This window comes from Acidimicrobiales bacterium, from assembly GCA_041394245.1.
GTDB lineage: Bacteria > Actinomycetota > Acidimicrobiia > Acidimicrobiales > Aldehydirespiratoraceae > JAJRXC01.
The window spans coordinates 1,884,361-1,999,703 of record JAWKIR010000002.1; the positions used below are offsets into that span (position 1 = coordinate 1,884,361).

Genomic DNA, 115,343 nt, shown 5'->3' on the forward strand with positions numbered 1-115,343 from the left:
TCTTTCTTCATGTGACAGAACCACACCGGAAGTCGCATCCATCGCTGCGTGCGGCGCGGCTCGAACGGGCGATGCTGCGTCTCGTCCGCGGCGACGGGATCGTTCCCCTTCACGACCCGGGGCCAGACCAACCCGGTCGCGGCGTCGTCACGGTCGGCGGCCGGAGTTCACTCGCCGACCTCCTCACGGAGGTGGGCGCGCTCCCCGAGGCCGCCGCTCGCGGCACGGGCACCCGCATCGCCCGCACACTGGCCCGCCTGCACGACGACGGCATCGTCCACGGCGACATCAAGCCCGCCAACGTGGTCTTCGCCCCCGACGGCGACCTCTGGCTGATCGACTTCGACGCGGCCGGCTTGCCCGGCAGCACGCGCCGTCGGGGGACACCCGCCCGCCTCCCCCACCCTCCCGGCCGGGCGCTGCACCCCCGCGACGACGTGCTCGGGCTCGCGATCATGGTCGTCGAATGCGCGACCGGAGTGGTGCTCGACCCCAGCACGAGGTGGAGCGATCACGACCTCGCGCGCATCGGTTGCTCGACGGATCTCGCGGCCGACGTCGGGGCCGTTCTGCGGGACCCGTCGAGCGCAGCGCGGCTCGCCGAGATCCTGGCCCGCCACGACGACCGACTGCCCCCACCGCCGCGATCTCGAACCGGAACCGATCCGACGCCGACCGTCGACATCCCCTCGGTCGCGCTTGGCGGCCTCGACGCCCTCGGTGGCGCTACGACGGACGAGCCCGCTTCCGTGCGCTCCGGTTGGCGGCGCTCGGCACCATCAGCGCACGGCTGAACGCGAACCGATCGCCCCAGCCGAGCACGGCCCATGTCGCCCGGGCCTGCCGGCGGTACCGGCCCTCGCGATGGCGATAGACGGCGAGTCGACGACGATCGGTCTCGTTCACGACGAAGGCGTCGGCCCACTGCTCGATCGCCGATCGCCGGTGTCCGAGCGCGACCGTCGTCTGCAGCCCGCATGCCACCGGCGCGGCGCATCCCCACCGGGTGGCGGCGTCGACGACCGCGTCGACGTCGATGGAGGGCCACGCCGCGAGCAGGGCGAGGTCGCGCACGTTGCCGAGGCGGGGATCGACATCACCGAGGGCGACGTGGATCGCGCCGTGGAGAAGATGGAGATCGGCGGGAAGGGTCCGCACCGCACGCCCGGCGAGGAGGATCTCGACAGGGTCGCGCATGAGGTCGTCGAGCTCGATCAGCTTGCCGTAGGGGCCTGCGGCGAGCGTGCGATGGAGGTCGAGTTCGGTCGCGCCCGACCACCGAAGTGTGACCGACTTCGCGAAGCGACGATCGAACGACGGCGACAGCGCGGGGATCGGCCGTGTCGCTCCTGCGTCGATCAGCGCGGCGACCGAGGCATCGATGTCGGCGCTCGCGACCAGGACGTCGTTGTCGCCGAAGCACCGCTCCGACGGGTCGGGGTGGATCATGTGCGCGAGGGCGGCACCCTTCACCACCCGGCTGTCGACGCCGGCGGCGTCGAGCACGTCGATCGCCCGGAGCAGCTCCTCCTCCAGGAGGAGGACCTCGCGCATGGCCCCTTCGTGGGCATCGGCGATGAGTGCCAGGTCGACCGGGTCGGGGTCGACCACCCCCGCACTCACGGCCGCGGCGAGCACCCCCACGAGCTTGTGCCGCGCGGCTCCCGCCAGCAGCTCCCCGATGGGCGGTGGCGGGCCCGGCGGCGGCGATCCCGCCAGGCCGAGACCCGCCAGGGCGCGCAGCCAGGTGTCGACGGCGGACGGTGCGTCAGCCATCGATCCGCTCGAGCACGCCCTTGGCGATGAGATCCTCGACGACCGGCACGAGGTCGGTCGTCACGACGGCGACGTCGACGTCGTGGGCGGTGGCCAGACGGGCACAGAGGTCGTCGAACGACGACGGCTCGTCGAGCAGCGCCCAGAGCGCGCCACCGGTGCCCGCCAGCTTTGTCAGGGTGGTCGCACCGAGCGGACGGACGAGCACGCCGTCGATGGTCGCCCGCCACAAGACGTCGGCCCGGCGGAGGCTGCCCATCACCTCAGACGTCGAGGCGGGTCAGGTCGTCGTAGGTCTCGCGCCGCACGACGAGTCGGGCATCGCCATCCGACACGAACACCACCGGCGGCCGCGTGACCTTGTTGTAGTTCGACCCCATGGAGTGACCGTAGGCGCCGGTGACCGCCGTCCCCAGGATGTCGCCCACCGCGAGGTCGGCGGGCAGGGCCGCGTCGCGCACGAGCACATCGCCCGACTCGCAGTGTTTGCCGACGATCGTGACCGTCTCGTCGCGGTCGGCGTCGACCGCGCGCGGGAGGAAGGCCTCGTAGCCGGACCCATAGAGCACAGGACGCGGGTTGTCGCTCATTCCGCCGTCGATCGACACGTAGGTGCGGATGTCGGGCAGCCGCTTGATGGTGCCGACCTCGTAGAGGGTGACCGCAGCAGCCGCGGCGATGGAGCGACCGGGTTCGGCCGAGACCTTCGCGGTGACGCCGGCCGCGGCACAGGCGTCGAGCACCGCGGTGCCCCACTCGGTGATGGTCGGCGCCCGTTCGTCGGCCACGTAGGGCACGCCGAGTCCCCCGCCCACCGACATCTCGGCCAGATCGTACGGCGCCGCCGCTTCGGCGATGACCGCGGCGGCCTTGGCGAACGACGACACGACGAACACCTGACTTCCGATGTGGGCGTGGACACCCATCAGTTCGACGGCATCGGACGCGCGCGCCCGCTGGATCGCAGCGGCAGCGGCCCCGGTCGACACCGTGAACCCGAACTTCGAATCGTCGTGGCCGGTGGCGATGTAGTCGTGGGTCTCGGCCTTGACGCCGGGGGTGAGTCGCAACAGCACCTTCGGCGCCATGCCGGTCTCCGCCGACAGCGCATCGAGTCGGTCGAGCTCGTCGAACGAGTCGACGACGATGCGCCCGACGCCGGCCTCGACCGCCATGCGGAGCTCGGCCATCGACTTGTTGTTGCCGTGGAGCACCAGCCGATCGGCGGGGACCCCGGCATGCAGCGCGACATGGAGCTCGCCGCCGGTCGCGACGTCGAGGCACATGCCCTCTTCGTGGGCCAGCCGGGCCATCGCCCCGCAGAGGAACGCCTTCGTGGCGTAGGCCACACCATCGCCGAACACCGCAACGGCTTCGCGACACCGATCGCGGAGGTGCTGTTCGTCGTAGACGAACACTGGCGTGCCGAACTCCGCGGCCAAGTCGATCAGGTCGCATCCACCGATCTCCAGCCGCCCGTCGACGACCTCGGCCGAGTCGGGCAACAGACGAAACGGAAAGGGACGCATCGGACTACATCGACTCCGGCGCGGTCACCCCGAGCAGGTCGAGCGCGATCCGCAGACCGACCTGCGACGCCTCGACGAGGGCGATCCGGGCCTGGGTGAGCGCCGGGCTGACGCCGTCGCCCATCACGTAGCAGTCGTGGTAGAAGCCGTGCAGCGCTGCGGCCTGCTCGCGCGACCAGGCGACGATCCGGTGGGGGGCATCGTCGGTGCAGGCGATCTCGACGATGTCGGGCAACTGCTGCAGCGACCGCAGGATGTCGAGCTCACGGTCATGGGTGAGCAGCGACAGGTCGAGTTCGGCGAGCGGGACGCGCACCACGCCCTCGTCGGCCACCTTGCGCAGGATCGAACAGATCCGGGCGTGGGCGTACTGCACGTAGAAGACCGGGTTCTCCATGCCCTGCTTGGCGACCTCGTCGAGATCGAAGGTCTGGCGGGAATCGACCGACTGCATGAGATACGTGAAGCGGGCGGCATCCGGCCCCACCTCGTTGATCACATCGTCGAGCGCGATGAAGTCGCCGGTGCGGCCGGACATCGCAACCGGCTCGCCGCTGCGCATCAGGTCGACCATCTGGGTGATGGCGATGTGGAGTTCCTCGGGATCGTGACCGAGGAGCTCCATCGCCGCCTTCATGCGCGGAACGTAGCCGTGGTGGTCGGCGCCCCAGACGTTGAACAGCCGGTCGGCCCGACTGAACTTGTCACGGTGATACGCGATGTCGGGCGTGAGATAGGTGAAGTCGCCGTCGCTCTTGATGAGCACGCGGTCCTTGTCGTCGCCCTGATCGGTGCTGCGCAGCCATGTGGCGCCCTCCGATTCGTAGACGGCATCGTGGCTACGGAGATCGGCCAGGCTCTCCTCGATCGCCCCCGACTCGACCATCGACTTCTCGCTGAACCACACGTCGTGGTGGATCTGGAGCGCGGCGAGCGTGGCGCGATGGCTGGCGAGCGCCCGTTCGTAGCCCCACGCCAATGGCTCGGCATCGTCGGGCATCTCGGCCGCCCAGTCGATCAGATAGTCGCCCTGGTAGCCGTCTTCGGGCGGCTCCTCCCCGCGCTTGCGCGCCGCGAGGGACTCGGCGTACTTCGCCATCTGCACGCCCCGGTCGTTGATGTAGTACTCCCGGGTGACCCGATAGCCGCAGCGTTCCCGGAGCCGGGCGATCGAGTCGCCGTAGCACGCCCCGCGTCCGTGGCCGGCGTGGAGCGGCTTGTTGGGATTGGCCGAGACGAACTCGACGTTGACGTGGAGGCCGTGGCCGAGATCGGGTCGGGCGTACCCCTCGACACCGGACCGGACCACATCGACCAGCACATCGTGCAGCCAGGTGTCGCCGAGGTGGAAGTTGACGAAGCCCGGACCCGCGAGATCGATCGCCGTGACGTGGGGTGGCGGCGCGGTCCGGAGATGATCGACCAACTGCTGCCCCAGCTCCCGCGGATTTCGGCCGGCCGACTTCGCCGTGGCGAGGGCAACGTTGGACGACCAGTCGCCGTGCTCGGGGTTGCCCGGTCGCTCGAGGGTGATCTCCGTGGGGACCGGGTCGACACCGGCCGCCGCCAGTGCCGATGCCAACGCGGCGCGGAGTTGATCACGAACGTCCATCGTGCAGCCTCGGGGAGGGTCGGGAACCGCCGATCCTACCGGGTGCCGGAGTCCTCAGAGTCGCCATTCTTCGGCCGATGAGTCCAACATGCGTTCTCGCGGACTGTTGCTCCCCATCGTGTTGCTGACCCTCGTTGCGCTCCTCGCCGGCGCCTGTTCTGATGCCGAGCCGGGCCAGGTCGCCGCGGATCGGGCGGTCGGCGACGAGGACCCCGGCTGGGACGCCGAGCAAGCGATCCTCCGCACGGTGCTGATCGAGGGCGCGCTCGAGGACGGCTTCGGTCGCACTGCGGCCGGATGCATGATCGACACGACCCTCGCCGCCGGCGACTTCCAACTGTCCGATCTCGACGGCGTCGACCTGTCGGCGAAGACCGCCTCCGGGGTCGACCGCGACCTGGCGATCGCCCTGGCCGACGCGCTGATCGAGTGCGGGCCGAGCCTGCGCGACCGCCTCGGCGCCGACATTCCCGGTGCCTTGGCCATCCCCGGGACGCATGCCGTCGAAGCCGAGTGTGTCGCCAACGCCTACGTGGACGCGTGGCACGACGCCTACACGGATCGGTTCTCCGATCGGGTCGTCGCCGACGAGGAGCCGGTCGAACTCGACGTCAGCGACCGCGTCGTCGGCATCGTCGCCGGTTGCGACGCCGGCGGAGCCGTCGTCCTCGGCGCATCCAACGACGGCAACCTCGACACGTTCGCCCTCAGCACCCTCGAATGGGAGTGCCTCGAAGCCCGGATCACCCCGGCCGAGTTCATGCCCGCGTTCCCGTTCCCCGACGAGCCCGGTGATGCGTTGGGACGCATGGGCGGCGGTGTCGTCCCCGACGTCGTCTTCTGCGAGGCGTGGGTCAGCGGCGGCGACGTGCCCGACGGCCTCCAGAGCGACGAGTAGCGAACGCAACGCCACAATCTTCCGCGATCTCGCCGACAAGCACGGCGGATCATCGGTAGTGTGTCGTCTTGCCCCTCGCGGGGCTGGCCCTCGTAGCTCAGCGGATAGAGCATCGCCCTCCGGAGGCGTGAGCGCAGGTTCGAGTCCTGCCGAGGGCGCTACCGGCCGGTGGCGGTGTGGAACGCCTCCACGAACGGCCCCGGCTTCGCCGTCTTGACCACGTCGAAGTCGATCGAGGTGCCGTCGGCGAAGGTCACGAGCAGCTTGCCCGTGAGCTTTCCGCTCTCGTGGGTGATCGCCGAGACCTGGTCCAGCGGGATCGATGCGTTGAGCCCCTTCGGCTTCCCGCTCATCGTGCTGTGGCCGAAGACCAGGAAGCGACGGTCGGTGATCCCGAGCACCGCCTTGCCGGGTGGGATGTCGACGACGATCCCCTCGTCGGCGGTCGGGTTCTCGGAGGCCCGCTTCTGCGCCATCGTGTCGCCGACGACCGCACCGACGACACCACCGATCGCGCCGAACGCCACCTGCCGGCGAATCGCTCCCGGCGGCTGCACGAAGGTGCCCGCCAGGACCGTCTCACCCGCCTCGAGGTCGTCGCCACAGCTCTTCATGATCTTCTTCGCGAAATCCACCATGTACGGATCGTATGGGCCGAACGACCTACAGAACGCGGATCACCCGCCGATGGAGAGGAATGCCGCCGCTCCCCCATCGCCGCATCCGCCTCGAGTGGCCCGCCGACACCCGTGCCGCATGGCAGCCGTTGAAGCCGGAGTTCTCGGCTGCGGTCAACGCGCTCAGCCTCGGCATGCCCAGCGGCGAGCCCTACGTGATGCAGGCCGTACGGGACGCAGCCCGCTCGATCGACGACCCCGAGCTGACGGAGCGGGTGCGCGAGTACCTGGCCCAGGAGGGCGAGCACGCCCGCCAACATCGGCGGTTCAACGAGATCCTCACAACACAACATCCCGCCCTCGAGCGGGTGGAGCGATGGCTCGCGGCGTCGTACCGCTTCCTGCAGCGGCGCGCCGGGCGCAGGTTCGCGATCGCCTACGCGGCCGGGTTCGAGGCCACGGCGTTCGCCGCGGCCCGTTGGATGGATGCACACCGCCACGAGCTCTTCCGCGGCGCCGACGAGACCCCGGCCACCATGATCCTCTGGCACCTCGCCGAGGAGGTCGAACACAAGACGGTCGCCCACGACGTCTGGGCCGCCACCGGTGGCAGTCGTGTGCGCTACGCGGCCGCGATGGCGACGTGTTTCGCGATGCTCGTGTGGTTCATCTTCCTCGGCACCGTCGTGCAGCTCACGGCCTGGCGTCGCATCCTGAGCCCCGTCGCCTGGTTCCGCCTGTGGAAGTGGGGCATCGGGTTCGCCTTCGAGGTGATGCCCACGATGGCCATCACGGTGCTCCCCAACCATCACCCGGCCCAGCAGGCCGATCCGTCGTGGATGACCCAATGGCTCGCCCGCTACGACCCGGCGACCGACACCATGCCGGCGTGGGACGCACCGCTACCTGACGTGTTCGAGCTTGTCGGGATTGAGAACGGAGTGGATCGCCCGGATCCCCTCCGATCCGATGTCGAACGCCATCGCCATGAAGACCTCGCCGTCGGCGCGAGCCACGAGACCGGGGCTGGCGTTGACGCGGGCGTGGTCCACCCGCAGCTCTGAGTGCATCCGGTCGCGCTTCGTCGCGATCCCCCGAGCGAAGATCGCAACCCGAGCCCGGCCGAGGATCGGGCGGCGCGCCGCGTGCTGGTTCGGGCCGCCGTCGCTCCACGCGACGACGTCCTCGGCGAGCACCGAGTGCAGCGCCTCGAGGTCACCCGTGAACGCCGCGACCATGAACGTGTCGAGCAGCCGTCGCTCTTCGTCGGGTCCCGGGTCGAACCGAGCGGGCCGGTCCGGCCCCAGTCGCTCCTTCGCCCGATGGACGATCTGGCGACAGGCCGCCGGCGACCGATCGATCGTCGCGGCGACCTCGTCATAGTCGTGGCCGAACACCTCACGGAGGAGAAAGGCCGCCCGTTCGACCGGGTTCAGACGCTCGAGCATCGTGAGGAACGCGACCGACAGCGACGCCGCCAGTTCGGCATGCTCGGCCGGATCGTCGATCGAGGTGAGCAAGGGCTCGGGCAGCCAGGGCCCGACGTAGGCCTCGCGACGAGTCTGCGCTGATCGGAGCCGATCGATCGCGATCCGACTCGCCACGGTGGTCAGCCAGGCGCGCGGGCGATGGATCGCGGCCCGATCGGCGGCGTCCCAGCGCAACCACGCTTCCTGCACGACGTCCTCGGCCTCGGTCACCCGGCCGAGCATCCGATAGGCGACACCGAACAGATGGTGGCGGTGCTCCTCGAACTCCGCCGCAGGATCGGTCATCGGCCCGCCGCCTCACCCGCGGCCCGGCCGCTCGACACGGACGCGTCCGCCAGCACACCCTCCGGCCCGACCCAGTCCCCCGCCACGAACAGCCCGGTGGTGCCGGGTACGGCGACAGGTGGCCGACCGGCGAGTCCGCCGCGTGCCGCCGCCGGCTGATCGGTGGCCGCGACGAGGCGGGGACGAAACGTCACGTGGTCCGCCGCACGCTTCCAGCCGGGGCGGACGCGTTCGAGGAGGGCCTCGCACTCGGCGCGGTCGCGCCCGCTGTCGGGGGTCTCGTCGCTCGGCAGATATCGCATGACGTGCACCAGTGTGTGGCCGCTCGGCGCCAAGTCTGCCACCGGGGCGTGGACCGACAGGTACGTCGGGGTGTCGATGCCCAGCGCGAACGGGCGACGATCCTCCCAACCGTCGGGAAACCCGACGTCGAGTGCCGCCACCGAGGCCGGGCGGGCCGTGGCGCCCCATTCCCGCGTGATCGGCGCCACTGCGCCGAGGAGGCGGGCGGACAGGCTCGGCGGGCCGGCGACGATCACCCGACGCGCCGACAACTCCTCGTCGCCCGCCGCGAGCGCGTACCGCGACCCGTCGCCACGGACGGCGTCGACCTTCACACCACCGCGGATCTCCACGCCACGTTCGACACACACCCGCTCGAGATCGTCGACCATCCGCTGCCAACCCCCGTCGACGTAGCGGACACCGTTGCGCAACGACATCTGCAGTTGCGCAACCCCGGCGTCGGCGCTCGTCGTCGCCGGATCGTTCGAATACGTCGAGAGTCGGAACAGGGCCAGCGCGAGCCGGGCCGCCGGTCCGGTGCCGAGCAGGTCACGAATCAGCGAGTCGACCGAATGATCGGCGACGTCGACCGGACGCATCCGGGGGAGCCGCACGAACAGCTTCGCCATCGCGAGCCGATCGCCCTTCAACAACGTCGTCCGCAACAGCGACCCGGCAGTGGCGGGAAACACGCCCTCGCGAACTCCGTCGACACCGATCCCCGATCCGGCATCGGGTACCCCGCCCGGCGGCTCGCAGCCGAGTTCGCGCAGGAACCGCATGGCTGCGCCGTCGACATAGAGCGCATGGGCGCCCTCGTTCAACGCGTAGCCGTTGCGACACTGCGTCCGGGCGCGACCACCGATCTCGCGGCGGGCGTCGAGCAGGAGCACTCGGGCTCCTCCGCCGGCGGCCTCGATCGCTGCGCTCAGTCCCGCCATTCCGGCACCGATCACCGCCACGTCGTGACACTGCTCGTCCCTCACGAACTCCTCCTGTCGTCGTCTGTCGTGGTCGTCTCCCTGTTGACGAGACCGGGGCCGGGTTTGTGACAGCCAGCCGCCGCCGACCCGCTAGGTTCACCGGATGGCCGTCACCGACACACCGGCAACCGCACCCAAGAAGGAACGCTGGTCGTACCAGTGGAAAGAGCTGTTCGACGAGGTGATCACCAGCGGGTTGTGCACCGGGTGTGCGGGCTGTGTCATCTCGTGCCCCCACGACGTGATCGGCTACGAGCACGAACCCGGCGCCTACAAGCCCTTCCACCTCGAAGAAGAACTCGGCCTCGACGACTGCACCCACGGACAGAAGGGCTGCACGTCGTGCACACGCGCCTGTCCCCGGTTCCGGGCCTGGGAGCCCGAGGCCGACCTCCATCTGTTCGGTCGAGAACGCGAGCCCGAGGAGATGGCGGGCATCTACTCCGACATCGTGCTGACACGCGCGACTGACGACTTCGTCTACGAGCTCGGGCAGGACGGCGGCCTCGTGTCGGCCATCCTCATCTGGTGCCTCGAGAACGACATCGTCGACGGCGCGCTCACCTCCGGTGTCGAGAACCTGCCCAACGGCGATCCGGGTTGGAAGGCCTTCCCGATGGTCGCGACCAACCGCGAGGAAGTGCTGCGGGGAGCCGGCAGTCGCTACACCTACTCGGCCAACACCATGGGCTTCGACGAAGCCAAGGACAAGGGTCTCGATCGCCTCGCCCTGGTGGGCATGAGCTGCCAGACCTCCGTCGCACCGGTCATGTGGCATCGCAAGATCGGCAAGGTCTCGAAGCCGATCAAGCTCAACATCGGTCTCCTCTGTTCGAAGTCGTTCGACGACTCGCTCTTCGACGAACTCTTCGAGGTCAAGTACGGCCTGAAGAAGGAAGACATCGCCAAGATGAACATCAAGGGCGTCTTCCAGATCTGGACCAAGGACGGCGGCTACCACGAGATCAACCTGAAGGAATGCCACGCCTGGACCCGCGAGGGGTGCCATCACTGCCCCGACTTCGCGGCCGAACACGCCGACATCTCGACGGGCGGCATCGGCGACGCGACCGACTGGACACTCACGATCGTGCGCACGGAACTGGGCCGGGCGATCATCGATGCGATGGTGAAGGACGGCGTCATCGAGACCCGGCCGGGCGATGACGACCCCGGCGCCATCGCCCTGCTGCACAAGCTCGCCCAGAAGAGCCGCGAACGCTGGCCCGACTGGGCCGCTCCGGCCGCCCGGGTGGGGATTACGCCGAAGGGCGGATGATCGGGAGTTCCACGGGTCCGCGCAGCACTGCGTGTTCCTTCCAGACCACTGCGTCGCTGTCGACGTCGTAGTCGCCGAACCGATCCAGGAACACCCGGAGTCCGATCCGCATCTGCATCCGGGCCAGTGCCGCACCGATGCAGTGATGGATGCCGTGACCGAACGAGATCGGCCGGGGGTCCTCGCGGTCGAGTCGGAGCTCGTCGGCGTCGGGCCAACGCCGCCGGTCGCGGTTGGCGGCACCGAGCATCACCGCGATGCGCTTTCCGGCCTTGATGGTCTGACCGCCCACCTCGAGATCCTCCCGGGCAGCGCGGGGGTCGACCTGCAACGGCGCGTCCCAGCGCAGGAGCTCCTCGACCGCGTTGGGCCAGAGCTCCGGGTTGTCGCGGATCAGTGCCCGCTGCTCGGGGAACCGGGCCAGCGCCACCATGCTGTTGCCGAGTGAGCCGCTCGTCGTCTCGTGGCCGGCGAACATCAGGAACATCGCCATCGCGATCGTCTCGAACCTCGTCAGCCGGTCGTCGTCGTTCTCCGCGGCGACGAGCGCCGAGATCAGATCGTCCTGTGGCGCCGAGCGACGGTCCTCGATGAGGTCGTCGAAGAACTGCACGCCCCGGTTGAGCATCGCGTCGACTTCCGCCGGATCGAAATCGGGGAACGGATCGAGATAGGTGATCAGCGCCTTCGACAACTCGACGGTGAACGGCCACCGCTGTTCGGGAATCCCGAGTAGCGCCGAGATGACATGGATCGGCAGGGGTGCGTTGTAGGCCGCGAAGAGGTCGGGTCGAGGGTCGTCCGCGACGCGGTCGAGGAGACCCTCGGCGATGCGCTCGACCTCGGGCTCGATGCGTGCCATCTGCCTCGGGGTGAACGCTCGGCTGACGAGGGCGCGGAGTCGGGTGTGGTCGGGCGGGTCGACGAAGAGGAGGAAGTGCCGGAAGAGTTCCTTCGAGTTCTCGCTCATCGCCGAATGGGGTTTGACCGCCAGCACCACTTCGCGCTGTGTCGAGACCTCGACCGCGGGCGACGACAGCACGTCGCGCGCCTCGTCGTAGCCGGTGACGAACCACTGCTGGAACCAGGAGCTCCAGACGACCGGACCGTCGGCGACGATGGGCTCGTAGGCCAGGTAGGGGTTCGCGGCCATCCCGTCGGCGAAGATGTTGCCCCACCGGGTGCGCCCGAACACCGCTTCGGTCAGACGCGGTCGCTTGATGATCGAGCGCACCACGGGAAGCGAGTACCGGTCGCTGGCCCGGACCCGCACCGCCGCGGCACCGGATCCGTCGGGAACTTCGAGTGACGCCATGGCGTCGAGCGTTCCACAACGCCCGACCGACGCCCCAGTCGAGGCAGCACGCCGGAGCGCCCGGGATAGGGTCGAGGTCATGGATCTCGAGTTCTGGGTCGACCCCATTTGACCGTGGTGCTGGGTGACGGCCCGTTGGGTCGTCGACGAAGTTGCCCCGGCCCGTGACCTCCGCATCACGTGGCAGCCGATCAGTCTCAAGCTGAAGAACCAGCCCGAGGAGGATTCGCCGTTCTTCGAACCCGTCGACCGCACCTACCGGCTGCTGCGGGTCATGGAGTCGGTCCGGGCGACGGAAGGCGACGACGCCGCGTTCCGGCTCTACTGGGAATACGGCCGCCGCATCCACCACGACCAGGCGCTCGACTTCGAGGTCGCCGACGCGCTCGAGGCGGCCGGTCTGCCCACGACGCACGCCGCCGCATACGACTCCGATGCGTTCGACGCGGAGATCCGGACCCGCCATGACGCCGGCATCGCACTGGCCGGCGACGACATCGGCACACCGATCATCGCGTTCGCCGATCGCAACGGCGTGAAGCAGGCCTACTTCGGCCCCGTCATCACCCGGGTCCCCGACACCGAGGACTCCCTCGCGATGTGGGATGCCCTCGTTGCGATGATGAACATCGACGGGTTCTGGGAGCTCAAGCGCACCCGCACCGAGCGTCCGGAGTTCGGCGACCGACCCTGACCGCCGGGCCGCCCGTCAGAGGATCGAGTCGAGCACGGTCAACGCACGGGCGACGTCGTTCGCGGTGTTGTAGTGCACCATCGACAGACGCACGACGCCGTCGTCGGGGTCGAGTCCGAGCGCGGTCACGAGCCGGTGGGCGTAGAAGTGGCCGTGCCCGCACGAGACCTCGGCCGCGATGAGCGCCCGATAGATCTCGGCCGAAGACCGCCGCTCGCTGGTGAACGCGATGGTCGGCGCACGAACCTTGCTGTCGGCGACCATCGACCCCACCACCCGCACCCCGTCGCGCGAGCCGAGCAACGCCAGCAACGGCTCCATCAGATCGGTCTCGTGCTCGGCGAAGAGCGCACTCACGGCGCGGATGCGCTCGACCGGCCCGGCGGCGTCGGAACCGGCGAAATGGTGGGCGTGGAGCGTGTCGTAGTAGTCGACGATGCCGGCCGTCGCACCGATGACGGCGTGGTCGGGGCCGGCGGGCGTCACCCGGGTGTCGAGATGCGTCTCGTTGAAGTAGTGCCCCTGATGCGCGAGTCGGGGTAGCAGCGATCGGCGCACGAACATCATGCCGACATGCGGACCGAAGGTCTTGTAGGCGCTGTAGACGTAGACATCGCAGTCGAGTGCCTCGACATCGACGCCTCCGTGGGGAGCGAACGACACCCCGTCGACGACGATCACTCCGCCCACTGCGTGGACCCGCGCGGCCACCTCCGCCACCGGGTTGACGGTCGCCGCGACGTTCGACGCGTGGGTCATGGCGACCAGCCGCGTCCGTTCGGTGATGAGTCCGTCGAGATCCGCCGGGTCGAGCAGGCCGGTCACGGGATCGACCTTCCACTCGCGGACAGTGATGCCGGTGGCTCCGAGTCGGCGCCATACTCCCGAGTTCGCCTCGTGGTCCTGTTCGGTCACCACGATCTCGTCGCCATCGACCCACATCGGACGCATGGCCTGGGCCAGCACATAGGTGTTCTGGCTCGTCGACGGTCCGAAGTGGATCTCGTCGGGGGCCGCGTTGAAGGTGGCCGCCATCAGCGAGCGTGCGCGCTCCATCGCAGCCGTGGCCGCCTTCGAGGGGCCGAAGTCCCACGACGGCTGCACCTTCGCCGTCGTGAACAAGGTCGTCAGCTGCTCGACGACCGGTCCCGCCGCGTAGCTTCCCCCGGCGTTCTCGAGATGCGCCCAACGAGCGGTGTCGGAATCGGCGAACGCCGGGAACTGGGCACGGGCAAAGTCCACATCGAGCGGCATCGCCCTGACGGTATCGGCTGGGTCAGCCCGGATGCAGGTCGGAAGAGCCGCCGCACGCGGCCGGCATCGTGATCAGGAGCCGAGGTGATCGGCGGCGCATCCGTCGAAGATCGCCCGGACGTTCGCGGGGATGGCGGTCGGCTCGTTGCCGAGGTCGCGGTTGACGGCGAGGAAGCCCTCGAAGTCGTCGTCGTACTCCTCGCGCAGCCCGGCGTAGGAGCACTCGCAGTAGGCGGCGAGACCGATCGAGTCGGTGTTGCCCTCGCCGGCCTCGGTGCACGCCCGCAGGAAGTTCTCCTCGATCTTGCCCGTCTCGTCGGCCGAGGCCCATGTGTCGGGGTCGCTGCTGGAGCTACAGCCGGTGACGACGAGCGCCAGGGCGATCAGACCCGCGACGGCGGCGGAACGGAGATTCTTTCGAGGTGCCATGCGAGGCCGAGGATATCGGCCCGCGATCAGGCAGCGGTGCCGAACAGCGTCGCGAGACGCCGATCGCCGGTCGCCCGGTAGACCGCCAGGTCGAAGACGTCGCCTCGGGGGGCATCGACCATCGGGCCGCTGACGGGCTTCAGCTGCAGGGCGGACAACAACGCCCGCGCGCCCGTCGGGTCGTAGCCGATCCGAATCTCGTCACCCGCGCCGGCCAACAGTGCTGCCTCGTCGGTGAGGTCGAGGATGTCGTGCGATGCCGTGGGAGTGCCGTGCATGGAGATCACTGTGGCCGCGCCGACCACGCCGGCCAAGGGCCGATCGGCCCATCGGGCTCGATTGGGTTCGCAGGGCCCAGACGATCGGCCGCAAAACCGGGCCGCGATACCCGCTCCTCCCGGCCGCGCCTGGGTCAACCGGCCCCCAACTCCCGGGCCCGGACGAAGATCGAGTCGAGCATCTCCTCGGTGAGGCGGCCCGTGAAGGTGTTCTGTTGGCTGACGTGATAGCTGCAGAGCAGGGTTCGTCCGTCGTCGAGTTCGACCTCGACCCCGTGGCCGAATGCCGGCCTCGGGCGCACGCCCAATTCCTGACAGGCAACCTGGTAGCCGAACCCGCCGAGCACGACGATCACCTTCACACGGGTGAGCGCATCGAGCTCACGGGCGAAGAACGGCCGGCAGGTGTCGCGCTCCGCGGTGGTCGGCTTGTTGGCCGGAGGAGCGCACTTGACCGGCGACGTGATCCACGCGCCGTCCAGCGAGAGGCCGTCGTCGAGGGCGACCGACTCGGGCTGCGAGGCATAGCCGGCGCGGAAGAGGGCGCGATAGAGCCAGTCGCCCGACCGGTCGCCCGTGAACATCCGGCCGGTCCGATTCGCGCCATGGGCTGCCGGCGCCAGACCGACGACGAGCAGGTGGGCATCTGGGTCACCGAAGCCCGGCACGGCTTTCGCCCAATAGGTCTGGTCTCGATAGGACGCCCGCTTCTCGTGCCCGATCTGCTCGCGCCATTCGACCAACCGGGGGCACGCCCGACACGCCACGACGTCGTTCTCGAGTCGAGCCAGCAGATGGCGGGGCTGATCAGGGTTTCCCACGGCGTGCAGGGTACGTTGGCGAGACGATGGCCCGACGAACCGAACCGCCGAAACCGACCCTCGTCCTGCTGGTCCGCCACGGCCAGACGCCGACCACCGGCGCCTCGCTGCCGGGTCGAGCGCCGAACCTCCACCTGGCCGACACGGGCATCGCTCAGGCCGAGGCGGCGGCGGCCCGCATCGGCGCGCTCGGTTCGGTCGCCGCGGTCTACGCCTCACCGATGGAACGCACCCGTGAAACCGCGGCACCGATCGCCCGGGCCCGCAAGCTCCGCGTCCGCCAGGCCAAAGGCCTGATCGAGTGTGACTTCGGCGAGTGGACGGGCAAGAAGCTGGCCGCGTTGCGAAAGCTCCCCGAATGGCGCACGGTCCAGCGCTACCCCAGTGGCTTCCGCTTTCCGGGCGGCGAATCCTTCGCCGAGATGCAGAGCCGCGCCGTCGATGCCGTCCACGACCTCGTGGCCGCCCACCCCGGCGAGACCATCGTGGCCGTGTCGCACGCCGATGTCATCAAGGCCGTCGTCGCGGCAGCCACCGGCACCCATCTCGACCTCTTCCAGCGGATCGTGGTGTCGCCCTGTTCGATCACCGCGATCCTCTACACGACCGAAGGCCCCGTCGTGCTGACCGTCAACTCGACGGGCGACGACCTGACCGGGCTGGCGCCGTCATGAGCGAGTCGTTCGACTTCCGAGAGCTCGACTTCCTCACCGTCGGCACCCTGGGCCCGAAGGGGCAGCGCGAGTTCTATCTGCAGGCCCGGGCCGACGGGCAGCTGGTGTCGTTCAAGGTCGAGAAGCAACAGGTCGCGGCGTTGGCCGACTATCTCGACCAGGTCCTCGACGATCTGCCCGACGCGGAGTTCGGCCCGGCCCCCGACGACCTCGGCCTTCGCGAGCCGGTCGTGTCGGCGTTCACGGTCGGTTCGCTCGGGATCGCCTACGCCCACGACATCGATCGCCTGATCGTGATGGCCGAGGCGGCACCCGAGACCGACGACGACGACGAGGACCTCGCCCAGGCCCGGTTCTCGCTGTCCCGGGCCCAGGTGTTCGGGCTGATCGAACGGGCCCGCGATCTGGTCGCTGCCGGCCGGCCGCCGTGCCCCTACTGCGGCCGGCCGCTCGAACCCCGCAATCGCGCCTGGTGTCCGTGTCTGAACTGAGCGCCGAGAGCCCCTTTCGAGATCGCGATCCGATTCCGACCGCGGTGGCGCTCGAACTCCTCCGGCGGGGAACACTCGAGACGGTGGGGCGGATGCCCTACTCGTCCAACGCGACGTTCCTGATGGACATCGAGCTCGACGGGTTGCAGGCCCAGGCGATCTACAAACCCCACCGCGGGGAACGGCCGCTGTGGGATTTCCCGTCGGGCCTGTACCAGCGAGAGGTCGCGGCGTTCCTGGTCGCCGACGACCTCGGCTGGGACCTGGTACCGCCGACCGTGGTGCGCCACGACGCCCCTCACGGGGTGGGCTCGGTCCAGCTCTTCATGCCCTGCGCCTTCGAGGAGCACTACTTCACGATCCACGAGCGCAGCGACGAGCACGACGACGCCTTCCGGCGCATCTGTGCGCTCGACATCGTGATCAACAACACCGACCGCAAGTCGGGCCATTGTCTGCTCGGCACCGACGGTCGGATCTGGGCGATCGATCACGGGATCGCATTCCATCAGCAGTTCAAGTTGCGCACCGTGCTGTGGGACTTCGCCGACGAACCGCTCCCCGACGACATCTCGGAGTCGTTGTGGCGCTTCCTCGATCGAGGACTTTGCGACGACATCGCCGAACTCCTGGACCCGTTCGAACGTGATGCGACACTCGCTCGCACCGCCGCGTTGGCGACGGCGGGCCGATTTCCCATCGATGAGTCGGGCGGCCACCGCTGGCCGTGGCCACTGGTCTGAGCCGCACGGCTCGTTCACTGTTCGTTCACCTCCCCGAAACCGCGAAGGGTGAGAATCGACATGTTTCGACCGCCCAAAGTGTTCAACAGGTGGGGATGAACCTGTGGACAACTCCCACCCGCGCCAACAATCCGGCCCGATCGCGAAGAAATTCGAGAAAATGTGCGAAATCGGCCCCGTTTCCCGGCACGGAAAAAATATCTGTGCTATGGTGGTCTTTAACACATCGCCTCACCGGACAACCCGGTCGAGGCGATTTCTCGTTTTGCCCCACGCGTCCTGCCCCCTGCGACGAAAATGCGAACGGCCCCGGGGCGAACCCCGGGGCCGTGCACCAACGATGTCGTGGTCGAGTCAGCTCTTGAGCGCCTCGATCAGCTTCGGCAGCACCTTGTGGACGTCGCCGACGATCCCGAGATCGGCGACGGCGAAGATCGGCGCCTCCGGATCCTTGTTGATCGCGATGATGTTCTTGGAGCCCTTCATGCCGACCAGGTGCTGCGTCGCTCCGGAGATACCGGCGGCGATGTAGACAGTGGGCTTGACGACCTTGCCGGTCTGCCCAACCTGGTACGAATACGGCACCCAGCCGGCGTCGACGATGGCACGGCTCGCACCGGCGGCTCCGCCGACGGCCTTGGCCAACTGCTCGATCATGGCGTAGGCGTCCTTCTCACCGAGACCGCGACCGCCGGAGACCACGATGGCCGCCTCGTCGAGCTTCGGGCCGTCGGACTCCTCGACGAAGCGATCGGTCACCGTGGCGCCACCCGTGGCACCGAGGTCGGGCACGTCGAGATCCTCGACATCGGCCTCGGCCCCACCGACGGACTCTGCCGCGAACGACTTCGGTCGTACGAGGAAGATGCCGGGCTTGCCCGAGGTGTTCTTGGTCTTCACGTCGACCGTGCCGCCGAAGATCGGCTCGTTGCCCAGCAGATCGTCGCCGTCGAGTTCGAGGCCGACGATGTTGGTGATCACCGGTGCATCGAGCTTCACCGACAGGCGAGCCGCCACGTCGCGGCCATCCTGGGAGGTGCCGAGCATGAAGGCATCGGGCGCGGTCACGTCGCCGCTCGCGATCGCAGCCGCAACGGCGGAGGCCACGGCCACGCCCTGCATTGCCCCGTCGAGATCGCCGGTCGCGTAGACCGTCTCGGCGCCGTGGTCGCCGAGCTCTTCGGCGTGGTCGTCGCCGTCACCCGCCATGAACACCTCGACGGTGTCGGCGAGCTCTCGGGCCTTGGCCAGCATTTCGAGGGTGATGGTGGCGACGGCATCGCCGTTGGCTTCACCGAACACCCAGATCTTGTCGAGTCCCATGTCAGCCTTCCTCAGAGAACCTTGAGCTCTTCGAGGAACGCCACGATGCGCTCGTGGGCATCGCCTTCGTCCTCGATCACTTCGCCGGCCTCACGGGCAGGAGCGTCGGCGACCGACACGATCTCCTGGCCGCCCCCGGCCCAACCAACAGAGCCGGCGTCGATGCCGAGATCACCACAGGTGAGCTCGTCGACGGGCTTGGACTTCGCCGCCATGATCCCCTTGAACGAGGGATAGCGGGGCTCGACCACCCCGGCCGTCACAGAGACGAGCGCGGGCAGCGGACACACGACATCGTCGTAACCCGCTTCGGTCTGACGCTGCACCTTGGCGCTGCCGGCATCGATCGCGACCGACTTGGCGAACGTCACCGACGGGAGACCGAGAAGCTCGGCCACCATCTCCGGGACCGTGCCCGTGTAGCCGTCGGACGACTCGGTCGCGGCGAGCACGAGATCGGGTTCCGAGCGGGCGATCGCCGCGGCCAGCACCTTTGCGGTGCCGAGCGCATCGGTGCCCTTGAGGGCCTCGTCGCTCACCAGGGTCGCGCTCTCGGCGCCCATCGCGAGCGCCGTGCGGAGACCGCCGACCTCGTTGTTCGGAGCCATCGAGACGAGGTGAACGGATCCTTCACCTGCGGCATCGACGAGCTGGAGGGCCATTTCGACCCCGTAACTGTCCGACTCGTCGAGGATCAGCTTGACATCCCGCTTGAGCGTCTTGCTCTCGGGGTCAAGTGCGCCAGGATCGGCCGGGTCCGGGATCTGCTTTACACAGACGACAACCTTCATAGCTGACGAGTCTGCCATCGACGCCACGGAATGCCTATGCCGGGGAACGAGATAGTTTGTGAGCCTTGCGGATCCTCTTCATCGTGAACTCGGTCGCCTCGTCGGTCACCGCCCGCCGTCGCGTCGTGATTCACAAGGCCCTGTCGGCGGATCACGATGTGACCCTCGCCGAGACCAGCCGGCGCGGCCACGCCACCCGACTCGCCCAGAGCGCGGCGAGGGAGAGCTACGACCTCGTCGTCGTGCTGGGCGGTGACGGCACGCTCAACGAGGCGGCCAACGGCCTCGCCGGTTCCGACACGGCGCTCGCCACCCTGCCCGGCGGATCGACCAATGTCTTCGCCCGCATCCTCGGCCTTCCCGACGACTCGGTCGACGCCGCCGGTGTCCTGCTCGACGCGATCGATGCCGGTTCGATCACCCGCATCGGACTCGGCGCGGTGGAGGGGCGGTACTTCCTGTTCCACTGCGGGATCGGGTTCGACGCCGCCGTGGTCGAGCAGGTGGAACGACGGGGTCCGTGGAAGCGCTGGGCCGGTCACCCGCTCTTCGTGTATTCCGCGGTCGACACCTGGCTGCGCCGAACCGATCGGAAGCATCCTCCCCTCCGGGTTCTCGATGCCCGCGGCAATCTCGTGACGACGGGGTTCTTCACGATCGTGATGAACGCCAACCCCTACACGTTCCTGGGCAATCGACCCTTCGATCTCGTCCCCGACCTGACCCTCGACGACCCGCTGGCCGTCGTCACCCTCGAGCAGATCCGGTTGCGCAGTCTCGGCCCCGTCGCCGCCGCCGCGATCGGTTTCGGCGACATCGCCAAGAAGCGGGACCTGTCCATCCGGACCGGTGTCCGCTCACTGGTGGTCGAGAGCGACCCACCGGCGCCGTACCAGGTCGACGGAGACCACCTCGGCGCCAGCAAGCGCCTGCGCTTCACCTGGACGCCCCAGCACCTCGCGTTGGTCGTTCCGACGGGCTGACGATCGCCCGGTCAGCCGATCGTGTCGACGACCCGGCGGCAGACGCCGGGCAGGTTGGTGCAGATGCCGTCGACGCCCATCTCGACCAGCGCAGCCATCCGGTCGGGATCGTCGACGGTCCAGACGTTGACGGCCAGCCCGGCGGCGTGGGCGCGGCGCACCATCGCGGCGTCGACCAGATTGTCGAACGGGTGGATGGCGGCCATCTCGTGGGCGACGGCCCGATCGACGACGCTCGCCGGGTCGGTCATCTGGAAGAAGAGCCACGCACACGGCAAGGAGGGGTCGACCCGGTGCATGCGGCCGACGCTGTCGATGTTGAACGACGAGATGATCGTCCGCTCCGGGCCGAGGTAGGCCTGGGCGAGACCGGCGACGGCGTCGACCACGGCGTGGTTCTCGTCGTAGTCGGGGTCGTCGGGGAGATTCTTGATCTCGATGTTGACGCCCATGCCGTCACACGCCTCGAGCGCCTCGGCCAGCGACGGGATGCCGTCGGGCATCTGGTCGAGGGTGAGGTCCGCGACCACGCGGCCGTCGGCGAGGTGCGCGTCGTGGTGCACCACCACCACACCGTCGGACGACAGGCGGGCGTCGAGTTCGACCCAGTCGGCCCCGAGCTCGCGTGCGAGCACGAAGGCCTCGATCGTGTTCTCGGGCGCAGCGTCGCTCGCCCCGCGATGGGCAATCACCTTGGTCACGGTGCCGAGTCTCGCAGACGCGCCCGGCGAACCGACGGTGGCGGACACATCTCGTCCAGCTCCCCGCAACACCGCCGTCACGAGAAAATAAGAACCCGTTTCAAAAAACCCTTGCGGGGAAGGAGAACCGGTTCCTATTATCAGGGCGGCCTCAAGGGACTGAGGCCATCACCGGCCGGGATCACGCCCGGACCACACACGACTTGGGGGACACGTGGCGCTGACCGCTGACGCATTCGAGACCGCAGCCGAATGGCAGAACAAGGCGGCGTGCCGAGACACCGATCCGGCACTCTTCTTCCCGGTCGGGACCACCGGAAGCGCCGTCGAGCAGATCGCATCGGCCAAGGAAGTCTGCCTCAGCTGCATGAGCCGGGACGCCTGCCTCGAGTTCGCCCTCGCCACCAACCAGGACACCGGCGTCTGGGGCGGAACCTCCGAAGAGGAGCGTCGGGTGATGCGCCGGCGCATGCGCGCCGCCGCCGGCCGCCGCTGAGCGGCATCACACCTAGCCGAGCGGCAAGCCCGACACGCCCCTCGGAACCCGGATGTCGACCACCGCCCCGTAGGGCGGCATCGAGCTGGCACGACCGAGGCTGATCGAGCCGCCGAGGTCATGGACGACGAACGTCCGCACGATCGTGAGGCCCAGCCGAGCATCGCGATCGAGGGCGAACCCCTCGGGAACGCCGGCGCCGTTGTCCTCGACCCTCATCACCAGCTCCTTGGCCGTCGACGAGAGACCGATGCCGATCTCGGGATGGCCGTGCCCTGCGTGGTCGATCGCGTTCTGCACGAGCTCCGTCAGCACCACGGCGAGGGGCATGGCGACATCGCCGCCGAGCTCGCCGAGACTCCCTTCGATGGTCACTCGTACCGGCCGCTCGACCGAGCCGAGCCCTTCCTCGACCATGCCGATGACGCGACGCACCACCGCGTCGAAATCGACGACGTCGGCGGTTTCGACCGACAGGGTCTCGTGGACGATGGCGATCGATCCGATCCGCCGCGCCGACTGCTCGACCGCGGCGCGCGCCTCGGCCGACTCGAGCCGCCGCGACTGCAGACGCAGCAACGACTGGATCGTCTGCAGGTTGTTCTTGACCCGATGGTGGATCTCGCGGATCGTCGCGTCCTTCGACACGAGCAGCTTGTCGCGGCTGCGCAACTCCGAGATGTCGCGCAACAACAGCACGGCGCCGCTCACCCGCCCGCCGTCGAGCAGGGGATGACAGCGTGCGATCACCGAGACCGCGTCGCCCCGCTCGAGTTCCTCGACGGTGCTGAGCCGGGACGAGAACGCCCGTCGAACGGCGCGATCGTCGGCACCGACACCGCCGAGGGTCTGACCGACGAGGATCGACACCACGCCGAGGCGGTGGAGGGCGGACGTCGCGTTCGGGGAGGCGTATTCGATGCGCTGTTCGCGATCGAGGATGACGACGCCGTCGCCCACACGCGGCTCGCGGAACTCCCCCACCCGCTCCGACCGCACGAGCGGGAACTCGCCGGCGGCGACCATCGACGCGAACCGCTCCCACACGTCGCGATAGCGGCGCTCGAGCGGGCTGGGCTGACGCAACAGTCGAGGATCGGACTCGCGGGCGAGGACCGCCACCGCACGATCACCGTGCAGCACCGGGATGTAGTCGACGGTGAGCCGATTGCCGATCCCACCGACGTTCTCCTCGACCAGCGGGTCATCACCGGCAGGAGCGACCGCCCGGTCCGGCCGCGGCACCAGACCCTCGGCCCGACGCTCGTCGGCCATCACCTTCTGGAGCAACGGTCGTTCGGTGCCCGAGACCTCGGTGCCCACCGGATCGGTCTGGTACACGGTGGCCCCCGTGACCGAACGAGTGTGGCCGAGCACCACGAACCGGGACCCGCCCGGGTCGATCGGGGCGTAGAGCAGCAGGTCCGAATAGGAGAGGTCGCTCAGCAGCGACCACGCGCTCACCAGTCGCTGAAGGTGGTCGATCGCCTCGTCGGAGAGCGATGTGCGCGCCCGGGCGAGATCGGCGAGCCCGGCCATGGCGTGCGCCGCCCTGCGGATCCGGCCGGATCAGCCGAAGCCGATGGGACCGGCGCTCTCCGGCCCGAGCTCGACGAAGGCGATCTTCGCCGAGGGCACACCGACCTCACCGCCCTTTTCGTCGGTGAGCCAGAGCGTGGCGGATTCCCCGTTGAGCGCGGCCTCGACCTCGGCCTTGATGGCCGCGCGATCGGCATCGCCAGGCAGCTTCACGCCGATCTCGCGGGGATGGTCGGTGACACCGATACGGACGTCCACAGCAGGGCTCTTTCTCTCGGATTCGGATCAGTTGATCTTGAGTTCGGGGTGGGTGCGCTTCGAAGGCTTCTGGGATTCGACCCACTCTGCCATCTGTGCGAACACGACAGACGCTTCGTTCTCCGGGTCGACCGCCATGATCGGTTGCCCCTGATCGGAGCCTTCGCGCATCGGGATGGTCATCGGCACCTGACCGATCATCTCGACCCCGAGCTTCTCGGCGAGATCGGCGCCGCCACCGGCACCGAAGAGGTAGTAGCGCGTGTCGTCGTCGCCGGTGAACCACGACATGTTCTCGATCACGCCCTTCACCTTGATGTTGACCTGATCGAACATGAACGCCGAGCGCTGGGCGACCCGCTGGGCCGCCGGGTTCGGGGTGGTGACGACATAGGCCTCGGCCGTCGGCAGGAACTGGGCGAGTGACAGCGAGATGTCGCCGGTGCCGGGCGGGAGGTCGACGATGAGGAAGTCGGGGTCGTCCCAGTAGACGTCGGTGAGGAACTGCTCGAGTGCCTTGTGGAGCATCGGACCGCGCCAGATGACCGGCTGGTCCTCCCGGGCGAAAAAGCCCATCGAGATGCATCGCACGCCGTGGGTCTCCGGCGGGATGATCATGTCGTCGATCACCGTCGGCGCATGGGTCACGCCGAGCATCCGCGGGATCGAGAATCCCCACACGTCGGCGTCGACGACCGCGACCTTGTGACCGCGTTGGGCCAGGGCGATGCCGAGATTGGCGGTGACGCTGGACTTGCCCACGCCACCCTTGCCGGACGCGATCAGCAGCGTGCGGGTCCGGTTGCCCGCCTGGGCGAACGGGATGGCTCGCCCCTCCGCGTGCCCATGGGCCTGTTGCGATCCCGCCGTGGCCGCGGGGTCGCCGTGGAGCATCTCGCGGATCCTGGCCCGCTGCTCGTCGGTCATGACCCCGAAGTCGATGGTGACCACGTTGACCCCGTCGAGCGCGGTGACGGCGTCGGTGACGCTGGTCTGGATCTCGTTGCGGAGCGGGCATCCCGCGATGGTCAGGTCGATGCCGATGTCGATGTGGCCGCCGTCGATCACGGTCGATCGGACCATTCCCAGATCGACGATGCTGCGGTGGAGTTCGGGGTCCTGCACGGGGCGCAGCGCCTCGATCACCTCGGCCTCTGTGACAGTCATGCCGGTACAATACCGGCGTGGACGGACCTTCCCCGCAGCCGGGCGTCGGCGAGCTGAGTCCCGCCGAGTTCGCGTCGGCGGTCACGGCGATCACGTCCGCATTCGGTGATCCGACCCGACGCGAGATCTACCTCTTCGCCCACGAGCACGACGCCGGCATCACCGCCGGCGACGCTGCGAAGCGCTTCGACCTCCATGCCAACGTCGCCCGGCACCATCTCGACAAGCTGGTTGCGGGTGGGCACCTCGAGATCGATCTCGCCCGGACCGCCGGCGGCGTCGGGCGCCCGTCGAAGCGCTATCGCGCCACCAGCCCCCACGTCCGCCTCGAAGTCTCGGTGCGCCACGACGACATCCTCGTGTCGTTGCTCGGACGGGCTCTGGCGATGCTCCCGCCGGAGTCGGCCGAGCAGATGGCCGAGCAGGTCGGGATCGAGTACGGCAAGGCGATGGCGGCCGCCATCGATCCGTCGGAGACACACCGCTCCTATCAGGGTGCGCTCCACGCCGTCGCCGACGCCCTCTCGGCCCACGGCTTCGCGGCCCGGGCCGAGTCCGACGGTGACGAGTACCAGATCGTCGCCCAGAACTGCCCGTTCGGGGATGCCGTCGTCGAGCACCCCGTCATCTGTGCCGTCGACCGCGGCATCGTGCAGGGAATGCTCGGCTTCCTCCACGGCCCCGCCGGCACCGACACGGCGTCGTCGAAACCCCAGGGTGACGACATCTGCGTCACCCACGTCACGCTCTAGGCGACCACTTCCGCCGGACGTCGGCGCGTTCGGCTTCGGAGTAGAAGTGGGTCGCGTACTGCGTCGAGAGCTTCCGCTCGAGGAAGTCATCCGGCAGCACCGCCTCCCTGCGGAACCGCTGGTAGCTGTCGCCGTACTCCTTCGCGTCACCGACGTTGGCCGAGGCCAGCGAGAAGTCGGCCTCACCGAGGAATGCTGCGATGGCTCGCTCCTTCGCGTCGTCGGGGGTCTCCAGGCGGAGTACGAGGATCTCGCCGCCGGCGGACGGAATCACCTGCACGCCCTCGGCGTGGGGGAACGGATGCTCGTAGACATCGACACCGAGGACGGGTTCGAACTCGCGTTGGAACCAGCGCCCCTCGTCGAGTTGGCGCTCATGGGCGACGAGAATCTCCGTCAGCTCCTCCGTCGAGTGGCTCGACCTCGCCAGCGGCACACCGACGAACCGTTCGAAGTTGTGGAAGAAGTTCGAAACCGAACGGCCCACCGGTTCCCTCACCAGCGTGATCAGCTTGAAGGGGCGACCCTTCTCCACGACGCGTCGGGCCACCGCGTCGGCATGGAAGAAGTGGGCCCGGATGGGCAAGCCGCGTTCACGGGACCATTGCTTCGCCGCCTCGATCCGAGGTCGGTGGAGATGATGGGTCTGGACGGCGAGCGGGTGCCCCGCCGTCGGAAACGACGACGAGACCGAGGTCGATCCGACCTTGCCCATCTGGAACACGATCACGGGTTCCCCGCCCCGGGCGGCCACGACGTCGAGTCGACGCGCGAACCGCCAGCCCTCGATCGACATCGCCCATTCGTGGAGGCGTGGCGACCGTTCGAGGCGGCGGGTGAACGAGCGAAGCTGCACTCCGTCGATTATGCGGCACGACGCTGATCGACGCGCCGCTCCCAGCCCACCTTGGTCCAGTCCTGATGGAACCGCCGATCGCGGCCGGTGCGACGGTCACCCTCCATCGTCGCAACGGCCTGATCGGCGATCCATCGGTCGACGCCGTCGAGCTCGGTCACCAGCTCGCCGAGCCGGCTCCTTGTCACGACGGCGAAGGCACCACATGACCCCAAGTCACGGGGAGTCCAATCCTCGTTGACCACCAGGAGAACCTGGGTTGTGGGGCTCGCGGCACGCAAGTCGGGAATGGCGTCCCAACCTGTCGGACCCACGAGGTCGTTTTCCACGACGACCACGTCGGGTGCCCGATCCTTGCGAACAAGGTGCTGGAGAAGCATCTCGCCGTTGATCGCCGACGCGGCCGCGCCGGCCACGGCGTAGCCCGCCGATGCGACCAGCGATTCGATCACGTCGATGTTCGTCGCGATGACCACCGCACTGCGCCCTGAAGCTTCTGGGCCCTCACCCATCGCACTCCTTCCAACACCCACCATTGCTAGTGGCGGGTAGGGCGCGAAACATGGGCCATACGGCCCATTTGCGGCCCGCCTAGTCGCCCCAGAACCGCTGCTCGGCAAAGGGATCGCCGAGGTTGTGATAGCCGTTCTGCTCCCAGAATCCGGGGCGATCCCGGTCGACGAGCTCGATCGCACGCAGCCACTTCACGGACTTCCAGAAATAGAGGTGGGGCACGAGGGTGCGCACCGGGAATCCGTGGTCGACGGTGAGGGGCGCACCATCGTGGGCCCACGTCACGAGGGCGTGGTCGCCGGTGGTGTGCTCGATGGGCAGGTTTGCGGTGTAGCCGTGTTCACCGTGCATGACGACATGGGTCGCGCTCGGGAAGGCGCCGGCCAGCCGGTACAGATCACGCATGCGAATGCCGGTCCACGTCGTGTCGAACTTCGACCATTTCGTGACGCAGTGGATGTCGGTGACCACCTCGACCGAGGGCAGTGCGGTGAGGTCGGCGAACGACAACACGAGGTCTCGCTCCACGAGGCCGAAGATGCGCAGATCCCAGTCCGACAGGTCGTCGGCATAGATCATCGGTGCGCCGACGTGCAGCACCGGGAAACGGTCGGTGTGGTACTGCCCGGGCGGAAGACGGTCCGGATCGATACCGGCCTCCGCCAGCGCCTTGCGGTTGCGATCGAAAAACCCCATGGGAACGAGTCTGCCCGACCACGACCCGCCCCCCACTGCCGCCCTAGACTCCCGACCCGGTGTCCCTCTATCTCGTTCGCCATGCATCGGCCGTCGACCGCAGCCGCTGGAGTCTCGACGACCTCGAGCGACCCCTCGACCGCCGCGGTGGGATCCAGGCCGAGGCGATCACCGCCCACTTCTCGGCCCACGGCCTCCGCGGCGTCTGGTCCTCGCAGGCGGTCCGGTGTGTCGACACGGTGCTCGGTACTGCTGCCGCCCACGGTCTCACCGTCGAGATCCGAGCCGAACTCACCGAGGGCGCCTCGCCCAACGCCCTGCTCGAACTGCTCAGGGAGGAGGCCGGGGTCAAGGGTGATCTGGTCATGTGCAGCCATGGCGACCTCATCCCCGAGGTGCTCAACCGGCTTCTCCGCGACGGCATGTCGGTCCTCGGCGCACGCGGGTGCGAGAAGGGCAGCATCTGGGAGCTCGAGACACGCGGCCGCGACATCACGCAGGGCCGCTACACGCCGACTCCCTGACGCTCACCGGTTGTCGAGCATGCCCGCGGGACCGGGTCCGGTCGCGGGGTCGGACGGTGCCGTCTCCCCCCGACTTTCCATGACACGCACGGACGAGGAGACTCCGTGGATGACGATCGCCGCGCACCACCCGACCGCCGAGGCCGAGGAGCGACTCGGCGCCGGTTTCTCGGCCCGGACACTCGAGCCCGGCCGCCCGGCGAGTACCGATCCGGAGTTCTTCGCCGACGACCCGGCCGTCGTCGGTGAACGATCCGGCGCGGTCGTCGTGACGCCGACCAGCGGGGGTGATCGGAGCTGGGACGACATCGTCCGCGAGCGCCCCGAGTTGGCCGCGTGGGCGGCGGAGCGCTGGCTGGCGAACCGCCCGCCGCTCCCCGACGTGCCCCGCGGCTATCCCACGGCCCGAGACGGCTACCACCGCCTCGCCTACGGGGTGGTCGCCGAAGCGCGCCGACTTACCAACACGAAGTTCGGCCTCCGTTTCACCCGGGGCGGGTTCGGGACGCCCTTCTTCGGCGACGACGAACAGGTGCGGATCGAGCACGGTCGGCTGGTTCACCAGCGACGCGACTCTGCGGACAGCATCGCGATCACCACACTGCGCGCCGCCGCCGACTTCCTCGGCATCGAACCGGGGACCGATGCCGCCGAGCACGACTCCCCTTCGCTCGGCGATCTCGACGCCGATCTCGGAGCGACGCCCGCGACCGGTGCATTCCTGGCCGCGTGGTTCGGCTTCGCCTGGTCCGCGCTCGAGGAACTGCGCCTCACCGACGGTGCCGTCGACGTCGACCGCACTCAACTGTGGCCCGGGCACTTCGACCCGGCGATTGCGATGGGCCGGGCCGAGACAGGCGGGCGAGCCACCTACGGCGCATCGCCCGGCGACGCCGACCACGACGAGCCGTATCTCTACGTGGGTGCGTGGGGCGACGTCGACCGCACCGACCCCTATTGGAACGAGACCGCCTTCAACGGGGCGTCGATGTCGTACGCGGAACTGCGCGCCGCGGACGACCAACTCGCGACGGCCATCGAGTTCTTCCGCGGCGGCCACCGGCGACTCGCGCCCGCCGACTGATCAGCCCTGATCAGCCCCCGATGGGGATGATCTCTCCCTCTTCTTCCTTGTCGGGGAGCACGCTCACCGAAGAGAAGCACATCTCGTCGACGGTGCCCTCGTTCCAGGTGATGTAACGGGGCTCGTCGGTGTGGACCCGGGTGCGGTCCCACCAACACTCGAACCGGATGGTGTCGGAACGGTCGATGCGGATGTCCTCGACGAGGTCGTAGTTGAGCTGCCACTCGAAGTCCCAGTTCGGGATGTCGAGCAACACCTGCTCCTCGGGCGTGTCGGGGTTGAGCGTCATCTTGTAGGAGTGACCGAACTCGTGCATGTGGCCGAGCACGGTGTAGATCGTGCCGGCGTTGCGGGCCCGCATGTCGCAGGAGCTGTGGCCGATCGTGCCGTCGAGGTCGTCGTAGTCGTCGACGGTGCCGCCGCATCCCCGGATCAACCCATCCGGGATGAAGGTGGCGAACAGGTCGTACTTCTCGCCGATCTCCCTCAGCACTTCTTCTCGATTGCAGAAGTTGCGGTACCCCTCGATCGTGGCCTCGCGCTCGTCGGCGATCGCCTGCTCCTCGGGCGTACACGGGATCTCGGCCGGGGTCAGGTAGGTCGACCCGGCGATGGCGGTGATGCCCTCCTGCTGGGTCGCCGGAATCTCGTCGAGGATGATCTGCGAGCCATCGGCCGGCGCCTCGTGGTCGAAGTGGTAGTGGGTCTGGTTGATGATCATGTAGCCCGGCGGGATGAAGAGGCCGTAGCCGTCGGGATACACCGTCGGGCTCTGGCCCGGGGCCCAGCCGCCCATGTTGCGCACGCCGTCGCTGCGGAGGTTCGACGTACCGAAACAGGTCCAGCCGGGTCGGCCGTCGGCGCCGGACCGCTCGTTGATCTCGTCGAGGGCCGAGTCGGGAGCGAGATAGATGATCGAGTGGTGGACGACCCTCGTCTGGTCGGGACGGAACTCATAGCCCCGGATCCAGGTGCCATCGCCCTCCGGGTCGGCGACCTCGTGGACCTGGCAGCGGTAGTCGTCCTTGAGCACCGGCTCGCCGGTCTCGTCGAGCAGACCCGCGTACTTCCCGTCGCGGGGATCGATGACCTGGTCCTCCTCGATCGGAATGATCGCCTGTCCGCGGGCGACCAACGGCGTGTCGGGGGCGATGTCGAGGCCACCGCCGTCGGCAGCCCACTCGCCCAGCGTCGCGATCTCGTCGTCGGTGAGTTCCCACGAGTGTTCGAACTCCGGGCTGTCACCTCCCGGCAGCCAGGGCGGCATGAAGCGGATCTCGGTGACGAGAGCGATGTCGTCGGCGATCTCTGCGGCCTGTCCGGCGGTGTCGAACGCGAGCGTGTCCCAGCCGGGGCCGCCCGCCGTATGACACGAGACGCAGTTCTGCTCGAGGATCGGCTGGACCTCGGCCGCGAACGCCCCGCCACCGACGGCGAACTCGGGGACGTCGGTCTCGAGGTCGGCATCGGCCTCGCTGCCGAGCTGGACCCGATCAGCGACGAGGTCGAAGGTCAGCGTGACTTCGTCGTCGGTGTGGGCGAGACGGGCGACGTTGATCGGCCCGACGCCGTAGGTCGAGCTGAGGATCACGGCCGACACCTCGGCCGTCAGCTGGTCGCGACCGACGGTCACCGTGCCGGCGAACGTCTCCTCGCTGGTGGTCTCCTTCACCGTGAGATTGCCGGTGAGCGAGATGTCGTAGGTGCCGCCCTCGGTGAACTCGACATCGAGACCGTCGATCGAGACGGTCTCGAACCGGGCGAAGGGCCAGTGGGTGGACTCGAGGAAGTCGTGACGCAAGCGCTTGTCGCGAAGGTTGGAGTCGGAGTCGAACATCTCGACGTTGACCACGACCTCGCCGATGCGACTCTGGGTCGGGTCCTCGACATTGATGACGATGTCGCCGGCCACGACGGTGGTGACGCCAACGGCCAGGCTCTCGTTGCCGGCGAGGCGCTCCGCCACCGCGTAGCTGACCTCCGAACCATTGTTGGGGGCGACGCGATAGAGACGCTCCGTGGCGTCGTCGATGTCGTCGATGGTCTCGGCCGAGACACCCTGGGTCTCGGCTTCGTCACTGCTGAAGATCCAGTCCCACTGGTCCTTCGTCACGATCGCCGCCGTTCCCAGGAGGATCACGACGAGGATGGACAGGCGACCGAGGTCGAGCTTTCGGAGGCGGGCCATCGGGCCAGTATTGCCAACGAAGTGGCACTTGGCACATCTTGCCCACGATTTTCGTCGGACACCGGGGTCAGCGACGGTCACCCACGGCGGTCAGCCGAGGGCCTCGCGGAGTCCGAACTGGAAGATGAAGTTCTCGAGATCCTCACGCTCGGCGTCGAGGTCGTCGTAGGCCGCGAGGTCGAGCCGCGACTGGTCGAGCTGATCGACGTAGAAGCCGACGAACGCCCGAAAGACCAGGGCCTGCGGGTCGTCGGGCGCGAGTTCGAGGGCCCTCGTCAAGTCGTCGTAGCCGCGCTCCATGATGCCCAGCGCCTCGGTGCCGACCTCGATCGCGACCAATGCCTGGAAGAACCCGGAGTAGGACAACACCTCCACGTCGTCGGGCCGCTGGGCCAGGATCTCCTCGTAGAGGAGGATGCCGCGATCGGGTTCGGTCGAGAGCACCGACTCGGCGGCGAGGTTGACGTCGGTCATCGTGAGACCCGACGTCTCGAACGAATCGGGCTCGCCGGTGAAGAGGAGAGCCTCGACGATCCGGATGCGCAGCCCCTGGCCCCGCACGAGCTGCTCGATGAACGGCGGGGCGTCGAGCGCGTCGAGCGCGGCGAGATGGCCGGCCGCCGTCACCGGGTCGCCGAGATCCATGGCGATCGCCGCCGCGAAGACCAGCGCGTCGGGATACTCGGGATCGGCGCGGACGGCGTCCTCCACGAAGGGCTGGGCGCCCTCGGGGTCGCCGTCGAGGCGGGTGAGCCAGCCCCGATAGGCCAGCGCCTCGGCATCGGAGGGCTCGTCGACGAGCACCTCGTCGTAGATCTCCAGGGCCCGGTCGGGATCGGTCCCGAGCAACTGACTGGCCTCGAACTTTCGCTGACGGACGGTCTCGCGGATGTCGCCGGTGAGGCCGCCGTCGCCGCGGCTGCCCGAGAAGTCGGCGATCAACACCCCGGCGAGGCCGGCGACGGCCACCACCAGCACCGTCCAGGCGACCATCCGACGCCACGAACGGGCGACGACCGGCTCGGCTGCGGCAGGGGTGTCGCCGGGTACACCCTCGACCGCCCGGATGAGTCGCGCCGCGCGGGTCGTGTAGTCGGACTTCAGCGCCCGATAGTCGGCCTCGTCGAGATCGCCCGCCTCGTACTCCGCCTCGAGATCGTCGATCGACGCGAGGACGAAGTCGAGTTCCTCGCGCGCCGACCCGGCGGGCTCAGTCATCGGACGTGACCGCTCGGGCTGCGTCGACCAGCGCACGATCCTCGGCTGACGCCTCGAGCACGGCTTCCTGCTTCCATCGCCGGAACACGACCACGAGACCGGAGAGTGCGACCGCCCCGAACACGATCGGGAGGATCCACACCAGACTCGTGACGCCGTCACCCGAGGGCGTGTAGTCGACGTCCTCACCGAACAGGCCCCGCAGTTCGGCGCGGATGTAGTCGTCGCTGCGGCCCTCGTCGATCCATTTGGCGATGGAGATCCGGATGTTCCTCGCGACCGGCGCGTTCGACTCGGCCACCGACTGCCCGTTGCACACCGGGCAACCGATCGTCTTCGAGATCGCGTAGGCGCGATCGGCATCGGTGCGCGGTGCCCCTTCGTCGATCGATGCGTAGAGGAACGCCGAGAGCGCCACGATGGCGACGCCGAGCCAGAGCATCAGCCGGCGGGTCATGTGTTCGCCTCCTGCCAGGCCTGGATCACGGCTTCGAGGTCGACCTTGCGGATCCCGCCGAGCAGCTTCGTGATCACTTCGCCGTCGGGGGCGATCAACACCGATTCGGGCACGAGCGGTACGCCGTAGGCCACCGCGATCGGCCCGGTGTCGGCCGCGAGCACGGGCCAGTCGCCCCCGAACTCCTCGAAGAAGTCCCGGATGTTCGACGGCTCGTCGTCGAAGGCGACCGACACGAGCGTGGCGAACCCCGACGGGCCGTAGGCCTCGTCGAAGGCGACGAGCTCGGGGTGCTCCTGGCGACAGGGAATGCAGGTGGTCTGGAAGAAGTTCACGATCACGAAGCTGCCGCGATGGTCGTCGAGATCGAACTGGTCACCGTCGATCGTGGTCCCGACGATCGGTGGCGCGACGTCGCCTTCGAGGTTGAAGCTGTCGAAGCCGGTGTCGCCGCGGTCGCCGGTGGCGAGCACGCCGATGAAGACGAGCATCACGACCGCGACGGGGGCCACGATCCACACGGCCTTCAGCGAAGACGAGCGCGGCTCCGGCGAATCGGTCACACCAACTCCTCGACCGGCGACTCGGTGTCGGGCGACTCGGGCTCGGACGACCCGGAAGCGAGCACGCCAGACCCGGGGAGTGGCGCGCTGACCGGCATGATCGGGTTGCGACGCTTGCCGGGAACCACTGCGAGCAGGGTTCCCACCGCCATGATCAGACCGCCGATCCACAGCCACACGACCAGTGGCTGGATGGTGACGCGGATCACGACCTGGCCGGTGGACACGCCGGCATCGTCGACCGGGAAGCTGTCGACCGACAGGGCCACGTCGTCGAACACGGTGGACCGCACCGATGCGATGCCGACCCGCTGGCCGGCGAAGGGGTACGCGGCGATGCCCGGCTCGTAGACCTGGCCGCCGTCGATGCGGATCGCCACCCGCTGCTCGGACCGGTTCGGATACTCGCGGAAGTCGATCCCCTCGAAGGTCAGGTCGTGGCCCGCGAAGGTCGCGGTCTGACCGGGTTCGAGCAGGAAGGTGTCCTGACGCACGTAGGCGTTGCTCGCCGCGAACGCCACGGCGATCATGACCACGCCGAGATGCACGATCATCCCGCCGTTGGTGCGCCCGACGAAGCCGCGCCAACCCTGACGCCGTGTCGCGAGCACGACCTGTCGCAGCGCCGCGCCCCCGGCGAAGCCACCGAGCCCGAAGGCGAGCGTCGGGGCCCAGCCTCGGGCCCCGATCACGACCGACAGCACCATCGCTCCTGCGCCGATCCAGGCGGGCCAGATCAACCGCTCGGCCAGAACGCCCGACGATGCCTTGCGCCACGGCAGGACGGGGGCGACGGCCATCAGGAACAGGAGCGTGAACCCGATCGGCATGGTCATGCGATCGAAGTAGGGGTTCCCCACCGAGATCCGATCGTCGTTGATCGTCTCGACGATCAGCGGGAAGACGGTGCCGAGCAGCACCACGAAGGCGAACGCCGCGAAGAGCACGTTGTTGGCCAGGAACGCGCCCTCACGCGAGATCGGCGAGTCGATGCGGCCGGGTGACCGGAGTTGGTCGCCGCGCCACGCGATGAGCCCGAGCGACACCACCACGATCAGTCCGAAGAAGCCGAGCAGCGCCGGCCCGACCGACGACTCGGAGAACGCATGGACCGACTCGATCACACCGGAACGGGTGATGAAGGTGCCGAGGATGGTCAGGGCGAACGTGGAGACCACCAGCGACAGGTTCCACACCCGCAACATGCCGCGCCGCTCCTGCACCATGACCGAGTGGATGAACGCGGTACCGGTCAGCCACGGGAGCAGCGACGCGTTCTCGACGGGGTCCCATGCCCAGTAGCCACCCCAGCCGAGGGTCTCGTAGCTCCACCACGCGCCGAGCACGATCCCGAGGGTGAGGAATCCCCAGGCGATGACGGTCCACCGCCGGGTCGCGAGCAGCCAGCCCTCACCCACCCGGCCCGTGACCAGCGCGCCGATGGCGAACGCGAACGGGACGGTGAAGCCGACATAACCGAGGTAGAGGATCGGCGGATGGAACGCCATGAGGATGTGGCTCTGGAGCAGCGGATTCGGCCCGGGGCCGTCGTAACCGACCGGCGGGTCGAACGATCGGAAGGGGTTCGACGGCCCCACCATCAACAGGAAGAAGAAGGCACACACCACGAAGAGCGTGAGCATCACCCAGGCCATCATCGGGTCGTCGCGCTTCTCGCGGAACTTCACGACGACGGCGGTGACATAGCCGGTGAGGATGAAGGTCCACAGCAGGATCGATCCCTCGAGGGCCGACCAGAGTGTGGCGACGTTGAACACCGGCGGGGTCTGGTTCGAACCGTGTTCGGCGACGAACTGGATCGTGAAGTCGCGGGTGATCAGGGCCCGCTCCATCCAGATGATGGACAGCGCCGCCATGGCCAGCATCACGCCCACCAGCCAACGGGTGTCGCGCCACCAGGTCGGGCGATGACCGAGCAGGCCGAGCACCACCACACTGATCCCGGTGAGCGAGGCCGCGGCGCCGAGCGCGATGATCACCGCACCGACGGCGGCGCTGCTCATGGGGCGCAGCCCTCGACCGCTGGTTCGACCTGGGCGTTGCTCTCGGCGAGCCGCTCGTCGTAGTTCTCGTCGTTGATGTAGTCGTTGTCGTGCTTCACCCGCATCCGGTCGGATGCGTAGTACCAGCCATCGTCGGCGAGCGGGTGGAATCCGACCACGTCGGGCGAACCCTCGACCCAGTTGCCGTCGAGCACGACCGCGGTCCCACCTTCGAAGAGCTCGGCCGGTTCGCCGCGGTGGACCACATCGACGAGCACGCCTTCGAAGGCGACGGAGAACGCCGTCACCACCTCTTCACCCTGGCTTCCCGAGACGATCGAGCAACCGACCGGGGTTCCCTGGAGGGTGAAGCGGTCGTCGCCGAGCTCGGCCCGTTCCGCAACGGCCTCGTCGGCGTTGTAGAAGAACAGCGCGCCGGTCAGGAGGTTCCAGACCAGCACGACGACCGCGATGACGACGGCGAGGCCGATCAGCGCGGGAACCCAGCGCCGTTGGCGTCGCCGGCCGGCCCGGGGCTCCTGGGGGGCGAGCGTGTCGGTCATGATTCCTCGGCCGTCATCCAACGGCGGCGCTCGACGGGAACTCTCGCCGCGAGTCGTCTGCCGCGGCGCAGCAGGGTCGCGGCGTAGATGCCGCCGACGGCGAGGGTGGTGCCCCAGCCCACGAGCAGGTAGCCGAGATGTGTCACACCGTCTCCTTCGTCGCTTCGCCCTCGGCCCGACGCTCCTCGAGGGCGCGGTCGAGATCGGTGGACCGCAGCTCGCGTTCGAGCCAGGCGATACGGAAGCGGTGCAGCACCGCCCACCAGAAGAAGAGGCCCCAGACCACCAGCCCGACCACGAGCGTGAAGAGGGTCATGTCCTCGAGGTTGCCGTCGGTCAGCGACGACTTCTGATGCAGGGTGTTGTTCTCCCACCACTCCACCGACCGGTTCACGATCGGGATGACCGCGGCCGAGAGGACGCCGACGATCGCCGCCCGTGTCGCCGTGGCCGATTCGGGCCCACCCAACGACCGCACCGAGAGATAGCCGATCATCATCAGGAAGAGGATGAGCGTGGTGACGAGGCGGACGTCGCCCCAGTCCCAGTAGGTGTTCCAGGTCGGCCGACCCCAGATCGAACCGGTGAACAGCGTGAGGCCACAGAAGAGGACCCCGATCTCGGCCGCCGCCGCCGCCACGGTGTCCCACCAGACCGAGCGGCGCACGAGCCACATCACCGAACCGATCGCGGTGGTCATGAACGCCACGTAGGTGAGGATCGCCGACGGCACGTGGACGAAGATCATCCGGACGGCGTCTCGTTGCTCGTCGTCCTCCGGCGCCACGAACCACCCGAGGAGGAACAGCGCCACCACGCCGAGGATCACGGCCGCGCCGAGCAGCCGGGTGGTGCGGCTCCCGGTGTGGTTGATCTCCTGCATCTCAGGTCTCCTCCAGTAGGACGCCGTAGGCCAATGCTCCCAGCACCGTGTTGATCGCGCCGAACCCGGCGAGAAGACCGAGCCAGGCCCAGCCATCGACGGCGACCGTGCCGAGAGCGTCGTCGAACGCTCGGGCGGCACCGATCAACACCGGCGCCAACACCGGGAGCAGGAGGATCGGCAGCACCGTCTCTCGCGCCCGAACGCCGGCAACCAGCGCGCCCAGCAGCGTACCGCTGGCCGCGATCCCAACGGTCGCGACCGCGCAGGTCGACACCAGCAGCGGCACGGACTCGACGGAGGCATCGAAGAGCACGATCACCCCACCGACGAGGACGAGCTCGACGAACAGCAGCTGTACCGCCACGGCGAGCGCCTTGCCGAGGAACACCGCGGCCGGTTCGACCCCGGCGAGGAGCAACGCCCGGCGGGCGCCGTCGGTGGTCTCGATCGCCGTGGACCGCTGCACCGACATCAGGCCGACGAACAGCACGGTGATCCAGTACAGCCCGCTCGTCGCCGCGTCGAGTACCGGCCGGTTGGCGTCGAGGGCGAACCCGAACAGCACCAGCACCAGCAGGGCGAACGGCAGCACCTGCGAAAGGGTCACCCGCGAGCGCCACTCGATGCGGAGGTCCTTGGCGGCGACCAGCCGGATGTCAGCCAGCATCGGTGACGTCTCCCGTGATGGTGCCACCGGAGACCGTGATCCGACGGGTGGCGAGGTCGAGCGTGCGGTCGACCTCGTGCGACGACAACAAGACGGTCGCGCCGGCCGCCGCGGCATCGCCCACGAGACGGTCGACGAGATCCCGACCGGATGGGTCGAGACCGGCGTGGGGCTCGTCGAGCAACCAGAGCCGGGGTCGCCGCACGACCACCGCGGCCAGCGCGACCCGCCGCCGTTGCCCGGCCGACAGCAGCCCGACCGACACGTCGTGGAGCCGATCGGCGACACCGAGGCGGGCCATGGCCGGCTCGACCGCGGCGGGGTCGACCCGCGACGCCCTCGCCCAGAAATCGAGGTTCTCGCGAACCGTCAGGTCGTCGTAGAGGGCGGTGTCGTGTCCGAGCAGACCGACCGAGCGGCGGATGACCGGACGCTCGGTGTCGAGATCGTGGCCCAGCACCGATCCCTCGCCCGACTCGAGCCGCATGAGTCCGGCGCAGAGCCGCAGCAGCGTCGACTTGCCCGCCCCGTTGGGTCCCTGGAGCAGCACGACCTCGCCCTCACCGACCTCGAGATCGATGCCCGCGAGGGCGGGGAAACGACCGATCAGGGCGACCGCGGCGCGCAGCCGGATGATGGACACGACGAAAACGCTATCGGCGACCGTGCTCAGCTCGCCCCTGCGTGCGCCGATAGGTTGCGCGTATGACCGGGTTTCTCGCCGATGAGTGAGGTGCCGACGAGCGCACGTGTGCTCGGCGCCGTCGGCCGTGGCCTGATCACCGCCGGTGTCGTCGTGCTGCTGTTCGTGGTGTTCCAGCTGTGGGGCACCAACCTCCAGGAAGCCCGCGCCCAGGACGGCCTGCGCGACGAATTCGACGGCACGCTCGCCGATGCCCAGTCACAACTCGCCGCGCTCGGCAGCGACGAGATCCCTGCGGGCGAGACCGACACCGAACCCGGCACCCAGCCCAGCCCGGTCACCTCGTCGACGCTCCCCGGGGGGCTCACGGCCGAGGTGCTGCGCTACTTCTTCCCCGAAGACGGCGACGCGGTCGCACGGATCGAGATCCCCTCCATCGGCGTCGACAAGATCGTGGTCAGCGGCGTCCAGGTCGCCGACCTGCGCAAGGGTCCCGGCCAGTACCCGGGCACCGCCGCGGTGGGCACCACCGGCAACACCTCCATCGCCGGTCACCGCACCACCTACGGCGCCCCGTTCAACCGTGTCGACGAACTCGCCCCGGGTGACGAGATCCACGTGACCGGCATCCTCGGCCGGTTCACGTACCGGGTCATGGATCCCGAGATCGCGTACGCCGAGCAGATCACGACCGTCGACGAGTACGACGGCGGCCACGTGATCGTCCGGCCGACGGCGACCTGGGTGCTCGGCGACTTCGGCGACAACCGCCTCACCCTCACCGCATGCCACCCCGAGCTCTCGAGCCGCCAGCGCATCATCGTCGCCGCGGAACTCGTGGAGGCTCCCGCCGACGCCCCGGCGTTCGATCCCGAGACGATCGCGGCGCTCACCGACGACGGTGCGACCATCGCCGGCGAGGACGGCACCGACACGACATCGCCAAGCGGATCGCCGAGCGGATCGCCGACCGAGTCCTCCGGCGATGCGGTGGACGCGCCCGCGCGCCCGGCGATCGCCGACCTCGACGACGGCCTCGACGGCGAACGCGAGGCGATCCCCGGCGCGGTGCTGTGGATGCTGGCGGCGACGACGATCTGGGTGATCGGCGGCGTGCTCGGACGCCGGTACTTCACCGAACGACTCCATCGGGTCGCCGTGCGCGGCGTCAGTCTCGTACCGGTGGCGGTCTGCCTGTGGTTCTCCTTCGAGATGATCGATCGAGCCCTCCCCGCCGGCTGAGCCATCTAGCCTCGACGACGTGCACTCCCGTTGGGCCGCGACGCCGGCCATCACGACATTCCTCCTCGCCGCGCTCGTGCTGTCCGCCTGCGGTGGCGACCAGGGCGACAGCGCGCCGGCCAACGACCCGGCCCAGTTCGCCGCCGAGAACCTCGCCGCCAACCCGGACTCCCAACGCGACGCCGATTCGGGGACCTCCACCGACGACACCGTCGCCGATGCGGACACGGACCCGGCGCCGCTCGATCCGACCCAGATCCCCGGCGAACCCGTCAACCAGTACAACCTCTCGGTGCGCGACTGCTTCGACCAGATCGAGGACCGCAGCGACGGCCTCCCGGTCACGATCACCACCAAGCTCCCGTGTGACGAGCCCCACCACTTCGAGGTGTTCGCACAGCTCACCTACCCGGCCGAACACCCGTCGATCTATCCGGGCGATGCCGTCATCAGGGACTACGCGCTCGCGTCGTGCTACCGGAAGTTCAGCTCATGGGTGGGCTCGGAGTACGAGCTCTCCGACCTCGAGATCGGTGTCATCATCCCGACGCAGGAGAACTTCGAGAGCAACGCCGCCCGCTACCGCGGCATCCACTGCTGGGTTCGCCACGAGGACGGCGAGCCGATGATCGGCACCTCGCGCGACTCCGGCTGGTAATTTTCGCCCGTGACACTCGCACCGATCATCCTCGCGGTGTGTGCGGGCCTCCTCGTCGGCTTCGTGCGCCGGGGTCGCCTGGCCTCGATCGCCCGCACCCGCATTCGCCGCCCCGAGTTCCTCGCGGTGGCGATCGGCGCCAGCCTGTTCGTCGACATGACCGACACCGGTCCGTCGGGATTGATCGCCCTGCTCGGCCTCGTCGGCGGACTCGCCTTCGCCGTCGTCAACCTCCACCTCGCCGGTATGACCGTGATCGCCGTGGGCATCACCGCCAACCTCCTTCCGATCGCCCTCAACGGCTCCATGCCGGTACGCCCCGATGCCTTGGTCGAGGCCGAGATGGTGACGGTCGACGAACTCCCCCGTGTCAGCCTCAACGGCGCCCGTGAACTCTCCGACGATTCGACGATCCTGCCGGCGCTCGGCGACACCTTCCCGGTGCGCTGGACGCATCAGGTCGTGTCCATCGGCGACCTCGTCATGATGGTCGGCCTCGCCGACCTCGTCGCCAACCTCATGCTCCAGCGCCGGCGCCGCCGCCTGCACCCGAGCGCGCTACCGGCCCTCGAAGCGCTCGGCTGGCGCGAGGAGATCGACCTCACGTCCGAGGTCGGCGTGACCCGTGTCGACCTCCGCGACGAGATCGACCTGCGCGACCGGATGGAACCCGGCTGGATCGACGCGGATCAGAACGATCCGGCGACGCCCGGCTGAGCGACCGCCATCAGGAGCGCCAACCCGGTCCACGACTGAGGGATCGCGCCGAGACCCACCCCGGTGTCGCCGTTCCAGTACTCGGCCAACCCCGACTCGATCGCACCCGACACGGTCGTGGTGCGCACGACTTCGGCGGCGTCGGCCTCGCCCGCCCGGTCGAGGGCGATCCAGAGCAGATAGGCGAGCTGTGGCCAGACCGGCCCGCGCCAGTAGGTCGAGGCCGCATACGTCGGTTCGCCGACGTGCACACCACGGGGACCGAACGCGGACGCATAGGCATCCTCGTCGAGCAGCTCCTCGACCACGCGGTGTCGGGCCCTGCGGTCGGCGGTCACCAACAGCGGGAGCAGACCATCGGCGGTGCGGCTGCGGCCCGAACCGGTCTCGGTCGGCCCGACGTCGACCCAGGTCCGCAGATCCCGGTCGAAGCGGGCATCGATCGAACCCACGAGTTCGTCGACCGCCGCGCTCATCGACCCGTCGCCGGTCGCCGACGCGAGTTCGCGTGCATTGAACGCGACCAGCGCGTTGAACCCGACCGAGGCCACGGGGAACTTCGGGTTGTGGAGGGGTTCGCCGGCATCGCCGCGCTCGACGTGGGCGAGCAGGTCGACCTTGTGGACCCGCCAGCGCTCCAGTTCGAAACCCTCGCCGGGGCAGAGGTCGTCCCAGCGGGGTGAGTCGTCACACCCCGTCTCCCACGGGTGGACGATCTCGATCAGGCCGCCGGTGCGACGTCGGCCGTGCAAGAGGTGGCTCAGCGCCCGGGCGGCCGCGTCGACGAGCGCCGGCGGCACCTCGATCCCGCGCCGCACGAGCTCGGCGACGGTGTGGCCGAACATCGGCGGCTGGGTGATCGACGAGGCCCCTCGCCTCCCCCACAACTCGACCGGCCGCTCCGGATCGAGCTGATAGCCCATGTGGGCGACGAATCCGGCCGAGTCGATCGTCGACAGGGCCGCCGACAGCTCGGCGACGGCACGTTCGGGCTCACCCAACTCGGCCCAGATCAGCGAGTGGAAGCAGCTGTCCCAGAGCCAGAGCCACGGGTAGACCTCGGTGTTCGGCGCCGTGTAGCCCTCCGACTCCACCCAGGCGGCGTCGAGGGCGGCGCGGACGTCGCCGCGGAGATTCGGGGTGCGGTCGGGTGGATCTCCCGGCATGGTGTCGTGCATGGGCAGCGCTGCGTTCGTCTCGTTCCGACTCGGAGTCACCGACGGCGTGTCGGTCGTGGCTCGCAACTGGCAACGGGCGTTCGAGCAGCTGGGCTACTCGGTGCACACCGTCGCCGGCGACGGGCCGGTCGATCGGACCGTACCGGGCCTCGCCATCGAGGCCACGGACCCGCCCACGACCGATGAGGTCCGAGCCGCGATCGGCGACGTCGATCTCGTCGTCGTCGAGAACCTCTGCACGATCCCACTGAACCTGCCGGCCGCCCGCGTGGTCGCCGAGGTCCTGGCCGGGCGACCGGCGATCCTCCATCACCACGACCCGCCCTGGCAGCGCGAACACTGGGCTCACATCACCGAACTGCCGCCGCGCGACCCGGCCTGGCGCCACGTCACGATCAACCAGCTGACGCGCCGGGAGATGCACGACCGCGGCTACGAGGCGACGTGCATCTACAACGGGTTCCCCGTCGCGACCGGCACCGGCGACCGGGCGGGAGTGCGCCGACGGCTCGGCATCGACGACGACACCCTCCTCCTCGCCCATCCGGTCCGGGCGATTCCTCGCAAGAACATCCCCGCCGCCGTGCGCCTCGCCGAACAACTGGGCGGCACCTACTGGTTGTGGGGTCCCGCCGAGGACGGCTACGACGACGAGTTGGCGCGCATCCTCGCCGCCGCGACCTGCCCGGTGGTGCGGGGCACGAGCGGGGAATCGGCCGTCGACCTCTACGGCGCCGCCGACGCCGTGTTGTTCCCCAGCACCTGGGAGGGGTTCGGCAATCCCCCCGTCGAGGCGGCCATCCACCGAGTCCCGTGTGCGGTCGGTTCCTACCCCGTGGCCGATGAACTGCGGGCCCTCGGGCTGGAGTGGTATCCGGCCGACGACCCCGAGCCACTGCGCCACGCGATCGAGCACCCCGACGAGGCCCGACTCGAACGGAACCGACGCATCGCGGTCGAACGATTGTCGCTCGATGCCATGCGCGACGAGATCGCCGCCCTCCTCGCCGAGCCGGGGTGGCTGGCCGGGCGCCTACAGTGAACGCCGTGGCCCCCGACGACGATCCGATCCTCATCCAGCGGGCCAAGGCACTCCGGCTCGCCAACACGGGACAGCGGATCGGCTACCTGCTCTACGCCATCGCGATCATCGTGTTCCTCATCGGCCTCGTGACCGACTTCAACGGCACCGTCTCCGCGATCGTGACCTTCGGGGTCATCGCGGGGTCGATCGTCCTCGCCCCCGCCATCCTCGCGGGCTACGCGGTGAAGGCAGCTGTTCGAGACGACCTGGAGCACGGTCGAGACATCGGCTGACCCGGCGCGTTCGCTAGGGTGCCGCCGTGACCGTCCGCCTTCCCGCCGCCGAACGACGAGTGCAGCTGCTCGCGGCCGCGCGTTCGGTGTTCGCGGCGGAGGGATTCCAGAGCGCGACGATGGAGACGGTCGCCGGCGAGGCGGGCATCACCAAGCCGGTGCTCTACCAACACTTCTCGTCGAAACGGGAGCTCTTCCTCGAGCTACTCCGCGATGTCGGCGACCGGCTCGCCGCCGAGGTCGGCGAGGCCGCCCGGGCCGCGCCGACGGGAGAGGCGAAGGTCGTCGAGGGGTTCGCCGCCTACTTCCGTTTCGTCGACGATCACCCCGACGACTTCCGTCTCCTCTTCGGAGAAGGGGTCCGCACCGACCCCGACTTCGCGCGGGCCGTGGCCGACGTCGAGCGTCAGCTGGCGATCTTCATCGCCGCCCTGATCGAGATCGACGACCTGAACGAGGCCGACCGGCTGGTGCTCGCCCACGGCATTCTCGGCATGGCCGAAGCCACGGGCCGACACTGGATCGCGGCCGGCGGACACGGCGATGTCGATGCCCTCGCGGCGCGGGTGGCCGATCTCGCCTGGCTGGGACTACGGGGTCGACGGCGCTGACCACACCGCTCTCATGAAGCAGCTCTCATGAGCAGCTCTCATGAAACAGTGCGGCCGCCGTGTTCGGGCGGCGGCGTGATGTCGATCGGCTCCGCCGGAATCTCCCCCGCCACCAGGGCGGGCAGGAACTCCCGCAACCGGTAGGGCACGGTCGGCTCGTCGTTGGCCAGCAGGTCGTCGAGGGTCCACCACTGCGCCCCCTGGAACGCAGCCGCTTCGAGCGCCTCGAGGCCCCGCGGGTTGTATTCGCCCCCGTCACACCAGGCGACATGGATGAAGTCGTCGGACTCGAAGTGGTAGCCGGCGAAGGTGTACTCGGTCTGCTGGGTCCAGACACACGGCCCCATCTCGACATCGGGAATGCCGGTCTCCTCGTGCAACTCGCGCAGTGCGGCATGCCCCGACGGCTCGCCTCGCCCCATTCCCCCGCCGGGGATCTCCCACCACTCGGGCTTGTAGGGATCGACAGGATCCTCCGCACGGATCAGGAAGATCCGACCTTCCCGGTCGAGAAGCACCGTGCGGGCACAGGGGCGCCGGAAGCTGAAGGACATTCGCGGCAACCTAGCCCTTCGGGGCGATCTCTCGGAGGAGGACTTCCTGGGCGACCGACGCGACGTGGACACCGTCGCGGGTCCAGATCTCACCGAACGAGATGCCACGGGCGCCGTAGACCCCCGACGACCGGAAGTCGTGGAGGCACCACTCGTCGGCCCGCGCCGGCCGATGGAACCAGACCGTGTGGTCGAGACTCGCGCCCATGTAGGGATGCTCGTAGTCCTCCTCCATGACGAATCGCGCCCGCCCGGCGGGGTGGACGATCTCGACCGCGTCGGTCGCCACGTCGTCGCTGGCGAAGGCATGACCGAGCAGGTGCATCAGCGGGTCGTCGCCGATGTCGGGCACCCGGACCCACGCCCGGGCCAGGTTCTCGTCGTGGGGCATCGGCCGCCGTTGGAGGAGCGGGGACCAGTCGACCGCGGGCAGATCCTCGGGCGGCGCGACCGGAGACGGCATACCGATCGACGTCGCATCGGCCGCCTCCTCGTGGATCTGGAACGAGGCCGAGAGGTTGAGGATCGCACCGCTGGACTGGCGGGCGACCACCCGTCGGGTGACGAACGAACGTCCGTCGCGAATACGGTCGACCTCGAACCGGATGGGCTGATCGGAGTCGCCACCGCGGATGAAGTAGGCGTGCATCGAATGGGGGACGTAGCCGTCGGGGACGGTCCGCGCGGCGGCCCACAGCCCCTGGGCGGCGACCTGGCCGCCGTAGACCCGGCCCCACGGATAGCGAGCGCTCCCGCCGACCCACACATCGGGGCCGTGCTCGGCCATCTCGAACAACTGGGCGAAACGAGTGATGTCGCTGCTCACGGCCGTCGACCCTATCCAGCCGCGGTGCCGCCAACGCCCGCCACGTGCCACGATCACCCGGTGAGCACTCGGCCGTTCCAACTCCGCACCCTGACGATCGGCGACGATCCGGCGACCTGGGTGGCCGCCGGATTCATGGTCGACGGCGGCACGATCCGCGTGGGGAACACCATGATCTCGCTCGTCGGAACCGACCGGGGCAGAGGGATCCTCACGGCGAACGTCGACGGCCTCGCCGGACGGATCGACGGCATGCCCTTCGACGGTACGCAGCCCGACCCCGCCGAACCCGTGCCTGTCCACGCCAACGGCGTGATCGCCCTCGATCATCTCGTCGCCATGAGCCCCGACATGGACCGCACCACCGAGGCGCTGTCCCTCTCCGGCCTGGAACCGCGTCGGACCCGGACCTTCGACGCGGGCGGCAGCACCCGGCGGCAGTGCTTCTTCTGGATGGGCGACGTCATCCTCGAGCTGGCCGGCGACGACGACGCCCACGGCGACGGCCCGGCGCTCCTCTGGGGACTCGCGTTCACCTGTGCCGACCTCGACGAATCGGCCCGACGACTGGGCGAGCGACTCGGCCCTGCGAAACCCGCCGTTCAGAAGGCCCGGGAGATCGCGACGTTGCGCACGAAGGAACTCGACATCTCGGTTCCCATCGTGCTCATGTCCCCCCACCCCGACGACGACGCGCCCGAACCCGCCGATGCGTGAACTCGCCGCGGCCGGAGTCGCCGTCGCCGTGCTGCTCGCGGGCTGCAGCGCCTCCGACGCACCACCGACGCCCACCACTTCGACGACCACCCTGCTGCCGACGACCCTGCTCCCGACAACCCCGCTCCCGACAACCCCGCCGGCCACGACCGGCCGCCCTGTCACCACGTCGTCAACCACAACGACGACATCGACGGTGGCACCGCCGCGGGACCCGGCCGACCCGGACTATCCGACCGTTCCGCCCCGACCCACGCCGAGCTACCCGGTTGCCGGACGGTGACGGACCGCGCCGCTCGGCGTGATCCTCACCTCACCGCCGTCGGCATCGACCGGGGCGACGGCGGTGCCGTCGACGATCAGACTCATCGACTGGTCATCGGTCGCCGGCCACAGCACCGACACTGCGGAATTGTGGGCGAGGGCGGCCGCGGCCCGGCGGCCGATAGACACGATCATGTCGCCACCGTCGAACCCCACGATCGAGTGGGTGACGCGGGGCGGACCATCGGTCGACGACACCAACACGTAGGCGCTGTCGCCGAAATCGGCGGCCGCCGCCTCGATCTCCCCGACGGGTATCTGGATGCTCATGGGAGAAACCTAGCAACAGGGCTTTTGGCCCAGGGCAGACGTGCCGATGGAACCCCATCGTGCGTGTCTCCTATCGGGTGCTCTCCGTTGTCCTGGGACTCTTCGTCGTCGTTTCGACGACTGTCGTCGACGCGCAGACGCAGACGTCGGTCGACTTCCCCGATGCGGAAACCCTGGCGACCGACGGGGCGGCCATCGAGAACATCCTCGCCGAGGTCGGCCTCGACGCATCGTGGCGCTCGACCCTCGACTTCCATCCGGGAGCCCGTGCCTTGACGGTCGACTACCGCGACGGGTCGGAGTCGGAGGTCGCGGCGCTGATCCGCACCAGCTTCGAGCTGGCCGCGGTCACCAGCGAACGCGTCGAGACCGTGTCGGACCTGCGCGAGACCGCAACCCGACTCGACGCGGCGTTCGACGAGGAGCGCGACCGCGAGATCGAACGAAACCGGGCCGACGCCTACTTCCAGGGCATCAACGCCCTCACCCAGGCGGTGGCGATCGACGTCTTCGCCGGCGAGGACCCGTCGACCTCGGCAATTCTCGGCCTCGACGGATTCGCCCTGACCGCCGCCCAACGCGAGTTCGAGCTGACCAACTCGACGCTCGACGAGATGCTGTCGCAACGCCAGGCCGCCGAGGACGATCTCCACGCGGCGATCGACGCGTACGAGAACGCGGTCGCCGCCCGCACCCGGCTCGAGGACCGACACGCGACACTCGTCGAACAGGCGAGCGAGCTCAACGCCACCCGTCGTTCGCTCGACGCGTCCGCCCGGGCGATGCTGCCCGCTGCCGCCGAGGCCTACACGCTCGCCGTGATCCCGGGGCAGCCGGGCATGACGGCGAAGGCGCTCAACGCGTACCTGCGAGCCGAGCAGACCCTGGCCACCCTGTCGCCGTCGTGCCACGTCTCGTGGCGGACCATCGCCGCGATCGCCTCGGTCGAGAGCGTCCACGGCGAGTACGGCGGCGGGCGCCTCCTCGCCGACGGTCGACCGAACCGACCGATCGTCGGCCTCGCGCTCAACGGGCAGACCGTCGACAACTACGGCAACGCGACGGCGAATCTGACCGACACCGACGGGGGCCGCTACGACGGCGACCCGACCCACGATCGCGCCGTCGGACCGTTGCAGTTCATCCCCCAGACCTGGGACCGGTGGGGCCTCGACGCCGATGGCGACGGTGAGCGCGACCCGCAGGACATCGACGACGCCGCGCTCAGCGCCGGCGCGTACCTGTGCAACTACGGCTCACTGCGGAACTGGGCGACCTGGTCCGTCGCGATCTTCGGCTACAACCACTCCGGTGCCTACGTGAACTCGGTCAAGGCGTCACTCGATCGGGTCCAGCGCCTGCATCTCCCCGAGTTCGAGGGCGACGAACTGCTCCGCCAGCGCATCCCCTACGGCGCCTGGGTGCCCATCCCCGACGACCTCGGCAACGAGCCCGACCCCGGCGAGGAGCAGGCACCTACCGAAGCAGCGGAGTGACGTCGCCCCGTTCGCCGTCGACGATCCAATCGTCGGTGCCGACGAAGCGGGCGAGATCGTCGAGCGCCGGGCGCAGGGCGTCCGCCACCGCGCCGGCGGACCGTCCCTCCTCTGCGTAGGCCGCCTTCACCCGCAGTACCCCCTCGGCGCGATCGGTCTTGAGATCGACGCGGCCGACGAGCTCGTCGCCGAGCAGGAAGGGCAGGACGTAGTAGCCATGGACCCGCTTGTGGGCCGGTGTGTAGATCTCGATCCGGTAGTCGAAGCCGAACACCCGTGACGCTCGCTCCCGGAACCACACCACCGGATCGAACGGCGAGAGCAGGGTGCACGCGCCGATCGCCCGGGGCCGGACCGCGTCGGGGTGCAGGAGGGCGGGCCGTGACCACCCTTCGACCTCCGCCTCGATCAGACGCCCGTCCTCGACGAGCTCCGCCAACCGAGCCTTGGCCGGCACCTTCGGGAGCCGGTGGTAGTCGACGAGGTCGGGAGCGGCCGCGATGCCATGGCTCCGGGCAGCCCGCATGAGCAGCTCGCGATGGGCATCCTCCTCGGTGGGGGTCGGTCGGTTCCGAACGGCCGGGGGGACGATCCGCTCGAGGAGGTCGAACTCCTTCACGAAACCGGGCTTGCGACGGATCCCGACCTCACCGATCCGGAACAGCCAGTCGAGGGCGACGGCGCCGTGGGAGCGATCGCCCCACCACTCCCCTTCCTGACGCCGCGGCTCGACCAGTTCGCCCGGTGCCAGGGGTCGCTCGCGGACCTGGGCGAGCACCTCGTCGACATAGGCCGGGTCGCTCTCCGCCAGCTTCGCCAGATGACCCCACGTCTCGCCCTGACGCGCCCGGTCCTTCGACCACCGCAGCAGGGGTTCGTCGTCGATCGGCAGCAGCGACGCCTCGTGACACCAGGCTTCGAACCACTCGTCGTCGGCGTAGGCGATGCGATCGAGCAGGCCCGGGTCGTAGGGCCCGAGTCGCGAGAACGCCGGCATGTACTGGGTGCGCATGACGACGGGCACCGAGTCGAGCTGCAAGAGCTGGAGGCGCCCCATGACCCGACGGAGGTGCCGCCGGTCGACCGCGCCGCGCGGTCGCGGGTCACGGAACCCCTGGGCGGCGAGTGCGATGCGGCGGGCGGCCGCGGCGGAGATGCGAACCGTCATGCCAGGTGGCCGGCGAGGGCGACGACATCGGGCAGACGCCAGTGGTCGTGGTCGGCGTGGTACTCGAAGGGATCGAGCTGCACCACCGGCATCCCGGCCGCGGCCGCGCCGCGCACGTCGGCGTGGACGGTGTCGCCGACGTAGAGCGTGCGGGCGGCGTCGGTTCCCAATGCGTCGAGTGCAGGAGCGAAGATCCGCGGATCGGGTTTGGCGATACCCAACAGACCGGAATCGACGATCGCCGCGACCGCAGGCAGCGCACCGGGGCCGATCTGGCACAGCCCGAGGTCTCGGCACTGCTCGATCGCGGTGCCGTTGTTGTTCGTCACGACGGCGACCGGCCGATCCTCGGCGATCTCGTGGAACGCGGCGCGGTTGTCCTCGAGCACATGGGTCCAGATGGCCGTGCTGTCACCCGTGACCCGCGCCGTGTGGCGGGCGAGCATGGCCGTTTGCAATGTCGCACCGGCCAGCCCGGCCGACGCGAAGTACGCCAGGTCATACGTCTCCCACACCGACGCGTCGGCCTCGGAGACGGGATGGTCCGAAAGGGATGCGCTGATGGCCGCCACGCCGGCATAGTGCGCGAGTCGGGCGGCCGCGCCGTCGAACTCGAACTCGACGCCGGCGGCGCGCACGAGGGCTGCGACGGGGTCGGGGGCCGGCACGACGAACACGCCGCCCATGTCGAACACGACGGCATCGATCCGGTCCGGCGAAACCGGGGCGGAGGAGATCATGGCGGGACCGTACACTCCCCCGATGCCGTCGTCGCAGGACCCCGAGCGGCGGTTCTCCGGCTGGCGGATCGTCGCGCTGGCCACCATCACCCTCGGGCTCACCGGTCCCGGCCAGACCATCGGGGTGTCGGTCTTCATCGACCACTTCACCGCCGACCTCGACATCGAGAAGAGCTGGGTCACCGCGGGCTATCTCGTCGGCACCCTGTGCGGTTCGCTCGCCATGCCGACGATCGGGCGGTGGGTCGACCGCTTCGGCGTTCGCCGGGCCATGTTCGCGATCGCCGCGTGCTTCTCCGTCGCCCTCGTCGCGATGTCGGGCGTGCAGGGGATCATCAGCCTGACGGCGGGCTTCGTGTTCATCCGCATGCTCGGTCAGGGCGCCCTGTCGTTGGTGTCGACGGTGGCGGTCTCGTTGTGGTTCGAGGAGCGCCGAGGTACGGCGATCAGCATCGCCGTCACCATCTCGGCCGCTCTCATGGCCCTCGTCCCCTTCGCCCTCGACGCCATCATCGGTGAGATCGGCTGGCGCGGCGCGTGGCTCGTCGCGGCCGGCGCCGTCGCCGTGATCGTGCTGCCGATCGCGTGGTTCGGGATGATCGATCGGCCGAGCGACGTGGGCCAGTTCGTCGACGGGATCGCTCCGGCCGAGGGCGACGACCCCGACGTGGAGGTCTGGGGCATGGATCGGGCGGCGGCGCTGCGGCGCTACGAGTTCTGGGTGCTCGCCGGGGCCGGCGCGGCCGTTGCCAGCCTCGTGACCGGGCTCAACTTCCACCAGATCGCCCTGCTCGGGGAATCGGGATTCACGAGCGGCGAGGCAGCCGCATTGTTCCTTCCCCAGATGATCGGGTCGAGCATCGGCTCGCCGGCGATGGGGATCGCCCTCGATCGTGTCGGCACCCGTTTCGCGCCGGCGATCCAGATGACCTTGCTCGCTGCGACCCTCGTCGTCGCCGGGACCGCCGCGTCGACCGCGGCCGTGGTCGGCTACGCGATCCTCCTCGGCCTGACCGCGGGGGCATCACGCAGCCTGACCGGCGTCCTCGCGCCGCGCTGGTTCGGGACCCGCCACCTCGGGTCGATCCAGGGGTCGCTCACCTTCGCCGGGGTGATGGCCTCGGCCTCGGGGCCCTTCGCCTTCTCGCTCACCGAGATCGCCACGGGCGGCTATCGGGCGACCGCGATCGCGTGGGGGCTCGCACCGGCGGCGTTCGCCGCGTTCCTCTTCGCGCGACCACCCGCGGGCGGGAGCGTCGCCGTCACACCACCAGGTTGACCATCCGGCCCGGCACGTAGATCGCCTTGCGCAGATCCTTGCCGCCGACGTGGGTGGCGACGTTGTCGTCGGCCAGGGCCGCGGCGATGGCGGTCGCCTCGTCGGCGTCGACCGCGAGCACCACCTTGCCCCGGACCTTGCCGTTGACCTGGACGGGCAACTCGACGGTGTCGTCGACCAGCAGCGCGGGGTCGGCCTCGGGGAACGGCGCCCGGGTGACCGAGCCCTGGCCTCCCATGCGGTTCCAGAGCTCCTCGGCCACGTGGGGAACGAGCGGTGACAGCATCCGGACGATGGCATCGGCCACCTCGCGCGGGGTGGCGGTGTCACGCTTGGTCAGCTCGTTGTTCAGCTCCGTGATCTTGGCGATGGCGGTGTTGAACCGCAGGTTGTCCATGTCGGCGCGCACGCCGTCGATGGTGCGGTGCAGCATCTTGCGCAGCTCGTCGTCGGCGGCTTCGTCACCGATGGTCAGCTCGCCGGTGTCTTCGTCGACGAGATTGCGCCAGACCCGCTGCAGGAGGCGGTGGGATCCGACCACCGAACGGGTCTCCCACGGGCGATCCTGATCGATCGGCCCCATCGACATCTCGTAGAGACGCAGCGTGTCGGCCCCGTAGGCCGCGTACATGTCGTCGGGCGTGACCGAGTTCTTCAGCGACTTGCCCATCTTCCCGAAGTTGCGGGTGACGGGCTTGCCGTCGAACGTGAAGCCGGTCTGGGCATCACCCTGCACCTCTTCGGCGGGGACGTAGATGCCACGCTCGTCCTGGAAGGCCGCAGCCTGGATGTAGCCCTGGTTGATGAGGCGCTTGAACGGCTCGGGGCCCGACACGTGACCGAGGTCGTAGAGCACCTTGTGCCAGAAGCGGGAGTAGAGCAGGTGGAGGACGGCGTGCTCGACGCCACCGACATAGAGATCGACACCGCCGACACCGTCGTCGGCGTCGCTCATCCAGTACTTCTCGACGGCCGGATCGACCATCGCGTTCTCGTTGGTCGGGTCCAGATAGCGGAGGTAGTACCAGCACGATCCCGCCCACTGCGGCATCGTGTTGAGCTCGCGACGATAGGTCCGAGGGCCGTCGCCCAGGTCCATCACGACCTCGCGCCACTCCTGCACGCGACCGAGCGGCGGTTCCGGCTCCGAATCCTCGTCGAGGGCCCGGGGCGCCCAATCCATCAGGTCGGGCAGGAGCACCGGAAGCTCGTCCTCGGGGACGGCGCGGGGCAGATCGTCGTCGCCGTAGACGATCGGGAACGGCTCACCCCAGTAGCGCTGACGACTGAAGAGCCAGTCGCGGAGTTTGTAGGTGACGGTGCCCTCACCGTGGCCGTTGGTCTCGAGCCATTCGATGATCGCGGCTTTCGCATCGGCGACGGACAGTCCGTCGAGGAAGCCCGAGTTGATGGCAGGGCCGTCGCCGACATAGGCCCCGTCACCCGGCACCGCGGCGTCGAAGTCGTCGGGAGGCTCGACCGTGCGGATGATGTCGAGACCGAACTGGGTCGCGAACTCCCAGTCCCGTTCGTCCTGGGCCGGCACGGCCATGATCGCGCCGGTGCCGTAGCCCATCAGTACGTAGTCGGCGATGAAGACGGGGATCTCGGCGCCGTTGACCGGATTCACGACGGTCGAGCCGATGAAGACGCCCGTCTTCTCCTTGTGTTCCTGGCGCTCGAGATCGGTCATCTGCGCCGCCCGCTGCCGGTAGTCGTCGACCGCCCCAGCCGGGGTCTCGTGGCCGCCGGTCCATTCCGGTGCGGTGTCGGCGGGCCACGTCGGCGCGATGAGCTGGTCGACGAGGGGGTGTTCGGGTGCGAGCACCATGTAGGTCGCGCCGAACACGGTGTCGGGTCGGGTGGTGAAGACCCGGATGGGTCCGAAGTCGATGTGGGCACCCTCGCTGCGACCGATCCAGTTGCGCTGCATCGTCTTGATCGAGTCGGTCCAGTCGAGCAGGTCGAGGTCGGCGAGCAACCGATCCGCGTAGGCGGTGATCCGCATCATCCACTGGCGCAGCGGGCGCCGGAACACCGGGTAGTTGCCGCGTTCGGACCGGCCATCGGCCGTGACCTCTTCGTTGGCCAGCACGGTGCCGAGCCCCGGACACCAGTTGACGGGCGCATCGTCGACATACGCGAGTCGGTACTGCGCCACGATGGCCCGGCGGGCCGACTCGTCGGCTGCGGCCCAGTCCTCGCCGCCCTTGGGGACGCGGGTGCCGGCGTCGAACTCGGCGACGAGCTCGTCGATGTGGCGACCCTTCGACTGCTCTTCGTCGAACCAGGCATCGAACAACTGCAGGAAGATCCACTGGGTCCAGCGGTAGAACGCGGTGTCGGTGGTCGCCACGGAGCGGCGTTCGTCGTGACCGAGACCCAGCCGATCGAGCTGCCGGGTCATGTTGGCGATGTTGTTCTCGGTGTTGACCCGCGGATGCTCGCCGGTCTGGCGGGCGTGCTCCTCGGCCGGGAGGCCGAATGCGTCGAACCCCATGGTGTGGAGGACGTTGAACCCGGTCATCCGCTTGAAGCGGGCGTAGACGTCGGTCGCGATGAACCCGAGCGGGTGGCCGACATGGAGCCCGGTGCCCGACGGGTACGGGAACATGTCCATGATGAACAGCTTCGGCTGCTCGGCGAGCCCGGAGTCGTCGGCCAGCGGACCGGCAGGATTCGCCGCGTGATAGGTGCCGTCGTGTCGCCAGTTCGCCTGCCAGCGCGTCTCCAGCTCGTCGGCGAGCTGGGCGTCGTAGCGGTGCCGTGGCTGATCGTCGTTGGGCTCGTCGTCGGGCATCACGGCAGGATAGGTGGCACCAACCTCCCGGCGGTCGGATTGGGCCGAACGACCGTGGTGCGTCATCCCCGAACGCGGCACTCTGGGCCGTAGTCTTACCGCAGCGCTGTTTCTCCGAGCACGAGATCGTTCCGGAGAGACGACGCGTCCCATGGTACGGTCCCGTTCCACGATGCGGAACGGGACACCTCCGCAACACCAGAAGTCTGAGAACCCGTGACCGACGAACCCGCCGAAACCGACGACGAAGAGATCGATCTCAACGCGCTGAGCGACGAGGATCTCACCGCCCAGATGCACGACGATCTGTACGACGGCCTCGCCGACGAGATCGCCGAGGGAACCAACATCCTCCTCGGACGCGGCTGGACCGCCGAGAGGGTGCTCAACGACGCCCTCGTCGAGGGCATGCGCATCGTCGGCATCGACTTCCGGGACGGCATTCTCTTCGTCCCCGAGGTGCTGCTCGCCGCCAACGCCATGAAGGCCGGCATGGCGATCCTGCGGCCGCTGCTCGCCGAGACCGGCGCCGAACCGATCGGCTCCGTGGTGATCGGCACGGTCAAGGGCGACATCCACGACATCGGCAAGAACCTCGTGGCGATGATGCTCGAGGGGGCCGGCTTCGAAGTCCACAATCTCGGTATCAACACCGACGTCGACGAGTTCCTCGCGGCGATCGAGGAGCACAAGCCCGACATCATCGGGATGTCGGCGCTGCTCACGACCACGATGCCCTACATGAAGGTCGTGATCGACACGCTGGTGGAGAAGGGCATGCGCGACGACTACATCGTGCTCGTCGGGGGAGCCCCGCTCAACGAGGAGTTCGCCGAGGCAATCGGCGCCGATGCCTACTGCCGCGATGCCGCGGTCGCCTCCGAGACCGCCTCCTCACTGGTCGCCGCCCGCCGAGCGGCATGACCCCCACGGCCGCGCCACAGGTCCTGATCCTGGCGTGCGGGGCACTCGCCCGCGAGATCCGCGACATCGCCCGCCTGCACGAGCTCGGCAACGTCACGCTCGAGTGCATCCCCGCGGCGCTGCACATGACCCCGGACCTGATCGCTCCCGCGGTCCGCCGGCGGCTCGAACGCCATCAGGGCGCCTTCGATCGGATCCTCGTCGGCTACGCCGACTGCGGGACCGGCGGCCACCTCGTCGATCTCTGCCGCGAGTTCACCACCGGCACCACGATCGTCGAGATGATGCCCGGCGCGCACTGCTACCAGTTCTTCACCGGCAACGAGGCGTTCCTCGAGATGCACGACGACGACCCGACGGCCTTCTACCTCACCGACTATCTGGTGAAGCACTTCGAGCGGCTCATCATCGGCGGGCTCGGCATCGCCGAACACCCCGAGCTCCAGGCCATGTACTTCGGCAACTACACGAAGCTGATCCATCTCGCCCAGACCGACGATCCGACCCTCGACGACAAGGCCCGGGCCGCAGCCGCCCGCCTCGACCTCTCGTTCGAGCGCCGACGCACCGGCTACGGCGAGCTCGAATCCGAGATCCTCGAGATCGCGCGATGACACGGCGCAGACGCGGCACCGGCCCGGGGATCGTCACCATCTACTGGCGCGACATTCCGGCCCAGATCACCGTCACCACCCCCGACGGCGAGACCGACAAGGTGCTGCTCGAGCCGCGCTTCCAACACGCCATCGACCGCGCCGCCCACGTCGCCGGACTCACCGAGACCCAGAGCTATGTCGAACAATGGCGCCGGGTGACGGGCACACTCGAGGGCGACCCCGCCGAGGCCGCACAGGTGGCCGCCGCCACAATCCATTCCGACTACCCCCGTGACCGTCTCGAGGCCCTCGTGGCCGCAGGCGGCCTCGAGCCCGATGGAGGGCCAGACCAGTGACCGACACCGTCATCAGCTCCGCAACCAAGGAAGTCGTGATCGGCTTCGATCGCCCGTTCGTCATGATCGGCGAACGCATCAACCCGACCGGCCGCAAGCTGCTCGCCGAGGAGATGAAGAACGGCGACTTCAGCCGGGTCGAGGCCGATGCCATCGCCCAGGTCGCGGCCGGTGCCCAGATGCTCGATGTCAACGCGGGCATCCCCCTCGTCGACGAGCCGGCCCTGTTGGCCAAGGCGATCCAGCTGGTGCAGTCGGTCACCGACGTGCCGCTGTCGATCGATTCGTCGATCATCGAGGCGCTCGAGGCCGGCATCGCCGTCTACCAGGGCAAGCCGCTCATCAACTCGGTGACCGGCGAGACCGAGGTGATGGAACGGGTGCTGCCGTTGGTGGCCAAGCACGGTGCCGCCGTCGTCGCCATCTCCAACGACGAGACCGGGATCAGCGAGGACCCCGACGTCCGCTTCGAGGTCGCCAAGAAGATCGTCCTGGCCGCGGCCGACTACGGCATTGCGAAGGAGGACGTGATCGTCGATCCGCTCGTCATGCCGATCGGGGCCATGGGCACCGCCGGTCAACAGGTCTTCGCACTCGTGCGCCGCCTCCGCGAGGAACTCGGCGTCAACACGACCTGCGGCGCATCCAATGTCAGCTTCGGGCTCCCCCAACGCCATGCGATCACGGGCACGTTCCTGTCGATGGCGATCGGCGCGGGCATGACCTCGGCGATCATGAGTCCGCTGCACCCCGAGGTGAAGACCGCGGTGATGGCCGCCGACGTGCTCGCCGGCCACGACCCGGACTGCGCCGCGTGGATCCGGGAGAACCGCGATCCCAACGCCGGGACCGGCGAGGGCGGGGCCCGGCGACGCGGAGGCCGCCGTCGCGGCGGCGCCGGCTGACCCACCACCATGACCGCCGCCGACGCGACCGTGATCTTCACCCCATCCGGGGTGAAGGCCCGCGTCCCCGTCGGCACCACCCTGCTCGATGCGGCCCGCGCCGTCGCCGTCGACCTCGACTCCACCTGCGGCGGACGCGGCCTCTGTGGGCGCTGCCAGGTGTGCCCGTCGTTCGGTGAGTTCGCGAAGTGGGGGATCACCTCCACCACGACCGACGTCAGCGAGTGGACCTCGAGCGAGTCGGACTACCGGGGACGTCGACCGATCGCCGACGGCAACCGACTCGGCTGCCAGGCAAGGGTGCAGGGCGACATCGTCGTCGACGTCCCCGCCGAGAGCCAGGTCCATCGGCCCGTGGTCCGCAAGAAGATCGACCTGACGGGCCTCACCCTCGATCCGCTGATCACGGCGCGCTATGTCGAGTTGCCGACCCTCGAACTCGGCGACGAGCGCACCGACAGCGAGCTGCTGCTCACGGCGCTTCGCGCCGAATGGGGCGTGGAGGGCGCCGTCGTCGACGCGCGAGCGCTCCCCGACCTCCAGACGGCGATCCGCAACGGTTCGCGGGCGGTCACTGCGATCGTCCACGTCGACGGCACCGTCCTGCACGTGCGCCCCGGCTTCGACGAGACCGTGCTCGGGCTCGCCATCGACGTCGGCTCCACGACGATCGCCGGCTATCTCGTCGATCTCGGCACCGGAGAGGTCGTGGCCGGCAGCGGCGCGATGAACCCGCAGATCCGATTCGGCGAAGACCTGATGAGTCGGGTCTCCTACGTGATGATGAACCCCGGCGGCGAACGCGAGCTGACCGCTGCGGTACGCGGCGCGCTCGACGCGATGGTCGACGACCTGGCCGACGAGCTCGGCGAACCATCCGCGGATCTTCGTCGGCGTATCCACGACGTCGTCCTCGTCGGCAACCCGGTCATGCATCACCTGCTGCTCGGCATCGATCCCACCCCGCTCGGCGCCGCGCCCTTCACGCTCACGGTCGGTACACCGGTCGACCTCCGCGCCGACGAGCTCGACATCGACCTCCCGTTCGCCCGGGCCCACGTGGGTCCCTGCATCGCCGGCCACGTCGGGGCCGATGCCGCCGCGGCAACCCTCAACGAGGGAACCCATCGCTCCACGGTCGCGCAACTGATGGTCGACGTCGGCACGAATGCCGAGATCGTGCTGGGGACACCCACCGCCACCTACGCCGCATCGTCCCCCACCGGACCGGCGTTCGAGGGCGCCCAGATCAGCTGCGGCATGCGGGCGACAGCGGGTGCCATCGAGCGCATCCGGATCGACCGCGCCACCTACGAACCCCGCTTCAAGGTCATCGGCTCCGACCTCTGGAGCGACGAGGTCGGCTTCGCCGAGGAGACCGCCAAGCTCGACATCGCCGGGCTGTGCGGCTCCGCCATCATCGAGGTGATCGGCGAGATGTTCCTGGCCGGCGTCTGCGATCGAAACGGCGTGGTCCAGGGCGCACTGGCCGCCGTGACCCCGCGGGTGCGACCCGAGGAACGCACCTTCCGCTACGTGATCCGCCCGGCCGACGGCAACGACCCCGAGCTCGCGATCACCCAGAACGACGTCCGCCAGATCCAACTCGCCGGTTCGGCCCTCCGCGCCGGCATCGACCTCCTCATGGAACATGCAGGGATCACCGAGGTCCACGACGTCCGTCTCGCCGGCGCGTTCGGTGCGCACATCGACCCGGTCTACGCGCTGGTGCTCGGTCTGGTGCCCGACTGCCCCGCCGAGAGCGTGCGTGCGGTCGGCAACGCCTCCGGGGCCGGCGCCGTCCGCATGCTGGTCTCGGCCGCGCAACGCGCCGAGATCGCCGACGCCGTGCTCGTCATCGAGAAGATCGAGACCGCGACCGAACCCCGGTTCCAGGAGTTGTTCGTCGCGGCGATGGCGTTCCCGCACGACACCGCCCCGAGCCCCCATCTCGCCGCGATCGTCGAGCTCCCCGAACGCAGCGCCTCCGACGAATCCGGTCGGCCGCGGCGACGACGCCGGCCACAGAAGTAGGACACCACGATGGGCGACACCGAAGGTCGACGCGGACGCCGCAGCGGCGGCCGGGCGGGTCGGCAAGCGGCTCGTGCCGAGTCGACTGCGGAGACGGTTGCCTTCCTGGAACGACGCCTCCCTCCCGTCGACATGCTCGACGACGAGGGCCTGACGCTGATCGAGGACAACGCCGAGACGATCCTCGCCGAGGTCGGCATCGCGTTCCAGGACTGCCCCGAGGCGCTCGACCTGTGGCGTGCGGCGGGAGCCGATGTCGACGGAGAGCTCGTTCGCTTTCCCCGTGGGCTCTGTCGCACGATCGTGCGCGACAATGCCCCGGCCTCGTTCGTCCAGCACGCGCGCAACCCGGCCCGCAGCGTCCGGATCGGCGACAACACCACCGTGTTCGCCCCGAACTACGGATCACCGTTCGTCTTCGATCTCGACGACGGCCGCCGCTACGCGACACTCACGGACTTCGAGAACGCGGTGCGCCTCACCTACATGCTCCCGCACCTCCACCACTCGGGCGGGACCGTCTGCGAGCCCACCGACGTCGCCGTGAACAAGCGCCATCTCGACATGGTGTATTCGCACATCAAATACAGCGACAAGCCCTACATGGGCTCGGTCACCGCCACCGAGCGGGCGGCGGATTCCATCGAGCTCAGTCGGATCGCCTTCGGCGGTGACCTCGAGGACCGCACGGTCATGACCTCGCTCATCAACGCGTCGTCGCCGCTGCGCTGGGACGCGACGATGCTCGGCGCCGCGACGGAGTACGCGAGGGCGAACCAGGCCGCGATCATCTCGCCGTTCATCCTCGCGGGTGCGATGTCACCGGTCACCGTCGCCGGGCTCGCCGCTCAGGCCCTCGCCGAAGCGCTGTCGGGCATGGCCTACTACCAACTGGTCCGGCCCGGCGCGCCCGTCATCTTCGGCACCTTCGCCTCGTCGATGTCGATGGCGAGCGGTGCGCCGACCTTCGGCACTCCCGAAGCCGGTCAGGCGATCCACGTCATGGCTTCGCTCGCGCGCCGCCTCGGCGTGCCGTTCCGCTCAGGCGGCCAGTTCACCGCGTCGAAGTACCCGGATGCGCAGGCCGCCTACGAGTCCGCGTCGACGCTGCTGCCCACACTGTCGGCCGGAGTCAACTTCGTGCTCCACGCCGCGGGTTGGCAGGAGGGCGGCCTGACCCTCGGCTTCGAGAAGCTGATCATGGACGCCGACCAGCTCGGCATGATGGGCGTCTACGCCCGCGGCATCGACGTCTCGGAGAACGGCCAGGCCATGGACGCGTTCCGCACCAACCCCCACGGCGAGCACTTCCTCGGCAACGCCCACACGCTCGCCAACTTCGAGACCGCGTTCTATCGGTCGACGATCGCCGACAACAACAGCTTCGAGCAGTGGGAGGCCGACGGGAGCCTCACCGCCGCCCAGCGAGCCAACGCGAGGTGGAAGGAGATGCTCGCGGCCTACGAGCCGCCGGCGCTCGACGACGCGATCGACGAGGAACTCCGTGCGTTCATCGCCACCCGCAAGGCATCCATGCCGGACGCGGCGTACTGACGACCTGAGGTAACTTCGACGGGAAGATGACCGCTCCGACATTCGCCCGGCCGGCCGCGACCGCAGCGGCGTGCGCGCTCGTTGCCGCGGCCTGCACCCCGGTGTTCTTCACCGGCAGTCGGATCGACCATGTCGCGATGGGAGGCGGCGATGTCCGCATCGTCTGGAACACCGCCTACGACGCGGCGTTCCCCGATCCCGACCACCTGCTCGACACCTACGAGGTCCGGGTCGACGGGACGCTCGTCGCGACCCATCCGCGGTCGACTGCGTCGTGTCGCCTCGCCGGGCTCGCATCGGCGACGACCTACACCGTCACCATCACCGCGCAGACGACGAGCGGCGAGGACAGCGCGACCCTCCCGCCGTCGCTCGGCACCCTGACCGAGGCGATCACCACTCCGGCCGGGTCCGACCCCGGAGGACCGATCTCCTGCGCCACCGAGGTCGACACCGACGGCGACCGTCTTCCCGATTGGGTCGAGACCGACACCGGCACGTTCGTCGACATGACCGACACCGGCACCGATCCCGCGGTCGCCGACACCGATGAGGACGGCATCGACGACGGCGACGAGGTCGTCGGAACGAGCGACGGACTCGCCCTTCCCCTGATGGGGGCCGATCCGCTCCGTCGGACGATCTTCGTCGAGATCGACTGGGTCGACGATTCCGCCGATTGTGGGACCCACAGCCACCGACCGAGCGCAGCCGCCGTCGACCGGGTCGTGCAGGCGTTCGCCGATGCCCCGGTCACCAATCCCGACGGCACCAGCGGCATCGACCTGGTCGTCGACTACGGCCAGGGCGCAAGCCTCATGACGAGCGGCACGGTGATCACCGACGAGACCGCACCGATCGGTTCGATCAACGGCGGCGTCAACGGCGCCGAGTTCGCCGCGATCAAGGCCGCCCATTTCCATCCCGCCCGGGAGGGCTACTTCCACTACTCGCTGCACATCCACCGCTACAACACGTCGTCGACCAGCAGCGGCCAGGCCGAGGTCAGCGGCGACGACCTCATCGTGTCGCTCCAGTGCTTCGACGGGCTCACCAACACCTCCAACACGCTGATGCACGAGCTCGGCCACAACCTCGGCCTGCGGCACGGCGGCGACGAGACGACGAACCACAAGCCCAACTACAACTCGGTCATGAACTACCGCTTCCAGTTCCCCGGCACCGATGCCGACACCGGGACCGGTGCGTGCGACGCGGTGGGCGATCAGATCCTCGGATACAGCAGCGGGACACGCGTCGCGCTCGACGAATCCGCCGTCGACGAATCGGCGGGCGTCTGTGGTTCCGTCCCGATCGACTTCAACACCAACAGTGTCATCGACCCGTCGCCCTACTCACAGAACCTCAATCTCGATGCCCTGATCGAGACGCTCGGCGACGTCGACGACTGGGCGATCCTCGACTTCGGCGCGGTGACCGACAGCGACGGCGCCCCCCTGCGGACCGTGGCGCCCGTCGTCGAGCAGCCGGTCCCGCTCGCCTACCAGGACTGAATCAGCCGTCGCTCTCGGCGTAGCGTGATCGACGCCGACGGCCGATGAGCGTCGCGGCGACGGCCGAGCCTCGTGCCGGGAACGCGACGAACGCGCCCTGCCGCTCGGGAGGCAGGGCGTCACGGAACGCCACCCTCCACGAGATGTAGGCGACGATGACGCCGTGGGTGACCACCATCGTCCAGTAGAACATCGCTGGTGTGAAGACCGCCATCAAGGGCGCGGCGATCAGCGGACCGAACACCGCTCCGATGCCGTTGACCCGCACCTGCGCAGCCGACGCGGCGGCCAGCTGGGCCTGCGGCAGCCAGTCGGCCGTGTACGCGATCGTCAGAGAGTAGAGGGGGAAGATCGTGCCGCCCAACAGGAACATCAGGCCGATTGCCGGCCATCCACCTGCCGGAATCATGGCGAGCAGTGCCGACAACAGCGACGCGGCCAGCGCGACCCACCACATCACGGTTCGCCGTGACATCCGATCGGAGAACCAGCCGATCGGGTACTGCAGCACGACCGAACCGATGAGCGGTGCTGCGAGGAAGGTCGAGAGACGAGCGTCGGAGACCCCGGCCGTGACTGCGTAGACGGCGCTGAGGCCCATCAGCACACCGGCCGAGGTACCCACCCAGAACGAACAGATCACACCGGTGGGAACCCGACGAGCGAGCTCTCGGAACGCGAGCGGTTCGGGGATCCCGGCCGGTGGCGAACTCGAGGCGGAGAGCGTGACCGGGAGCAGCGATGCCGACACGAGGATCGACGCGAGGACGAAGAGCTCGAACCCCTGCGGATCGGCCACCTCCAACAGGAACTGGCCCACGCTGAGTCCCCCCATCGTGGCGATCATGTAGGCCGAGAGGAGTCGTCCGCGGGTGGCGTTGGTCGCCATGTCGTTGAGCCAGGACTCGGCCACGACGTATGTTCCCGCCATACACATCCCGGTGACGAAGCGCATCAGTCCCCACGAGAACGGGGAGATGAAGACCGAGTGCACCAGTACCGCAGCCGAGGCCGTCGAAGCCAGGGCGGCGAACACCCGGATGTGCCCGACGCGTACGAGCAACAGTTCGGCCGATCTGCTGCCGACGAGGAAGCCGGCGAAGTAGCTCGCCATGACCACACCGGTCGCCGCGAGCGAGAACCCCTCCGACTCGGTGCGGACGCCGAGCAACGACCCCTGCAGACCGTTGCCCGCCATGAGCAGGGCGATCCCCACGAGCAGACCCCGCGCCGCGAACGCGGGATTGTCGTCGATGAGGGGGCCGCCCTCGATCACGTCGTCGACGACGAACGCCTCTGCGTCGGGTGACGGGCCGGTCACTTCAGGTGCGGTTTCGATACGACGGTCGCGGTGAGGCGGCCGTGGAGGGGATGGTCGATGCAGAACGTGGCGCCGAGACGACCGGCATCGGCCGCGACCCGCAGATGGCCGATGTTGCGATGCAACCGGGGCGAATGGCAGGCCGAGGTGAGCGTGGCCGTCTCCCCGTCACTGCGAGCGGCGGGCAACACCCGCGGCATGGAGCCGTCGGTGAACGTCCCGAGATCGGGGCCGTCGAGATCGACGCCGACCAGGACCGTCGACGGACCCGCAGACCGCTGGGAACACAGGGCGGCCTTGCCGATGAAGTCGTCGGGCTGGTCGAGATCGACCATCCAGCCGAACCCGTCGCCGACCTCGAGCGGTGTCGTCGTGTCGTCGATGTCGCAGCCGAGCGACAACATGCCCGCCTCGATCCTGCGCACGTGGTTCGGCGCCGCGGCCACGATGTCGTGGCGCTCGCCCGCCCGCATGACGGTGTCCCACCAGTGCTCGGCCCGAGCGTTGTCGTCGGCGCGTGCATCGACGACATAGACCTCGAAGCCGTCGGTACCGCCCCAGCCCGTCCGCGAGATCACCAGTTCGAGATCACCCAGACGACGGTGTACGAGCCGGTAGTACCCGAGATCGGGAAGGTCGTCGCCGAACAGGTCGTCCATGACGGCGGCCGCGTGGGCGCCCTGGATCTGCACGGGCGCCACATCGGGCACCGTCACCGAGACGTCGTAGCCGGCGGCATGCGCGATCCCCTGACACCACAGGTGGATGTCGGCGTGGGCCGCGCTCAGCCAGAACCGCGCCTCGTCGAGTCGCAGCACGACCGGATCGCAGATGATCCCGCCCTGCGCGTTGGTCATGAAGGCGTACTTTGCCTGGCCGACCTCGTGGCCGGAGAGATCGCGGGTGACCAGCAGTTGGGTGAACGCCATCGCGTCGGGCCCCGCCACCTCGACCTGACGATGACAGGCCATGTCCCACAGGGCGACGCCGTCGATGAGGGCCCAGTACTCGGCGACCGGATCGCCGTAGTGCAGGAGGTGGTACATGCGGTTCTCGACGCCGAGCGCGGCACGCTCAGGATCGGCTTCACGCAGGGCCCGTCGCAGGTAGGGCGACTCCTCGATGCCGGCGTATCGAGTCAGGGTCACACGCCGCTCCGCACCGGAAAAGCGTACCGCTCCACCTGCAGCGTGGCGGCGGTGATTGGCATACTTCTGCACGCATGCTTCGTGTCCAACGGGCTCTCGTCCGCCACGCCACTCCAGAAGGTCGACGATGGCTCGCCTTCGCCGATCCCGTGCAGCACTTCGGCGCCGACGAGCCCGACGAGGTGGCCGCCGCCCTTGCGGCGGCCGAAGCTGCGGCGCAAGCCGGGCTCTGGGTGGCCGGCTTCGTGAGCTACGACGCCGGTCCCGCGTTCGATCGGGCGCTGCGCGCCCAACGTGATCCGGGCACGCCGCTGGTCGCGATGGCGGCCTTTCGCGACGCGCGACCGTCGCGGGGCCCGGCCGGCCGATCGTTCACGACCGGTGCATGGACCCCGTCCGACACGCAGGAGCAGTTCGAGTCGGCGGTGCACACCATCCGTGAACACATCGCGGCGGGCGACACCTACCAGGTCAACTACACGATGCGGCTCCACGCCGACTTCGAGGGCGACCCCGAGGGCCTCTTCGCCGCCCTGTGTCGGGCCCAGAGGGCCGACCATCTCGCGTTCATCGATCTCGGCGAGGCCGCGGTGTGTTCGGCCTCGCCCGAACTCTTCGTGCGCCGTGTCGGGCGCCGGGTGGAGACGCGCCCCATGAAGGGCACGCGGCCGAGGCATCCCGACCCGGTCGTCGACCGAGATCTCGCCGAGGAACTGCTGGCCAGCGAGAAGGACCGCGCCGAGAACACGATGATCGTCGACATGGCCCGCAACGATCTCGGCCGCGTCGCCGCCATCGGTACCGTCGAGACAACGGCCCTGCACACCGTCGAGAGCTATCCGACGGTGCACCAGCTGACCTCGACCGTCGTGGCCGACACCGACGCGTCGCTCGACGCACTCTTCGCCGCGACCTTTCCCGGGGCGTCGATCACAGGGGCGCCGAAGGTCGCCGCTTCGAGGATCATCACCGAGCTCGAAGACGAACCGCGCGGCGTCTACACGGGCGCAGTCGGACTCATCGAGCCGGGGGGCGATGCCGAGTTCAACATCGCCATCCGCACGGCGTGGGTCGATCGTCGGCGCGGACGGGCGACCTATGGCGTCGGCGGCGGCATCGTCTGGGACAGCGACGAGACCGCCGAATGGCAGGAGGCCCACGACAAGGCGCGCGTGCTGCATCGAGCCACCCGCCCGTTCCGCCTGCTCGAGACCCTCGGATGGGACCCCGGTGCCGGTCCGATCCTGCTCGATCGCCACCTCCATCGGCTGGCCGAATCGGCCGCCCACTTCGGCTTCGACTGCGACATCGAGGAGGTGAAGCGGCGACTGGGAGCGATTCGAGCCGACACCGCCCGCCGCATCCGTGTGCTCCTCACCGCCGACGGCGCGCTCGAGGTGCAGGTGCTCGACCCTCCGACGCCACGCACCGGTCCCTGGGTTTTGGCGCTCGACACGCACCCTGTCTCGAGCGACGACGAGTTCCTCCGCCACAAGACGACCCGCCGCGACCGCTACGAGGAGGCGAACGCCCGCTTCCCCGGAGCCGACGACGTCGTGTTGTGGAACGAGCGAGGCGAGGTCACCGAGACGACCGTCGCCAATCTGGTGGTGGAGATCGACGACGAGGCCCTCACCCCGATCGAGTCGAGCGGCCTGCTGCCCGGGACACTGCGGGCCGAACTCCTCGCCAACCGCCGTATCCGAGAAGCAGTCGTCACCCTCGACGACCTCGCCCGGGCCGACCGCGTCTGGGCCATCAACTCTCTGCGCGGCTGGATCCCGGCGACGGTGACGACGGCTGTAGCGGGTGTCTGACACCATGGTGGCGGGTCAGCGGTGACGGTGGAAGTCGACGGGCTCGGGCGGGAGGGGTTCGTTGCCGAGGATCAGGTCGGCGGCCTTCTCGGCCAGCATCATGACCGGGGCGTAGATGTTGCCGTTGGTCACGTAGGGCATGGCCGAAGCATCCACCACCCGGAGACCCCCCACACCGTGGACCGACATCGACATCGGGTCGAGCACGGCGTCGTCGCCGACACCCATCTTCGCCGTGCACGACGGGTGCAACGCCGTCTCGGCGTCGTTGCGGACCCACTCGAGGATCTCCTCGTCGGTCTCGACACCGGGGCCGGGTGAGACCTCGCCACCGTTGAACGGGTCCATCGCCGGCTGGCCGAGAATCCGGCGGGCGTGACGCACGGCCTCGACCCATTCGCGCCGGTCGTTCTCGGTCGAGAGGTAGTTGAACCGCAGTGCCGGCTTCTCGCGGGGATCGCGGCTCGTGATCTCGACCGAACCACGGGTGTCGGCGTACATCGGGCCGACATGGACCTGGTAGCCGTGGCCGCCTTCCGGCGTCGATCCGTCGTAGCGGATCGCGATGGGGAGGAAATGAAACATCAGGTTCGGGTAGTCGACGTCGTCGTTGCTGCGGATGAACCCGCCCGCCTCGAAGTGGTTCGACGCCCCGGGTCCCTTGCGAAAGAGCCACTGGAGTCCGATCCACGGTCGCTTCCAGAGGGCGAGGTTGGGCTGGAGCGACACCGGCTGGGTGCAGGCGTACTGCACGTAGACCTCGAGGTGGTCCTGCAGGTTCTGGCCGACGCCGGGCACATCGGCGACCACCGGGATCCCGTGTCGTTCGAGCAGCGCAGCCGGACCGACGCCCGAGAGTTGCATGAGCTGGGGCGTGTTGACGGCGCCGCCACAGAGGATGACCTCGCCCGCGTCGACCACCCGATCGCGCCCCCGATGCCGGAACTCCACACCCGTGGCCCGCGTACCGTCGAAGCGCACGCGGTCGACCATCGCCCCCGTGAGCAGATCGAGGTTGGGTCGTCCGAGCACGGGATGCAGGTATGCCCGCGCGGCACTGAGCCGTCGGCCGCGGTGCACATTGCGGTCGAACGCATTGAAGCCTTCCTGGCGGAACCCGTTGACATCGGACGTGCGGGGATGGCCGGCCTGCACCGTCGCCTCGAGGAACGCATCGAACAGCGGGTTCGTGGCCGGCCCACGCTCGAGCACGAGCGGTCCGTCGGCGCCGCGGTAGTCGGGTCCGTCGTCGGTCGCGAGACAGTTCTCCATCCGTTTGAAGTACGGCAGGCAGTGGGCGTAGTCCCAGCGCTCCATGCCCGGGTCGGCCGCCCATCGCTCGTAGTCGAGCGGGTTGCCGCGTTGGAAGATCATCCCGTTGATGCTCGACGACCCGCCGAGGACCTTGCCGCGGGCGTGATAGATCCGACGGCCGTTCATGTGGGGCTCGGGTTCGGACTCGTACCTCCAGTCGTAGAAGCGGTTGCCGATACCGAACGACAGCGCAGCCGGCATGTGGATGTAGACGTCGAACTTCCAGTCGCGACGGCCCGCCTCGAGCACGAGCACCGAGGTCGACGGATCGGCCGAGAGCCGGTTGGCGACGGCGCAGCCGGCCGAGCCGCCACCGACGATCACGTAGTCGTAGCGCTGCCGTGACCCCATCTCAGAACGCCACCAGGTCTGATCCGAGCGGGCTCGGCGCACCGAGAGCGGTGAGATCGACGATGGTCGGAGCGCCGATGGTCGAGCCGGCATCCGCAGCGACGGGGACCACCGCGAGTCGGGCAGTGTCCCGCGGGCCGACCATGGCGACGAGCAGGTCCGCTCCGGGCACCCAGGCGAGTGCGATCACGGCACCCTCGACCTCGAGTTCGCGAACCTCACCGGAGTCGACCTCCACGACGACGACGGTGGCCCCGTCGCGCCCGGCCACCCATCGCCCGTCCGCGGACAGGGTCGGCGTACCGAGCCGACCGGCCACCTCATCGGCGAGCGCGGCCGACGCACCGACCCCGTCGACCACATCGGTTCGACACGTGAAGCTGGTGTCGCACCGCACCTCGACGCGGTACGGACCCGCCGCCGCGATCACCGCGGCGTCGCTCACCCGCTCGAGTCCGGAAAACCCGACCTCGTAGGTTGCTCCCTCGGGCCCGGCCACGAGCACGCCCACACCGGGCGCGGCAAGACGGCGCGAGCCGGGCGGCAACGGGATGGACGGACCGAACGAACCGTCGCTGGCCTGACCGACGAACACCTCACCGGCGTCGTCGATGCCCGATGCCGCCGGAACGAACACATACTGATTCGGCACCGCAGTCGAGACGAGTCGATAGTTGGTGGCCAGCACGAAGGGTTCGTCGGGTACGGCTGGATGCACCGCCAGGGTTCGCCGGTCGTCGGCCACGAGTACGAACGGGTCGGCGTAGGCGACCGCGGGCGAGGTGAGCGCCACATCGGTCAGATCGAACGTCGCCGACTCGATCTCCACGATCACGAGGCCCTCAGCCGAGGCGTAGGCGACACGCGTCCCCGAGGCAGCGCCGAGGTCGGCTGCCGGCGGCGCCGGTGCCGACGGAGCCGTTGACGTCGGTGGGGCCTCGGCGAACGGCTCCTCGTCGCCTTCGGGCAGGAGGATCAGGATCGCCGAGATCGCCGCCAGCGCGAGGATCAACGCGAACAGCGCGCCGCGACGCGGCTCGCCGTGCCCACCGGATGACCCGACATGGTGCTCGGAAAATGACGCGGCACGAGGCCGACCGCACTCGGGACAGATCGCCTCGACCTGATGGCCGTCCATGGTCTACTCCCCTCCGCCCATTTCCCGAACCCGCAATCGCGGCCATGCTAAGAGTGAACCGGCATGACCCCGCCGACCCCCACGCCCGTTCGCTCGCTGGGCATCGCGCTCGGATTCGGCGGGGCACTCCTGCTCAGCAGCGACTCGTTGGTGGTGCGCACCGTCGACGTCGGTCCGTGGGACGTGGCGTTCTGGGTCGGGTTGTGCAGCGGCATCTCGGTGTTCGTCGTGCTGGCGGCTCGCGGCGGCATCGGCCTGCGCCGTGAGGGATGGCCGATGTGGGCATCGGCCGCGCTCCAGACCGCGAGCAGCCTGCTGTTCATCCTCGGGGTGAAGGCCACCACGGTCGCCAATGTGGTCGTCATCCTCGCGGCGGCGCCCGTCGTGGGCGCCGTGACCGCCCGTGTCGTGTTGGGCGAGCGCACGGGGCGACGAGTGTGGGCTGCGATCGGGGCGACCTTCATCGGCATCACCATCGTCGTGGGCGACTCGCTGGGGGCGGGCCGGATCACCGGCGACCTCTATGCACTCGGCGCCGTCGCCTCGTTCGCCGTCAACCTGACCCTCTGGCGCCACCACCAGGAGCTGCGCCGCACCCTCGCGGTCGGGCTCGCCGGATGGATGATGGCCGCTGCGGCGCTGGTCCCGGCCGACATCACCGCACCCGGCACTCGTGATCTCGTCCTGCTGATCGTGCTCGGCGCGGTGATCGGGCCGATCGCCCGGATCTGCCTCGGAACCGCGACCCGTCATCTGTCGGCCGCCGAGGTGTCGCTGTTCGTCCCGGTGGAGACCGTTTCGGCCACGGTCGGGGCGTGGATCGCCTTCGGCGAGCAGCCGCCCGTGGCCACTGCGGTGGGGGGATGCATCGTGCTCGGCTCGGTGGTGGGCGGACTCGCCCGACGTCGGCCGGGCTGAGGCCCCCGACCCCGGACGCGGCGAACGCCGGACCCGAGGGCCCGGCGTTCGCACTGGATCGTCGGTGGGGATCAGGCCGAGGCCAGCGCCGTGGCGATCCATTCGTCGATGAGGTCGCGGTTGTTCTCGATCCAGGTGGTCGCGATCTCGACCACGTCCTCCTGGGTGCCGTCGCTGTTGGCCAGATCGACCTGGGCGACCGAGATGTCGATCACCGAGGGCTTGATCTGCTCGAACAGGGTCTTCAGGACCGGGTTGGCCGCCAGGAAGTCGGCGTTGGCCGTCACCTGGATGTTGGCTGGGACCCACCCGAGCTGACAGGGCTGGGTGCAGAACTCTTCACTGAAGCCGGTGAAGCCGGGGCGCTGGTCGTGGAACTCGCCGCCGTCGATGCCCGCCGGGTTGGAGTCGTCGATGACGTCGTCGGGGTGCATGGTGATCCACATCACGTTGTCGCCGGGGATGGCCTCGGTGACATAGGAGCTCGGGGTCCACGTGTAGATCATGGCCGGTTCACCGGCATTGACCTTGTCGAGGAAGTCGGCGAAGAGGGCGTCGTAGCTGGCGATCTCCTGCTCGAAGTTGTCCCAGCCGTAGAACGCGAGCTGGTTGGTGATGATGTCGTCACAGGTGAACGACTCCTGGCAGCCGTAGATGTTGCCCTTGCCGTTGCCGTCGTAGTCGAACAGGGCGAGCAGGTCGGGGTCGTCGTGGATCTGCTGCATCGAGGTGATGCCGTACTCGTCGACGGTCGACTTGGTGATCAGGAAGCCCTGGACGCCGGCCGACTCGAAGAGTCCCGAGACGATCTCGATGTGGTCGCCGACGAGCGAGCCGTCGGGCAGCTCGTTCTCGTGCCAGCTGAGGTGACCCGGGTACCAGCTGTTGGTCCAGAAGTCGAAGTCGCCCTCGGCCATCGCGGTGTAGGCGTTGGACGGGCCGAGCTCGATCTCGGCGGGATCGGTCACGTCGTAGCCGAGTTCGGCGAGGATCTGGTGGTAGATCTCGGCCTGGATGTAGCCACTCTGCCAGTCGGCACGGGCCATGGTGACGGTGACGCCCTCACCGGGCAGGGCTTCATCACCCGGATCACCCGAGTCGCCGGAGCTTCCGGCGTCGGTGTCGGTGTCGTCGCCACAGGCGGCGACCAGGAGCGCGAATGCGGCCAGCAGTGCCAGCAGCCATCGCGAGCGATGCAGGGTTGAGCGTGTTGTATCCATGCGTCGCACCCTAGTGAGCGCCCCCACATACGACATGGAAGCATCAACTATTGTCATGGAATCCGGGATTCGTCCCAGAACGCGGCTATGCGGGCACCGGTTCGAGGGCATCCTCCGCGGCTTCACGCTCGAGCAGCGTGTCGGTGTCCTCATAGCGCCGGGCGCGGTCCATGTTGGCGACCATCCCACGGGCGGAGCCCAGGAAGAAGAAGCCGCCCACGAAGACGAGGAAGGCGCCGACGCCACTCACGAACCCCGGATCGGCCACCCGGAGCAGGCTCGCGATCCAGCCGGCGGCGATGATCATCAGCGCGGCGCCGAGGCCGAGGACCCCGGCGCTGGCCCGCCACCGGACCATGTCGTCGGCACCGCCCAGCCCCGCGGCCGGCACGGTGAGGACGAGCGCGAGCCCGGCGAGGACCACGATGAGCAAGCCGAGACCCGCACCGTCGGCGGTCCATGCGTCATTGATGACGCGTTCGGTGCGGCGGGCCTGGTTCATCCGGTTCTGGATGATGTTGGCGTTCTCCAACGCCACCGCCGGGTTGAGCTCGGCCTCGCGCTCGAGCTCGTCGAGCTCCGCCTGCAGTTCGGGCGTGATCACACTCTCCTCGCGGGCATCGAACGACCAGCCGGCCAGCGTGCCACCGAGGATGACGAGTCCGGCGATCACCGCGCCGATCACTCGACCCCATGCGATGTCGAGGCTGAGGGGCCTGATCGGCGTGAAGGGCGCGGCGAGCACCGCGGTGACGGATCCGGCCACCGCGAGCACGGCACCGACGACGGCGACCCAGAGGCCGATGCCATCGGAGTAGGACGCCACATCGACGCCCGGTGAGATCGCGAGATAGGCCACGACCGCGCCGAGCATTCCGAGCGAGGCGATGAGGGCACCGTCGGCACTCAGGTAGCGGCCACCACGGCTGCGACGCCGGATGGTGTCGACGACCGCCAGCAGGATCCACACCCCGAGGCCGAGGACGATCAGGCCGAACCACGAGCCGCCCGACGCCGAGACACCGTTGAAGTCGGAGCCGGCGAGGTCGGTGTCGGCCGCTCGGGCATGACTGCTGATCAATCCGGCGTCCTCACCCCAGGGCAGCGCGGTCGCCACGGCGGCGACCAGTGCTCCCGCCGCTGCGAGGAGCAATCCGGTGCGCTCGCGACCCGTGACGGCGACGGCTTCGCCGTCGGTGCCCGACGGCTCGTCGCCACCCCGCGAGAGCAGCGCCGACGGGTCGTTGCGATGCCGCCACGCGGCGGCGATGCGACCGAGGAGGGGCTGGTCGCTGTCCTCAGGCTGGGAGATGCGGTCGAGCACCACAGCGACGAGGAAGAACGCGAGGCCGGCCGAGGCCGCGAGCCCCACATCGAGATTGGTGATGGCACGGAACAACAGTCGACCGAGCCCGCCGGCGCCCATGATCGCGGCGATGCCGAGCATCGAGATCGACAGCAGCAGTGTCTGGTTGAGCCCCGTCATGATCGCCGGGCTCGCCAGCGGGAGCTGGACGTCGAACAGGACGCGCCGCTCCGCCGCGCCATAGGCCCGGGCAGCTTCGACCACGTCCTCGGGCACCTGTCGTATGCCGAGATTGGTCAGGCGTATGAGCGGTGGGAGCGCGAACACCATGGTCACCATGGTCGCCGCCTCCTCCCCGATGCCGAAGAAGAAGATGAACGGCAACATGTAGACGAACGCGTGGACGACCTGCATGGCGTCGAGAACCGGCCGCACGACCGACCACAGACCGTCGATGCGACCACACGCCACACCGACCGGGATGCCGATGAGCGCACACAACAACACCGCCACGAGAATGAACCCGATCGTGCGAGCGGTCTCGATCCAGTAGTTGTCGCCGAGGAGGCCGCAGAACGCGAGCGCCATGCCGGCGAACAGGCCGACGCGCACGTTGCGCACGAGCGAGCCGATCAGCACGAACCCGAGCACGATCCAGAACCACGAGATCTTGATCAGGAAGTCGTCGACGAGATTCGTGAGCAGGAAGGTGAACGGCCACTCGATGGCGTCGAGCAGCCACCCGAGGTTGTTGTCGATCCAGTCGACCGACTGATCGACCCACGCGCCGAACGGCACGGTGAACTCGTCGAGCGCGTCGTTCTCGAGAAGGCCGACGTCCTGGGCCAATCCGATCGCGGACATCACATGAACACCTCTCGCTCGAACTGATCTATCAACTGCTCGACCCGACCCATTTCCTCCATGATGTGGCGGGGGTCGACATTGCCCACCATGACCCCGTCGTCGTCGACGACGGCGATCGGGAGGCCCCGCCCGGCGGCCGCGTAGACCTCGTTGAGCGTGCTGGTCGGCGGACATTGCTCGAAATCGCTGCGCAGTGCGGCCTCGACTTCGGTGCTGCCCATCGACCCGGCGCGAATGCCGTCGGCCGCGGTGAGCAGGGCCACCGGCCGGCCGGCGTCGTCGAGGACGAACGCTCCGGCCCGGTCGTCGAGGCTGCGCAACGCGGCGGTGAGGTCGACGGATCGGTCGACCGGCCGGGGTGCCTGCATGATCTCGTGCACCTCGATCACCCGCCCCTGGTCGACGTCCTGTACGAACTCGGCCACGTAGCCGGTTGCCGGCTGGGTGAGGATCTCCTCTGGGGTGCCGATCTGCACGACCTCGCCGTCTTTCATGATGCACACGCGGTCCCCGATGCGCAGGGCCTCGTTGAGGTCGTGGGTGATGAACAGGATCGTCTTCTGGACCCGCTCCTGGATCGCCATCATCTCGTCCTGCATCTGGCGACGGATGAGCGGGTCGAGCGCGCTGAACGCCTCGTCCATGAGGAGGATGTCGGGGTCGCTGGCGAGAGCCCGGGCAAGACCGACCCGCTGCTGCATGCCGCCGGAGAGCTGACTCGGCATGCTCTCGGCGTAGGCGTCGAGCCCGGTCATCGCGAGTGCTTCGATCGATGCCCGGTCGCGCTCGGCCCGCCCGACTCCCTGCACCTTCAACCCGTAGCCGACGTTGTCGATCACATTGCGGTGGGGGAACAGCGCGAAGTGCTGGAAGACCATCCCCATCTTCTCGCGGCGGAAGTGTTGCAACGCCGTACCGTCGAGCTGCTGGACGTCGACCCCGTCCACCCAGACATGGCCGGCAGTGGCGTCGAAGAGCTTGTTGACGGTGCGCAGCGCCGTGGACTTCCCCGAGCCCGAGAGGCCCATCACTACGAAGATCTCGCCTCGACGGACGGAGAAGTTGACATCCCGGAGACCGACGACATGCCCGGTGAGCCGCTGCACGTCGTTCTTCCCGTAGCCCTCCTGCGACAACTCGTAGGCCCGCCCCGTGGGGCGGGGCCCGAAGATCTTGTAGATCCCCTCGAGCCGAATGATCTCGTCGTTGTCGCTGCTCATGAGCCCCTCGGATTCGGTGGTCGACCGCGAGCCACCTCGCCCTGCCAGCGGTCGGACAGCATCACGCGTCGCACCAGAAGGGGGCCTGAGGAGGCTCGGTCGACCATAGCCGATCGCCCGGGAAGGGCAACTCGGACCGTCAGGCGGAGACGGGCGAGGACAGCTCGAGGAGCAATTCGGCGACCAACGCGTCGGCGATCGGTGGGATCGGTTCCTTGCCGTGTCGCACGATCTGACACATCCGCGGGAGCGGGACGAGACCGAACTCGGGCATCCATTCGACGATCTCGTCGGAGAGTTGGCGCCGGCTCACCACCCCGACCCCGAGGCCCGCGGCGATCGCCGCCTCGACACTCACACGGCTCTGCCCGGAGAACGCGAGCCGGTAGCGCTGCCCGGCCGCCTCGAGGCCGGCCGCGGCCAGCGGCAGGTAGCAGCACTCGCTGCCGTAGGAGACGAGCGGGACGGGCACGTCGGTCGGCTGCTGGTGCGCCGATGCCGCCCACGCGAGATCGTCGTACCACAGCACTCGATCGGTCGGCTCGACCTCCGGCTCGGTGACCTGCAGCACCGCCACGTCGAGGCGACCCTTGTGCAGCATCGCCGCCAGGACGTTGCTCTGCTCGACGTGGTACTCGACGCTGGCGAGCGGATGGATCCGACCGAACCGTCCGAGCAGGTCGACGAGCTGGGTCGCGCTGATCTCCTCGTTCGCCCCGACCCGCACCTGCCCGGTCAGCTCGGAGCTGGTGAGGCGGGCGACCATCTCGTCGTGCATCCCCACGATCGAACGGGCGTGGTCGAGCATCAGCTCACCGTCGGGCGACGGGCGCAGCGTGTGGCCGTCGCGGATCAGCAAGGGGCGACCGACGCGCTCTTCGAGCCGCTTGATCTTCCAGCTCACCGCCGACTGGCTGAGACCGAGCACCTCTGCCGCCCGGGTCATCCCGCCCACATCGAGCACCGTCAGGAAGGTTCGCAGCGATGGCACGTCGAGGTTCATGATGCCGAGTGTAGGCAACCGGCCAGTGCATGACAGGGCCTCGTGAAAAGCATCGAATTGTGTGGGTTGCGTCATGGGCATCGGAGGCCGAAAGTGGACGTATGCGCAGTCGCCATCCTCACACCCCCCTCGCCCCCCGCACCACGCAGTCGGCCGCGGCCCGCGCCGTCATGGGTCCGGGCGCGCGGCTGCCCGGGCCGAGTGGTCGCATCGTCAGCCTTGCCATGGGCGAGCGCACCGGTCGCGCCGCACCGTCGGCCCGACTCGCGGGCGCCGTGGCGCGCCCGAATCACCGTCGGCGAGGCTGACGCGAGGCGATTGCCCCGGAACAGCACGCCCTAGGGACGGGCTGAGAAGCCGACGGTCTCGCCGACCGCCCCGATGAAGGTGAGACGGTTCTCGTCGATCATGAAGCCCGTCGACTCGGTGATTCCGGCGCTGGCGATCGCGACGATCTCGCAAGCCGGTGACGTGTCGATGGCGACCGCGCTCGTCACTTCGAACGCGCCATCTCGTCCGTCGGCGTATTCGACCGTCGAGACAGCGGCGCAATCGGGTCCTGCGAGCACCGCTTCGCCGCGCTCGATGACGAGCGTCACGCCCTCCATGTCGGCCCGGTTCGTCGCCGCCCGTTCGACGCCCTCGCCCGAGTAGACCGTGTCGAAGTGCCAGACCGTGCCCTCGAGCCGCTGGTGCACCGGCGGCGGGGCCTGCTCGTAGCGGATCTCGACCGTGTCGCCGGAGAGCGTCATCCCGGCGGGGTCGACCGCCCAGGCCGTGACCGAGCCGAGGGCTTGGCCGTAGGCAGCCTCGAACTCCATACGGCCGTCCTCCAGGCAGGCCATCTCGGTCTGGCCGATGGCGCCGAGGGTCAGGGTGCCGTCGTCGGCCGCGTCGATCTCGCCGAAGAACGAGTTGCAACCGAGGTTGCCGGACATCTCGCCGAGCTGGATGGTGATCTCGAGCTCGCCGTCGGGCAACGACACCGCGGTCCCGTCGACCGTCAACGACCGCAGGATCCAGTCGCCGGCGACGGACGGCCGGGTGCCGGCGTCGTCCCCGGGGTCGTCGGTCGTGACCGAGTCGACTTCGTCGCCGCACGCGGCGGCAACGACGAGGCACAGAACAGCGAGGGCGAGAAGTCGGCGCATGACCGTTCGACGATCAGACCTCGGCGTCGGTTCCCGACAGCTGCGCTTCGCGCCGGATCACCAGCGACAGCGCGCCGAGCACGACGGCGATGCCGACCACCTGCACCGCCCCGACGGACTGGTCGAGGAAGATCACGCCGCCGATGGTCGAGAGCACCGGAACTGCGAGTGTGAGCATCGAACTGATCGCCAGGCGTACCCGCGGATGCGCCCAGTTCATGAGCATGTGCCCGGTCCCGGGGACCGCGAGCAGCGCGAACAACCACACCCAGTTCGACCCCGACGGGAACTCGATGCCGCCGCCGTCGACCAGCGCGATCGGAAACAGCACCACCGAGCCGACGATCCAGAGGCACGCCTGGAATTCGAGCGCCGGGACATGTTCGCGGGCGGCCTTGCCGAACGCGAAGTAGCCGGCGAACAGCACCAACGCGACCACCGACAGCAAGTCGCCGCGCAGACTCCATTCGGACGACGACGACGCCCCCGACATCACGAGGGCGACACCGACCAGCGAGATCACGCTGATCCCCAGGAGAAAGCGCGTGACCCGTTCGCCGAACTGACGGGCCGCCACGCCCATCAACAGCAGCGGCACGAGCGAACCGATCACGGTGGCACTCGCCACCGTCGTCGACTTGATCGCCACGAAGAACACCGCGATCTGGAGCGCGACCGTCGCGCCGGTGAGCATCGACCGCCGGAGGTGGTCGAGGGTGAGACGCCGACCCGAGAGATACAGGACTCCGACGTAGACGACCGCCGCGAGGAGGATGCGCCAGAAGGCGATCTGGAGCCCACCCATCGGCACCTTCGTGACCATGATGTTGCCGGACGCCCAGAACGTGACGGCGACCGAGGCGGCGCTCAGGCCCAGGCGAGCGTCCCTGGGCGCGAGTTCGACAGCGGTCATCGCCGACAATCTCGCACGTACCCGGCGTCGTGCGCGCCATGATTGACACAATGACGTCACCGATCGACCGGGCCCGCCTCCAACGGCGCACGCTCTTCACGCTCATCGGCTCGGTCGGTCCGGCCGGAATGGGGATGGCCGGCGGCTTCGCGGCCACCACACTGGCCTCGAAGGAGATCGTCGAGAACGAGAGCCTGGCGACCCTGGCCGCCACCATGATCAGCATCGGCGGCGCATTCGTCGCCGTACCGCTCTCGCGGTTCATGGCCCGTCGCGGACGGCGCCCGGGCCTGCGCATCGGCTGGACCGTCGCCGGCACCGGCGCGCTGCTCGCAGTGCTCGCCGTGGAGACGTCGACCTATCCCCTCCTCATCCTCGGAACCCTCGGTATCGGCGCCGGCAACGGCACCAACCTCGCCGCCCGCTACGCCGCCGCCGACCTCGCCGACGACGACAAGGTGGCTCGCTCGATCGGCATCCTCGTGTGGGCGTCGTCGATCGGGTCGATCCTCGGTCCGACGGTCGCCCTCGGCGCGACCGAACCGGTGGCCGAAGCGCTCGGGCTCGAGGCGCTGTCGGGTCCGTACCTGATGGCGATGTGCGTGTTCGCCCTCGCCGCCACCGTGGTCGAGGTCTTCCTGCGCCCCGATCCGCTCCTCACCGCGACCGGTGGCGACGGCCTGACCGCGCCGGCCCGGCCGTCGTTGCGGGAGTCGTTCTCCCGGATCGCCACGAACCGTCTCGCCGTCATCGCCGTCGGGGCCATGGCCGTTGGTCAGGCGGTGATGGTCGCGATCATGACGGTGACCCCGCTGCACATGGAGGACGGCGCCCACGAGAAGAAGATCATCGGCCTCGTCATCTCGCTCCACATCGTCGGCATGTACCTCTTCGCCCCGGTCGTCGGCTGGCTGGTCGACCGGCTGCCCAGCAGCCTCATCGTCGCCGTCGCCGGCGTGACCCTCTTCGTCGGCGGCGAACTCGCGTCGCACACCGACGCCGAGGACCGGCTCGGCGTCTTCACCGGGCTCTTCCTCATCGGGATCGGATGGTCGTTCGCGATGATCTCGGGCAGTTCGCTGTTGACCAGCGCCTTCGGCGTCGCCGAGCGGGCCGCGATCCAGGGCGCGGCCGACTTCACGATGGTTGCATCCGGTGCTGCAGCCGGGCTCACCTCGGGCGTCGTGGTGGAGGCCAGCAGCTACCACTCGCTCAGCCACTGGGCCGGCGTCGCCGCGCTCGCCCTCGTCGCCGCGGCCCTCTACCCGGTCGTCACGAAGGTCCGCACGCCCGAGCCCGTCTGAGTCACTCTCGCGTCTCGTCGAGGATCACCTCGGCCCGTCGGTACACCTGAAAGGACGAATCGCGGAACAATCACGTGCGTGAACCGGTTGACCTTCGCATGAGCGAGACCCCCCGCCCCACCCTCGGCCTCCGCCACGCCGTTCTCTGGGTCAGCGACCCGGCGGCGTCGGCTGCCTTCTACGAGAAGGCGCTCGGCCTCGCAGTCACGCACGACATGGGCAATGCGGTGTTCATGAGTTCCCCGGGCAGCGACACCGACCACGATCTCGGGCTCTTCCGGGCCGCCGATCCGCAGCCGCGCCCGCCGAGGGGAATCGGCCTCTACCACCTCTCCTGGGAGGTGGCGACGCTCCGCGAGCTCCGCGCCGCCCGGTCCCGCCTCATCGAGATGGGCGCGTACGTCGGCGAGAGCGACCACCACGTCAGCCGTTCGCTCTACGCCCGCGACCCCGACGGCATCGAGTTCGAGGTCATGTGGGAAGTCCCCCTCGACCGCGTGACCGATGGCGGAGCGATCACCGCACCGCTCGACCTCGACGCCGCCGATGCCGAATTCGGCGCCGACACGCCCGGACGCGGTGTCGGGCCGACTCAGCCCAGATAGACGCGTTCGTAGCGCGATCCCAACGACGTGAACACCTCGTAGGAGATCGTGCCGGCGGCCGCGCCGAGACGCTCGACCGAGGCAACGGGGCCGAGCAATTCGACCATGGACCCCGGCGCCCTCGCCGCCGGCGGCACATCGGTGACATCGAGGATCGTGAGATCCATCGAGACACGACCGACGACCGGAACGACCTGGCCCTCGATGACGGCCTCGGCCCGATTGGATCCGGCGCGGTGATAGCCGTCGGCGTAGCCCAGGCCGACAACGGCATGGACGCGGGGTCCGTCGACCACGTGGGTGGCGCCGTAGCCGATCTCGTCGCCCGTCTCCACTTCCCGGACCTGGAGGATCGGTGCCTCGAGTGTCACCACGGTCGAGAGCGGTCGATCGAGCGCGTCGCTGGGCGCACCGCCGTAGAGCGCGATGCCGGGACGTCCCAGGTCGAAGTGGAACTCCGTCCCGCGAAAGATCCCCGCCGAGTTCGCCAGCGACGCGAGTCCGCCGGGAAACGCGGCACGGATGGCGCGAAAGCGTTCGAGCTGCCGCTCCGACTGGTCGGTCGGCTCGTCGGCCGAGGCGAGATGGCTCACGACATGACGCAGGTCGAGGCCGTCGAGGCGGTCCGGCTCCTCCATCAGCGTGGCAGTGTCGCGACGACCCAGACCGGTCCGGTTGATGCCGGTGTCGAAGTGCACGCCGACGGGGAGCCGCACCCCTCGTCGAGACGCAGTCGCCTGCCAACCCGACAGCTGATCGAGGGTGATCACGACGGGGACGAGGCCGTGCACCACGAGGGCGTCCTCGGTTCCGGGCGCAGCTCCGTCGAAGACGTTGATGTTCGCCTGCGGCAGGATCCCGCGCAGCTCGATGCCCTCGTCCACATTGGCAACGAAGAACTCACCACATCCCTCGGACCACAATCGCCGCGCCACCGGTTCGATCCCCAGCCCGTAGGCATCGGCCTTCACCGCCGCACCCGCCGGTACGCCGGCGAGGCGCTCCCGTACGTGCCGATAGTTCTCGGCAAGCGCATCGAGATCGACGGTCAACCGGGGGCGGGAGTGCGGCACCCCGACAGTCTGCCCGCTCAACCGACGCCGATCAGGACCACCCCGGTCACGACGGTCCCGAGTCCGACCATCTGCCACCAACGAAGGGGATGCTGCTCGAAGATCGCGGCGAGGACCACCGTGACCGCCGGAAACATCGAGGCGGTCACGGTGATCTCGCTCAGTGACCCGCGCTGCGCTCCGGCGACGAACGCGCCGACGCCGGTGCCGGTGAGCACGCCGCCGACGATCCCCTGTCGCAGCAGCGACCGAGGGACGAATCGCGGAATACCGCGGGCGACGGCGACCACGGCGAGTACCGCGAACGCAGTGAACCGCTGGAAGACGGTCGCCCACATGCCGCTCTCGATCTCGGCCTGACCGATCAGGGTCAACGAGATCCCGAAACACGTGCCGGAGGCCAGGCCCCAGCCGACGCCGGCCAACGCCCGCTCGCCGAGTTCGGGCGAGAAGGTCGTCACCGCCAGACCGCAGAGCGACACGGCGATGCCGAAGACGACGAGGCCGGAGAGGTCGCCGCCGGTCGAGACGTCCCAGCCCACCGGGATGAGCGCGGTGACCACCGCGGTCACGGGCGAGACGACGGCCGCCGACGAGACGGCCATCCCGTGGTACAGCAGCGTGAGGGCGAAGCCCACGGTCAGCCCGCCGGCGGCACCGAACCCGACATCTCGGGCGACGAAATCGCTCTCGACCACGAGCAGCAGCGCCGATGCGCTGAGACCCCCGATGAGCAGATAGGTGAGAACGGTCGTGAACGCGTGCACACGCCTCGCGAGATACGCGCCGAAGAAGTCGCCGATCCCGATCGCGAACGAGAAGTAGATCCCGAGGGCCCAGACCAATGTGGTTCGCTACGCCCGGGGCTCGCGGGGCAGCCCCAGAAGCCGTTCGCCGAGGATGTTGCGCATGATGTTCGACGTCCCACCCATGATCGTGTAGGCGGGCGAATAGTTGATCGCCCGGGCGAGTTCGGCGTCGGCCGTCGCCGCCATCCCGAGCTGGCGGGCGGCGAACTCGGCCACCCGCTGCTCGTGCTCGGTGCAGAAGCACTTCGTTGCGGCGCTGAACCCGGCCGGCGCCTGCTTCAGCGCCTCGCGGTAGACGAGGATCCGACCGATCCGATAGCCGATCTCGAGCTGCGCGATCTCCTGACGAACCCGGGGATCATCGGTGTCGGCGACCTCGAGCGCTCGATCGTAGAGGGGCTTGTTGCTCACCAGCCGGTCGATGCCGCCCCGTTCGTGTTCGAGCTGGGCCATGGTCTGCTTGAAGGCATCGCCCTCGACCCCGACGAGGTTCTCGATCGGCACCCGCACGTCGGTGAAGTACACCTCGCAGAAGTGGGCGTTGGTGGTCATGTCCTTGATGGGCCGGACCTCGATACCGGGCCGGTCCATGGGCACGATGATCTCGCTCACCCCCCGGTGGGGCGGGCCCTCGCTCGACGTACGGCCGATGAGGTAGCAGTAGTCGGCGACGGCCGCGAACGAGGTCCAGATCTTCTGACCGTTGATGACCCACTCGTTGCCGTCGCGACGCACCGAGGTCTTCAGGCTGGCGAGATCGGACCCGGAATCGGGCTCGCTCATCCCGATGCACCACGTGGTCTCGCCACTCAGCATGCCGGGCAGGAACTCGGCCTGTTGGTCGGGAGTGCCGTAGGCGATGAGTCCGGGACCCATCTGGCGATCGGCGAACCAGCTCGCGGCGATCGGCGCCCCGACGGAGATCATCTCCTCGCCCATGATGATCCGCTCGATGTTGGAGCGGCCGCCGCCACCGAACTCGGTCGGCCATGTCATTCCGATCCAGCCGTTGGCGGCGAGCACCTTCGAGAAATCCTCGGAGTACCCGTTGATCCACGAGTCGGTGTGGGCGCCGTACTTCTCGACGCCGTCGAGCGCCACCGCGCGGGCACGGGCGCGCAGTTCTTCGAGTTCGAGCGGGAGGGAGAAGTCCAACATCGCCCGCAAGGGTACGCGCGAGATCGTGCTGCGACGCTTCGGGTCAACACTCGGCGAACCCGGCCGACTGACTACTGTGGCAGCAGATTCACGGACCCGGATGGGCCATCGCCCCGAGCTCGACGGGGTCAGGGCGCTCGCCGTCGGAGCCGTCGTCGCCCTGCACTATGCGGGCGAGCTCCGCGGGGTGATTCCCGGTGGCGGGTTGGGTGTCAATGCGTTCTTCGTCGTCAGCGGATTCCTCATCACCCGACTCCTCCTCGAGGAAGTCGACCGCGATCGGAAGGTGGATCTCCGCGGCTTCTACCGGCGACGTGTCGCCCGCCTCGCTCCCGCCTTCGCCGTGTTCCTCGCTGGCGTCCTGGCCCTGCAACTGCTCCTCGATCTCTACGGCGACACGACCCGCGTGGTGCGCGGCTCCATCACCAGCGCGTTCTACGTGCACAACTGGGCGATGGCTGCCGGTCACTCCGATCCGGCGTTCGGCATCACCTGGTCGCTGGCGGTCGAGGAGCAGTTCTATCTCGTCTGGCCGGCGATCTTCGTGGTCGTGCACCGGCGCCACGGCGTGCTCGGCGTGGCCCGGCTCAGCGGTGGACTCGCCGTGTTCGGCGCGGTCGAGACCGCGGTGCGCTCTCTCGTCCTGGGCCACAGCACGGAGGTTCTCCAACTCGGGACCGACTCGAACGGCATGATCGGGTTGATGATCGGGTGCTGTCTGGCGGCAGGCGCGACCATCGCACCGTCCCCTCGACAAGATCCCGTCCTGCGCGCCGCGTTCGTCCCCGCCTGCGCTGCGGTCGGCGTCTTCGTCTTCGCGTATCCCGGCTCGGGCACGTTGATGGTCCGCGGTGGCTACTTCGTCTTCTCCCTCCTCATCGCGACGATCGTGTTGACGCTCGTCCGCGGGGCGGTTCGTCCCGGGCTGCTGACGTGGCGGGCGGTCCAGTGGGTCGGTCGCGCCTCGTATGGGATCTACCTCTTCCACATGCCGGCGCTGAAACTCGGCTACGAGGTGCTCCCCGATCAGCCGGAGGCGGCCCGCATCGTCGCCCTCCTGCTCACGCTGGTCGCGAGCGCTGCGTCGTTGCGTTGGGTGGAGCGCCCGCTCCGCCACCGCATCAGCGCCGGTCCCCGCCGGACGGCATCGAGTCGGCCCTCCGGGTTGCGTCCCGGAGCGGCCACGCACCTACCCGCGTGACGGGGGCTGGACGTACTGCCAGCCGAATCGGCCCTTGATGCAGAGGTGGCCGTGGGTGACGGAGTGGTCGGCCGGTGAGGTGACCTTCACGATCCGGTCGTCCTGGGTGTGGAGTTCGAGATTGCAGCCGACACCGCAGAACGAGCAGACCGTCGTGGTGACCGACTGGTCCTCGGGACGCCACTCCCCCGCATTGCGCAGGTCGAACTCGGTACGGAACTGGATGGCGCCTGTCGGGCACACGCCGATGCAGTTGCCGCAGTAGACACACGCCGAGTCGGGCAGGGTCACGTCGAACTCGGTCGAGATCCGGGCGTCGAACCCACGACCGCTCACGGCGATCGCGAACGTGTGCTGGGCGTCGTCGCCGCACGCCTCGACGCACTTGTAGCAGAGGACGCACTTGTCGTAGTCGCGGATGTAGAGGTCGTCGTGGACCTTGATCTCCTCGTCGATCCGTTCGGCCGGCAGCTCGGGCTGGTCGTAGCGAGCGGGGTCGGCGCCGTAGTGCTCCATCCACTCGGCCAACTCGGTGGCCTGGCCGAGGTCGACGCCGGAGCCGAGGAACTCGAGCACCATCCGGCGGCTGTGCCGCACCCGCTCGGAGTCGGTCTCGATGACCATGCCCTCCTCGGCGGTGCGGGCACATGCCGGGACCAACGCCCTCGAACCCTCGACCTCGACCACACACACCCGGCAGACGTTGACCGGTGTGAGGTTCTCGGCCCAACACAATGTCGGCGTGTCGATGCCCACCGACTCGCAGGCCTTGTGGATCGACGTCCCCGCTGGAACGCGGACCGGCCGGCCGTCGATGGTGAGGGCGACGCCGACCTCGGGAGCGGTCACGGCGCCTCCCCGATCAGGCCCGACGCGAGCGCGGATTCGATGGCGGAGGCCGCCGTGTGGCCGAGCCCGCAGATCGACGCGTCGACCATCACGCGGGCCATGTCGTCGATCAACCTTCGTCGGTCGTCGCTCAGCGATCCGGTGCGGGTGAGATGGACCATCGTCTCGTGCTGGCGGACGGTCCCGACCCGGCAGGGGACGCACTGGCCACAGCTCTCGTTGCGGAAGAACTCGGCGATCCGCGTGCACACCGCGGTCATGTCGATCTCGTCGGTGAAGGCCATCACGACCCCCGAACCGAGTGTGGTGCCCCGGGCTCGGGTGTCCTCGAGCGTGAGGGGCATGTCGAGGGCGTCGGGCCCGACGAACGAACCGGCCGCTCCACCCATGAGCACGGCCGCGAGCGTGCCGCTCCCGGTGAGGCCGCCGGCGAGGTCCAACACCTCGCCGAGCGTGGTGCCGAAGTCGACCTCGTAGACGCCCGGCTTCCCGACCCGCCCCGACAGGCAGAGGAGCTTGGTGCCGGGGGAACCATCGGTGCCGACGGACCGGTACGCCTCGGCACCGTGGCGCACGACCTCGAGCGCGTTGAGCAGGGTCTCGGGATTGTTGACCGCAGTCGGTTCCCGGAAGAGGCCGTGGGTGGTCGGGAACGGCGGTTTGCTGCGGGGTTCGCCGCGGAAGCCCTCGATCGATGCGAACAGCGCCGTCTCCTCCCCGCAGATGTAGGCGCCGGCGCCGCGGCGGATCTCGATGTCGAAGCGATGACCGGATCCGGCCGCGTCGGCGCCGAGCAGGCCGGCCGCTCGCGCCTGGTCGACCGCGTCCTGGAGCCGCGCCGTGGCACGTGGGTACTCGCCGCGGATGTAGAGCCAGCCGTGCTCGGCCCCCGTCGCGAAGCCGGCGAGGGTGAGCGCCTCGACCACGGCGAACGGATCGTTCTCCATGACGACCCGGTCCTTGAACGTGCCCGGCTCGCTCTCGTCGCAGTTGGCGACGACATGCTTCGGACGACCCTGCTCCGCCGCGACCGCCTTCCACTTCACGCCCGTCGGGAACGCGGCGCCGCCCCGCCCCGACAAGCCGGACTCGGCGACGGCATCGCACACGGCGGCCGGGCCGAGCTCGATCGCGTGGGCCAGCGCGTCGTAGCCGCCGTGGCTCCGGTAGGAATCGAGCGAGGTGGGGTCGACGATGCCGACGTTGGCCAGCAGGCGCAGGGATGGGTCGCCCTGCTGCGGGATCCGCACGTCGACGGCGATCTCGTCGGCCGGGACGTGATCCGGGGCACCGACGCCCTGCACGAACCGGGCCGGCGCCCGCTCGCACTGCCCGAGACACGGCGACCGGTGCACGTGGGCGCCGGCCGCCTCGAGGTCGGCGATCAGCTCCTCGCTGCCGGCGATCTGACACGCCGCATCGACACAGACATGGGTCACCGGGCCGTCGTGATCGGGCTCGTCGACACGGAACATCTCGTAGAAGGTCGCGACGCCGTAGGCCTCCGCCGGCGGGACCTGCAGCACCTCGCACACGTGGTTGAGCCCTCCCGGGCTGATCCACCCCTTGGCGTGTTGGAGTGCGTGCAGGGCGGGCAGCAGGAGGTGGCGCCGCTCGCGACGCCGCGTCGCGCCGCCGATGACCAGCCGTTCGGTTTCGTGCACCACCGCCGGATCGTCGCCGATCGCGGCCCGCACGGCATCGATCTCGAGGTCGTCGGCGAGGTCGGGGCCGATGTAGAGGTCAGCCATCGGCGACCAACCGCTCGACGCGGATCGACGCGGCCTTGAACTCGGCCGTTCCCGAACGTGGGTCCCACTCGTCGTTGGTGAGGGTGTTGATGTCGACCAGCTCGGGGAAGTGGAACGTCGTGAACGTGAGGCCCTCGGGCAGGTCGATCTGCACCCGCACGTGCATCTCGACCGAACCGCGCGGCGAGGAGACGAGGACCCGCTCGCCGTCGGCGATGCCGAGCCGTTCGGCGTCGGCGGGGTTGACGTCGACCTCGTCGCCGTGGCGGATCGGCGACGGGAAGGCACCGGACTGCACCCCGGTGTTGTAGCTGTCGAGCGCCCGCCCGGTCGTGAGCCGCAGCGGGAAGGCCTCGCTGAGCTGTTCCTTCGGTCCTTCGAAGTTCGTGAGGCTGAACGGTGCCGGTTCACGACCTCCCAGGTCGTCCTCCCAGAGCCAGCCGTGCAGGAAGGGCGACCCCGGATGGTCGAGGTCGGGGCACGGCCACTGCAGACCACCCTCGACCTCCAGGCGCTCGTAACTCATCCCGGCGTGCAGCGGCGACAACGACCGCAGCTCGTCCCACAGATGCTCGGGAGTGGGCGTGCTCCAGTCGACACCCAGTCGGGTCGCGAGCTCCCCCAGGATCTCGTGGTCGTGGCGGCACTCGCCCGGCGGTGGCACCGCGGCCCGGACCCGTTGGACACGTCGCTCCGACGAGGTGACCGTGCCGTCGCACTCGGCCCAACCGACGGTCGCCGGGAGGACGACGTCGGCCAGCTCGGCGGTGCGGGTCATGAAGATGTCCTGCACGACGAGGATGTCGAGGCCCCGCAACAGGGCTCGGGCGTGGTCGACGTCGGCCTCGCTGTCGGCCGGGTTCTCCCCGATGACATAGACACCCTTGAGGCGGCCTTCCTCCATGGCCTCGAACATGAGCGTCAGGTGCAGACCCGGCTCGGACGGGAGCGCCATTCCGTAGACGGCCTCGAACTTCGCGTGAGCATCCGGGTCGCCGATGTCCTGGAAGCCGGGGAACTTGTCGGGGAGGGCGCCCATGTCGCCGCCGCCCTGCACGTTGTTCTGCCCGCGCAGCGGGACGAGGCCCGAACCCCACCGGCCGATGTGGCCCGTGAGGAGGGCGAGGTTGCACAGCGACAGCACGTTCTCCACCGCGTTGTGGTGTTCGGTGATCCCGAGGGTCCAGAGGATCTGCGCCTTCTCCGCGGTGGCGTAGGCGTGGGCCATCTCGCGGATCGCATGCGCGGGCACGCCGGTGAGGCGCTCGGCTTCGTCGAGTGTGTAGGGGTCGACGTGGGCCCGGTACGCCTCGAACCCCGACGTCGAGTGGGCGATGAACTCCTCGTCGTGGAGGTCGGCGGCGATGATCTCGCGCCCGACCGCGTTGGCGAGGGCGATGTCGCTGCCGACATCGATGCCGAGCCACACGTCGGCGAACTTCGACGAACTGCTGCGACGAGGGTCGACCGCGTACATGCGGGCGCCGTTGTCGAGACCCTTCAGCAGGTGATGGAAGAAGATCGGGTGGGCGTCACGGGCGTTGGACCCCCAGAGCAGGACGACGTCGACCTCCTCGATCTCCTCGTAGGAACAGGTGCCACCACCCGCCCCGAACACCGTCGCCAGACCGACGACGGAGGGGGCGTGTCAAGTCCGGTTGCAGGAGTCGATGTTGTTCGACCCCATCGCGGTGCGGATGAACTTCTGGGCCGCGTAGTTCATCTCGTTGGTCGACTTCGAACAGCTGAACATGCCGAACGCGCCGGGGCCGTGGTCGTCGCGGATCCGGGCGAACCCGTCGGCCACACGGGTCAAGGCTTCGTCCCATGTCGCCGCACGCAGGACCCCGTCGTCGCGGACCATCGGCACAGTGAGTCGCTCGAGTGGCGCCGCGTAGGTCTTGCCCCTGCGTCGTCGCTTCGGCACCGTCCCCTGACCGCGGTTCTCCATGACGGGAACGTACCCCATCACCGTCGCTCGGATTCGCAGGCCCCCGGCTCCGGGAAAGCGGCACGGGGCGCACCGGGCGAGGTTGTACCGTGCAGCCCATGCGCTGGTCGAACCTCTTCATCCCCACGTTGCGCGATGCCCCGGCCGATGCCGAGGCCGCCAGCCACAAGCTGCTCGTGCGCGGCGGCTTCATCCGCCAGCTCCACGCCGGCCACTACTCGATGCTGCCGCTGGGCCTGAAGGTCCACGAGAAGGTGGCCGCGATCGTGCGCGAGGAGATCAACGCGATCGGGGGACAGGAGTTCCTCCTGCCCGCCATGCATCCCGCCTCGATCTGGAAGAAGTCGGGTCGCTGGGAGGTCATGGGCGACGAGATGTTCAAACTCGTGGATCGCAAGGGCGCCGACAACGCGCTCGGCATGACCCACGAGGAGATCTTCACCGACCTCGCCCTCGAGATCACCTCCTACAAGGCGCTGCCCCAGATCTGGTACCAGATCCAGTGGAAGTTCCGCGACGAGCCCCGACCCAAGAGCGGACTGCTGCGGGTGCGCGAGTTCGCGATGAAGGACTCCTACTCGTTCGACCTCGACGAGGCCGGCCTCGATACCGCCTATCAGCGTCACCACGACGCCTATGTGCGGATCTTCGAACGGCTCTCGCTGCCGGCCATGCCCGTCGAGGCGTCGTCCGGCTCGATGGGCGGCTCGGGTTCGACGGAGTTCATGGTCCCCTCCCCGGCCGGCGAGGACGACGTCGTCCGCTGTCCGGCGTGCGACTACGCGGCCAACGTCGAGCGGGCCACCTCCGCCATCGCCCCGGTGACCGACCGCGAGATCACCGCCCTCACCCGTTTCTCCACCCCGGGAGTTCGCACCATCAAGGCGCTGGAGGAGATCGACGACGGCGCGCCGGCCGACCATCAGATCAAGACGATGGTGATGATGCTCGACGGTGAGATCACCCTCGCCCTCGTTCGCGGCGACCACCAGCTCAACCTCCAGAAGCTGCAGGACCACACGGGCGCGATCGACATCCGCCCCGCGACGCCCGAGGAGACCATCGAACACCTGGGCGCGAGTCCGGGCTCGCTGGGGGCGGTCCACGTCGAGGGGATCCGGATCATCGCCGACCCCGTACTGCAGGGGCGCGCCGGCCTGACCACCGGCGCCAACGAGGACGACTGGCACTGGACCGGTGTCGATGTCGCCCGCGACATCAACGTCGAGTCGTTCGCCGACCTGCGTGAGGTCACCGCCGGGGAACCCTGTAGCAAGTGCGGGACCCCACTCGAGATCGTCCGGTGCATCGAGGCCGGCCACATCTTCAAGTTGGGGACCAAGTACTCCGACGCGCTCGGCGCCCACGTGCTCGACCCCGACGGAAACCAGATTCCCCTGGTGATGGGAAGCTATGGCATCGGCATCGGTCGCAACATGGCGGCCGCGGCCGAGACCCACCACGACGACAACGGCCTGATCTGGCCCGTGTCGATCGCCCCCTACGAGGCGGTGGTCACCATCGTGAGCATGAAGGACGACGCCTCGGTTGCCGCGGGGGAACGGCTCTACGCCGAACTCGCGTCGCGGGGCGTCGACGTGATCCTCGACGACCGCGACGCCCGAGCGGGCGTGAAGTTCGCCGACGCGGAACTGATCGGGATCCCCTATCGGGTCACGATCGGCCCGAAGGCGCTGGCCGAGGGCGAGGTCGAGTTCACACCGCGGGCGTCGGGCGAGACGACCCGAGTCGGCATCGACGCCATCGTCGACCAGCTCACCACCACCATCACCGCCGCCCGCTGACCTCCCCGCCACAGCGGTGTCAGACACCCGCTACAGCGGTGTCAGACACCCGCTACAAGTCAGCTTCGTTCCGCATTGTGGAACGAGGAAACGCCGGCGGTTACGGTGCGGCCATGTCCGTCCAGTCGATCGAGCGCGCCTTCTCGCTGCTGCGAGCGCTCGCCCTCGGGCCGACCGGCGTCACCGATCTCGCCATCAAGGTGAAGCTGCCGAAGTCGACCGTGGCACGCCTGCTCGGTGCGCTCGAATCCGAGAACGTCGTCACCCAGGACCGGGCCGGCGGCGACTACCGCCTCGGGGAAGGGCTGATCGACATCGCCGGCGCAGCACGACCCGGCCGCGATCTGGTGTCGACCGCTCGACCCCACCTCCTCGAACTGACCGAACGGGTGGGTGAGACATCGGGTGTCTCCATCGCCAACGGCCACACCATGTACTTCCTCGACCATGCGGAGGCCGAGAGCGAGATCCAGGTGCGCAGCTGGACCGGCGAATCGTGCCCGATCCACACCGTCCCGTCGGGACTGGCGGTGATGGCCCACTGGCCAGCGGAACGACTCGATGCCCTCCTGCGATCCGACCTCGTGCGGCCGACGTCACGAACCCTCACCGATCCCGACGCGATCCGCTCCCGACTCGAGCAGATCCGGAGCCTCGGCTACGCGTGGGGCCACGACGAGCTCGCCGAAGGGATCAACTCCGTCGCCGCACCGATCATCGCTCCCGATGGTTCGGTCGAGGCAGCGGTCCACATCCACGGTCCGGCCCACCGGCTCCCGGATCCCGAGGAGTCGCGCGATCTTGGCGTCCTGACGATCGAGACCGCCGCACGCATCGCCGAGCGCCTGCCGGCCGAGTGAAGGAGACACCATTGGCCTACATCGAAGGACGGACCGTTCACGACGCCGACGCGCACATCATGGAAACGCCGAACTGGCTGCGGAGCTACGCCGACCCCGCGATCCGCGACCGCATCGACGTGCCGGGTTATGCCAACGAGTTGAAGCAGACCGGCGACGAACCCGTCGATCTCGACGCGACGTTCGCCCGGCTGGCCGACCGCCATCGATCAGAGGAGTTCCTGACCGACGAGGCGGCACAGGTGATGGTGCGCAAGAACTTCGCGGCGACGGGCTCCTTTCTCGCCGAGGACCGTCCGCGGGTGCTCGACTTCATCGGTGTTCGATCGCAGTTGCTGTTCAACACGTTCCACAACGGCCGACTGTTCGCCTGGGAACGGACACGGGATCTCGAGCTGATCGCAGGGGCGGCTCGCGCCCACAACCGCGGGATGCTCGAGTTCTGTTCCGTCGACGAGCGCCTGTTCGCCACTGCCTACGTGCCGCTCGTCGATTTCGATCTCGCCGCCGAGATCGCCGCGGAGGCGATCGACGCCGGTGCCGGCGCGTTGCTGGTCGGCTCCGACTGTCCACCCGAACACTCGCCCTCGCACCGCGAACTCGACCGGGTCTGGAGCCAGGCCGCCGAGGCACGTCTCCCGATCGTGTTCCACGTGGGCGGCACCGGCGACCTGCTCTCCCCCGCCTACTTCAACAACGGCCTCCCCATCCCGCCCGACTTCCACGGCGGCGACGAGAACTTCCGGTCGGTCGACTACATGGGTATCGCCCATCCCCCGATGCAGACGATCGCCGCGATGATCTTCGACGGCGTGTTCGAACGGTTCCCCGATCTCCGTCTCGGCGTGATCGAACAGGGCGCGGTCTGGCTGCCGAGCTTCTGCAAGCGGATGGAGTCCGCGTTCGACGCCTTCCACCGGCACGAGGAGCGGCTCCAGACCCTGTCGCTGCGGCCGACCGAGTACGTGCAGCGACAGATCCGGGCGACGCCGTACCCGACCGAGGACGTCGGCTGGATCACGGACAACCTCGGCCCCGGCGTGTGTCTGTTCTCGACCGACTACCCCCATGTCGAGGGCGGGCGCGACCCCTACGGCCGTTTCGAACGCAGCCTCGGCGACCGCAGCGACGCGATCCGCCAGGCCTTCTACTGCGACAACATGGTCGACCTCATGGGCCCACAGCTCGCCGCCGCCTGATCTCCTCACTGATCGCAGGGATGACCTCGTGGAGGTCGCCGATCACGGCCCAGTCGGCCTTGGCCACCATGTTCGCGTCGCGGTCGATGTTGATCGCGAGGATGTGCTTGCTCGCCATCGCGCCGACCCAGTGCTGGATCGCACCCGAGATCCCGGACGCGATGTAGATCTCGGGGGCGATGCGGGTGCCGGTCTGCCCCACCTGGTCCGAGTGCGGGCGCCACCCGAGGTTGGTCACCGCACGGGAACAGCCGACGCGACCGCCGAGAAGCCCGGCAAGCTCCTCGAGCGTTTCGAACCCGACTTCGGACCCGACGCCGCGTCCGCCGCCGACGACCACCGGTGCGGTCGGCAGCGTGACACCGGCCTCCTGCACAACTCGGTCACTGACGATCGTCACCGCGTGACGGTCATCGAGATCCGCGTCGAACTCCTCGGTATCCGGGTCCGCTTCGTCACCCGGCACGGCGGCAACGACATGGAGTCCACAGGTGAGCAATGGCACCTCGGCGGTGAGCGTCGTGTCCTCGAGCAACGACCCGCCCCACTGCAGACGGGTCATCGTCCATGGCTCACCTGGGCTGACATCAGTGCAGTTCGCGACGAAGGGCGCGTCGAGGCGGGCGGCCGCGTGGGCCATGACCTCGTTGCCCCGGTCGGACCCGCAGGCGAGCACGGCGTCGGGCGAGAGTGCGGCGACCATCTGGGCCACGACGGCGCCGAACGCGTCGGGCCCATAGTCGGACAGCACCTCGTGCACACAGGTGTGGACGACGCGCGCGCCGTACGCAGCGGCCGCCGCGACGAGATCGTCGTCGTCGGATCCGATGAGGGCAGCGACGAGTTCGGTGTCCATCTTCCCGGCAAGGGTGCGCCCGAAGGTCAACGCCTCGCGTGACGCCTCGACGAGGCGGCCGCGATCGTGTTCGAGGACGACCAGCAGCATCAGAGGACCCCCAGCTCGTCGAGCACGTCGACCACGGCGGCCGCGGCCTCCGGCCCCTCACCGAGGATGACGGTCTCGGACACCTGCTCGACCGGTCGGTGCAGGCGGACCCGCGCCTGACCACCGGTAGCAGCCGCCGCGTCGATCGAGCGGATCTCGAGCTTCTTCGAGGCGAGCCGGCCCTTCATCGTCGGGTAGCGGGGGAGGTTGAGGCCCTCCTTCACGCCGAGCACGCACGGCATCGGCAGCTCGTAGACCTCGAACCCGCCGTCGATCTCGCGACGGGCGGTGATGCCACCGCCGCCGATGTCGATGCCCTTGATGCCCTGCACGATCGGGCGATCGAGCGCACGAGCAACCCGTATGCCGACCTGGAAGCCACCCGCGTCGGCCGACTCGTTGCCGAACAGGATGAGATCGAAGGCACCGTCGGAGGATTCGAGCGAACGGATCGCGTCGGTGATCGCAGCAGCCGTACGCTGCGGATCCCACGGCGCGCCGTCGGTTTGCACGAGCACTCCACGATCCGCTCCGACCGACGCCGCGTACCGGAGCTGTTCCTGGGCCTCTCCCCCACCCAGCGTCAACACGGTGACGTCACCGCCGTGCGCCTCCTTCAGCTGGATCGCACCCTCGACCCCGCACTCCTCGTGCGGACTCGTGGTGAAGCCGAGATGGGCGGCGTCGACCTCCATCCCGTCGGAGGTCACGTTGATCTTGGCGCCCGGCGCCGGCACCCGCTTGACACAAACCAGAATCTTCATTCGTCACATCTCCTGCTTTTCTGACGCATGAGTCGCGCATGGCGCGACGCACGCGTCAGAAAAGGCGGGTGTTTTGGGGGTCGAAGGCGGAACCGGTGCCGACGACCTTCACGGGGAACCGCTCGTTCATGTACATGACCTGGAGGTCGGTGCCGGGTGCGGCCAACTCGGTGGGCACGTAGCCCATCAGCAGGACCTTGCCGATCGACGGGCCGTACCCGGCCGAGGTCACGCGCGACACACGGCCGTGGGAGTCGACGATGCGGTCGCCGTTCATGTCGAGGATCGGCTCGTTGCCACCCTGCATCCAGCGCTGACGGCCCTGTGCGTCGCGATTGTCCTCGACGGTGAGGGTCACGCACTGCACTTCGGCGCCGGCCTCACGGGCGGCCAGATATGCCTCCTTGCCGATGAAGTCGGCGGCCTTGACCTTGGGCCGGGCGAGGCCGGCCTCGACCGGGTTGTACTCGCTCTCGAGCTCGGCCCCCATCAGGCGGTAGCCCTTCTCGATCCGACCGGAGGTCCCGTAGACACCGCCGCCGGTGGCCCGGATGCCGTGGTCCGCGCCGGCCGCCATGACCGCATCCCACACCGTGGTGGCCTGATCCCATGGGATGTAGATCTCCCAGCCGGTGTCGCCGACGTAGGAGAGGCGGAGGAGGTTGCAGTCGACCCCGGCGACAGTGACCGGCAGATACGAACCGTAGGGCGAGCCGTCGTGGCTCAGGTCGTGGTCGGTCAACTGGCCGAGCACGGCCGGGGCGTTCGGGCCCCAGAGCCCGAGTGTCGAGAGCTCCCGGGTCCGGTTGGCGAAGCTGACCGAGCCGTCGTTCGGCATGTGCTTGCGGACCCAGAACTCGTCGCGCCCGCCGTCGAACACACCGGTCACGATCTGTACTGCGTCGTCGCCCGTCCGCATCATCGTGAGGTCGGAGTGGAAGCCGCCGTCGGCGTTGAGCCACGGCGTGTAGACGGAGCGACCGACGGGCACGTCGATCTTGTTGACCGCAAGGTGGTCGGCGAAGGCGACGGCGCCGGGACCGGAGAGCTCGTAGATCTGGAACGCCGACAGGTCGACGAGTCCACAGTGCTCGCGCAGGTTGAGGTGCTCGCCGACCGTGATGGGGCTCCACCAGCGGTTGTCCCACTCGACCTCACGCTCGGCCAGGCCGTAGCGCTCGACGAGGTCGGCGTTGGAGTCGTACCACTGGGGCCGTTCCCACACGCGGGCCTGGAAGAACTCCGCGTCGAGCGATTCCTGACGCGACCGGTAGGGCGAGTCGACGAGGAAGCGCCGGCTCGCCCACTGCTCGGCGGGGTGCACGATGCCGTAGGTCTTGTTGAAGTGCTCCTCGGCTCGCGCCCAGATGTGTTCGTCGCTCTTCTCCTCGTCGTAGAAGCGGGCGATGTCGGCCCCGTGGGCATCGATCACCCGGGGGTAGCCGTGGGTCATCCACTCGGCGACCACCTGTGCCATACCCGGCCCCTCCTTGACCCACACCGCAGCAGCCGACCAGAGGCCCTCGACGTCGGGGACCTCGCCGAGACAGGGCATCGCGTCGGGCGTGAGCGAGAGCAGTCCGTTGATCGCGTACTTGATCTCGGCATCGCCGAGCATCTCCATCAGCTCGATGGCCTGTTCCATCTGGTCGTCGAAGTCGTCGGGGGTGAAGGGCATCTCGGTGGGGCTGAGTGCGGCCTCTTCGTTGGACGGGATCTCGTCGGGGTGGTGCAGGATCGGACGGTGGCCGTAGGACCCGACCTCCATCGAGCCGGCCGACTGGCGTTCGTAACAGAAGGTGTCCATGTCGCGAACGATCGGGTAGCCGATCTCGTTGTTGGTCTCGGCCAGGATGTCCATCGGGCCCACGTCGGCCATCTGATGGACGGCGGGCACGAGCGGGATGTAGGTGTCGGCCATCGAGGCGATGCGGTTCGACCACACACCGCACGCGATCACCACATGGTCGGCCTCGATGGTCCCCTTGTCCGTGGCGACCGCCTCGATCCTGCGGCGCCCGTTGGGTCCGGGCTCGGCAGTGGTGATCAGGTCGAGCACCTCGGTGTTGGCGAACACCTGCAACCCGGCCGTCTCGATCGCCTCCTTCCGCATCGTCGTGCCGGCCTCGAGCGAGTCGACCACGGAGACCGTCGGACAGTAGAAGCCACCCAGGATGACCTCGTCGTTGATGAAGGGCACGAGTTCCTTGACCTCGGCCGGGGTGAGCAGGTGGGCTTCGATCCCCCACGCCGTGGCCGAGGTCATGCGCCGTTGGAGTTCGTCCATGCGCTCCTGGGTGCGGGCGACCTCGATGCCGCCGGAGTCGACCGAGAGGTTCATGTCCCGGTACTGATTGGCCGACTGCTCGCCGAGCAGCGCCATCTCCTTGTTGTGATCGACCGGGAAGATGAAGTTCGAGGCGTGACCGGTCGAGCCACCGGGGTTGGGCAACGGGCCCTTGTCGAGCAGCACCATGTCGGTCCAGCCGAGGCGGGCCAGGTGGCCGACGAGACAGTTGCCGACGATGCCGGCGCCGATGACGACGACCTTCGCGTGTGTGGGAAATTCGCTCACCGTTGCTCCCGAGGGCGTTGTGATATATCACTTGTGTATCATCGACCCTAGAAGACGCACGACATCGGAGCAACCGCCATGGTCCAGTCAACGCTGAGCCAGACCGCCTACGACGAGATCCGCACGATGATCGTGCGGCTCGATCTCGCTCCCGGCGAGGTGTTGCGAGAGGACGACCTCCAGACCAGTCTCGGCATCGGCCGTACTCCCATCCGCGAGGCGCTCCAGCGGCTCGCCCGCGAGCACTTCGTGACCGTCATCCCCCGACGCGGCATGTTCGTGGCCGGCATCGACGTCTCCGAACTCTCGATGCTGTTCGAGACCCGCACCGTGCTCGAGCCCTACGCCGCCCGTCTCGCCGCCGCCCGCGGGACGGCCGAGCAGTGGGTCGAGATGGCGAGTGTGTTGAAGGGCACGAAGAAGGCGAAGAGCAACGACCAACTGATGGCCGTCGATCGTCGCTGCCACGAGATCATGTGGGCGGCGGCCGGCAACCGCTTCCTGCTCGACACACTCGACACTCTCTACGCCCAGTCCGACCGCCTCTGGCACCTCTACCTGTCCGACGTCGCCGACATGCGCCACGCCGTGCAGGAACACGCCGAGATCCTCGATGCCCTCCGGGCCGCCGACGGCGACCGGGTCGCCGAACTCGTCGAATCCCATGTGCGGGCCTTCGACGAGGAGATCCGGGCCGCGGTCACCCAGTGCCTCGCCTCGCCGCTCGCCGGCTGACGCCACGACCGTCCCCGCGGCAGCGCGCTCGGCGGGAACCCGGTGTGTGAAACCATCGTCGTATGGACATGCGTCGCCGATTCACCTCCGCTGCCCTCATCGCGGTGCTGGCCCTCGCCGCGTCGGCATGCGGCGATGATGCGGATACGTCGACCGCAGATCCGGGTCCCACCGTCGACGATGCGAGCGCCGATGGTGAGTTCCCACCGGACCCCGCCGGAAACACCGGCGACGATCCGGCCGACCCGATCACGACCGCGACCGATGACGATCCGGTGGTCGGCTGTCCGTCCGGCCCGACCTTTCCGCTGTCGGCTCTCGACGACGTGCCGCCGGTCGCCGACGCGCCCGCCGGCGTCGAGGCCGCGATGCGGACCTTCCTCGACGACGAGGAAGGCGCGTTCTGGCCCCAGGAGGGCTGGCGCGTGCTCCACGAGACGGCGACGCAGGTGCTCGTCGTCCACGTCGGCGACCGCTCGACCGCGGCGGCCACCGGTCTCAGCTTCATGACCCTCGAGGCCGACGGCGACGCCTGGCGCTGGGCGGGCGCATCGGCAGGCGGCGACTGCCCGCTGCAGTTCCAGCTCGACGAGGGGCTGGGGGTCGTCGAGTGGGTACTCGATCCGGACCAGCCCGAGCCCGGACCCGACGACACGGTCGTCCACGTGCTCGCCACCGAGCGGGCCTGTGCGAGCGCGCAGGCGATGGGTGACCGCCTGAACGAGCCGGTGGTCCTCGCCGACGAGTCACAGGTGAGCATCACGTTCTCGGTCGTACCGCCCACGGGCTATCAGGACTGCCCGGGCAATCCGGCGACCGCAGTGGCCGTCGACCTGGGCGAACCGCTCGGCGAGCGCCGTCTGGTCGACGGACGCGACGTCGGCATCGAACTCGAAGATCTTCTGGTCGCCAGTTCACCGCTCGATCGGTGACGGGTAGCGCGACCACTCGCCGGTCGAGAAGTCGTGCAGCTTGCATGCTCTCGTCGCCGCGACATACGACCGGACGCTGATCCGCCGTCGGACCACATGCTCCGGGAACGCGACCTCGATCGCGTCGGCGGCCTCGCTCAGGCGATAGCACGGGATCGACATGTCCACATGGTGCGGCAGGTGGATCATGATCCAGTGGAAGAACAGCTCCCACCCGGGCGGACCCTCGAGGATCGTCGTGCCCTGGACCTGCCCGCGGTAGCGGTTCCATTCCCGGCGCGGCCACCAGCGGATGTCGGGTGCGATGTGGTGGACGTGGACGACCCAGCCGATCACCTGGCAGAAGACGAGGAACGGAACGACGACGACCTTGAACCAGAGCCACACGCCACCCGTGCCCGACGCGCCGACACAGACGGCGAGAACGGCGAGCGCCGCCGCGGCGACGAGCGCCTGGTCGCGCCGGATGGCGGCGCGCCATCTCGTCGGCGGCGTGAACCGCACCATCTTGTTCCACCACACCTCGCGGACGTAGTAGGCGCCGGCACCGAACGCGCTCCATTCCAGCCGGTGGCGTATGCGGCCCAGCGGACCGAGCCGGGCGTAGTCGTCGGCCGTCAGTGGGTGCCACACGAAGTCGATGCCCTGGCGCAGCGTGTGCCCGTGGTGCACCCGGTTGTGGCCGAACACCCACATCTCGGTGGCGTGCAGCGACGGCAGCATCGCCACGCGGGCGACCACCGCATTCAACCGGGGCGAATCGAACAGCGCCCCGTGGGCCGCGTCGTGCCCGATGACGAAGAGTGCGCTCACGGCCAGGCCGGCGAGCACCCACAAGCCGACGACGAGCACCGGGTGGTCGACCACGATCAGGCCCCACACGGCGAGGCCGTAGACGACGAGATCACGGGCGAGCAGGAACAGGCCGCGGCCCGTCGAGCGCTCGTGGCAGTGCTCCGGGATGACATCGAGCACCGGCTTCAGCCCGGTCGGGGTCTCTGCGGGCGCGGTCATGGACCCATGTTCGGTTCTCGAGCCTCTTCCCACGCCGAGAAGAGTCCCTCCGGCGGTCATCCTGCGACAGGGTCCAACGTCCCGTCGCCGCGCCATCCGGGGTCGGATTCCGCATCACGGAGCCGTTCCGGCGATCGGGAACCCGGGTGCTACGGTCTCGGCGCCGTACCGCCGAAGGGAACCGATGAGCTTTCCGTCCGACCTGGAGATCGCCGACCAGGCGAACCTGAAACCCCTCGGCGACATCGCCGCCGCCGCCGGGATTCCCGGCGAATGTCTCGAACCGTACGGGGTCGGTGCGGCGAAGATCAGCCTCGACGCGATCGGGAAGATGCAACACCGCCCGAGGGCGAAGTACGTGGTCGTCTCGGCGATCACCCCGACCCCGCTCGGCGAGGGCAAGACCACGACGACCGTCGGTCTCGGCCAGGCGTTCCAATACATCGGCAGCTCGGCGACGATCGCGATCCGACAGCCCTCGATGGGCCCCACCTTCGGGATCAAGGGTGGAGCGGCGGGCGGCGGCTACAGCCAGGTCGTCCCGATGGAACTGTTCAACCTCCACCTCACCGGCGACATGCACGCGGTGACGGCGGCCCACAACATGTGCTCGGCCCTGCTCGATGCCCACATCTACCACGGCAACGACCTCGGGTTCGATCCGCACAACATCACCTGGCGCCGGGTACTCGACGTCAACGACCGGTCGCTGCGCAACATCGTGATCGGCCTCGGCGGGCGGCTCGACGGCATCCCCCGTGAGACCGGCTTCGACATCACGGCCGCGTCCGAGGTGATGGCCGCCCTGGCCCTGTGCACCAGCCTGCAGGATCTGCGGGCCCGCCTGGGTCGCATCGTCCTCGGCTATTCGAAGGCGGGCACCCCCATCACTGCCGACGAGGTCGGCGCCGCGGGCTCGATGGCCGTCATCTTGAAAGAAGCCATCAAGCCCAACCTGATGCAGACCCTCGAGAACACCCCGGCGCTCGTGCACACCGGTCCGTTCGGCAACATCGCCACCGGCAACTCGAGCATCGTCGCCGACCAGATCGGCATCCACACGAGCGAGTTCCTCCTGACCGAGGCGGGTTTCGGGGCCGACATGGGCGCCGAACGGTTCTTCAACATCAAGTGCCGCTACTCCGGCATCGCCCCCGATGCGGCCGTGCTCGTCGCGACGGTGCGGGGACTCAAGGCTCATTCCGGGAACCACCGGATCGTCGCCGGCAAGCCGCTGCCCGAGGCCCTGCTCGCCGAGAACCCCGACGAGGTCCACATGGGTGGCGACAACCTCCGCAAGCAGCTCGAGAACATGCAGATCCACGGCTGCACTCCGGTCGTCGCGATCAACGTGTTCCCCGGCGACCACAAGGGCGACATCGACGCGATCCACGAGATCGCCGCGGAGTACGGGGCCCGAGCCGCCGTTTCGACCCACTTCGCCGATGGTGGGCGAGGAGCGACGGAACTCGCCTCAGCCATCAAGGAGGCCGCCGAGGAACCGTCGGAATTCCGGATGCTGTATCCCGACGACGCGTCGTTGAAGGACAAGATCCACGCTGTCGCCACGAAGGTCTACGGCGCCGACGGTGTGTCCTACAGCCCACAGGCCGACACGCAGCTGCAGACGTTCACGGATGCGGGCTTCGCGAACCTGCCGGTCTGCATCGCCAAGACCCATCTGTCGCTCAGCCACGACTCGACCCTCAAGGGCGCGCCGACGGGCTGGACCCTGCCGGTGCGCGAAGTCCGGGCATCGGTCGGCGCCGGGTTCGTCTACCCGATCTGTGGCGACATGCGCACCATGCCGGGGCTGGGGAAGGAGCCCGCAGCCCTCGCCATCGACATCGACGCCGACGGCAACGTCGTCAACCTGAGCTAGACGACGACGGCACCGCGCCCGCCAGCGCCTCGGCGACGGGGCCGAGGACCAGGAACGAGCCGGTGACCACGATGGTGTCGCCCGGCTCGGTACGGGCCAGCGCTCGACGCACCGCGTCGACCGGCGACGCCGACGCCTCGGCCATCCCACCCGCGGCGACGACCGCATCGACCAACTCGGCCGGCGTCCAGCTGCTCGGCGCCGACCCGCGTCGATCGCCGAAGCCGACGGCGACGACAGGTCCACCCAGCTGCGCCAGCGCGGCGGCGCCCGCAGCGAGGTCCTTGTGCGCGCCGAGACCGGCGATCACGCACCGCGGCCTGACGTCGCCGGCGAGCACGACATCGAGCGCAGCCAGCTTGTCGGGATTGTGTGCGCCGTCGAGGACCACCCGGCGACCGGCCACCGACCTGACCTCGTACCGCCCGGGCATCGGCTCGGGCTCGGCCGCCGGGACCGGTCGGCCGAGCATCGCGGCCAGCAGCGGAGCGACCGTGTCGACCGTCGCGTCGGCCGCCGCCCGCCAGTCCACGTGGCGGCCCCCGACCTCGTGGAGCGCCACCCCGGCCGCGATGGCCGCGCGCCGAACCACCTCGACCGCACGATCATCGGCCTGCGGGCCGAGCACGGCCACCTCGCGGCCGGCCAGCACCGCAGCCTTCTCCGTGGCGATCGCCTCGACCGTCGGGCCCAGCACCTCGACATGGTCGAGTCCGATGTGGGTGATGACCGTGAGCGTGTCGGGGCGATCGAGCACCGCGGTTGCGTCGTGGCGACCGCCGATCCCCGCCTCGGTGACGAACACGTCGACATCGTGACGTCGACCGAGGACCCAACTCAATGCCGCGGTCACCGCGAAGTAGGTCGGTGCCCGGCCACGGGTCGCCACGACGGCGCCGACCGCGTCGTCGACCTCCTCGATCGCCGCGGCGACGAGATCCCACGCGGGCAGCTGCCCGTCGAGCAGGAACCGCTCGCGCACGTCGTAGACGTGGGGCGACTGGTGCGTCGCGACCCGCAGACCGCCCGCCACCACGCGCGTGGTCAGCCGTGACGCGACCGAACCCTTGCCGGCCGTACCGACGATGTGGACCGCAGGCGCATGCCGTTGCGGCGCCCCGAGCTCGTCGACGAGGGCGCGGGCGAGCTCGCGGGCGTCCTCGCCGCGAGGGGGCGACGCCACCACGAAGCGATCGAGCCAGTCACTCGGGTGGGGCCGTTTCGCCACGCTGTCGGGACCCTTTCCCCTACGGTACGCACCGATGAAGATACTGCTCGCCGACTCCCTGCCCGCCACCGCCCTCGCCCGCCTCGAGGCTGCCGGCGACGAGGTCGTGGTCGACGCCTCCCTCACCGCCACCGACCTCGGCGCGGCACTCGCCGGATTCGAGGTCCTCGTGGTCCGCTCGACCGAGGTCACCGCCGACGCCCTCGCCCACGCCGACGAACTCGCCCTGATCGTGCGAGCCGGTGCCGGAACCAACACCATCGACACGGTCACGGCCGCCGAGCTCGGCATCTTCGTGTGCAACGTGCCGGGCCAGAACGCGCTGGCCGTCGCCGAGCTCGCCATGGGGCTGCTGATCGCCGTCGACCGCCACATCGCCGCCGCGACCGCCGATCTGCGAGCGGGGCAGTGGAACAAGAAGGCCTACTCGAAGGCCGACGGGCTGTTCGGGCGCACACTCGGCATCATCGGTCTGGGCGACATCGGCATCGCGATGGCCGCCCGGGCGACCGCCTTCGGGATCGACGTGATCGCGATCGACAAGCCGGGCCGACCCGCGACAACGCTCGAACGGGCGAGCCGGGCCGGAGTGCGGTTCGTCTCGTCGCTCGACGCGTTGCTCGCGACCGCCGACATCGTCTCGCTGCACGTTCCGGGTGGCTCCGAGACCAAGGGCATGGTCGACGCCGGGTTCCTCGCCAAGATGAAGGACGACGCGATCCTGCTCAACACCTGCCGCGGCGACGTGGTCGACGAAGCCGCGCTCATCGCCGCGATGGACACCCGCGGCCTGCGAGCCGGTCTCGACGTGTTCGCCGACGAGCCGGGCAGCAGCACCGGCGAGTTCGTGTCGGCGCTGGCGCAACACCCGTCGGTGGTCGCGACCCACCACGTCGGCGCGTCGACCGAACAGGCACAGCAGGCGGTGGCGGCGGGGACGATCGACGCCATCGAGGCCTACCGGGCCGGCGGCGTCGTCAACTGCGTGAACATGGAGGCCGAACCCCAACGGGCCGCCACGCTCTCGGTCCGCCACAAGGACCGCGTCGGTGTGCTGGCCGCCGTCCTCGCGATCCTGCGGGGTTCCGATCTCAACGTCTCGACGATGTCGAACCGGGTGTTCGCCGGTGCCAGGGCGGCAGTCGCCGCGATCGACGTCGACGGCGTGCCGACCGACGAGGTCCTCGCCCAGATCACGGCCCACGAACACGTGATCAACGTCTCCGTGACCCTCGCATGAAACACCCGCTCTTCACCCCGTTCCGGGGGTGGCTCATCGCCGACGAATGGGCCGAGCGCGTGGTCGCCGGCGCCTACGACGCGAAGACGCCGGCGGAACGCCGCGCCATCGTCGAGTCCAATCCCTACAGCTATTTCGGGGTGACCCGTTCCGCCGGTGATCTCGGTCCCGGCGACGATGCCGATGACGAGACGCTCCTCCGACTCGGCGCCGAGACCCTCACCCGCATCCTCGACGTCGGTGCGTTCACTCCGTCGGACCACGCAGCCTTCTACGCGTATCGCCTCGTCTTCGGCGACCATTCCCAGACGGGGATCGTCGGCGCCCTCGACGTCGACGGGCTGCGCGACGGTCGGGTGCTGACCCACGAGAACGTTCGCCCCGAGCGGGCCACGCTGCTCGGCCACCACCTCGAGGTGGTCGGTGCGACATCCTCGCCGATCGCGCTCACCCATGAGCCGGACCCTGCGCTGCGCGAGTTGCTCGTCGAGGCGAGCACCCGTCGGCCCGATGTCGATCATGTGGTCGAGGAAGTTCGCCACCTCATCTGGACGCTCGACATCCGGGAGAGCGAACGCGTCACCGACCTCCTGGCCGACGCGACCGTGTATGTGACCGATGGGCATCATCGGTCGGCCGCAGCCCTCGCGGGACGCGACGCGCATCCCCAGGACCCGGCGTTCGAGAGGACGCTCGCCGTCCTCTTCCCGGCCGACGAGCTCCGGGTCGAAGCGTTCCATCGCCGAGCCCCCGACGTCGATGCTCGCAACGTCGACGATCTGCGGAAGTCGCTGGCGACGGTGGGGACGGTCGCCGCGGCCGCCGACGCCGACGATGCCGCCCCCCGCCGACGCGGCGAGATCGGCATCTACCAGGACGGACAGTGGGCGAAGCTCGTCCTCGACCCCCAGGAACGGCCGTCCGCGCTCGCGTCGCTCGATGTCGAACGGCTCCGGCGCGACGTCATCGGCCACGTCCTCGGCATCGACGAACTCGCGCACGGCAGTGGGGTCGACTACGTGCCCGGCCCGTCGGGCGTCGGCGAGCTCGTCGCCCGCTGCGATGCCGACGGCATGCTCGGCTTCGTCGTGTTCCCCACCGACATCCACGACCTCATGGCCGTCGCCCAGGCCGGCGAGCTCATGCCACCCAAGTCGTCGTACTTCGCACCCAAGCCGCGCTCGGGCGTGTTCCTGCGCGTCCTCGGGATCGGCGCCACCGCCCATCTGCCGCCGAGCTGACGCCCGGCGAGCCGGTCAGCGCGGGATCGCTCCGAGCATCCGGGCCGCGGCCAGGGTGTTCTCCATGAGGCAGCCGATGGTCATCGGTCCGGTGCCGCCGGGCATGGGGGTGATCGCACCGGCGATCTCCTGGACACTGTCGAAGTCGACATCGCCGACGATGCCTTCCTCGGTGCGGGAGATGCCCACGTCGAGCACCGCCGCGCCGGGCTTCACGAAGTCGGCGGTGACCAGGCGGGCCATTCCCGCCGCGGCCACGATGATGTCGGCTCGCCGACACACTGCGGCGAGATCGGCGGTGCGGCTGTGGGCCAGGGTGGCCGTCGCGTCGCAGCCCTTGCGGCCGAGCAGGAGCACTTGGGGAAGCCCGACCAGCGTCGACCGACCGATGACGACGGCCTCCCGGCCCGAGGTCTCGACGCCATAACGCCGCAGGAGACGCATCACCCCGAGCGGGGTGCAGGGCACGTGCCCGACCCGACCCCGAACGAGCCGCCCCATCGAGCGCTCGGTGAGCCCGTCGACGTCCTTCTCCGGCGGTACCAGATCGAGCACGGCCTCGGCATCGAGACCGGCGGGAAGCGGCAGTTGCACGAGGATGCCGTGGACGTCGGGATCGTCGGCCAGGTCGCGCACCGCGGTCTCGACATCGTCTTGCGTCGCGTCTGCGGGGAGCTCGACGTGGCGCGACACCATGCCGGCCTCCTCCGCCTTGCGGTGCTTGTTGCGCACATAGATCTGACTCGGCTTGTCGCTGCCGACGAGCACCGTCGCGAGGCACACGCCGGGGTTGCCCAACCCGTCGATCTCGGACCGGATCCCGGCCACGATCTCGTCGCGGAGCTTGTTGCCGTCCATCAGCACAGCGCCGCTCGCGGTTCGTTCGAAGTCGTCGTACGAAGTCACCCGGGCACGCTACCCGCTGCACACCGGGGCGATGTCGACCTAGCGTGCGCGGATGGACGACCCCCGCACCGGCCCGATGAGCGGTATCCGGATCCTCGACATCACGCAGGTCGTGGCCGGTCCGCTGGCCACCCAGATGCTCGCGGAGCAGGGTGCCGAGGTCATCAAGATCGAGCCGCTCGGTGGAGAGCTCCTGCGACTCGGGCTCCGTCACGGCTTCCCGCCGCTCTTCGCCAACGACAATCGGGGGAAGCGGTCGGTCGCGATCGACACGACGACCGAGACGGGTCGCGACCTCGTGCTCGAGTTGGCCCGCGACGCCGACGTCTTCATCGAGAACTTCCGCCCCGGCGTCAGCGAGCGGCTCGGACTCGGCGAGGCCGCGGTGCGCGGCGTCGCTCCCGACATCGTCTACGTGTCGGTCACCGGGTTCGGCCCGACCGGACCCTACGCAGAGCGCGCCTGTCTCGACCCGGTCATCCAGGGACTGACGGGCATGGTCCACGGGCAGACGAGTCGCGACCTGCCGTTCCCGGATCTGATCCGCACGCTCGTCGCCGACAAGACCACGGCCTACACCGCAGCACAGGCGATCTCGGCTGCCCTGTTCGCCCGGGAGCGCGGGGCCGGCGGGCAACACATCGAGATCGCGATGCTCGACGCCGTGCTGGCGTGGTTCTGGCCCGACGGCATGAGCGACTTCACCCTGCCCGACGATCCGCTCCCCCGGCGCCGGGCCAGCGACAACTATCGCCTCACCGACACCGCCGACGGCCAGATCATCTACTACCTCGCGTCGACCGATCAGGTCCGCGGCATGTGGCGAGCGCTCGGACGCGACGATCTGCTCGCCGACGACCGGTACAACCACATCGGCCTCGGCGCCGATCCCGAAGCGCTCGCGTTCGTCGGGGCGACCATCGTCGAGGAGATCGGGAAACTCACGACCGACGAGGCCATCGAGCGGCTGGCCCGCGAGAGCGTGCCGGCCGGTCCCATCCACGAACGGGCCGACGTGCTCACCGACCCGCAGATCGTGCACAACGAACTCATCGTGGAATGGCAGCACCCCGATCTCGGGCGGGTACGCCAGGTCCGACCACCGGTGGTGTTCCACGGAACACCGACCACGATGCTGCACCAGATCGAGGACATCGGGACCAGCACCCGGTCGGTGCTCCACCGGGCGGGTCTCGACGACGCCCGCATCGACGACCTGGTCGCCCGCGGGGTGGTCGCGGCGCCCTGATCGCCCGCCGAGGAATGGGCCGAATGGCCCTCATGTGCCTCATTCCCGCGCCGATGCGGCCGATCTGAACAGTGTTGGATCAGGGGTCGGCCGCCCAGCGCCGCCGACCGAGGAGAGGGCTGCATGGGGAGTCGTGCACTGCTGAAGGGCGAACAACGGGCACTCGTCGGCATCGTCGCGCTCACGCTCGTGGGGACGATGGGCGAGGCCGGGTTCCTCGTCATCATCGCCCGGGCCGGCGTGGCCCTCGCGAACGGCGACGAGGTGATCACCCTCCAGGGCGATCACACGGTCACCATGGTGGTCGGCCTCGCCGCCGCGGCTGCGTTCATCGCCCTGCGTTTCGTCGCCAACATCGGTGGCGCCGCGCTGTCGAGCGTCAGCATGGCCCGCGCGTCGATCCGTCTGCAGTCGGAGTTCACCGATGCCTACCTCGCCACCGCGTGGGACGTGAAACACGGCCTGGCACCCGGCCGGGTCCAGCAACTGCTCAGCAACTACGCGCGGACGGCCGTCAATGTCGTCGCCGCCGTGAGCCGAGGACTCACTGCCGGCGTCAGCCTCTTCGCGCTCATCGCCGTCGCGTTCGCGATCCAGCCCTACATCACGATCGTCGCCGCCGTGCTCGTGGCCGCGCTCGGTGCCGCGATGATGCCGTTGCGGCGAAAGGTCCAACAGGTCTCGCAGCGCGCCGCCGCCGCCCAGGTCGCGTTCGGGACCCGGGTCCACGAGACCGAGTCGATGGCGCTCGAGATCGAGGTCCACGGCGTGCGCGACGCGGTCGCCGACCGGGTCCGCACCGACGCCACCGAGGCCGCCAATGCGCTCGGGTGGTCGCAGTTCGCCCAGCTCGCCATCGGTCCCGCGTACCAGCTCGTCGCCTATGGCGGTGTCGTCGGGCTGCTCGCCGTCGGCATCAGCACCGGCGTCGACGACATCGGCACCGTCGGTGCGGTCCTCATCCTGCTGCTGCGTTGCCTCGGCTACGGACAGTCGCTGCAGGTCGCCCGGGCGCAATACGTCCAGGCCGACGTGTACACGACCGCACTGGCCGACGAGGTCGTCCGATACCGCGAAGCGACCCCTGCCGCGGGCACGGCGTCGGCCGACACCCGCACGGGCCTGTCGGCCGTCGGCCTCGACTACACGTACGACGACGAGCCGACGTTGCACGATCTCTCGTTCGAGGTCGCGCCCGGCTCGATCATCGGCGTCGTCGGACCCTCGGGCAGCGGCAAGTCGACGCTCACCCAGCTGGTCCTCGGCCTGCGCGAATCAGGGGGCGCTCTCCGCTTCGACGGTGTGCCCATCGACGATGCCGATCCGGCGTGGTGGCGCACCCAGGTCGCGATGGTCCCCCAGCACAGTCAACTGCTGACCGGCTCGGTCGCCGACAACGTCCGCTTCCTTCGTGACGAGATCACCGACGCCGCCGTCGTCGAGGCGTGCCGCCGGGCCGCGATCCACGACGAGATCCTGGCGATGGGCGGCTACGAGGCCTCGGTGGGCGAACGGGGCGGTGCCCTGTCGGGTGGCCAGCGCCAGCGGCTCTGCATCGCTCGCGCCCTCGCCGGACGACCCAACCTGCTCGTGCTCGACGAGCCGACCAGCGCGCTCGACGCCGGCGCGGAACGCCACGTTCTCGACTCGCTCGCCGCGCTACGGGGCGAGACCACGATCCTCGTCGTCACCCACCGTCTCGCCGTGCTCGACGTGTGCGACCACGTCCTCAGCCTCGACGGAGGCCGCATCGAGTACCTCGGCCCCACCGCCGGGTACCGGGAGCGTCTCGATCCGTCCTGGAGCATCTGAGATGCCCGCGATCCGCCCTTCTCGGATCTCCGCCCTCGGCCGACCGCTGCGGCGGGCCAGCAGCGGCGTCGACCGTGCCATGGTCCATGCCGAGACTCGCAGCCGGCTGCGACGAAACCCGATCGTCGTCTACTCGATGGGCAAGACCGGCACCACGTCGCTCACCACGGCGCTCGAAGCCGCCAGCGGTCGGCCGGTGGTGAAGGCCCACGCGTTGAGTCCCCGCGGGATAGCAACGAGGCTTGCCAAGGCCCAACGGCTCGCGATCGTCGAACGACCACGCTTCTTGTGGTCGTGCGAGGAGATCGCCCGCGCCCTCGGCGCCGGCGGCCGATGGGACCTTCTCTGCGGCGTGCGCGATCCGGTGGCGCTCGCCGTGTCGGACCACTTCTACGGCCTCCAACGTCAGCGCGAGGTGGGCCGCGACCCCTGGGTCGACGAGCACGACGCCGACGGGCACGCCGCCGCGATCGCCGACAACCTCCGCACGAACTTCATCGAAACCGACTGGTTCTCCGAAGAGCTGGGAGCGGTCACCGGTCTCGATGTCTACGCGACGCCGTTCCCCCACCACGAAGGCTTCTCGACCCACGAGGACGGTCGCTTCCGTGCCCTCGTGGTGCGAGCAGAGGACCTCGACGACGTCGGCCCACGGGCGATCGCGTCGTTCCTCGGTCTGCCGGCGCCGCTGCCCATCGAACGTCGCAACACCGGAACGGCAGGGGACCCGACCTCGGCCTACCGTCGCTTCGTCGACCGCGCCGCACTGCCCGACGACCTCGTCGACGCGGTGTACGCAACGCCGCTCGCCCGGCACTTCTACCGCGACGACCAGCGCGCCCGGTTCCGGGCCCGCTGGACGGGAGCACGGGTGTGAACAGTCCCGAGATCTCCGTCATCATCCCGGTCCACAATGCCGCCGACACCCTCGTCGAGCAGCTCGACTCGGTGCATGCCGCCCAGACGCATGCGCCACCCGGCGAGATCCTCGTCGTCGACAACCGCTCGACCGATCGATCGGCCGCGCTGGCCACCGAGTGGGCCCGCCGCCGCAACGTCGACCTCCGCGTGATCGACGCCGGCGAGCGGGCCGGTGAGCCCTTCGCCCGCAATGTCGGCCTCGCCGCGGCGAGAGGCGACCACGTCCTGTTCTGCGACGCCGACGACCGCGTCGCCCCCACCTGGATCGCGTCGATGACCCACGCACTTCGCACCGCGTCGTATGCGACCGGCCCCATCGACATGCACGAACTCAACCCCGCGTGGATCGCCGACGTCCGCGGCTCCTCGGTGACCGGACGATCGCTGCTGTACGACCGGGTGCCCTACGCCCACGGCTGCAACATGGGATTCCGGCGCGACGCGCTCATCGCCCTGGGCGGCTTCGACGAGCGCTACACCGCCGGCTGCGATCTCGACATCGCGATCCGCATGTGGGAAGCCGGCCACGAACTCGGCTACGACGACGGCGCCGTGATCCACTACCGACTGCGCCCCACACTGCGCGAGACCTACCGGCAGGGTCGCTTCTACGGCCGCTTCCGCGTCCCGATCCGCCGTCGACTCGCCGAGGCCGGTGTGGCCACCGCCGGCGCATCCCGTACCGGTCGCCGACTGTTCTGGCTGGCCCGCAAGGTGCCGGTCGCCGTCGTGCACCGCCCGACCCGCGCCCGCTGGGTCTGGGTGCTCGGCCAGGTGGTGGGCGAACGCCTCGGCGCCCGTGAGTTCGGGGAGAAGCGCTGACATGCCGCTCGACCTCTCCGTCATCATCCCGTGCCACAACGAGGCCGCGACCCTGCCGGCCCAGCTCGAATCGCTCCAGGCCCAGGAATGGGACGGCGCGTGGGAGATCATCGTCGTCGACAACGGATCGACCGACGACACCGCGGCGGTGGCCGAACGGTACGCGCACGGTCCCGTCCCCGTGCGCGTCGTCGGCGCCACGGAGCGGGCCGGCGTCGCCTACGCCCGCAACAGTGGCGCCCGTGAAACCGATGCCCGTTCGATCGCCTTCTGCGACGGCGACGACGTGGTCTTCCCCGGGTGGACCGCGGCGATCGGCAACGCCCTGGTCGACGAGCCGCTCGTCACCGGCACCCTCGACGGCGAACGGCTCAACGAGCCGTGGCTCGCCCGTACCCGGCCGATGGGCTCCAGCGACTCACTGCCCCATTTCGGTCGGGTCCCGTTCGCCCGCGGCAACAACAGCGCGATGCACCGCGCGCTCTGGGAGGAGCTCGAGGGCTACGACGAGGGCTTCACCGGCCTCGAGGACATCGAGTTCTCCGTGCGCGCCGCCGGCGCCGGCTACCGCCCCGCGCTCGTCCCCGACGCCCGCGTCGCCTACCGCTTCCGTTCCGGACTGCGAGCCACGTGGCGCCAGGGAATCCACTACGGACTCGGCCAACCCGAGATCGCCCATCAGGCCGCCACGTTGGGGCTTCCCGGACCGGGCCGGTTCCGCGGGTTGAAGTCGTGGGCCTGGTTGCTGACCCGCACCCCGACCCTCGTCAGCCGGGCCGGGCGGTACGCGTGGCTGTTCACGCTCGCCGTGCGCTGCGGGGTCCTGCGCGGCGTGGCCGCGACCCGCCGGCTCTACTTCTGAACGGGAACCGACCTCGGTGTCGCGGCCACGCTCCGCGGTGGCCGATGCGGTCATCGCCGACCGCTAGCGTTGGCGGGTCATGGTCGAACCGCTGCGCACCCATGGGGTCCTGATCACGTTCCGGCGCCGGGACGCACTCGTCGATCACCTCCGGATCCTCGCCGCGCAGACGCGACCACTCACCTCACTGCTCGTGGTCGACAACGACAACGACCCCGCCATCCGCGCCATCGTCGAGGCGGAAACCGCCGCGGCACCCGACGTCCGCTATCTCGGCCTCGACGACAACCCCGGTCCGGCCGGCGGGATCTCGGCCGGCATCGCCGACGTGCTGGCGCGCCACGCCGACACCGACTGGCTCGTCCTGCTCGACGACGACGACCCGCCGCCGCGCCCCACCACCCTCGAGGCGCTGGCCACCACCACCGCGGCGTTGGCCGCCGGGGACCCCGACCTCGGCGGGGTCGGCCTGTGGGGTTCGACGCTCGCGTCGAGCGGCCGCCTCCACGCCGCGACGGGCACGGCGCCCGAGCGAGTCGCCTACCTCCCCGGCGGCGCCTGTCCTCACTATCGGATCGGCGCGCTGCGCGAGGCCGACGGCCCGGACCCCGCCCTCTTCTTCGGGTTCGACGATCTCGATCTCGGCCTCGCGCTCGAGCGGTCCGGCGCGTCGCTCTGGTCGAGCGGACTCGCCCGCGAGCACGGGTGGACGACGATGGTCGAAGGTCGTACCGCCTCCGCCGCGGTCGACGCTCCGAGCTGGCGCCGCTACTACAGCCTCCGCAACCTGGTGCTGGTGCTGCGCCACGACGGCCGCAGCGGCGCGGCACTCACCATGTCGCTGCTCGCCGGGATCGCCAAGCCGCTCGTCAATCTCCCCCTGCGCCCCCGGGTCGGCTGGCGGAACCTCCGACTCAATCTCATGGCGCTGCGCCACGGGTGGACCGGGCAGGCCGGCAAACACCTCGACCCGCTCGATCTTCCCGAGTGGCTGCGATGACCGCGAACCGCGCCGCGCCGCTCTTCGTGATCGGGTGCCCCCGGTCGGGCACCACGCTCCTGCTCGACCTCCTGGCCGGCACCCGGGCGTTCGGCTACGTCAGCACGAGCGGCACGCGGCGCGACGTCGGCGAGTCGCTCCACGGCCGCACCCGGATCTACGACACCCCGCTGGTCGGCGAGTACCTCTACACCCACCGGTCCCGACTGCTCGGCGCGACGGCGCGGTTCGGGCCCCTCGGTCGGGCGGCACGGCGGCGTCTGCCGTCGGCGATCGAGCCGTGGGAGTTCTGGGAGGACCTGATCCCGACCTTTCGGCCGGAATGGGGCGACGGGCCCGCCGTCGACCCGTCCGCCACCACCCTCACGACCGATGTCGTCGAACGCACGCGTGCCGTCGTCGACGACCTGCTCGACCGGCAACGACGCGAGGTCCTGCTGTCGAAATACACCGACTTCCCGAGGATCGATCTGATGCGGGCGATCTTCCCGACCGCCCGCTTCGTCCACATCCGCCGGGATCCCCACGCCGTCGCCAACAGCTACGCGGTCGAGATCGAGTCCGGCCGGTTCGGCACCTGGGGCTATCGCGACTGGTGGGCGACGCAATGGCCCGACTCGGCCCGCGACCACTGGCGGGCCAACGGTGAGACGATGCTCGGCTTCGCCGCCCACAATCGCAACCGCCTCGTCGAGCTGATCGAGCAGGCGACCGCCGACGACCCGCAGTGCATGGCCGTCACCTACGAGGAGCTGGCGCTCGATCCGACCGCGACCCTCGACCGGATCCTGCGCTTCGCCGGCGTCACCACCCGGACCGACCTCGACCGGCTCGTCGCGTCCCGACGGGTCGCCAACACCAACGAGGGGTGGCGGGCGAAGCGGTCGGCGCAGGAGGCCGCCCTCCTCGACGAGATCCTGACTCCCGAGGAGCAATGAGCCGCGTGCGCCACAACCGATCCACCGCCTTCGAGGCCGCCCGACGCGAACGACCGAACGACGTCACCGGGTGGAGCGACATCGCCGCCGATCCCAACGACCCTCGCGTCATCGCCCATCGGGCCCGCACCCTGCAGGCCGCGTGGCGGCCCGGCATCGCCGACCGAGTGCGGTTCCTCTCCGACCGCTGCCGCGACAAGAACGTGCTCGACATCGGTTGTGTCGCCCACGACGAGGCCCGTCTCGGCGGCGACGACTGGCTCCACGGCCACATCGCCCGCGCCGCGGCGCGCTGTGTCGGCGTCGACATCCTCGCCGACGGTGTCGCGGCGGTGAATGCGGCCGGGTTCGACGCCGTCGTCCACGACCTGACCGCCGGTCTCGGCCCACTCGCCGACCGTGGCCCCTTCGACGTGATCGTGGCCGGGGAGCTCATCGAACACGTACCCGATCTCGACATGGTGTTCCGGGTGGCCGCCGAGGGGCTGTCGCCCGACGGCGAACTCATCCTCACCACGCCCAATCCGTACGCGCCGCAACGCGTGCGCGCCGGCCAACTCGGCATCGTCTGGGAGAACGTCGACCACGTCAGCTACCTGTTCCCCAGCGGCATCGCCGAGCTCGCCGAGCGACGGGGCCTGCGCCTCGCCGAGGCGGCCACGGTCGACGAACACACGCGGCCCGGAGGTCCCCGCCTGCAGCGGCTGAAGCGGACCATCCGTGGCAGCCACTGGCGCAACGTCGGTTTCGCGACAACCGACGACGCGGCACAGACCCCGGTCGACTCCGGCCCGATCGGCCGAACGCTTCGCGGTCTCGCCCGTCCCCGCCGCCGTTTCCTCGGCGAGACCTTCGTCTACGTGGTCAGACGACACGTCGGGCCAGGCCCTTCCGCGGCGTAGCCTGCCACGATGCGCGACCTCTACCGCTGGCAGCACGACGCACTCACTGCCTGGCATCGGTGTGGTCGCAAGGGCGTGATCGAGGCCGTCACGGGGTCGGGCAAGACCGATGTCGCCATCACCGCCATCGCCGACGCGCTCGAACGCGGACTCTTCGTGCTCGTGATCGTGCCGTCGAGAGTGTTGATGGAGCAGTGGAACGAGCGCCTCGTCGAGTCGCTGCCCGAACGCTCGATCGGTCGTCTCGGCGATGGCTATCGCGACCGGCCGGCCGACTGCGATGTGCTGGTCACCACGCGCCACAGCGCGGCGAGCCGGGTACCGCTGCCGAAAACCGACGCCGGCGGACTCCTCGTGGCCGACGAGTGCCACGGCTTCGGCGGTGCCGTGCTGCGCAAGTCGCTGCTGCCGGAGTACCAGGAACGGCTCGGTCTCACCGCCACCCTCGAACGGTCCGACGACGCCGTCGAGTCGATCCTGCTCCCCTACTTCGGCGGCATCTGCTACCGCTACGACTTCGGCGCCGCGATCGACGACGGTGTGTGCGCACAGCCCCGCGTGGCCTTCGTCGCGGTGCCCCTCACCGCCGAGGAGCGCAGCGAGTACGACGCCACCGAGGGCACCATCGTGGCGGCCCGACGGGTGCTCAAGAACGTGCCGGGTGTGCCCCACACCCCGTTCGGCGACTTCCTCGCCGCTGTCCATCACCTCGCGGAGAACGACGGCGGACCCGATGGCAAGGCGGCCAACGACTATCTCGAAGCCTTCGCGGCCCGACGCGAGATCGTCGCCACGAGCTCGGCGAAGTACGAATCGCTCGGCACGTTCGCCGACGTCATCAAGACGGCGAAGGGGGCGCTCATCTTCACCGAGACGGTCCGCGCCGCAAACCACGCGATCGTCCGTCTCGATCCCCATGTCGACATCGAGATCATCACCGGCGGCACCGGCCGGACCGACCGGGGACAGATCCTCGACGATCTGCGCGACGGCAGCCTCGACGCCGTCGCCGCTCCCC

At 69.1% G+C, this 115,343-nt stretch carries 111 protein-coding genes, 1 tRNA gene and 1 pseudogene (1 of these 113 running past the window's edge); 53 read left to right on the forward strand and 60 right to left on the reverse strand.

The annotated features are described in order from the left end of the window. Positions 1-11: 11 nt before the first annotated feature. Positions 12-794: a lipopolysaccharide kinase InaA family protein gene (locus R2707_09490; protein ID MEZ5245317.1), complete on the forward strand. Its 783-nt coding sequence runs from the start codon at positions 12-14 to the stop codon at positions 792-794. Here R2707_09490 and R2707_09495 read toward each other — a convergent pair. The 4 genes from R2707_09495 to R2707_09510 are packed head-to-tail and all read right to left on the reverse strand — an operon-like array spanning position 727 to position 4,917. Continuing rightward, complete coding sequence (locus R2707_09495; GenBank protein ID MEZ5245318.1) at positions 727-1,776, reverse strand: nucleotidyltransferase family protein; 1,050 nt, start codon at positions 1,774-1,776, stop codon at positions 727-729. The genes R2707_09490 and R2707_09495 overlap by 68 nt on opposite strands. Beyond that, on the reverse strand, positions 1,769-2,035 hold the full coding sequence (locus R2707_09500; protein ID MEZ5245319.1) for a PqqD family protein: 267 nt from the start codon (positions 2,033-2,035) through the stop codon (positions 1,769-1,771). Before R2707_09500 ends, R2707_09495 begins: the two co-directional genes overlap by 8 nt. Positions 2,036-2,039: 4 nt before the next feature. Next, on the reverse strand, positions 2,040-3,305 hold the full coding sequence (lysA, locus tag R2707_09505) for a diaminopimelate decarboxylase (protein MEZ5245320.1): 1,266 nt from the start codon (positions 3,303-3,305) through the stop codon (positions 2,040-2,042). A 4-nt stretch (positions 3,306-3,309) separates the two neighbouring features. Next, positions 3,310-4,917 carry an arginine--tRNA ligase gene (locus R2707_09510; GenBank protein ID MEZ5245321.1) on the reverse strand — a complete coding sequence of 536 codons (1,608 nt, stop codon included), beginning with the start codon at positions 4,915-4,917 and terminating at the stop codon, positions 3,310-3,312. 88 nt (positions 4,918-5,005) lie between these two features. Here R2707_09510 and R2707_09515 point away from each other — a divergent pair, with 88 nt between their 5' ends. Both R2707_09515 and R2707_09520 read left to right on the forward strand, forming a co-directional pair. After that, a complete protein-coding gene (locus R2707_09515; GenBank protein MEZ5245322.1) occupies positions 5,006-5,815 on the forward strand; it encodes a hypothetical protein in 810 nt (269 codons plus the stop codon). An 86-nt stretch (positions 5,816-5,901) separates the two neighbouring features. After that, positions 5,902-5,973, forward strand: a tRNA-Arg gene (locus tag R2707_09520). Here the strand turns inward: R2707_09520 and R2707_09525 are convergent. After that, complete coding sequence (locus R2707_09525; GenBank protein MEZ5245323.1) at positions 5,974-6,453, reverse strand: hypothetical protein; 480 nt, start codon at positions 6,451-6,453, stop codon at positions 5,974-5,976. Between the two features lie 59 nt (positions 6,454-6,512). Between R2707_09525 and R2707_09530 the strand changes: the two are divergent. Further along, positions 6,513-7,244 (forward strand): annotated as a pseudogene (locus R2707_09530) (metal-dependent hydrolase). Between the two features lie 90 nt (positions 7,245-7,334). Here R2707_09530 and R2707_09535 read toward each other — a convergent pair. Further along, on the reverse strand, positions 7,335-8,207 hold the full coding sequence (locus R2707_09535; GenBank protein MEZ5245324.1) for an RNA polymerase sigma-70 factor: 873 nt from the start codon (positions 8,205-8,207) through the stop codon (positions 7,335-7,337). Next, the gene (locus R2707_09540) at positions 8,204-9,478 is read right to left on the reverse strand and encodes an FAD-dependent oxidoreductase (GenBank protein ID MEZ5245325.1); all 1,275 of its coding nucleotides are present in this window, start codon (positions 9,476-9,478) and stop codon (positions 8,204-8,206) included. Before R2707_09540 ends, R2707_09535 begins: the two co-directional genes overlap by 4 nt. A gap of 100 nt (positions 9,479-9,578) precedes the next feature. Here R2707_09540 and R2707_09545 point away from each other — a divergent pair, with 100 nt between their 5' ends. Continuing rightward, positions 9,579-10,754: a Coenzyme F420 hydrogenase/dehydrogenase, beta subunit C-terminal domain gene (locus R2707_09545; protein MEZ5245326.1), complete on the forward strand. Its 1,176-nt coding sequence runs from the start codon at positions 9,579-9,581 to the stop codon at positions 10,752-10,754. Here R2707_09545 and R2707_09550 read toward each other — a convergent pair. After that, complete coding sequence (locus tag R2707_09550; protein ID MEZ5245327.1) at positions 10,735-12,069, reverse strand: cytochrome P450; 1,335 nt, start codon at positions 12,067-12,069, stop codon at positions 10,735-10,737. The two genes, R2707_09545 and R2707_09550, sit on opposite strands and share 20 nt — an antisense overlap. Positions 12,070-12,193: 124 nt before the next feature. Here R2707_09550 and R2707_09555 point away from each other — a divergent pair, with 124 nt between their 5' ends. Further along, a complete protein-coding gene (locus tag R2707_09555) occupies positions 12,194-12,763 on the forward strand; it encodes a hypothetical protein (GenBank protein MEZ5245328.1) in 570 nt (189 codons plus the stop codon). A 15-nt stretch (positions 12,764-12,778) separates the two neighbouring features. Here R2707_09555 and R2707_09560 read toward each other — a convergent pair whose 3' ends face one another. The 4 genes from R2707_09560 to R2707_09575 all read right to left on the reverse strand — a co-directional run bounded on the left by R2707_09560 (position 12,779) and on the right by R2707_09575 (position 15,545). After that, complete coding sequence (locus R2707_09560) at positions 12,779-14,017, reverse strand: aminotransferase class V-fold PLP-dependent enzyme (GenBank protein ID MEZ5245329.1); 1,239 nt, start codon at positions 14,015-14,017, stop codon at positions 12,779-12,781. A gap of 72 nt (positions 14,018-14,089) precedes the next feature. Further along, on the reverse strand, positions 14,090-14,446 hold the full coding sequence (locus R2707_09565) for a hypothetical protein (GenBank protein MEZ5245330.1): 357 nt from the start codon (positions 14,444-14,446) through the stop codon (positions 14,090-14,092). A gap of 26 nt (positions 14,447-14,472) precedes the next feature. Next, positions 14,473-14,724 (reverse strand): hypothetical protein, encoded by a 252-nt coding sequence (locus R2707_09570; GenBank protein ID MEZ5245331.1) that lies wholly within the window; start codon positions 14,722-14,724, stop codon positions 14,473-14,475. 134 nt (positions 14,725-14,858) lie between these two features. Further along, the gene (locus R2707_09575) at positions 14,859-15,545 is read right to left on the reverse strand and encodes a uracil-DNA glycosylase (GenBank protein ID MEZ5245332.1); all 687 of its coding nucleotides are present in this window, start codon (positions 15,543-15,545) and stop codon (positions 14,859-14,861) included. Positions 15,546-15,571: 26 nt separating this feature from the next. Here R2707_09575 and R2707_09580 point away from each other — a divergent pair, with 26 nt between their 5' ends. The 3 genes from R2707_09580 to R2707_09590 are packed head-to-tail and all read left to right on the forward strand — an operon-like array spanning position 15,572 to position 17,453. Then, positions 15,572-16,219 carry an MSMEG_4193 family putative phosphomutase gene (locus R2707_09580; protein ID MEZ5245333.1) on the forward strand — a complete coding sequence of 216 codons (648 nt, stop codon included), beginning with the start codon at positions 15,572-15,574 and terminating at the stop codon, positions 16,217-16,219. Further along, entirely contained in the window at positions 16,216-16,710 is a 495-nt protein-coding gene (locus R2707_09585; GenBank protein MEZ5245334.1) for a DUF3090 family protein, read from the forward strand. Before R2707_09580 ends, R2707_09585 begins: the two co-directional genes overlap by 4 nt. Then, positions 16,698-17,453, forward strand: a complete 756-nt coding sequence (locus R2707_09590) for an SCO1664 family protein (protein ID MEZ5245335.1) — start codon at positions 16,698-16,700, stop codon at positions 17,451-17,453. Before R2707_09585 ends, R2707_09590 begins: the two co-directional genes overlap by 13 nt. 354 nt (positions 17,454-17,807) lie before the next feature. Here R2707_09590 and R2707_09595 read toward each other — a convergent pair whose 3' ends face one another. Beyond that, complete coding sequence (locus tag R2707_09595) at positions 17,808-18,776, reverse strand: electron transfer flavoprotein subunit alpha/FixB family protein (GenBank protein MEZ5245336.1); 969 nt, start codon at positions 18,774-18,776, stop codon at positions 17,808-17,810. A gap of 11 nt (positions 18,777-18,787) precedes the next feature. Beyond that, positions 18,788-19,567: an electron transfer flavoprotein subunit beta/FixA family protein gene (locus R2707_09600; GenBank protein ID MEZ5245337.1), complete on the reverse strand. Its 780-nt coding sequence runs from the start codon at positions 19,565-19,567 to the stop codon at positions 18,788-18,790. Positions 19,568-19,632: 65 nt separating this feature from the next. Here R2707_09600 and R2707_09605 point away from each other — a divergent pair, with 65 nt between their 5' ends. Continuing rightward, on the forward strand, positions 19,633-20,550 hold the full coding sequence (locus tag R2707_09605) for a diacylglycerol kinase family protein (GenBank protein MEZ5245338.1): 918 nt from the start codon (positions 19,633-19,635) through the stop codon (positions 20,548-20,550). Positions 20,551-20,561: 11 nt separating this feature from the next. Here R2707_09605 and R2707_09610 read toward each other — a convergent pair whose 3' ends face one another. Further along, on the reverse strand, positions 20,562-21,251 hold the full coding sequence (locus tag R2707_09610) for a glycerophosphodiester phosphodiesterase (protein MEZ5245339.1): 690 nt from the start codon (positions 21,249-21,251) through the stop codon (positions 20,562-20,564). A 214-nt stretch (positions 21,252-21,465) separates the two neighbouring features. Here R2707_09610 and R2707_09615 point away from each other — a divergent pair, with 214 nt between their 5' ends. Beyond that, positions 21,466-21,747, forward strand: coding sequence for a WhiB family transcriptional regulator (locus R2707_09615; GenBank protein ID MEZ5245340.1), 282 nt, complete (start codon positions 21,466-21,468; stop codon positions 21,745-21,747). A gap of 12 nt (positions 21,748-21,759) precedes the next feature. Here the strand turns inward: R2707_09615 and R2707_09620 are convergent, their stop codons facing one another. From R2707_09620 to R2707_09630, 3 genes are read right to left on the reverse strand one after another with little or no spacing between them, the layout of a single operon-like run. Further along, complete coding sequence (locus R2707_09620; GenBank protein ID MEZ5245341.1) at positions 21,760-23,286, reverse strand: histidine kinase N-terminal domain-containing protein; 1,527 nt, start codon at positions 23,284-23,286, stop codon at positions 21,760-21,762. Between the two features lie 30 nt (positions 23,287-23,316). Next, entirely contained in the window at positions 23,317-23,544 is a 228-nt protein-coding gene (locus R2707_09625) for a DUF3107 domain-containing protein (protein MEZ5245342.1), read from the reverse strand. A gap of 27 nt (positions 23,545-23,571) precedes the next feature. Beyond that, on the reverse strand, positions 23,572-24,711 hold the full coding sequence (locus R2707_09630) for an Mrp/NBP35 family ATP-binding protein (protein ID MEZ5245343.1): 1,140 nt from the start codon (positions 24,709-24,711) through the stop codon (positions 23,572-23,574). A 17-nt stretch (positions 24,712-24,728) separates the two neighbouring features. Between R2707_09630 and R2707_09635 the strand changes: the two genes are divergently transcribed. Next, positions 24,729-25,463: a helix-turn-helix domain-containing protein gene (locus tag R2707_09635; protein ID MEZ5245344.1), complete on the forward strand. Its 735-nt coding sequence runs from the start codon at positions 24,729-24,731 to the stop codon at positions 25,461-25,463. Here R2707_09635 and R2707_09640 read toward each other — a convergent pair. The 3 genes from R2707_09640 to R2707_09650 all read right to left on the reverse strand — a co-directional run bounded on the left by R2707_09640 (position 25,453) and on the right by R2707_09650 (position 27,528). Next, the gene (locus R2707_09640) at positions 25,453-26,319 is read right to left on the reverse strand and encodes a putative capsular polysaccharide synthesis family protein (GenBank protein MEZ5245345.1); all 867 of its coding nucleotides are present in this window, start codon (positions 26,317-26,319) and stop codon (positions 25,453-25,455) included. The genes R2707_09635 and R2707_09640 overlap by 11 nt on opposite strands. A gap of 8 nt (positions 26,320-26,327) precedes the next feature. Further along, positions 26,328-26,795: a hypothetical protein gene (locus tag R2707_09645; protein MEZ5245346.1), complete on the reverse strand. Its 468-nt coding sequence runs from the start codon at positions 26,793-26,795 to the stop codon at positions 26,328-26,330. 115 nt (positions 26,796-26,910) lie between these two features. Beyond that, positions 26,911-27,528: a sulfite oxidase-like oxidoreductase gene (locus tag R2707_09650; GenBank protein ID MEZ5245347.1), complete on the reverse strand. Its 618-nt coding sequence runs from the start codon at positions 27,526-27,528 to the stop codon at positions 26,911-26,913. Between the two features lie 59 nt (positions 27,529-27,587). On the opposite strand from R2707_09650, the gene R2707_09655 reads away from it, so the two are divergent. After that, the gene (locus R2707_09655; GenBank protein ID MEZ5245348.1) at positions 27,588-28,052 is read left to right on the forward strand and encodes a phosphoglycerate mutase family protein; all 465 of its coding nucleotides are present in this window, start codon (positions 27,588-27,590) and stop codon (positions 28,050-28,052) included. A gap of 109 nt (positions 28,053-28,161) precedes the next feature. Further along, positions 28,162-29,136, forward strand: coding sequence for a hypothetical protein (locus tag R2707_09660; GenBank protein ID MEZ5245349.1), 975 nt, complete (start codon positions 28,162-28,164; stop codon positions 29,134-29,136). 10 nt (positions 29,137-29,146) lie between these two features. Here R2707_09660 and R2707_09665 read toward each other — a convergent pair whose 3' ends face one another. From R2707_09665 to ccmA, 10 genes are all read right to left on the reverse strand, one after another. Continuing rightward, entirely contained in the window at positions 29,147-31,324 is a 2,178-nt protein-coding gene (locus tag R2707_09665; protein ID MEZ5245350.1) for a YceI family protein, read from the reverse strand. 90 nt (positions 31,325-31,414) lie between these two features. Next, on the reverse strand, positions 31,415-32,542 hold the full coding sequence (locus R2707_09670; protein MEZ5245351.1) for a hypothetical protein: 1,128 nt from the start codon (positions 32,540-32,542) through the stop codon (positions 31,415-31,417). Then, positions 32,535-32,999: a cytochrome c-type biogenesis protein gene (locus R2707_09675; GenBank protein MEZ5245352.1), complete on the reverse strand. Its 465-nt coding sequence runs from the start codon at positions 32,997-32,999 to the stop codon at positions 32,535-32,537. The genes R2707_09670 and R2707_09675 overlap by 8 nt, the downstream gene beginning before the upstream one ends. Beyond that, the gene (locus tag R2707_09680) at positions 32,996-33,562 is read right to left on the reverse strand and encodes a redoxin family protein (protein ID MEZ5245353.1); all 567 of its coding nucleotides are present in this window, start codon (positions 33,560-33,562) and stop codon (positions 32,996-32,998) included. Before R2707_09680 ends, R2707_09675 begins: the two co-directional genes overlap by 4 nt. Then, a complete protein-coding gene (locus tag R2707_09685; GenBank protein MEZ5245354.1) occupies positions 33,559-35,586 on the reverse strand; it encodes a heme lyase CcmF/NrfE family subunit in 2,028 nt (675 codons plus the stop codon). Before R2707_09685 ends, R2707_09680 begins: the two co-directional genes overlap by 4 nt. Further along, positions 35,583-36,128, reverse strand: a complete 546-nt coding sequence (locus tag R2707_09690) for a cytochrome c maturation protein CcmE (GenBank protein ID MEZ5245355.1) — start codon at positions 36,126-36,128, stop codon at positions 35,583-35,585. The genes R2707_09685 and R2707_09690 overlap by 4 nt, the downstream gene beginning before the upstream one ends. Beyond that, positions 36,125-36,274 (reverse strand): hypothetical protein, encoded by a 150-nt coding sequence (locus R2707_09695; GenBank protein ID MEZ5245356.1) that lies wholly within the window; start codon positions 36,272-36,274, stop codon positions 36,125-36,127. Before R2707_09695 ends, R2707_09690 begins: the two co-directional genes overlap by 4 nt. After that, entirely contained in the window at positions 36,271-37,011 is a 741-nt protein-coding gene (gene ccsA, locus R2707_09700; protein ID MEZ5245357.1) for a cytochrome c biogenesis protein CcsA, read from the reverse strand. The genes R2707_09695 and ccsA overlap by 4 nt, the downstream gene beginning before the upstream one ends. A 1-nt stretch (position 37,012) precedes the next feature. Next, a complete protein-coding gene (locus tag R2707_09705; GenBank protein ID MEZ5245358.1) occupies positions 37,013-37,681 on the reverse strand; it encodes a heme exporter protein CcmB in 669 nt (222 codons plus the stop codon). Further along, entirely contained in the window at positions 37,671-38,324 is a 654-nt protein-coding gene (ccmA, locus tag R2707_09710) for a heme ABC exporter ATP-binding protein CcmA (GenBank protein ID MEZ5245359.1), read from the reverse strand. Before ccmA ends, R2707_09705 begins: the two co-directional genes overlap by 11 nt. 81 nt (positions 38,325-38,405) lie before the next feature. Between ccmA and R2707_09715 the strand changes: the two genes are divergently transcribed. From R2707_09715 to R2707_09725, 3 genes are read left to right on the forward strand one after another with little or no spacing between them, the layout of a single operon-like run. Beyond that, the gene (locus R2707_09715) at positions 38,406-39,566 is read left to right on the forward strand and encodes a sortase (GenBank protein MEZ5245360.1); all 1,161 of its coding nucleotides are present in this window, start codon (positions 38,406-38,408) and stop codon (positions 39,564-39,566) included. A 19-nt stretch (positions 39,567-39,585) separates the two neighbouring features. Further along, entirely contained in the window at positions 39,586-40,224 is a 639-nt protein-coding gene (locus R2707_09720; GenBank protein MEZ5245361.1) for a hypothetical protein, read from the forward strand. Positions 40,225-40,233: 9 nt separating this feature from the next. Further along, positions 40,234-40,941, forward strand: a complete 708-nt coding sequence (locus R2707_09725) for a DUF5317 family protein (protein MEZ5245362.1) — start codon at positions 40,234-40,236, stop codon at positions 40,939-40,941. On the opposite strand, the gene R2707_09730 is transcribed toward R2707_09725, so the two are convergent. Continuing rightward, complete coding sequence (locus tag R2707_09730) at positions 40,914-42,119, reverse strand: hypothetical protein (GenBank protein ID MEZ5245363.1); 1,206 nt, start codon at positions 42,117-42,119, stop codon at positions 40,914-40,916. The genes R2707_09725 and R2707_09730 overlap by 28 nt on opposite strands. On the opposite strand from R2707_09730, the gene R2707_09735 reads away from it, so the two are divergent. Genes R2707_09735 through R2707_09745 form a run of 3 tightly spaced genes read left to right on the forward strand, consistent with a single transcriptional unit; the run spans position 42,118 to position 44,047 of the window. Continuing rightward, positions 42,118-43,161, forward strand: a complete 1,044-nt coding sequence (locus tag R2707_09735) for a glycosyltransferase family 4 protein (GenBank protein ID MEZ5245364.1) — start codon at positions 42,118-42,120, stop codon at positions 43,159-43,161. The genes R2707_09730 and R2707_09735 overlap by 2 nt on opposite strands. Before the next feature lie 5 nt (positions 43,162-43,166). Continuing rightward, positions 43,167-43,436: a hypothetical protein gene (locus R2707_09740; protein MEZ5245365.1), complete on the forward strand. Its 270-nt coding sequence runs from the start codon at positions 43,167-43,169 to the stop codon at positions 43,434-43,436. A 26-nt stretch (positions 43,437-43,462) separates the two neighbouring features. Next, on the forward strand, positions 43,463-44,047 hold the full coding sequence (locus R2707_09745; GenBank protein MEZ5245366.1) for a TetR/AcrR family transcriptional regulator: 585 nt from the start codon (positions 43,463-43,465) through the stop codon (positions 44,045-44,047). A 38-nt stretch (positions 44,048-44,085) separates the two neighbouring features. On the opposite strand, the gene R2707_09750 is transcribed toward R2707_09745, so the two are convergent. Beyond that, positions 44,086-44,601 (reverse strand): NUDIX domain-containing protein, encoded by a 516-nt coding sequence (locus R2707_09750; protein MEZ5245367.1) that lies wholly within the window; start codon positions 44,599-44,601, stop codon positions 44,086-44,088. 10 nt (positions 44,602-44,611) lie between these two features. After that, on the reverse strand, positions 44,612-45,427 hold the full coding sequence (locus R2707_09755; protein MEZ5245368.1) for a thioesterase family protein: 816 nt from the start codon (positions 45,425-45,427) through the stop codon (positions 44,612-44,614). Positions 45,428-45,487: 60 nt separating this feature from the next. On the opposite strand from R2707_09755, the gene R2707_09760 reads away from it, so the two are divergent. Together R2707_09760 and R2707_09765 are read left to right on the forward strand one after the other, a co-directional pair. Beyond that, a complete protein-coding gene (locus tag R2707_09760; protein MEZ5245369.1) occupies positions 45,488-46,144 on the forward strand; it encodes a hypothetical protein in 657 nt (218 codons plus the stop codon). After that, entirely contained in the window at positions 46,137-46,427 is a 291-nt protein-coding gene (locus R2707_09765) for a hypothetical protein (GenBank protein MEZ5245370.1), read from the forward strand. The genes R2707_09760 and R2707_09765 overlap by 8 nt, the downstream gene beginning before the upstream one ends. On the opposite strand, the gene R2707_09770 is transcribed toward R2707_09765, so the two are convergent. After that, on the reverse strand, positions 46,406-46,738 hold the full coding sequence (locus R2707_09770; GenBank protein MEZ5245371.1) for a hypothetical protein: 333 nt from the start codon (positions 46,736-46,738) through the stop codon (positions 46,406-46,408). The genes R2707_09765 and R2707_09770 overlap by 22 nt on opposite strands. Before the next feature lie 59 nt (positions 46,739-46,797). Here R2707_09770 and R2707_09775 point away from each other — a divergent pair, with 59 nt between their 5' ends. Next, on the forward strand, positions 46,798-48,234 hold the full coding sequence (locus tag R2707_09775) for a lytic murein transglycosylase (protein ID MEZ5245372.1): 1,437 nt from the start codon (positions 46,798-46,800) through the stop codon (positions 48,232-48,234). Here R2707_09775 and R2707_09780 read toward each other — a convergent pair. Together R2707_09780 and R2707_09785 are read right to left on the reverse strand one after the other, a co-directional pair. Beyond that, complete coding sequence (locus R2707_09780) at positions 48,215-49,402, reverse strand: crosslink repair DNA glycosylase YcaQ family protein (protein ID MEZ5245373.1); 1,188 nt, start codon at positions 49,400-49,402, stop codon at positions 48,215-48,217. The two genes, R2707_09775 and R2707_09780, sit on opposite strands and share 20 nt — an antisense overlap. Beyond that, a complete protein-coding gene (locus R2707_09785) occupies positions 49,399-50,142 on the reverse strand; it encodes an HAD family hydrolase (protein ID MEZ5245374.1) in 744 nt (247 codons plus the stop codon). The genes R2707_09780 and R2707_09785 overlap by 4 nt, the downstream gene beginning before the upstream one ends. A gap of 22 nt (positions 50,143-50,164) precedes the next feature. On the opposite strand from R2707_09785, the gene R2707_09790 reads away from it, so the two are divergent. Next, positions 50,165-51,421 carry an MFS transporter gene (locus R2707_09790; GenBank protein MEZ5245375.1) on the forward strand — a complete coding sequence of 419 codons (1,257 nt, stop codon included), beginning with the start codon at positions 50,165-50,167 and terminating at the stop codon, positions 51,419-51,421. On the opposite strand, the gene leuS is transcribed toward R2707_09790, so the two are convergent. Beyond that, positions 51,405-54,221, reverse strand: a complete 2,817-nt coding sequence (gene leuS / locus R2707_09795) for a leucine--tRNA ligase (protein MEZ5245376.1) — start codon at positions 54,219-54,221, stop codon at positions 51,405-51,407. The two genes, R2707_09790 and leuS, sit on opposite strands and share 17 nt — an antisense overlap. 216 nt (positions 54,222-54,437) lie before the next feature. Between leuS and R2707_09800 the strand changes: the two genes are divergently transcribed. The 7 genes from R2707_09800 to R2707_09830 are packed head-to-tail and all read left to right on the forward strand — an operon-like array spanning position 54,438 to position 62,104. Beyond that, positions 54,438-55,145 carry a B12-binding domain-containing protein gene (locus R2707_09800; GenBank protein ID MEZ5245377.1) on the forward strand — a complete coding sequence of 236 codons (708 nt, stop codon included), beginning with the start codon at positions 54,438-54,440 and terminating at the stop codon, positions 55,143-55,145. Further along, positions 55,142-55,759: a DUF1638 domain-containing protein gene (locus R2707_09805; protein MEZ5245378.1), complete on the forward strand. Its 618-nt coding sequence runs from the start codon at positions 55,142-55,144 to the stop codon at positions 55,757-55,759. The genes R2707_09800 and R2707_09805 overlap by 4 nt, the downstream gene beginning before the upstream one ends. Further along, positions 55,756-56,097, forward strand: a complete 342-nt coding sequence (locus tag R2707_09810; protein ID MEZ5245379.1) for a virulence factor — start codon at positions 55,756-55,758, stop codon at positions 56,095-56,097. Before R2707_09805 ends, R2707_09810 begins: the two co-directional genes overlap by 4 nt. Then, positions 56,094-57,002 (forward strand): dihydropteroate synthase, encoded by a 909-nt coding sequence (locus tag R2707_09815; GenBank protein MEZ5245380.1) that lies wholly within the window; start codon positions 56,094-56,096, stop codon positions 57,000-57,002. Before R2707_09810 ends, R2707_09815 begins: the two co-directional genes overlap by 4 nt. A 9-nt stretch (positions 57,003-57,011) precedes the next feature. Then, positions 57,012-59,036, forward strand: a complete 2,025-nt coding sequence (locus R2707_09820; protein ID MEZ5245381.1) for an ASKHA domain-containing protein — start codon at positions 57,012-57,014, stop codon at positions 59,034-59,036. Positions 59,037-59,045: 9 nt separating this feature from the next. Beyond that, positions 59,046-60,590 (forward strand): trimethylamine methyltransferase family protein, encoded by a 1,545-nt coding sequence (locus R2707_09825; GenBank protein MEZ5245382.1) that lies wholly within the window; start codon positions 59,046-59,048, stop codon positions 60,588-60,590. Positions 60,591-60,616: 26 nt separating this feature from the next. Beyond that, positions 60,617-62,104 carry a hypothetical protein gene (locus R2707_09830; protein MEZ5245383.1) on the forward strand — a complete coding sequence of 496 codons (1,488 nt, stop codon included), beginning with the start codon at positions 60,617-60,619 and terminating at the stop codon, positions 62,102-62,104. Position 62,105: 1 nt separating this feature from the next. Here R2707_09830 and R2707_09835 read toward each other — a convergent pair whose 3' ends face one another. Together R2707_09835 and R2707_09840 are read right to left on the reverse strand one after the other, a co-directional pair. Then, positions 62,106-63,425 carry an MFS transporter gene (locus R2707_09835; protein MEZ5245384.1) on the reverse strand — a complete coding sequence of 440 codons (1,320 nt, stop codon included), beginning with the start codon at positions 63,423-63,425 and terminating at the stop codon, positions 62,106-62,108. Continuing rightward, positions 63,422-64,573: a glycine cleavage T C-terminal barrel domain-containing protein gene (locus R2707_09840; GenBank protein MEZ5245385.1), complete on the reverse strand. Its 1,152-nt coding sequence runs from the start codon at positions 64,571-64,573 to the stop codon at positions 63,422-63,424. The genes R2707_09835 and R2707_09840 overlap by 4 nt, the downstream gene beginning before the upstream one ends. Positions 64,574-64,647: 74 nt before the next feature. On the opposite strand from R2707_09840, the gene pabB reads away from it, so the two are divergent. Next, positions 64,648-66,390: an aminodeoxychorismate synthase component I gene (gene pabB / locus R2707_09845; GenBank protein MEZ5245386.1), complete on the forward strand. Its 1,743-nt coding sequence runs from the start codon at positions 64,648-64,650 to the stop codon at positions 66,388-66,390. A 15-nt stretch (positions 66,391-66,405) separates the two neighbouring features. On the opposite strand, the gene betA is transcribed toward pabB, so the two are convergent. Together betA and R2707_09855 are read right to left on the reverse strand one after the other, a co-directional pair. Then, a complete protein-coding gene (gene betA / locus R2707_09850) occupies positions 66,406-68,055 on the reverse strand; it encodes a choline dehydrogenase (protein MEZ5245387.1) in 1,650 nt (549 codons plus the stop codon). A 1-nt stretch (position 68,056) separates the two neighbouring features. Next, on the reverse strand, positions 68,057-69,193 hold the full coding sequence (locus R2707_09855; GenBank protein ID MEZ5245388.1) for a hypothetical protein: 1,137 nt from the start codon (positions 69,191-69,193) through the stop codon (positions 68,057-68,059). A 63-nt stretch (positions 69,194-69,256) separates the two neighbouring features. Here R2707_09855 and R2707_09860 point away from each other — a divergent pair, with 63 nt between their 5' ends. Further along, positions 69,257-70,111 (forward strand): DMT family transporter, encoded by an 855-nt coding sequence (locus R2707_09860; protein MEZ5245389.1) that lies wholly within the window; start codon positions 69,257-69,259, stop codon positions 70,109-70,111. Positions 70,112-70,182: 71 nt separating this feature from the next. Here R2707_09860 and proX read toward each other — a convergent pair whose 3' ends face one another. The 6 genes from proX to R2707_09890 all read right to left on the reverse strand — a co-directional run bounded on the left by proX (position 70,183) and on the right by R2707_09890 (position 77,791). Beyond that, entirely contained in the window at positions 70,183-71,331 is a 1,149-nt protein-coding gene (gene proX, locus R2707_09865) for a glycine betaine/L-proline ABC transporter substrate-binding protein ProX (GenBank protein ID MEZ5245390.1), read from the reverse strand. 85 nt (positions 71,332-71,416) lie between these two features. After that, positions 71,417-73,501 (reverse strand): ABC transporter permease subunit, encoded by a 2,085-nt coding sequence (locus R2707_09870; GenBank protein MEZ5245391.1) that lies wholly within the window; start codon positions 73,499-73,501, stop codon positions 71,417-71,419. Then, positions 73,501-74,724 (reverse strand): betaine/proline/choline family ABC transporter ATP-binding protein, encoded by a 1,224-nt coding sequence (locus R2707_09875; GenBank protein MEZ5245392.1) that lies wholly within the window; start codon positions 74,722-74,724, stop codon positions 73,501-73,503. The genes R2707_09870 and R2707_09875 overlap by 1 nt, the downstream gene beginning before the upstream one ends. 139 nt (positions 74,725-74,863) lie before the next feature. Beyond that, positions 74,864-75,727, reverse strand: a complete 864-nt coding sequence (locus R2707_09880; GenBank protein MEZ5245393.1) for a LysR family transcriptional regulator — start codon at positions 75,725-75,727, stop codon at positions 74,864-74,866. A 338-nt stretch (positions 75,728-76,065) separates the two neighbouring features. Then, complete coding sequence (locus R2707_09885; protein MEZ5245394.1) at positions 76,066-76,878, reverse strand: META domain-containing protein; 813 nt, start codon at positions 76,876-76,878, stop codon at positions 76,066-76,068. Positions 76,879-76,891: 13 nt separating this feature from the next. After that, complete coding sequence (locus tag R2707_09890; protein ID MEZ5245395.1) at positions 76,892-77,791, reverse strand: DMT family transporter; 900 nt, start codon at positions 77,789-77,791, stop codon at positions 76,892-76,894. A gap of 50 nt (positions 77,792-77,841) precedes the next feature. Here R2707_09890 and R2707_09895 point away from each other — a divergent pair, with 50 nt between their 5' ends. Further along, positions 77,842-79,095, forward strand: a complete 1,254-nt coding sequence (locus R2707_09895; GenBank protein MEZ5245396.1) for an MFS transporter — start codon at positions 77,842-77,844, stop codon at positions 79,093-79,095. 98 nt (positions 79,096-79,193) lie between these two features. Continuing rightward, complete coding sequence (locus R2707_09900) at positions 79,194-79,700, forward strand: VOC family protein (protein ID MEZ5245397.1); 507 nt, start codon at positions 79,194-79,196, stop codon at positions 79,698-79,700. Here R2707_09900 and alr read toward each other — a convergent pair. The 3 genes from alr to R2707_09915 are packed head-to-tail and all read right to left on the reverse strand — an operon-like array spanning position 79,688 to position 82,740. After that, positions 79,688-80,773, reverse strand: a complete 1,086-nt coding sequence (gene alr / locus R2707_09905; protein ID MEZ5245398.1) for an alanine racemase — start codon at positions 80,771-80,773, stop codon at positions 79,688-79,690. The genes R2707_09900 and alr overlap by 13 nt on opposite strands. Positions 80,774-80,790: 17 nt before the next feature. Beyond that, entirely contained in the window at positions 80,791-81,618 is an 828-nt protein-coding gene (locus R2707_09910; GenBank protein MEZ5245399.1) for a DMT family transporter, read from the reverse strand. 9 nt (positions 81,619-81,627) lie between these two features. Beyond that, a complete protein-coding gene (locus R2707_09915; protein ID MEZ5245400.1) occupies positions 81,628-82,740 on the reverse strand; it encodes an acyl-CoA dehydrogenase family protein in 1,113 nt (370 codons plus the stop codon). A 100-nt stretch (positions 82,741-82,840) separates the two neighbouring features. On the opposite strand from R2707_09915, the gene R2707_09920 reads away from it, so the two are divergent. Continuing rightward, on the forward strand, positions 82,841-83,941 hold the full coding sequence (locus R2707_09920; GenBank protein MEZ5245401.1) for an acyltransferase: 1,101 nt from the start codon (positions 82,841-82,843) through the stop codon (positions 83,939-83,941). Here R2707_09920 and R2707_09925 read toward each other — a convergent pair. Genes R2707_09925 through R2707_09935 form a run of 3 tightly spaced genes read right to left on the reverse strand, consistent with a single transcriptional unit; the run spans position 83,930 to position 88,468 of the window. Continuing rightward, on the reverse strand, positions 83,930-84,790 hold the full coding sequence (locus R2707_09925; protein ID MEZ5245402.1) for a 2Fe-2S iron-sulfur cluster-binding protein: 861 nt from the start codon (positions 84,788-84,790) through the stop codon (positions 83,930-83,932). The two genes, R2707_09920 and R2707_09925, sit on opposite strands and share 12 nt — an antisense overlap. Further along, entirely contained in the window at positions 84,787-86,541 is a 1,755-nt protein-coding gene (locus tag R2707_09930; GenBank protein MEZ5245403.1) for an NAD(P)H-dependent oxidoreductase subunit E, read from the reverse strand. Before R2707_09930 ends, R2707_09925 begins: the two co-directional genes overlap by 4 nt. Next, positions 86,534-88,468 (reverse strand): molybdopterin-dependent oxidoreductase, encoded by a 1,935-nt coding sequence (locus R2707_09935; protein ID MEZ5245404.1) that lies wholly within the window; start codon positions 88,466-88,468, stop codon positions 86,534-86,536. The genes R2707_09930 and R2707_09935 overlap by 8 nt, the downstream gene beginning before the upstream one ends. Positions 88,469-88,590: 122 nt before the next feature. On the opposite strand from R2707_09935, the gene R2707_09940 reads away from it, so the two are divergent. From R2707_09940 to R2707_09950, 3 genes are all read left to right on the forward strand, one after another. Continuing rightward, positions 88,591-90,297 (forward strand): proline--tRNA ligase, encoded by a 1,707-nt coding sequence (locus R2707_09940; protein ID MEZ5245405.1) that lies wholly within the window; start codon positions 88,591-88,593, stop codon positions 90,295-90,297. A 113-nt stretch (positions 90,298-90,410) separates the two neighbouring features. Beyond that, the gene (locus R2707_09945) at positions 90,411-91,157 is read left to right on the forward strand and encodes an IclR family transcriptional regulator (GenBank protein MEZ5245406.1); all 747 of its coding nucleotides are present in this window, start codon (positions 90,411-90,413) and stop codon (positions 91,155-91,157) included. An 11-nt stretch (positions 91,158-91,168) separates the two neighbouring features. Continuing rightward, on the forward strand, positions 91,169-92,356 hold the full coding sequence (locus tag R2707_09950; GenBank protein MEZ5245407.1) for an amidohydrolase family protein: 1,188 nt from the start codon (positions 91,169-91,171) through the stop codon (positions 92,354-92,356). Here R2707_09950 and R2707_09955 read toward each other — a convergent pair. The 3 genes from R2707_09955 to R2707_09965 are packed head-to-tail and all read right to left on the reverse strand — an operon-like array spanning position 92,328 to position 96,641. Further along, positions 92,328-93,302, reverse strand: a complete 975-nt coding sequence (locus R2707_09955; GenBank protein ID MEZ5245408.1) for an electron transfer flavoprotein subunit alpha/FixB family protein — start codon at positions 93,300-93,302, stop codon at positions 92,328-92,330. The two genes, R2707_09950 and R2707_09955, sit on opposite strands and share 29 nt — an antisense overlap. After that, on the reverse strand, positions 93,302-94,066 hold the full coding sequence (locus R2707_09960) for an electron transfer flavoprotein subunit beta/FixA family protein (GenBank protein ID MEZ5245409.1): 765 nt from the start codon (positions 94,064-94,066) through the stop codon (positions 93,302-93,304). Before R2707_09960 ends, R2707_09955 begins: the two co-directional genes overlap by 1 nt. 55 nt (positions 94,067-94,121) lie before the next feature. Further along, positions 94,122-96,641, reverse strand: coding sequence for an FAD-dependent oxidoreductase (locus tag R2707_09965; GenBank protein MEZ5245410.1), 2,520 nt, complete (start codon positions 96,639-96,641; stop codon positions 94,122-94,124). Between the two features lie 78 nt (positions 96,642-96,719). On the opposite strand from R2707_09965, the gene R2707_09970 reads away from it, so the two are divergent. Further along, positions 96,720-97,376: a GntR family transcriptional regulator gene (locus tag R2707_09970; protein ID MEZ5245411.1), complete on the forward strand. Its 657-nt coding sequence runs from the start codon at positions 96,720-96,722 to the stop codon at positions 97,374-97,376. Positions 97,377-97,438: 62 nt separating this feature from the next. Then, positions 97,439-98,308, forward strand: a complete 870-nt coding sequence (locus tag R2707_09975; protein MEZ5245412.1) for a hypothetical protein — start codon at positions 97,439-97,441, stop codon at positions 98,306-98,308. Here the strand turns inward: R2707_09975 and R2707_09980 are convergent. Further along, positions 98,291-99,322 carry a fatty acid desaturase gene (locus R2707_09980; protein MEZ5245413.1) on the reverse strand — a complete coding sequence of 344 codons (1,032 nt, stop codon included), beginning with the start codon at positions 99,320-99,322 and terminating at the stop codon, positions 98,291-98,293. The two genes, R2707_09975 and R2707_09980, sit on opposite strands and share 18 nt — an antisense overlap. Positions 99,323-99,506: 184 nt before the next feature. Here R2707_09980 and R2707_09985 point away from each other — a divergent pair, with 184 nt between their 5' ends. Continuing rightward, positions 99,507-101,204: a formate--tetrahydrofolate ligase gene (locus R2707_09985; GenBank protein ID MEZ5245414.1), complete on the forward strand. Its 1,698-nt coding sequence runs from the start codon at positions 99,507-99,509 to the stop codon at positions 101,202-101,204. Here R2707_09985 and R2707_09990 read toward each other — a convergent pair. After that, positions 101,191-102,432, reverse strand: coding sequence for a hypothetical protein (locus R2707_09990; GenBank protein MEZ5245415.1), 1,242 nt, complete (start codon positions 102,430-102,432; stop codon positions 101,191-101,193). The two genes, R2707_09985 and R2707_09990, sit on opposite strands and share 14 nt — an antisense overlap. 34 nt (positions 102,433-102,466) lie before the next feature. Here R2707_09990 and R2707_09995 point away from each other — a divergent pair, with 34 nt between their 5' ends. Next, positions 102,467-103,672, forward strand: coding sequence for an NAD(P)-dependent oxidoreductase (locus R2707_09995; protein ID MEZ5245416.1), 1,206 nt, complete (start codon positions 102,467-102,469; stop codon positions 103,670-103,672). Continuing rightward, on the forward strand, positions 103,669-104,913 hold the full coding sequence (locus R2707_10000) for a DUF1015 family protein (GenBank protein MEZ5245417.1): 1,245 nt from the start codon (positions 103,669-103,671) through the stop codon (positions 104,911-104,913). Before R2707_09995 ends, R2707_10000 begins: the two co-directional genes overlap by 4 nt. A gap of 15 nt (positions 104,914-104,928) precedes the next feature. On the opposite strand, the gene R2707_10005 is transcribed toward R2707_10000, so the two are convergent. Further along, positions 104,929-105,819, reverse strand: a complete 891-nt coding sequence (locus R2707_10005; GenBank protein MEZ5245418.1) for a bifunctional 5,10-methylenetetrahydrofolate dehydrogenase/5,10-methenyltetrahydrofolate cyclohydrolase — start codon at positions 105,817-105,819, stop codon at positions 104,929-104,931. 52 nt (positions 105,820-105,871) lie between these two features. Between R2707_10005 and R2707_10010 the strand changes: the two genes are divergently transcribed. The 9 genes from R2707_10010 to R2707_10050 all read left to right on the forward strand — a co-directional run. Beyond that, positions 105,872-107,068, forward strand: coding sequence for a CoA transferase (locus R2707_10010; GenBank protein MEZ5245419.1), 1,197 nt, complete (start codon positions 105,872-105,874; stop codon positions 107,066-107,068). A 123-nt stretch (positions 107,069-107,191) separates the two neighbouring features. Continuing rightward, positions 107,192-108,880: an ABC transporter ATP-binding protein gene (locus R2707_10015; protein ID MEZ5245420.1), complete on the forward strand. Its 1,689-nt coding sequence runs from the start codon at positions 107,192-107,194 to the stop codon at positions 108,878-108,880. 1 nt (position 108,881) lies between these two features. Next, on the forward strand, positions 108,882-109,757 hold the full coding sequence (locus R2707_10020) for a putative capsular polysaccharide synthesis family protein (protein ID MEZ5245421.1): 876 nt from the start codon (positions 108,882-108,884) through the stop codon (positions 109,755-109,757). Further along, on the forward strand, positions 109,754-110,623 hold the full coding sequence (locus R2707_10025) for a glycosyltransferase (GenBank protein ID MEZ5245422.1): 870 nt from the start codon (positions 109,754-109,756) through the stop codon (positions 110,621-110,623). The genes R2707_10020 and R2707_10025 overlap by 4 nt, the downstream gene beginning before the upstream one ends. 1 nt (position 110,624) lies before the next feature. Beyond that, on the forward strand, positions 110,625-111,485 hold the full coding sequence (locus R2707_10030; protein ID MEZ5245423.1) for a glycosyltransferase: 861 nt from the start codon (positions 110,625-110,627) through the stop codon (positions 111,483-111,485). A gap of 79 nt (positions 111,486-111,564) precedes the next feature. Next, positions 111,565-112,485 (forward strand): glycosyltransferase, encoded by a 921-nt coding sequence (locus R2707_10035; GenBank protein ID MEZ5245424.1) that lies wholly within the window; start codon positions 111,565-111,567, stop codon positions 112,483-112,485. Continuing rightward, a complete protein-coding gene (locus tag R2707_10040; protein ID MEZ5245425.1) occupies positions 112,482-113,423 on the forward strand; it encodes a sulfotransferase in 942 nt (313 codons plus the stop codon). The genes R2707_10035 and R2707_10040 overlap by 4 nt, the downstream gene beginning before the upstream one ends. Before the next feature lie 5 nt (positions 113,424-113,428). Beyond that, complete coding sequence (locus tag R2707_10045) at positions 113,429-114,325, forward strand: class I SAM-dependent methyltransferase (protein ID MEZ5245426.1); 897 nt, start codon at positions 113,429-113,431, stop codon at positions 114,323-114,325. Between the two features lie 9 nt (positions 114,326-114,334). Next, a protein-coding gene (locus R2707_10050) for a DEAD/DEAH box helicase (protein MEZ5245427.1) crosses the window boundary here: on the forward strand, positions 114,335-115,343 show its 5' portion. It continues 599 nt past the right edge of the window; only the first 1,009 of its 1,608 coding nucleotides appear in the window; it begins with the start codon at positions 114,335-114,337; the stop codon falls past the right edge of the window.

Bases quoted from the DNA above. Each gene is read 5' to 3' on its own strand.
- R2707_09495 (MEZ5245318.1), bottom strand. From the start codon at position 1,776: ATGGCTGACGCACCGTCCGCCGTCGACACCTGGCTGCGCGCCCTGGCG.
- R2707_09500 (MEZ5245319.1), bottom strand. From the start codon at position 2,035: ATGGGCAGCCTCCGCCGGGCCGACGTCTTGTGGCGGGCGACCATCGAC.
- lysA (MEZ5245320.1), bottom strand. From the start codon at position 3,305: ATGCGTCCCTTTCCGTTTCGTCTGTTGCCCGACTCGGCCGAGGTCGTC.
- R2707_09510 (MEZ5245321.1), bottom strand. From the start codon at position 4,917: ATGGACGTTCGTGATCAACTCCGCGCCGCGTTGGCATCGGCACTGGCG.
- R2707_09515 (MEZ5245322.1), top strand. From the start codon at position 5,006: ATGCGTTCTCGCGGACTGTTGCTCCCCATCGTGTTGCTGACCCTCGTT.
- R2707_09525 (MEZ5245323.1), bottom strand. From the start codon at position 6,453: ATGGTGGATTTCGCGAAGAAGATCATGAAGAGCTGTGGCGACGACCTC.
- R2707_09535 (MEZ5245324.1), bottom strand. From the start codon at position 8,207: ATGACCGATCCTGCGGCGGAGTTCGAGGAGCACCGCCACCATCTGTTC.
- R2707_09545 (MEZ5245326.1), top strand. From the start codon at position 9,579: ATGGCCGTCACCGACACACCGGCAACCGCACCCAAGAAGGAACGCTGG.
- R2707_09550 (MEZ5245327.1), bottom strand. From the start codon at position 12,069: ATGGCGTCACTCGAAGTTCCCGACGGATCCGGTGCCGCGGCGGTGCGG.
- R2707_09560 (MEZ5245329.1), bottom strand. From the start codon at position 14,017: ATGCCGCTCGATGTGGACTTTGCCCGTGCCCAGTTCCCGGCGTTCGCC.
- R2707_09565 (MEZ5245330.1), bottom strand. From the start codon at position 14,446: ATGGCACCTCGAAAGAATCTCCGTTCCGCCGCCGTCGCGGGTCTGATC.
- R2707_09570 (MEZ5245331.1), bottom strand. From the start codon at position 14,724: ATGCACGGCACTCCCACGGCATCGCACGACATCCTCGACCTCACCGAC.
- R2707_09580 (MEZ5245333.1), top strand. From the start codon at position 15,572: ATGGCCCGACGAACCGAACCGCCGAAACCGACCCTCGTCCTGCTGGTC.
- R2707_09585 (MEZ5245334.1), top strand. From the start codon at position 16,216: ATGAGCGAGTCGTTCGACTTCCGAGAGCTCGACTTCCTCACCGTCGGC.
- R2707_09595 (MEZ5245336.1), bottom strand. From the start codon at position 18,776: ATGGGACTCGACAAGATCTGGGTGTTCGGTGAAGCCAACGGCGATGCC.
- R2707_09600 (MEZ5245337.1), bottom strand. From the start codon at position 19,567: ATGAAGGTTGTCGTCTGTGTAAAGCAGATCCCGGACCCGGCCGATCCT.
- R2707_09620 (MEZ5245341.1), bottom strand. From the start codon at position 23,286: ATGGCCGGGCTCGCCGATCTCGCCCGGGCGCGCACATCGCTCTCCGAC.
- R2707_09630 (MEZ5245343.1), bottom strand. From the start codon at position 24,711: ATGACTGTCACAGAGGCCGAGGTGATCGAGGCGCTGCGCCCCGTGCAG.
- R2707_09650 (MEZ5245347.1), bottom strand. From the start codon at position 27,528: ATGGGGTTTTTCGATCGCAACCGCAAGGCGCTGGCGGAGGCCGGTATC.
- R2707_09660 (MEZ5245349.1), top strand. From the start codon at position 28,162: ATGACGATCGCCGCGCACCACCCGACCGCCGAGGCCGAGGAGCGACTC.
- R2707_09665 (MEZ5245350.1), bottom strand. From the start codon at position 31,324: ATGGCCCGCCTCCGAAAGCTCGACCTCGGTCGCCTGTCCATCCTCGTC.
- R2707_09670 (MEZ5245351.1), bottom strand. From the start codon at position 32,542: ATGACTGAGCCCGCCGGGTCGGCGCGCGAGGAACTCGACTTCGTCCTC.
- R2707_09675 (MEZ5245352.1), bottom strand. From the start codon at position 32,999: ATGACCCGCCGGCTGATGCTCTGGCTCGGCGTCGCCATCGTGGCGCTC.
- R2707_09685 (MEZ5245354.1), bottom strand. From the start codon at position 35,586: ATGAGCAGCGCCGCCGTCGGTGCGGTGATCATCGCGCTCGGCGCCGCG.
- R2707_09690 (MEZ5245355.1), bottom strand. From the start codon at position 36,128: ATGACCGACACGCTCGCCCCCCAGGAGCCCCGGGCCGGCCGGCGACGC.
- ccsA (MEZ5245357.1), bottom strand. From the start codon at position 37,011: ATGCAGGAGATCAACCACACCGGGAGCCGCACCACCCGGCTGCTCGGC.
- R2707_09705 (MEZ5245358.1), bottom strand. From the start codon at position 37,681: ATGCTGGCTGACATCCGGCTGGTCGCCGCCAAGGACCTCCGCATCGAG.
- R2707_09715 (MEZ5245360.1), top strand. From the start codon at position 38,406: ATGAGTGAGGTGCCGACGAGCGCACGTGTGCTCGGCGCCGTCGGCCGT.
- R2707_09735 (MEZ5245364.1), top strand. From the start codon at position 42,118: ATGGGCAGCGCTGCGTTCGTCTCGTTCCGACTCGGAGTCACCGACGGC.
- R2707_09730 (MEZ5245363.1), bottom strand. From the start codon at position 42,119: ATGCACGACACCATGCCGGGAGATCCACCCGACCGCACCCCGAATCTC.
- R2707_09750 (MEZ5245367.1), bottom strand. From the start codon at position 44,601: ATGTCCTTCAGCTTCCGGCGCCCCTGTGCCCGCACGGTGCTTCTCGAC.
- R2707_09765 (MEZ5245370.1), top strand. From the start codon at position 46,137: ATGCGTGAACTCGCCGCGGCCGGAGTCGCCGTCGCCGTGCTGCTCGCG.
- R2707_09770 (MEZ5245371.1), bottom strand. From the start codon at position 46,738: ATGAGCATCCAGATACCCGTCGGGGAGATCGAGGCGGCGGCCGCCGAT.
- R2707_09780 (MEZ5245373.1), bottom strand. From the start codon at position 49,402: ATGACGGTTCGCATCTCCGCCGCGGCCGCCCGCCGCATCGCACTCGCC.
- R2707_09785 (MEZ5245374.1), bottom strand. From the start codon at position 50,142: ATGATCTCCTCCGCCCCGGTTTCGCCGGACCGGATCGATGCCGTCGTG.
- R2707_09790 (MEZ5245375.1), top strand. From the start codon at position 50,165: ATGCCGTCGTCGCAGGACCCCGAGCGGCGGTTCTCCGGCTGGCGGATC.
- leuS (MEZ5245376.1), bottom strand. From the start codon at position 54,221: ATGCCCGACGACGAGCCCAACGACGATCAGCCACGGCACCGCTACGAC.
- R2707_09805 (MEZ5245378.1), top strand. From the start codon at position 55,142: ATGACCCCCACGGCCGCGCCACAGGTCCTGATCCTGGCGTGCGGGGCA.
- R2707_09810 (MEZ5245379.1), top strand. From the start codon at position 55,756: ATGACACGGCGCAGACGCGGCACCGGCCCGGGGATCGTCACCATCTAC.
- R2707_09820 (MEZ5245381.1), top strand. From the start codon at position 57,012: ATGACCGCCGCCGACGCGACCGTGATCTTCACCCCATCCGGGGTGAAG.
- R2707_09825 (MEZ5245382.1), top strand. From the start codon at position 59,046: ATGGGCGACACCGAAGGTCGACGCGGACGCCGCAGCGGCGGCCGGGCG.
- R2707_09830 (MEZ5245383.1), top strand. From the start codon at position 60,617: ATGACCGCTCCGACATTCGCCCGGCCGGCCGCGACCGCAGCGGCGTGC.
- pabB (MEZ5245386.1), top strand. From the start codon at position 64,648: ATGCTTCGTGTCCAACGGGCTCTCGTCCGCCACGCCACTCCAGAAGGT.
- betA (MEZ5245387.1), bottom strand. From the start codon at position 68,055: ATGGGGTCACGGCAGCGCTACGACTACGTGATCGTCGGTGGCGGCTCG.
- R2707_09855 (MEZ5245388.1), bottom strand. From the start codon at position 69,193: ATGGACGGCCATCAGGTCGAGGCGATCTGTCCCGAGTGCGGTCGGCCT.
- R2707_09860 (MEZ5245389.1), top strand. From the start codon at position 69,257: ATGACCCCGCCGACCCCCACGCCCGTTCGCTCGCTGGGCATCGCGCTC.
- proX (MEZ5245390.1), bottom strand. From the start codon at position 71,331: ATGGATACAACACGCTCAACCCTGCATCGCTCGCGATGGCTGCTGGCA.
- R2707_09870 (MEZ5245391.1), bottom strand. From the start codon at position 73,501: ATGTCCGCGATCGGATTGGCCCAGGACGTCGGCCTTCTCGAGAACGAC.
- R2707_09875 (MEZ5245392.1), bottom strand. From the start codon at position 74,724: ATGAGCAGCGACAACGACGAGATCATTCGGCTCGAGGGGATCTACAAG.
- R2707_09880 (MEZ5245393.1), bottom strand. From the start codon at position 75,727: ATGAACCTCGACGTGCCATCGCTGCGAACCTTCCTGACGGTGCTCGAT.
- R2707_09885 (MEZ5245394.1), bottom strand. From the start codon at position 76,878: ATGCGCCGACTTCTCGCCCTCGCTGTTCTGTGCCTCGTCGTTGCCGCC.
- R2707_09890 (MEZ5245395.1), bottom strand. From the start codon at position 77,791: ATGACCGCTGTCGAACTCGCGCCCAGGGACGCTCGCCTGGGCCTGAGC.
- R2707_09895 (MEZ5245396.1), top strand. From the start codon at position 77,842: ATGACGTCACCGATCGACCGGGCCCGCCTCCAACGGCGCACGCTCTTC.
- R2707_09900 (MEZ5245397.1), top strand. From the start codon at position 79,194: ATGAGCGAGACCCCCCGCCCCACCCTCGGCCTCCGCCACGCCGTTCTC.
- R2707_09915 (MEZ5245400.1), bottom strand. From the start codon at position 82,740: ATGTTGGACTTCTCCCTCCCGCTCGAACTCGAAGAACTGCGCGCCCGT.
- R2707_09920 (MEZ5245401.1), top strand. From the start codon at position 82,841: ATGGGCCATCGCCCCGAGCTCGACGGGGTCAGGGCGCTCGCCGTCGGA.
- R2707_09930 (MEZ5245403.1), bottom strand. From the start codon at position 86,541: ATGGCTGACCTCTACATCGGCCCCGACCTCGCCGACGACCTCGAGATC.
- R2707_09940 (MEZ5245405.1), top strand. From the start codon at position 88,591: ATGCGCTGGTCGAACCTCTTCATCCCCACGTTGCGCGATGCCCCGGCC.
- R2707_09945 (MEZ5245406.1), top strand. From the start codon at position 90,411: ATGTCCGTCCAGTCGATCGAGCGCGCCTTCTCGCTGCTGCGAGCGCTC.
- R2707_09955 (MEZ5245408.1), bottom strand. From the start codon at position 93,302: ATGCTGCTGGTCGTCCTCGAACACGATCGCGGCCGCCTCGTCGAGGCG.
- R2707_09960 (MEZ5245409.1), bottom strand. From the start codon at position 94,066: ATGAAGATTCTGGTTTGTGTCAAGCGGGTGCCGGCGCCGGGCGCCAAG.
- R2707_09970 (MEZ5245411.1), top strand. From the start codon at position 96,720: ATGGTCCAGTCAACGCTGAGCCAGACCGCCTACGACGAGATCCGCACG.
- R2707_09975 (MEZ5245412.1), top strand. From the start codon at position 97,439: ATGGACATGCGTCGCCGATTCACCTCCGCTGCCCTCATCGCGGTGCTG.
- R2707_09980 (MEZ5245413.1), bottom strand. From the start codon at position 99,322: ATGACCGCGCCCGCAGAGACCCCGACCGGGCTGAAGCCGGTGCTCGAT.
- R2707_09985 (MEZ5245414.1), top strand. From the start codon at position 99,507: ATGAGCTTTCCGTCCGACCTGGAGATCGCCGACCAGGCGAACCTGAAA.
- R2707_09995 (MEZ5245416.1), top strand. From the start codon at position 102,467: ATGAAGATACTGCTCGCCGACTCCCTGCCCGCCACCGCCCTCGCCCGC.
- R2707_10000 (MEZ5245417.1), top strand. From the start codon at position 103,669: ATGAAACACCCGCTCTTCACCCCGTTCCGGGGGTGGCTCATCGCCGAC.
- R2707_10010 (MEZ5245419.1), top strand. From the start codon at position 105,872: ATGGACGACCCCCGCACCGGCCCGATGAGCGGTATCCGGATCCTCGAC.
- R2707_10015 (MEZ5245420.1), top strand. From the start codon at position 107,192: ATGGGGAGTCGTGCACTGCTGAAGGGCGAACAACGGGCACTCGTCGGC.
- R2707_10020 (MEZ5245421.1), top strand. From the start codon at position 108,882: ATGCCCGCGATCCGCCCTTCTCGGATCTCCGCCCTCGGCCGACCGCTG.
- R2707_10030 (MEZ5245423.1), top strand. From the start codon at position 110,625: ATGCCGCTCGACCTCTCCGTCATCATCCCGTGCCACAACGAGGCCGCG.
- R2707_10035 (MEZ5245424.1), top strand. From the start codon at position 111,565: ATGGTCGAACCGCTGCGCACCCATGGGGTCCTGATCACGTTCCGGCGC.
- R2707_10040 (MEZ5245425.1), top strand. From the start codon at position 112,482: ATGACCGCGAACCGCGCCGCGCCGCTCTTCGTGATCGGGTGCCCCCGG.